Origin of the sequence: Acinetobacter sp. YH12117 (assembly GCF_013418865.1) — a bacterium.
GTDB classification, from domain to species: Bacteria; Pseudomonadota; Gammaproteobacteria; order Pseudomonadales; family Moraxellaceae; genus Acinetobacter; species Acinetobacter indicus.
Window position 1 is genome coordinate 1 of record NZ_VPBF01000004.1, and the last position, 115343, is coordinate 115343.

98 protein-coding genes, 4 tRNA genes and 3 pseudogenes (1 of these 105 running past the window's edge) are annotated in these 115343 nt (G+C 48.2%); 50 read left to right on the plus strand and 55 right to left on the minus strand.

Going from position 1 to position 115343, the window contains the following annotated elements:
* Positions 1–388: 388 nt before the first annotated feature.
* Together FTU55_RS02565 and FTU55_RS02570 are read left to right on the plus strand one after the other, a co-directional pair.
* On the plus strand, positions 389–913 hold the full coding sequence (locus FTU55_RS02565) for a hypothetical protein (RefSeq protein ID WP_005181937.1): 525 nt from the start codon (positions 389–391) through the stop codon (positions 911–913).
* Between the two features lie 204 nt (positions 914–1117).
* Positions 1118–1543 carry a hypothetical protein gene (locus tag FTU55_RS02570; RefSeq protein ID WP_104470692.1) on the plus strand — a complete coding sequence of 142 codons (426 nt, stop codon included), beginning with the start codon at positions 1118–1120 and terminating at the stop codon, positions 1541–1543.
* A gap of 98 nt (positions 1544–1641) precedes the next feature.
* Here FTU55_RS02570 and FTU55_RS02575 read toward each other — a convergent pair whose 3' ends face one another.
* From FTU55_RS02575 to FTU55_RS02585, 3 genes are all read right to left on the minus strand, one after another.
* Complete coding sequence (locus FTU55_RS02575) at positions 1642–2598, minus strand: 2-hydroxyacid dehydrogenase (protein WP_180046107.1); 957 nt, start codon at positions 2596–2598, stop codon at positions 1642–1644.
* A gap of 100 nt (positions 2599–2698) precedes the next feature.
* The gene (locus FTU55_RS02580; RefSeq protein WP_005181929.1) at positions 2699–2896 is read right to left on the minus strand and encodes a hypothetical protein; all 198 of its coding nucleotides are present in this window, start codon (positions 2894–2896) and stop codon (positions 2699–2701) included.
* A gap of 100 nt (positions 2897–2996) precedes the next feature.
* On the minus strand, positions 2997–4271 hold the full coding sequence (locus tag FTU55_RS02585) for a hypothetical protein (protein WP_016659613.1): 1275 nt from the start codon (positions 4269–4271) through the stop codon (positions 2997–2999).
* 121 nt (positions 4272–4392) lie between these two features.
* On the opposite strand from FTU55_RS02585, the gene FTU55_RS02590 reads away from it, so the two are divergent.
* Together FTU55_RS02590 and FTU55_RS02595 are read left to right on the plus strand one after the other, a co-directional pair.
* Positions 4393–5175 (plus strand): class I SAM-dependent methyltransferase, encoded by a 783-nt coding sequence (locus tag FTU55_RS02590; protein WP_034598303.1) that lies wholly within the window; start codon positions 4393–4395, stop codon positions 5173–5175.
* 13 nt (positions 5176–5188) lie between these two features.
* The gene (locus FTU55_RS02595) at positions 5189–5737 is read left to right on the plus strand and encodes a hypothetical protein (protein WP_168405608.1); all 549 of its coding nucleotides are present in this window, start codon (positions 5189–5191) and stop codon (positions 5735–5737) included.
* Positions 5738–5800: 63 nt separating this feature from the next.
* On the opposite strand, the gene FTU55_RS02600 is transcribed toward FTU55_RS02595, so the two are convergent.
* A complete protein-coding gene (locus tag FTU55_RS02600) occupies positions 5801–7003 on the minus strand; it encodes a TIGR03862 family flavoprotein (RefSeq protein WP_180046109.1) in 1203 nt (400 codons plus the stop codon).
* 2 nt (positions 7004–7005) lie between these two features.
* Positions 7006–7656, minus strand: coding sequence for an SAM-dependent methyltransferase (locus tag FTU55_RS02605; RefSeq protein ID WP_180046156.1), 651 nt, complete (start codon positions 7654–7656; stop codon positions 7006–7008).
* An 84-nt stretch (positions 7657–7740) separates the two neighbouring features.
* On the opposite strand from FTU55_RS02605, the gene FTU55_RS02610 reads away from it, so the two are divergent.
* On the plus strand, positions 7741–7914 hold the full coding sequence (locus FTU55_RS02610; protein ID WP_005181919.1) for a DNA gyrase inhibitor YacG: 174 nt from the start codon (positions 7741–7743) through the stop codon (positions 7912–7914).
* A gap of 181 nt (positions 7915–8095) precedes the next feature.
* Positions 8096–8275 carry a hypothetical protein gene (locus FTU55_RS02615; RefSeq protein WP_005181916.1) on the plus strand — a complete coding sequence of 60 codons (180 nt, stop codon included), beginning with the start codon at positions 8096–8098 and terminating at the stop codon, positions 8273–8275.
* Between the two features lie 69 nt (positions 8276–8344).
* On the opposite strand, the gene FTU55_RS02620 is transcribed toward FTU55_RS02615, so the two are convergent.
* From FTU55_RS02620 to FTU55_RS02640, 5 genes are all read right to left on the minus strand, one after another.
* Entirely contained in the window at positions 8345–8989 is a 645-nt protein-coding gene (locus FTU55_RS02620; protein ID WP_180046111.1) for an MBL fold metallo-hydrolase, read from the minus strand.
* Between the two features lie 3 nt (positions 8990–8992).
* Positions 8993–10021 (minus strand): ferrochelatase, encoded by a 1029-nt coding sequence (gene hemH / locus FTU55_RS02625; protein WP_180046113.1) that lies wholly within the window; start codon positions 10019–10021, stop codon positions 8993–8995.
* Between the two features lie 66 nt (positions 10022–10087).
* Positions 10088–11116 carry a DUF4062 domain-containing protein gene (locus tag FTU55_RS02630; protein WP_127801785.1) on the minus strand — a complete coding sequence of 343 codons (1029 nt, stop codon included), beginning with the start codon at positions 11114–11116 and terminating at the stop codon, positions 10088–10090.
* Positions 11117–11228: 112 nt separating this feature from the next.
* Complete coding sequence (gene murI / locus FTU55_RS02635; protein ID WP_127801786.1) at positions 11229–12098, minus strand: glutamate racemase; 870 nt, start codon at positions 12096–12098, stop codon at positions 11229–11231.
* Positions 12099–12144: 46 nt separating this feature from the next.
* A complete protein-coding gene (locus FTU55_RS02640) occupies positions 12145–12756 on the minus strand; it encodes a DUF1285 domain-containing protein (protein ID WP_035363548.1) in 612 nt (203 codons plus the stop codon).
* Between the two features lie 188 nt (positions 12757–12944).
* Between FTU55_RS02640 and FTU55_RS02645 the strand changes: the two genes are divergently transcribed.
* Positions 12945–14657 (plus strand): electron transfer flavoprotein-ubiquinone oxidoreductase, encoded by a 1713-nt coding sequence (locus FTU55_RS02645; RefSeq protein ID WP_180046115.1) that lies wholly within the window; start codon positions 12945–12947, stop codon positions 14655–14657.
* A gap of 61 nt (positions 14658–14718) precedes the next feature.
* Here the strand turns inward: FTU55_RS02645 and FTU55_RS02650 are convergent.
* A pseudogene (locus FTU55_RS02650) lies at positions 14719–14823 on the minus strand (IS3 family transposase); the annotation flags it as partial.
* 220 nt (positions 14824–15043) lie between these two features.
* Here FTU55_RS02650 and FTU55_RS02655 point away from each other — a divergent pair.
* Positions 15044–16015 carry an IS481 family transposase gene (locus FTU55_RS02655; protein ID WP_180046117.1) on the plus strand — a complete coding sequence of 324 codons (972 nt, stop codon included), beginning with the start codon at positions 15044–15046 and terminating at the stop codon, positions 16013–16015.
* A gap of 141 nt (positions 16016–16156) precedes the next feature.
* Here FTU55_RS02655 and FTU55_RS02660 read toward each other — a convergent pair whose 3' ends face one another.
* The 5 genes from FTU55_RS02660 to tusA all read right to left on the minus strand — a co-directional run bounded on the left by FTU55_RS02660 (position 16157) and on the right by tusA (position 22388).
* Positions 16157–17851: a DUF2235 domain-containing protein gene (locus FTU55_RS02660; RefSeq protein ID WP_180046119.1), complete on the minus strand. Its 1695-nt coding sequence runs from the start codon at positions 17849–17851 to the stop codon at positions 16157–16159.
* A gap of 4 nt (positions 17852–17855) precedes the next feature.
* Positions 17856–18311: a hypothetical protein gene (locus tag FTU55_RS02665; protein ID WP_180046121.1), complete on the minus strand. Its 456-nt coding sequence runs from the start codon at positions 18309–18311 to the stop codon at positions 17856–17858.
* 101 nt (positions 18312–18412) lie between these two features.
* Positions 18413–19327 (minus strand): DUF4123 domain-containing protein, encoded by a 915-nt coding sequence (locus tag FTU55_RS02670; protein WP_180046123.1) that lies wholly within the window; start codon positions 19325–19327, stop codon positions 18413–18415.
* Positions 19328–21979, minus strand: coding sequence for a type VI secretion system Vgr family protein (locus tag FTU55_RS02675; protein ID WP_180046125.1), 2652 nt, complete (start codon positions 21977–21979; stop codon positions 19328–19330).
* Positions 21980–22130: 151 nt separating this feature from the next.
* On the minus strand, positions 22131–22388 hold the full coding sequence (tusA, locus tag FTU55_RS02680) for a sulfurtransferase TusA (protein WP_005181880.1): 258 nt from the start codon (positions 22386–22388) through the stop codon (positions 22131–22133).
* Between the two features lie 198 nt (positions 22389–22586).
* On the opposite strand from tusA, the gene FTU55_RS02685 reads away from it, so the two are divergent.
* Complete coding sequence (locus FTU55_RS02685) at positions 22587–23426, plus strand: HlyC/CorC family transporter (RefSeq protein ID WP_005181878.1); 840 nt, start codon at positions 22587–22589, stop codon at positions 23424–23426.
* On the plus strand, positions 23423–24982 hold the full coding sequence (gene lnt, locus FTU55_RS02690; protein ID WP_168381709.1) for an apolipoprotein N-acyltransferase: 1560 nt from the start codon (positions 23423–23425) through the stop codon (positions 24980–24982). The genes FTU55_RS02685 and lnt overlap by 4 nt, the downstream gene beginning before the upstream one ends.
* Before the next feature lie 153 nt (positions 24983–25135).
* Here lnt and FTU55_RS02695 read toward each other — a convergent pair whose 3' ends face one another.
* The 3 genes from FTU55_RS02695 to gspF all read right to left on the minus strand — a co-directional run bounded on the left by FTU55_RS02695 (position 25136) and on the right by gspF (position 27445).
* On the minus strand, positions 25136–25471 hold the full coding sequence (locus tag FTU55_RS02695) for a hypothetical protein (protein ID WP_016659636.1): 336 nt from the start codon (positions 25469–25471) through the stop codon (positions 25136–25138).
* A 279-nt stretch (positions 25472–25750) separates the two neighbouring features.
* Complete coding sequence (gspG, locus tag FTU55_RS02700; RefSeq protein ID WP_005181871.1) at positions 25751–26188, minus strand: type II secretion system major pseudopilin GspG; 438 nt, start codon at positions 26186–26188, stop codon at positions 25751–25753.
* A gap of 51 nt (positions 26189–26239) precedes the next feature.
* On the minus strand, positions 26240–27445 hold the full coding sequence (gspF, locus tag FTU55_RS02705; protein ID WP_045795388.1) for a type II secretion system inner membrane protein GspF: 1206 nt from the start codon (positions 27443–27445) through the stop codon (positions 26240–26242).
* A 151-nt stretch (positions 27446–27596) separates the two neighbouring features.
* Here gspF and FTU55_RS02710 point away from each other — a divergent pair, with 151 nt between their 5' ends.
* The 6 genes from FTU55_RS02710 to FTU55_RS02735 all read left to right on the plus strand — a co-directional run bounded on the left by FTU55_RS02710 (position 27597) and on the right by FTU55_RS02735 (position 34598).
* Positions 27597–29819, plus strand: a complete 2223-nt coding sequence (locus FTU55_RS02710) for a primosomal protein N' (RefSeq protein ID WP_168408507.1) — start codon at positions 27597–27599, stop codon at positions 29817–29819.
* Between the two features lie 49 nt (positions 29820–29868).
* Positions 29869–31710, plus strand: a complete 1842-nt coding sequence (locus FTU55_RS02715) for a monovalent cation:proton antiporter-2 (CPA2) family protein (RefSeq protein ID WP_016659637.1) — start codon at positions 29869–29871, stop codon at positions 31708–31710.
* A 50-nt stretch (positions 31711–31760) separates the two neighbouring features.
* The gene (locus FTU55_RS02720) at positions 31761–32636 is read left to right on the plus strand and encodes an Hsp33 family molecular chaperone HslO (RefSeq protein ID WP_005181862.1); all 876 of its coding nucleotides are present in this window, start codon (positions 31761–31763) and stop codon (positions 32634–32636) included.
* 412 nt (positions 32637–33048) lie between these two features.
* On the plus strand, positions 33049–33510 hold the full coding sequence (locus FTU55_RS02725; protein WP_005181860.1) for a DUF2147 domain-containing protein: 462 nt from the start codon (positions 33049–33051) through the stop codon (positions 33508–33510).
* A 403-nt stretch (positions 33511–33913) separates the two neighbouring features.
* Complete coding sequence (locus FTU55_RS02730) at positions 33914–34252, plus strand: chaperone modulator CbpM (protein WP_005181858.1); 339 nt, start codon at positions 33914–33916, stop codon at positions 34250–34252.
* A gap of 76 nt (positions 34253–34328) precedes the next feature.
* Positions 34329–34598 carry a YdcH family protein gene (locus FTU55_RS02735; protein WP_034598128.1) on the plus strand — a complete coding sequence of 90 codons (270 nt, stop codon included), beginning with the start codon at positions 34329–34331 and terminating at the stop codon, positions 34596–34598.
* A gap of 86 nt (positions 34599–34684) precedes the next feature.
* Here the strand turns inward: FTU55_RS02735 and FTU55_RS02740 are convergent.
* From FTU55_RS02740 to FTU55_RS02765, 6 genes and pseudogenes are all read right to left on the minus strand, one after another.
* Positions 34685–35911, minus strand: a pseudogene (locus FTU55_RS02740) (CorA family divalent cation transporter).
* Positions 35912–36008: 97 nt separating this feature from the next.
* Positions 36009–38096, minus strand: a complete 2088-nt coding sequence (gene pnp / locus FTU55_RS02745; RefSeq protein WP_171065134.1) for a polyribonucleotide nucleotidyltransferase — start codon at positions 38094–38096, stop codon at positions 36009–36011.
* 247 nt (positions 38097–38343) lie between these two features.
* Positions 38344–38613 (minus strand): 30S ribosomal protein S15, encoded by a 270-nt coding sequence (rpsO, locus tag FTU55_RS02750; RefSeq protein ID WP_004637724.1) that lies wholly within the window; start codon positions 38611–38613, stop codon positions 38344–38346.
* 778 nt (positions 38614–39391) lie between these two features.
* The gene (gene recD, locus FTU55_RS02755; protein ID WP_180046127.1) at positions 39392–41167 is read right to left on the minus strand and encodes an exodeoxyribonuclease V subunit alpha; all 1776 of its coding nucleotides are present in this window, start codon (positions 41165–41167) and stop codon (positions 39392–39394) included.
* A gap of 62 nt (positions 41168–41229) precedes the next feature.
* Positions 41230–44946 (minus strand): UvrD-helicase domain-containing protein, encoded by a 3717-nt coding sequence (locus FTU55_RS02760; RefSeq protein WP_180046129.1) that lies wholly within the window; start codon positions 44944–44946, stop codon positions 41230–41232.
* Positions 44947–44949: 3 nt separating this feature from the next.
* Entirely contained in the window at positions 44950–48636 is a 3687-nt protein-coding gene (locus tag FTU55_RS02765) for an exodeoxyribonuclease V subunit gamma (RefSeq protein ID WP_180046131.1), read from the minus strand.
* A 181-nt stretch (positions 48637–48817) separates the two neighbouring features.
* Here FTU55_RS02765 and FTU55_RS02770 point away from each other — a divergent pair, with 181 nt between their 5' ends.
* A complete protein-coding gene (locus FTU55_RS02770) occupies positions 48818–49324 on the plus strand; it encodes a hypothetical protein (RefSeq protein WP_180046133.1) in 507 nt (168 codons plus the stop codon).
* 74 nt (positions 49325–49398) lie between these two features.
* Here FTU55_RS02770 and FTU55_RS02775 read toward each other — a convergent pair whose 3' ends face one another.
* Positions 49399–50823, minus strand: a complete 1425-nt coding sequence (locus FTU55_RS02775) for a phosphate--AMP phosphotransferase (protein WP_168369778.1) — start codon at positions 50821–50823, stop codon at positions 49399–49401.
* A 207-nt stretch (positions 50824–51030) separates the two neighbouring features.
* Between FTU55_RS02775 and FTU55_RS02780 the strand changes: the two genes are divergently transcribed.
* The 14 genes from FTU55_RS02780 to FTU55_RS02845 all read left to right on the plus strand — a co-directional run bounded on the left by FTU55_RS02780 (position 51031) and on the right by FTU55_RS02845 (position 66866).
* Positions 51031–51735: a hypothetical protein gene (locus FTU55_RS02780; protein WP_127798531.1), complete on the plus strand. Its 705-nt coding sequence runs from the start codon at positions 51031–51033 to the stop codon at positions 51733–51735.
* A gap of 207 nt (positions 51736–51942) precedes the next feature.
* Positions 51943–52884, plus strand: a complete 942-nt coding sequence (gene ubiE / locus FTU55_RS02785) for a bifunctional demethylmenaquinone methyltransferase/2-methoxy-6-polyprenyl-1,4-benzoquinol methylase UbiE (protein WP_005181822.1) — start codon at positions 51943–51945, stop codon at positions 52882–52884.
* Positions 52885–52903: 19 nt separating this feature from the next.
* Positions 52904–53575, plus strand: coding sequence for an SCP2 domain-containing protein (locus FTU55_RS02790; RefSeq protein WP_168384419.1), 672 nt, complete (start codon positions 52904–52906; stop codon positions 53573–53575).
* 12 nt (positions 53576–53587) lie between these two features.
* Complete coding sequence (locus FTU55_RS02795; protein WP_180046135.1) at positions 53588–55207, plus strand: AarF/ABC1/UbiB kinase family protein; 1620 nt, start codon at positions 53588–53590, stop codon at positions 55205–55207.
* Positions 55208–55400: 193 nt separating this feature from the next.
* Complete coding sequence (locus FTU55_RS02800) at positions 55401–56477, plus strand: patatin-like phospholipase family protein (RefSeq protein ID WP_005181814.1); 1077 nt, start codon at positions 55401–55403, stop codon at positions 56475–56477.
* 149 nt (positions 56478–56626) lie between these two features.
* Positions 56627–57412 carry a bifunctional phosphoribosyl-AMP cyclohydrolase/phosphoribosyl-ATP diphosphatase HisIE gene (hisIE, locus tag FTU55_RS02805; RefSeq protein ID WP_005181811.1) on the plus strand — a complete coding sequence of 262 codons (786 nt, stop codon included), beginning with the start codon at positions 56627–56629 and terminating at the stop codon, positions 57410–57412.
* A gap of 11 nt (positions 57413–57423) precedes the next feature.
* Positions 57424–58926, plus strand: a complete 1503-nt coding sequence (locus FTU55_RS02810) for a UvrD-helicase domain-containing protein (RefSeq protein ID WP_005181808.1) — start codon at positions 57424–57426, stop codon at positions 58924–58926.
* Positions 58927–58942: 16 nt separating this feature from the next.
* The gene (locus tag FTU55_RS02815; protein WP_160241676.1) at positions 58943–60310 is read left to right on the plus strand and encodes an AAA family ATPase; all 1368 of its coding nucleotides are present in this window, start codon (positions 58943–58945) and stop codon (positions 60308–60310) included.
* A gap of 326 nt (positions 60311–60636) precedes the next feature.
* Positions 60637–63474, plus strand: a complete 2838-nt coding sequence (locus FTU55_RS02820; protein WP_180046137.1) for a monovalent cation/H+ antiporter subunit A — start codon at positions 60637–60639, stop codon at positions 63472–63474.
* A 2-nt stretch (positions 63475–63476) separates the two neighbouring features.
* Positions 63477–63842 (plus strand): Na+/H+ antiporter subunit C, encoded by a 366-nt coding sequence (locus tag FTU55_RS02825; RefSeq protein WP_075167613.1) that lies wholly within the window; start codon positions 63477–63479, stop codon positions 63840–63842.
* Complete coding sequence (locus FTU55_RS02830; protein WP_168407410.1) at positions 63842–65650, plus strand: monovalent cation/H+ antiporter subunit D; 1809 nt, start codon at positions 63842–63844, stop codon at positions 65648–65650. Before FTU55_RS02825 ends, FTU55_RS02830 begins: the two co-directional genes overlap by 1 nt.
* A 2-nt stretch (positions 65651–65652) precedes the next feature.
* On the plus strand, positions 65653–66174 hold the full coding sequence (locus FTU55_RS02835) for a Na+/H+ antiporter subunit E (protein WP_005181800.1): 522 nt from the start codon (positions 65653–65655) through the stop codon (positions 66172–66174).
* Positions 66171–66446, plus strand: a complete 276-nt coding sequence (locus FTU55_RS02840) for a monovalent cation/H+ antiporter subunit F (RefSeq protein WP_005181799.1) — start codon at positions 66171–66173, stop codon at positions 66444–66446. The genes FTU55_RS02835 and FTU55_RS02840 overlap by 4 nt, the downstream gene beginning before the upstream one ends.
* Positions 66447–66455: 9 nt before the next feature.
* Entirely contained in the window at positions 66456–66866 is a 411-nt protein-coding gene (locus FTU55_RS02845) for a Na+/H+ antiporter subunit G (protein WP_016659653.1), read from the plus strand.
* A gap of 201 nt (positions 66867–67067) precedes the next feature.
* On the opposite strand, the gene FTU55_RS02850 is transcribed toward FTU55_RS02845, so the two are convergent.
* The 10 genes from FTU55_RS02850 to tpiA form a co-directional block, all read right to left on the minus strand.
* On the minus strand, positions 67068–67472 hold the full coding sequence (locus tag FTU55_RS02850) for a ribosome-binding factor A (RefSeq protein ID WP_005181793.1): 405 nt from the start codon (positions 67470–67472) through the stop codon (positions 67068–67070).
* Positions 67472–70192, minus strand: coding sequence for a translation initiation factor IF-2 (gene infB / locus FTU55_RS02855; protein ID WP_005181788.1), 2721 nt, complete (start codon positions 70190–70192; stop codon positions 67472–67474). Before infB ends, FTU55_RS02850 begins: the two co-directional genes overlap by 1 nt.
* 10 nt (positions 70193–70202) lie before the next feature.
* Positions 70203–71687: a transcription termination factor NusA gene (gene nusA / locus FTU55_RS02860; RefSeq protein ID WP_005181786.1), complete on the minus strand. Its 1485-nt coding sequence runs from the start codon at positions 71685–71687 to the stop codon at positions 70203–70205.
* 32 nt (positions 71688–71719) lie between these two features.
* A complete protein-coding gene (gene rimP, locus FTU55_RS02865) occupies positions 71720–72244 on the minus strand; it encodes a ribosome maturation factor RimP (protein ID WP_005181784.1) in 525 nt (174 codons plus the stop codon).
* Positions 72245–72472: 228 nt separating this feature from the next.
* Positions 72473–72549 (minus strand) — tRNA-Met (locus FTU55_RS02870).
* A gap of 143 nt (positions 72550–72692) precedes the next feature.
* Positions 72693–72769: transfer RNA gene (locus tag FTU55_RS02875), tRNA-Met, on the minus strand.
* Positions 72770–72846: 77 nt separating this feature from the next.
* Positions 72847–72923: transfer RNA gene (locus FTU55_RS02880), tRNA-Met, on the minus strand.
* 51 nt (positions 72924–72974) lie between these two features.
* Positions 72975–73059: transfer RNA gene (locus tag FTU55_RS02885), tRNA-Leu, on the minus strand.
* Positions 73060–73112: 53 nt separating this feature from the next.
* Positions 73113–73442, minus strand: a complete 330-nt coding sequence (gene secG / locus FTU55_RS02890) for a preprotein translocase subunit SecG (RefSeq protein WP_005181783.1) — start codon at positions 73440–73442, stop codon at positions 73113–73115.
* A 13-nt stretch (positions 73443–73455) separates the two neighbouring features.
* Entirely contained in the window at positions 73456–74247 is a 792-nt protein-coding gene (gene tpiA / locus FTU55_RS02895) for a triose-phosphate isomerase (protein WP_180046139.1), read from the minus strand.
* A gap of 289 nt (positions 74248–74536) precedes the next feature.
* Between tpiA and pilB the strand changes: the two genes are divergently transcribed.
* The 4 genes from pilB to coaE are packed head-to-tail and all read left to right on the plus strand — an operon-like array spanning position 74537 to position 78979.
* Complete coding sequence (gene pilB / locus FTU55_RS02900; RefSeq protein WP_016659655.1) at positions 74537–76243, plus strand: type IV-A pilus assembly ATPase PilB; 1707 nt, start codon at positions 74537–74539, stop codon at positions 76241–76243.
* A gap of 30 nt (positions 76244–76273) precedes the next feature.
* Positions 76274–77500 (plus strand): type II secretion system F family protein, encoded by a 1227-nt coding sequence (locus FTU55_RS02905; protein WP_127801106.1) that lies wholly within the window; start codon positions 76274–76276, stop codon positions 77498–77500.
* Positions 77500–78360 carry an A24 family peptidase gene (locus FTU55_RS02910; RefSeq protein WP_168383615.1) on the plus strand — a complete coding sequence of 287 codons (861 nt, stop codon included), beginning with the start codon at positions 77500–77502 and terminating at the stop codon, positions 78358–78360. Before FTU55_RS02905 ends, FTU55_RS02910 begins: the two co-directional genes overlap by 1 nt.
* A 10-nt stretch (positions 78361–78370) precedes the next feature.
* Positions 78371–78979, plus strand: a complete 609-nt coding sequence (gene coaE / locus FTU55_RS02915; protein WP_005181773.1) for a dephospho-CoA kinase — start codon at positions 78371–78373, stop codon at positions 78977–78979.
* On the opposite strand, the gene FTU55_RS02920 is transcribed toward coaE, so the two are convergent.
* The 3 genes from FTU55_RS02920 to FTU55_RS02930 all read right to left on the minus strand — a co-directional run bounded on the left by FTU55_RS02920 (position 78976) and on the right by FTU55_RS02930 (position 81095).
* Positions 78976–79896: a DMT family transporter gene (locus FTU55_RS02920; RefSeq protein WP_016659657.1), complete on the minus strand. Its 921-nt coding sequence runs from the start codon at positions 79894–79896 to the stop codon at positions 78976–78978. The genes coaE and FTU55_RS02920 overlap by 4 nt on opposite strands.
* Positions 79897–79913: 17 nt before the next feature.
* Positions 79914–80666, minus strand: coding sequence for a 23S rRNA (guanosine(2251)-2'-O)-methyltransferase RlmB (rlmB, locus tag FTU55_RS02925; protein WP_075167607.1), 753 nt, complete (start codon positions 80664–80666; stop codon positions 79914–79916).
* A 105-nt stretch (positions 80667–80771) separates the two neighbouring features.
* Complete coding sequence (locus FTU55_RS02930) at positions 80772–81095, minus strand: pyrimidine/purine nucleoside phosphorylase (RefSeq protein WP_005181767.1); 324 nt, start codon at positions 81093–81095, stop codon at positions 80772–80774.
* Positions 81096–81806: 711 nt separating this feature from the next.
* Here FTU55_RS02930 and recN point away from each other — a divergent pair.
* From recN to FTU55_RS02950, 4 genes are all read left to right on the plus strand, one after another.
* Positions 81807–83471 (plus strand): DNA repair protein RecN, encoded by a 1665-nt coding sequence (gene recN, locus FTU55_RS02935; RefSeq protein WP_104989178.1) that lies wholly within the window; start codon positions 81807–81809, stop codon positions 83469–83471.
* A gap of 109 nt (positions 83472–83580) precedes the next feature.
* Positions 83581–84135, plus strand: coding sequence for a YqgE/AlgH family protein (locus FTU55_RS02940; RefSeq protein ID WP_005181761.1), 555 nt, complete (start codon positions 83581–83583; stop codon positions 84133–84135).
* Positions 84128–84568 (plus strand): Holliday junction resolvase RuvX, encoded by a 441-nt coding sequence (ruvX, locus tag FTU55_RS02945; RefSeq protein ID WP_005181760.1) that lies wholly within the window; start codon positions 84128–84130, stop codon positions 84566–84568. The genes FTU55_RS02940 and ruvX overlap by 8 nt, the downstream gene beginning before the upstream one ends.
* 118 nt (positions 84569–84686) lie before the next feature.
* Positions 84687–85454 (plus strand): IclR family transcriptional regulator, encoded by a 768-nt coding sequence (locus FTU55_RS02950; protein WP_016659660.1) that lies wholly within the window; start codon positions 84687–84689, stop codon positions 85452–85454.
* Between the two features lie 85 nt (positions 85455–85539).
* Here FTU55_RS02950 and FTU55_RS02955 read toward each other — a convergent pair whose 3' ends face one another.
* Positions 85540–86163 (minus strand): alpha-ketoglutarate-dependent dioxygenase AlkB, encoded by a 624-nt coding sequence (locus FTU55_RS02955; RefSeq protein ID WP_016659661.1) that lies wholly within the window; start codon positions 86161–86163, stop codon positions 85540–85542.
* 137 nt (positions 86164–86300) lie between these two features.
* On the opposite strand from FTU55_RS02955, the gene FTU55_RS02960 reads away from it, so the two are divergent.
* Positions 86301–88103, plus strand: a complete 1803-nt coding sequence (locus FTU55_RS02960; RefSeq protein WP_005181751.1) for an ABC transporter ATP-binding protein — start codon at positions 86301–86303, stop codon at positions 88101–88103.
* Positions 88104–88185: 82 nt separating this feature from the next.
* Here FTU55_RS02960 and pgsA read toward each other — a convergent pair whose 3' ends face one another.
* From pgsA to uvrC, 3 genes are all read right to left on the minus strand, one after another.
* Complete coding sequence (gene pgsA / locus FTU55_RS02965) at positions 88186–88773, minus strand: CDP-diacylglycerol--glycerol-3-phosphate 3-phosphatidyltransferase (RefSeq protein WP_034598126.1); 588 nt, start codon at positions 88771–88773, stop codon at positions 88186–88188.
* A gap of 108 nt (positions 88774–88881) precedes the next feature.
* Entirely contained in the window at positions 88882–89676 is a 795-nt protein-coding gene (locus FTU55_RS02970; protein WP_180046141.1) for a thioesterase family protein, read from the minus strand.
* Positions 89677–89790: 114 nt separating this feature from the next.
* Positions 89791–91590, minus strand: coding sequence for an excinuclease ABC subunit UvrC (uvrC, locus tag FTU55_RS02975; RefSeq protein WP_005181732.1), 1800 nt, complete (start codon positions 91588–91590; stop codon positions 89791–89793).
* 173 nt (positions 91591–91763) lie between these two features.
* Here uvrC and FTU55_RS02980 point away from each other — a divergent pair, with 173 nt between their 5' ends.
* Positions 91764–92840 carry an AAA family ATPase gene (locus FTU55_RS02980; RefSeq protein WP_180046143.1) on the plus strand — a complete coding sequence of 359 codons (1077 nt, stop codon included), beginning with the start codon at positions 91764–91766 and terminating at the stop codon, positions 92838–92840.
* Here the strand turns inward: FTU55_RS02980 and FTU55_RS02985 are convergent.
* Both FTU55_RS02985 and lpxO read right to left on the minus strand, forming a co-directional pair.
* Positions 92829–93245 carry a PH domain-containing protein gene (locus FTU55_RS02985; RefSeq protein WP_005181729.1) on the minus strand — a complete coding sequence of 139 codons (417 nt, stop codon included), beginning with the start codon at positions 93243–93245 and terminating at the stop codon, positions 92829–92831. The genes FTU55_RS02980 and FTU55_RS02985 overlap by 12 nt on opposite strands.
* A 121-nt stretch (positions 93246–93366) precedes the next feature.
* Positions 93367–94281, minus strand: a complete 915-nt coding sequence (lpxO, locus tag FTU55_RS02990; protein ID WP_104471810.1) for a lipid A hydroxylase LpxO — start codon at positions 94279–94281, stop codon at positions 93367–93369.
* Between the two features lie 141 nt (positions 94282–94422).
* On the opposite strand from lpxO, the gene FTU55_RS02995 reads away from it, so the two are divergent.
* The 3 genes from FTU55_RS02995 to fadA all read left to right on the plus strand — a co-directional run bounded on the left by FTU55_RS02995 (position 94423) and on the right by fadA (position 98109).
* Positions 94423–94644 (plus strand): hypothetical protein, encoded by a 222-nt coding sequence (locus tag FTU55_RS02995; protein WP_168381957.1) that lies wholly within the window; start codon positions 94423–94425, stop codon positions 94642–94644.
* 126 nt (positions 94645–94770) lie between these two features.
* Positions 94771–96924 carry a fatty acid oxidation complex subunit alpha FadB gene (gene fadB, locus FTU55_RS03000; protein WP_180046145.1) on the plus strand — a complete coding sequence of 718 codons (2154 nt, stop codon included), beginning with the start codon at positions 94771–94773 and terminating at the stop codon, positions 96922–96924.
* A gap of 12 nt (positions 96925–96936) precedes the next feature.
* Positions 96937–98109 carry an acetyl-CoA C-acyltransferase FadA gene (gene fadA, locus FTU55_RS03005; protein WP_034588021.1) on the plus strand — a complete coding sequence of 391 codons (1173 nt, stop codon included), beginning with the start codon at positions 96937–96939 and terminating at the stop codon, positions 98107–98109.
* Positions 98110–98258: 149 nt separating this feature from the next.
* On the opposite strand, the gene FTU55_RS03010 is transcribed toward fadA, so the two are convergent.
* Together FTU55_RS03010 and FTU55_RS03015 are read right to left on the minus strand one after the other, a co-directional pair.
* Positions 98259–99620: a nucleobase:cation symporter-2 family protein gene (locus FTU55_RS03010; protein WP_180046147.1), complete on the minus strand. Its 1362-nt coding sequence runs from the start codon at positions 99618–99620 to the stop codon at positions 98259–98261.
* Between the two features lie 545 nt (positions 99621–100165).
* Complete coding sequence (locus FTU55_RS03015) at positions 100166–100915, minus strand: hypothetical protein (protein WP_104471815.1); 750 nt, start codon at positions 100913–100915, stop codon at positions 100166–100168.
* 283 nt (positions 100916–101198) lie between these two features.
* Between FTU55_RS03015 and FTU55_RS03020 the strand changes: the two genes are divergently transcribed.
* Positions 101199–101882 (plus strand): DsbA family oxidoreductase, encoded by a 684-nt coding sequence (locus FTU55_RS03020; RefSeq protein ID WP_075175020.1) that lies wholly within the window; start codon positions 101199–101201, stop codon positions 101880–101882.
* Positions 101883–101947: 65 nt separating this feature from the next.
* Here the strand turns inward: FTU55_RS03020 and FTU55_RS03025 are convergent, their stop codons facing one another.
* Complete coding sequence (locus FTU55_RS03025) at positions 101948–102148, minus strand: dodecin family protein (RefSeq protein WP_005181715.1); 201 nt, start codon at positions 102146–102148, stop codon at positions 101948–101950.
* 405 nt (positions 102149–102553) lie between these two features.
* Between FTU55_RS03025 and FTU55_RS03030 the strand changes: the two genes are divergently transcribed.
* The 4 genes and pseudogenes from FTU55_RS03030 to FTU55_RS03045 form a co-directional block, all read left to right on the plus strand.
* Entirely contained in the window at positions 102554–102715 is a 162-nt protein-coding gene (locus FTU55_RS03030) for a hypothetical protein (protein WP_168369786.1), read from the plus strand.
* A gap of 322 nt (positions 102716–103037) precedes the next feature.
* Positions 103038–103217, plus strand: coding sequence for a hypothetical protein (locus tag FTU55_RS03035; protein ID WP_005181710.1), 180 nt, complete (start codon positions 103038–103040; stop codon positions 103215–103217).
* Positions 103218–103226: 9 nt separating this feature from the next.
* Complete coding sequence (locus FTU55_RS03040; protein ID WP_180046148.1) at positions 103227–104564, plus strand: hypothetical protein; 1338 nt, start codon at positions 103227–103229, stop codon at positions 104562–104564.
* Positions 104565–104826: 262 nt separating this feature from the next.
* A pseudogene (locus FTU55_RS03045) lies at positions 104827–105789 on the plus strand (hypothetical protein); the annotation flags it as partial.
* Positions 105790–105849: 60 nt separating this feature from the next.
* Here the strand turns inward: FTU55_RS03045 and htpG are convergent.
* The 5 genes from htpG to FTU55_RS03070 form a co-directional block, all read right to left on the minus strand.
* A complete protein-coding gene (gene htpG, locus FTU55_RS03050) occupies positions 105850–107769 on the minus strand; it encodes a molecular chaperone HtpG (RefSeq protein ID WP_005181707.1) in 1920 nt (639 codons plus the stop codon).
* Between the two features lie 92 nt (positions 107770–107861).
* Positions 107862–108206, minus strand: coding sequence for a lysozyme inhibitor LprI family protein (locus FTU55_RS03055; protein ID WP_016659674.1), 345 nt, complete (start codon positions 108204–108206; stop codon positions 107862–107864).
* Positions 108207–108380: 174 nt separating this feature from the next.
* A complete protein-coding gene (locus FTU55_RS03060; RefSeq protein WP_163146198.1) occupies positions 108381–108980 on the minus strand; it encodes an OmpW family protein in 600 nt (199 codons plus the stop codon).
* Positions 108981–109324: 344 nt separating this feature from the next.
* A complete protein-coding gene (locus FTU55_RS03065) occupies positions 109325–110692 on the minus strand; it encodes a Na+/H+ antiporter family protein (RefSeq protein WP_180046150.1) in 1368 nt (455 codons plus the stop codon).
* A gap of 110 nt (positions 110693–110802) precedes the next feature.
* Positions 110803–111678, minus strand: a complete 876-nt coding sequence (locus tag FTU55_RS03070) for an alpha/beta fold hydrolase (RefSeq protein ID WP_180046152.1) — start codon at positions 111676–111678, stop codon at positions 110803–110805.
* Between the two features lie 134 nt (positions 111679–111812).
* Between FTU55_RS03070 and FTU55_RS03075 the strand changes: the two genes are divergently transcribed.
* Positions 111813–112295, plus strand: coding sequence for a DUF4442 domain-containing protein (locus tag FTU55_RS03075; protein ID WP_005181693.1), 483 nt, complete (start codon positions 111813–111815; stop codon positions 112293–112295).
* Positions 112296–112351: 56 nt separating this feature from the next.
* Here FTU55_RS03075 and FTU55_RS03080 read toward each other — a convergent pair whose 3' ends face one another.
* Together FTU55_RS03080 and rpoC are read right to left on the minus strand one after the other, a co-directional pair.
* Positions 112352–112708, minus strand: coding sequence for a hypothetical protein (locus tag FTU55_RS03080; RefSeq protein WP_005181692.1), 357 nt, complete (start codon positions 112706–112708; stop codon positions 112352–112354).
* 224 nt (positions 112709–112932) lie between these two features.
* Positions 112933–115343 carry the 3' portion of a DNA-directed RNA polymerase subunit beta' gene (gene rpoC, locus FTU55_RS03085; protein WP_005181690.1) on the minus strand. Its footprint extends 1780 nt past the window's final position, so the window shows 2411 of its 4191 coding nt (coding positions 1781–4191); its start codon lies beyond the right edge, outside the window — the gene reads right to left on this strand; its stop codon occupies positions 112933–112935.

Sequence of the window (115343 nt, forward strand, 5' to 3'; positions counted from 1 at the left end):
GAATAATTCAAGTGAATTTGTTTGAAAGAAGAACTTTAAAAGCTTTATTTTCACCCGATAAAATACCCATAAAACAAGAGGAAGCTCAAATGAGCTTCCTCTTGTGAAAAATTGTGGGACAGCAATGTGGTGCTTTTCCACATTTTTCAGAAAAAATAAAAATAACCTGAAAAATAAATAGATTTTTCATCATTCAAATTATATCTGCTATACCAACTGGTATAAGACTTCGCAGCCAATCCCCGGTTTACAAAAATGCCTGAATTGTTAAGCAGTTGTAGCAAGATTGTGGATGTTTTTGCATAAAGCATATCGGCGCATATTTTTCTCCTTAAGATAGGCACCGCTCACAGCATTGCGTCTGTGGCACACATGCAAGGAAAATCCTATGAAGAAAACTCTCACAACAATATTCATGAGCAGCGCCCTACTCGCGACATCTTCACTGTATGCCGCGCCCGCACTTCAGGCCAATGTCAACGCATCGGCAGCTGTGCAGACGCCACAGGCTGGTGGACTTTTAAATAATGTAGTGCAAGGTACGCAGCAGACCTTACACAGCGCAGGCGAGCATGTCGGTCAAGGATTACATAGCGTAAAAACCACGACCCAGAACACCTGGCAAAACACCAAACAGTTCAGCAATGAAAAAGCCGAAGCCGGCAAAGAAAAAGCCGCAGATTTAAAACAGGCGGCCTATGAACGCTCAAGCGAACTGAAACAGTCTGCCGCCAAGAAAGCCGCAGCAGCCCGTGAACATGCCGCAGATCGTACGGAAAAAACCAAAAACAGCCTGAAACAGAAATCGGCACAGGTACAATTGCACAGCAATGCGCAGGTTGATGTCGATACGCCTGTGGCCAAAGCCAAAGTCAGCAGTAAAACCCATACCGCAGTGGGCGCAGCACAATAATCAAAATGAGAGAACCAAGCCTGCAACCCTGCGGGCTTTTTTAATTTTGTGCTTGAGTTTCAAGACAATTCAGCAGATGCTCAACACAGTAACAGGAATCTTCATGATTTCTTCATGCCTTCAGTTTAGGCTTAGGCTTTCCATTCTCTTTTAGCAGGGGGCATGATTATGCATAAAATGAAATCCGTATTGGCTGTTGGCCTTATGCTCATGGGCACTGCAGTCTGGGCACAAACTCCACCAGCAGAAGCGAATAGCAGCACCAAGCTCCAAGCCCCAATTCAGCCGTATGCCGATAATCCGAATTTACTGCATGTCTGGGCCTATAAAGCACAGCAAGGTGTTTTAAACGCGGCAGATCGGGTTGGTGAAGTGGCAGAAAAAGGTGTGCAAAAAGTACGGCCTTCGGTGCATCAGGCCTGGGAAAATACCAAAACCTTAACCAGCAACACCACGCAACAGGCCAACCAGAAAATTCAGGACACCAAAGAAGCTTTAGGCGGCGCACCGCAACAGCCGGTACCAATTGTACAGGGCAGCTTGAGTCAGCCAGATACCGCTCAACCGGCGGCATCAGTACCTGCTGAAACCGGTTCAGGGGCCACCAGCTATGCCGTGACCGAACTTTAAGACGGGAGTGAGCGAGAGCCTCATCATCACTCGCCTTTTCATTCCACCCAAAAATACGGACCTGAATGCGTCCGTATTTTTTATTGCTTGATATCTGCTTAATTGACCTGACGGATCGGTTGGCCCTGCTGAAACGCGATCACGTTTTCTACCATTTGCTGCACAATCCGCTGCCGCGCATCTACACTGCCCCATGCACTATGCGGGGTTAAAATTAAATTGGGAATAGCTGGGTCTAACAGGATATTGCCCTGCTTGGGTGGCTCGACACTCAGCACATCCATCGCCGCACCGGCAATTTGTCCGGACAGTAAGGCTTCGGCCAGCGCCGCTTCATTGACAATACCGCCGCGGGCACAGTTAACTAAAAACGCGCTATGTTTCATGGCAGCAAACTCAGCCGGCCCGATTAAATCCCGGGTATCTTCGGTCAGTGGACAATGCAGGCTTAAAAAATCCACCTGCGGTAACAGCTCGGCAAAAGGCACCCGCGACGCAGATTGTGGCCGGTTGGCGAGAGCAGCAATTTTGACCTGCATGCCGAAGGCTTCGGCTAGCTTGGCCACTGCCTGCCCCAACTCACCATAACCGACAATGCCCAGCGTTTTTCCAGCCAGCTCGACAATTGGATAATCCAGCAGACAGAACTGGCTAGAACGCTGCCACTGGCCCTGTTGCACCGCCTGATGATAAGGCACAAAAGAAGTAGCCAGATTTAACATCAGCATTAAGGTATGTTGCGCCACTGCGGCCGTGCCATAACCCTGACAGTTACACACCACCACACCCTGGCGGCGTGCCTGTTCCAAATCGACATTATTGGTACCGGTGGCTGAAATCAGGATCAGTTTAAGCTGCGGGCATTGCTGTAATGTCGCGGCATCCAGCAAGACTTTATTGTTGATAATCACCTCGGCAGATTGCACCCGTGGCAGCAGCTCTGCAGGCGAAGTGGTTGGATACAGCGTTAACTGCTGCTGAAAGACAGCGTTTAAGTCTTCTAGCTGTAAATCATCCTGATCCAGCGAGGCAAAATCCAGAAATATGGCGTTCATGTGGTGCATCCTCTCATCATGGCGTGAAGAAATTAAAGCACACTTGTAGCGCTGCGCGTCAGTTCAAAAATGGGATGCCCACAAAAAAACGCCCATGAGTTCATGGGCGCTTGCTGTGATAATTGCGTAAAGAAAAGCGGATTTGCCGAATGACATAAATGGTTAAAGCCAATACCAATAACAGGCCACTGCCGAACACCATATAGGCTGAATAATGCACCGTTTGTGCCGAAGCAACGGACGGAACAGCCCAACCCAGCAGGCTCAGTACCACAACAGACAGAGGTCGAATGGTCATAACACTACCCTACTTTTATCCACTGGTTGTTTTACATCCATCTTCATCTTAGCCTGAATATAAAATAAAACAAGGACTTCGGGGTCAGTGCAGTTTTGGCTTACAGCACCACTTCGGGCTGGGTCACAAATTTGGCACTTTCCGGGCTATCATCGACAAATTCATTGCCGCCAAATTCATCACTACTTAAATTCAGCTGTTTATAACTCAGCACATAATAATCGCTGTATTTTTTAATCACGATGGGGTGCATACCGGCGCTGAGCTCATCCTGTTCCTGAAACAGTTTCATGACCTGACGATCATTCATGGCCACAATATAACGCTGGTCATTCAGCCAGATTTGTACCAGTCCATTGCCCTTGGCATAAATCGGAATCAGAAATTTATGGTTTAAGGCCACAGCACTGGCAGCATAGCTTTCGATCTTCTGGCTAATGACATTAAATACCAGCCCATGGCCAAAACAGTCCATCAGCTGGCGGCGGCTTTCCTGCGGCAGGTTAAACTGAATCCCGAGTTTATGCAGGTCATGCTGATCGACCTGTTTATTGCTGAGCAGCGAGCGAATCAGGTTCTGCTTGAGCTTGGCATCAAAAAAGCCGCTGTCCAGTTGCAGTTCGTTATTTTTCAGGATTTGCCCCAGCGCATGTTTGTGCCGTGGCAACAGGTTTTCAATCAGCTTGCGATAGTAGAACTTGCTGTTCTTTTTGACCTGACGCATCTTCTGGTAAAAATGTGCCGGATCAAAAGGATGGCTAAGAAAATCATTGAGCAAATCGGAACTGGCCAGCACCGCAATCGCATCATGTCCGGTAAACGGTAAATGCAGGGTCTGCAGCGAAGGCAGTACCGCCTGCAGTTTTAAATACTGGGCGCGGTCTTCGGCATAGTGCGGATCATAAATCACGATATATTCGCGCTCAGCCGAAACATCTTGGGGCTGAATACGCATGTCAGCATTGTGCTGCGGATGGAAGAACATATTGTAGCGCGTGTCCAGAATATCTTCCGGATCAATCGAATATTGCGGCACCAGTGCCACCACACGTTGCAAATCAAGCAGGTTGGAATATTTGATGGCCGCATAACCACCCATCGAACCGCCATAGCCAATACGCTGCTGAAACGGCGCAATGGTGGCGGCAATTTCATTCAGCATCGCGCGCATCGACTGTTCGGGAAACCAGGATTTCTCCTTTGGCATGATGCCAACCACATTATAGCCGTGTTTGCTCAATGACTTTTCAGCATTAATGGTCAGGCCTTTGGCGCGGGTAATTAAATCGCCAAAAGAAAAAATCAGCGCCTCTGAATGACCGGGCATCCAGATGACGCGGATATGATCGTCTTCAAAAATTATGTGTTTATCCATTCCCACACCAGAGCTGCACAGCCCTCTATCAAGATTCAAAATAACAAATAGACCGTATGCCGACGACTAAAAAGCGAATATGTTATTTTATAGATGCCCGGCAGATAAAAAAGCGCAAAATATGACACAATTCCTCCATCCTGCAGCAGAACAAGGCTTTTCCACAGCCGCCAAACTTTATCAACAGGTCCGACCAAGTTATCCACAAGCGCTGGTTGCATGGTTAAAAAACCAGCTCAAATCTGATGCCGCACCGGTCTGTGTCGACCTAGGTGCCGGTACCGGTAAATTCCTGCCGATTCTGCAACAGCTTAGCCCGCATGTGATTGCTGTTGAGCCGGTGGCCGAAATGCTGGCACAACTACAGCAACACTATCCTGATGTGCAAAGCATTCAAGCCTATAGTCATGCCCTGCCGCTGCCTGATGCCAGTGTCGATGCCGTCTGCTGCGCGCAGTCCTTTCACTGGTTTGCCAATCTTGAAACCCTGAACGAAATTTACCGGGTGCTGAAACCGGGTGGCCAGCTGTTGCTGATCTGGAATCAGCGTGACACCCGCATCGACTGGGTCAAGGCACTGGCCGAGCATATAGCGCCGCTGGAAGGTGATACCCCGCGTTTTCATAGCGGCCAATGGCGACAGGTCTTTTCGGCTGCAACCGGCTTTAACGCTAACGCAGAAGCTACTTTTCAGCAATGGCAAAGCGGTACAGTTGAACAGGTGGTGTCAAAACGCCTGCTTTCTACCAGTTTTATTGCCGCGCTGCCTGAACACCAGCAACAGCAGCTGAAACAGCAGTTCGAGCAGATGGTGCTGCAATATACAGGCAAACAGCCGCAGCAACAAATTGACTTTCCCTACCTGACCCATGTGTATAGCTTTACAAAAATTACAGAACAATAAGGATGAACCTGTCATGTCCAATCTGATCAAACCTTTATCTCTGGCCTGTCTGCTTGGCAGTGCACTGCTGTTGAGTGCCTGCGAGCGTAATCCGTCACCAGAACCGAAGCAGGAATTAAGCGCCGAAGATCAGGTGCTTCAGGAACTGAAAAGTGAGCCGGTACGCACTTTCCCGAAAACCGAGCAGGACTTGCATGACCTGCAGCTGCTAACCGACTATGAACAGCGCTTTGGCCAGATGAGTGAGGAAATGGAAGTTGAACTAATGCAGATGCAGCAGCAAGGCACGCTGGATGATGTCTTTGCACGAAGCCGGCAAGGTGACAATATCCAGTCGGCCCTGAATATGCTGAAAGCGCTGGATTTAAAAACTGAACAGGGCCGCTATATTCAGGGTCTGATGTATGAATATTGGGATCATCAGGCCCAGCTGCATGCCCAGCAACCAGCTTCAGCTGCATCGGAGAGTGCACCAGACAGCGTTAAAGGTCTGGGGAAATTTATTCATGCCCAAGAGCAATTAGAACACTGGCGCGACCAGTATCCACAGCTCGACCAATAAATAACATCTATCATTTCAGGGCCTAAATAGCCCTGATCTTTACAGGGAGAATGCCGGTGAGTTTTACTGCCCTGTAGCGAGATAGGCATGTACACCTTCCCCAGCTGCCCGTCCGGTGGCAAAACAGGCCGTGAGCAAATAGCCGCCGGTGGGTGCATCCCAGTCCAGCATTTCACCGCAGCAAAATACTGCCGGATGATCCTTCAGCTGTAACTGCGGGCTGAAGGCACTGCGCTTGATTCCGCCGGCACAGCTAATCGCTTCTTCAATCGGGCGAAAACCCGTTAATTCAATCCGCAGCTGTTTCACCTGTGCCGCCAGCGCCTCCGGCTGATGCCATAAGCTTTTATCGACCAGTTCACGCAGCAGACTGCTTTTGGCTGCATCTAAACCGGCTTTACGCCAGACATTGCTAAGTGACTGCTTTTTACTGGGGTGTAATTTTTTGGCCAGCTGCGCCTGGGACTGCTCGGGCAGTAAATCCAGAAACAGCACCATGCGCTGCTGCTGTTTCAGCTGTGCACGTAAGGCCCGGCCCTGCTTATAAATCAGGCCGCCTTCCAGTCCATAATGGGTCAGGACAATATCGCCGATACTGCGCGTATGCGGTTCTACCCAGGCCTCAACCCGTTTTAAAGGCTGACCAAACACTGGCTGCATAAAGCTGGACCACGGATATTCCACCCCGGCATTGCTGGCCTGAAATGGTTCAATCTGCTCTGGACGGAGCCAGTCCTGCCAGGCACCATCACTGCCTAATTGCGACCACGACAGCGCACCACAAGCCAGCACAATCGCATCAAATGCTTCACTGCGCAGTTGCCCATGTTTTAAGTCCAGAATCTGCAGCTGTTGCTGCTCAAGGCCTTTGACCTGCTGGCGGTAATGAAACTGCACCCCATTATCCGCCAGTCGTTTTAACCAGGCCCGTAATAGCGGTGCAGCTTTCATCTCCACCGGAAATATCCGCCCGGATGAACCGACATAAGAGCGAATGCCCAAGCCTGCCATCCAGTCCTGAATCCAGCCAGCATCCCAGCGCTGAATCCACGGCGCCAGCCAGTCGGCCTGATCATAACGCTGAATAAACTGCGGCACTGCTTCGGCATGGGAAATATTTAACCCGGTTTTTCCGGCCATTAAAAACTTGCGTGCTGCCGAAGGCTTCTGCTCATAGACATGCAGGTTATAGCCATACTGGCTGAGCACCTCAGCCGCCATCAAGCCGGCCGGGCCTGCCCCGATAATGGCAATCCACTTGGACATGCTTATTCTTCCACTGCCTGCACTGGCGACTGGCCCTGAAGCGGCTGAAAATCGTCAAAACGGGTACGATAACCCTCCGGTTTGCGAATAATCAGTTGCTGGCACAATTCACCGCGCTGCAAATATTTAATTTCAAAATGGGTCCGGGCAGAATCGGCGGCAATCCGCTGTTTCTCAAACGGTAGTTTCCATAGCGCCAATAATTGCTGTTCAGCTTCGGCAATATATTCAGGGATATTACTGGCCAGGGTAATCTGTCCATTCGGTTGCAAACGTGACAGCAAAAACTCAAAAAATGGCATGTTCAGCCAGCGCTGGGCCGGATTATGCGGCTCCGGATTCGGATATAAAATAAAGCACTGCTCGACTTGCGCCGGATATAGCGCATGTACAATCCACGGTAAGGCATCGGCATGGACTGGCTGCAGATTGGCATGCGGTTCTAATCCATGCTGCTTTTGCATGGCCATAAACTTTTCCCGGGTGCGCTCAATCGCATACAGGGTTTGCTCAGGATGTTGCCCACTGAACAACAGCGCGTGCTTGCCTTTGCCCGCACCAATTTCGATACAGACAGGAGTATTGGCAATGGCTTGAAAGTCACGCGGAGCATGCATACGCTGGGCTTGAAATTGACGAATGGGCATAATCAGATCAAACTTATAAAAAACCGCACAAGTCTATCAAGTGCAGCTGTTTTTGCCTAATCTAATCCGGGATTTTATCAGGAGACCCGCATGCCACGTACATTCCCTTGCCCACGTTGTGGTGAACCTTCTGTCTGGGAAGGCAATGAATTTCGCCCTTTCTGTTCCGAGCGTTGCAAGCTGATTGATTTGGGCGCCTGGGCCAGTGATGAATATCGCCTGCCGACTCAGGATGCACCCTCGGTAGATAACCCGGAAGACTAAAATGAGTTACGCGGTTTTACAAAAAGCCGCTTTTACTGGAAAGGTGTAATAAAAATCCTACACATTTAAAACTTCTTTGCGCAAACAGCGCACACATTTAAAAATTTTACTGCAAAACGTTACCCTATTCGCATTCGGTTCTTTTTTAAATGGCCTCGAGATTCTAATTATCGAGCCCTGTATGCCCACGCTCCTGAAAATTCTTTTTTTCGCCTTTCTGCTTGCCGCAATCTTAATGCTGGCGGTCGGTTTATATAGTCAGGATACGCTGCTGATTGGGGTGGCGGTATTATTTGCCTTAATGGCCTGGCTGGTGGGCATGGAAGCGAAAAAACAGCTGAATGACCCGTTTCGCAAATAAATGGCAATCAAAACGGCGCAATAAAAAAGTCAGCACTGTGCTGACTTTGGTTAGGGTGAGATTTGCAGATTAACCGGCCTGCCCCGCCACAAAAGGATTGTGCTGTTTTTCAAAACCAATGGTACTGATCGGACCATGCCCTGAAATAAACTGGGTTTCATCCGGCAGGCTAAAACATTCACGCTGGATTGAATCCAGTAATTGCTGATGATTCCCACGCGGGAAATCTGTCCGGCCAATCGAGCCTTTAAACAGCACATCACCGGTCCAGAGCAAACCGTAATTGCCATTATAGAACATCACATGACCTGGGGTATGTCCCGGCGCAAAACGCACTTCAAACTGTTCATTGCCCAGCTGCAGCTGCTCACCACCTTCCAGCCACTGATCCACCTCGACCTTTTCAGGAATCGGGAAACCATAACGCGCCGATACTTCCTGAATCATATCCAGCCAGAACGCATCTTCCTTATGCGGACCAATGACCGGCACATTCCAGTGTTTTTTTAAAGCACCGACAGCACCAGCATGATCCAGATGACCATGAGTTAACCATAAGGCTTTCACAGTTAAGCCCAGTGCTTCGACTTCTGCCTGCAGCTTGTCCGGTTCACCGCCCGCATCAATCAAAATAGCCTCTTTACTTTCTGCATCCCAGACGATGGAACAGTTTTGGGCAAATGCCGTGACCGGCACAATTTTGACTTGTAACATGAGTTAAGCGTCCTGTTGAAAATGGGCAAAAGTCTGTTTTAGCGCATCCAGATTAGCCTGAAGCAAGGCATTCAGCAATTGTAAATGATCATCCCGCTGGTTCAGCGCCGGAATATAGGCATAGTGTTCCCCGCCCGCCTGCTGAAAAATCTCGGCATTTTGTATGGCCAGTTCTTCCAGGGTTTCCAGACAGTCGGCAGAAAATGCCGGACTCATGATCTGGACCGATTTGACTCCCTGCTTGCCCCATTCTTCGAGCAGTACATCGGTATAGGGCTTGACCCATTCCTGTTTGCCAAAACGTGACTGGAAGCTGATCGCCCATTGATCCTCATTTAAACCCAGCGCCTGCGCCACCAGTTGAGCGGTTGTGCGACTGCGCTCGGCATACGGGTCGCCTTTATCGGCATACGGCTGTGGAATACCATGAAACGACATCAGCAGTTTTTCCGCCGGACCATGCTTGGCCTGAAATTCGCGCACACTCTGCGCCAAAGCCTGAATATACAAAGGATGCTGATAATAATCGCGGATAATGCTCAGCCCCGGCAAATTGCGCTGCTGCGGAATCCATTTGGCTATAGCATCATACAGCGGCGCGGTAGAGGTTGCGGAATATTGTGGGAATAGCGGCAGGACAAGGAGATGATCTTGCGGCTGCTGGGCCAGCTTTGCCAGCAAAGCGTCGATACCCGGGTTGCCATAAGTCATGGCTGGCACAATATTCAGCTCAAATTCCGGGTAGAGCGGGCTTAAGGTCTGTCTGACGGCATCGACCTGCGCCTGCAAAATCTCGCGCATAGGCGAATCCTGATTCCAGACCATAGCATAGGCATGCGCCACGCGTTTGGGGCGAAACGGTAAAATAAACAGCCTTAAAATAATTTGCCACAGCAGTTTGGGAATTTCAATCACCCGCTGATCAGACAGGAACTGTTTCAGAAAACGTCGTACCGCGGGCACAGTCGGTGCATCCGGTGTACCCAAATTGGCCAGAATAATGGTGATTTTCGGTTTCGCAACAACAGACATCAGGCTCTCAGGAATCATTAGGGAACGCGTTTACTTTAACAGCTTTCCCGTCTGTTACTAAATGAATTAATACGTCGATTTATATTGAAAAACACGATCATTATCAAGCAGGTTACTGTCCAGCAACTTCTGCCCTTTGGCTGTAGTCTGCCATAGCATACGCTGGCGTTCATCCCGGCCGGCCTGCACAATCCAGTCATTCTGGCGCATCTGCATTTTAATGGTATGCAAGGCACGAATATTGATTTGCGCCCGTGCCACCGCATGCGCCCGCGGCATTTCACGCCGCGCATCAGTCAGGCCGGTATCATTTAAATATTCATTCATGCGTTTGGAAAAATATTCTTCCGGGGTCGGATGAATAAAAGTCGAGCCTAAAATACTGAACAGCTGCGCCCAGGTCAGCTGTTTTTGTACTTTCAGTTCTTTAAAATTACCATCCTGATAGGCATGCATCCGGTATTCAAACTGGAAAGCTTCATGCATGGATACTTTGGGCAGGCTTAAAAACGGATCGGCTTCGGTCTTGCCAAGTTCATTTTTTAACTGGGCCACTTTGGCCTGTAGCTGCTCGATTTCATCATGCAGGGCCTGGGTATTTTGCGGACGCACCCAGCCCACCACCGGATAACGCTCCAGCATTTGCGGCATATTGAAACGTACCGCCAGCTCCAGATCACGCAAGCTGCGATAGCAAAACACCTGATCAACTTCCTGCTGCAACAGGCGACGGAATTCTTTAAATTTTTCCCGCAGTTCAGGTTTGGCATCCTGCAAGCTGGCATCACGTGAATCCGGATCTTCGTGCATAAACACAATCATCGGTTTCTGCTTGGTGACCGCGTAAATATATTCCAGATGCATATAGCCCACACCCGATACCGACTGCTCGCCATACTGGCTGCCCAGTAACAGCACCACATAGTCGCAGTCATCAATCTGACGACGAGCAAATGCCGTACTCAATGGCGTACGCTGCTCCAAGCCCCAGGAAAAGAAGCCCATTCCCACCAAGGTCTGTGTCAATACCATGCGTTCCGGCTGCATCTCTGAACCGGACGTAGAGATAAATACCTGATAGCGTTTATCGAGCATTGGCTCTCCTTCCCTCAATAGCTGAAGCGCCCAATGGGCATCAGTATTGTTCCCCAATCAAAAAAATAAGTCATGCTGAAGCAATCATGTTGCTTTCTTTATGGAGCCTGGCTTAGCGAGGCAGATTGGAAATTTTCCAGCGGATCTGCTCAGGCATCAGACGCCCGACAATCGGTTGTAAATGTTCAGCATTTTGACCGCTGACATAACAATGAATCTGCACCTGATCGGCTCGGCTCTGTTCAAATAATAACTCATTTTTCGTTAAAATGCGGGAAGTTTGACGCGCAACGGCAGTTCCTGAGTCAATTAATGTCAATTTCTGACCAAAAATAGACTGAATCGCAGTTTTTAAGAAGGGATAATGGGTACACCCCAGCACCAGATGATCTGCGCCAGCATCCACCACTGGCTGTAACAGTTCACTTAAAGTAGTTAAACAGGCAGCACTCATTTGCGCTCCGCTTTCCACAAAAGGCACCAGTTCAAGCGAAGTTAAAGGAATCACCTTGACCTCGGCCGGCAAGGCAAAACGCTGAATCACGTCTTTAATTAGCTGGCCACGAAAGGTCGCCGGTGTCGCCAGCACAGCCACGGTTTTGGTTTTGCTCTGCAGTACCGCCGGTTTTAAGGCTGGGACCAAACCAACAATCGGGAAATCTTCCCCATAATGCGCACGCAGATAATCCAGACTAAAAGCCGAGGCAGTATTGCAGGCCACCACTGCAATTTTACAGCCTTGCCGATATAGCCACTCGATAGCCTGAGCGGTCAGTTCGCGAATTTCCTGATCATCACGCGGACCATAAGGCACATGCGCCGTGTCGGCATAATAAACAATCTGTTCATTGGGCAAATGCTGGGCAATTTCCAGCGCCACCGACAAGCCGCCAATGCCTGAATCAAAAATCCCGATTGGCGCATCCGCCTGCGCTCTGGTCATAGGGTGCAACAAAGGAGCAAGGGGATGAATGGCGGTCATGGCAGCGGAATGAGCAGTTTGAAATAGGATGGCTCAAGCTTAAACCTCAGGTGCCTAATTGCAATAGCAAATCACCACTTTTCAGGCTTAAAATTGCATCGCCTTCGGCATTTTCCTGCAAGCTGCCCAGCTCGATCAGATGAAAAAAAGCCGCACGCTGGATCAGGGCATTCAGACCAAAACGCACATGTACATAGGGACGCAACTCCCCTTCATATTCACGCATAAAGATCGGATGCTGCTCATCGACAATCACCAGGTCCTGGGTGGTAGTGGTCAGTTGCAGATAGGTCTTGCCTTCAATATCAACCTGATCTACCTGATTGACAAATAAAGGCTCATCTTCCACCTCAATTTCAATCTGCTCGACCGGGGTTTTTAAATAGAACGTGTGACCTTCTTTCCAGAGTACGGTAGAAAACAGCTCAATTAATGACTGGCGCTTCACCAATTGACCTTCGTGCCACCATTCTCCATTGGCTTTTACCGTTAAATCCATTTTGCCACAATGCTTTGGATGCCAGTGCTCCAAAGGGGGAATTGACCTTTTGTGACCGGGCTGTGCATCTTTTAAGTATTGTGCAATGCCCATTAAATTTTTATCATCAGAAAATGCTACTTTTTTCGTCGGATTTGGTTCATTGTGCTCATTGTTCATCATTGAATACCCTGCTGACGGAAAAATAATATGATTCAGCCAATTGGCTAGACTAAGGTTTAAAACTATACTAGCCCACAATATAAAAGACACGATAGCAAATTTGTGTCTAGGAACTAAGAACACTCATGGCAGCACCGGATTCTGAGATGACGGTTGCCACCTTCTAGTATTATGAGGAGTCCTACATGGAACACATCGAACGTGAATCGATGGAGTTTGACGTGGTTATCGTAGGTGCTGGCCCTGCGGGTCTGTCTGCGGCGATTAAAATCCGTCAACTTGCAATTGAAAATAACCTGAATGATCTGTCCGTTTGTGTCGTAGAAAAAGGCTCCGAAGTCGGTGCGCACATCTTGTCAGGTGCGGTGCTGGAACCACGTGCCATCAATGAGCTGTTCCCGAACTGGAAAGAAGAAGGTGCCCCTTTAAATGTGCCCGTCACAGAAGATAAAACCTTCTTCCTGCTGTCTGAAACCACTTCGAAAGAAGCACCACACTGGATGGTGCCAAAAACTATGCACAACGATGGCAACTATGTCATTTCGCTTGGCAACGTGGTGCGCTGGTTAGGCCAGAAAGCCGAAGAACTGGAAGTGTCAATTTTCCCGGGCTTTGCGGCGTCTGAAATCCTGTACCATGAAGATGGCACAGTAAAAGGCATTCAAACTGGTGATATGGGTATTGGTAAAGATGGTGAACCGACCCATAACTTTGCCCCAGGTTATGAACTGCATGCCAAATACACCCTGTTTGCTGAAGGCTGTCGTGGTCACTTAGGCAAACGCCTGATTCAGAAATTTAACTTGGACAAAGATGCCGATCCACAGCACTACGGCATCGGCATTAAAGAACTGTGGGAAATTGATCCGGCCAAACACAAACCAGGTCTGGTGATGCACGGTGCCGGCTGGCCATTGTCTGAAACCGGTTCTTCCGGCGGCTGGTGGCTCTACCACGCGGAAAACAACCAGGTCACGCTGGGGATGATCGTCGATCTGTCTTATGAAAACCCGCATATGTATCCATTTATGGAAATGCAGCGCTGGAAAACTCATCCTCTGATTAAACAGTATCTGGAAGGTGGTAAGCGTATTTCTTATGGCGCGCGTGCCGTAACCAAAGGTGGTTTTAACTCGCTGCCTAAATTCACTTTCCCGGGTGGTTCCTTAATTGGTGATGATGCAGGCTTCTTGAACTTTGCCAAAATCAAAGGTTCTCATACCGCAATGAAATCCGGCATGCTCTGTGGTGAGGCAGTCTTTGAAGCAATTGCTGCCGGTGTCGAAAAAGGTGGTGATCTGGCCATTGCCCGCGTGACTGAAGGTGAAGATTTCTTTGCAAAAGAATTAACCTCTTATACCGAGAAGTTCAACAACAGCTGGCTGAAAGAAGAGCTTTATAGCGCGCGTAACTTTGGCCCGGCGATGCATAAGTTTGGTCAATGGTTTGGTGGTGCGTTTAACTTTATTGACCAGAACATCTTTAAAGTGCCGTTTACCCTGCATGACTTGGTGCCTGACTTCAGCGCACTGAAAACCGTAGATGCGGTAAGCTTTAAGCCGAACTATCCAAAACCGGATGGCAAGCTGACCTTTGACCGTTTGTCTTCAGTATTCGTATCCAACACCGTACACGAAGAAAACCAGCCTGCACACTTGAAGCTAACCAATGCCTCGATTCCGGTTGATGTGAACTTGCCTAAATGGGATGAACCAGCTCAGCGTTACTGCCCTGCAGGTGTGTATGAAATTATGGAAAATGATGATGGTTCCAAGCGCTTCCAGATTAACGCAGCCAACTGCGTACACTGCAAGACCTGTGACATTAAAGATCCATCACAGAACATCACCTGGGTAACACCGGAAGGTGGTGGTGGTCCAAACTATCCAAATATGTAATCTCGATTGAGATAAAAATAAACCCGCGTATGATCTGACCCCAATAAGTTGGACGGTTTGATTAAGCAGCTTTTAAGGACTGAGTTCTGTATTCTACAGGACTCAGTCCTTTTAATTTAACCTTGATTCGTTCATGGTTGTAATAATGAATATATTCTTTCACGGTCCTCGCTGGAGAACCCTGCCCACACGCAGGTTACTGGTATACATTTGCCAAAGAAAACTCACGCCAATATTTTAAACAGGGAGATATTTTCCCTGATTTTGAAAGTGATTGGGGGATGTGTATTGGCAGTTTGATGGGGAAGAATAAACTCAGTCATGAACGGCTTACTATAACTTTAGTTGTGTGATTCATAGACATCATTTCAATATAATGGGTGTCTATGAACAGAGAAATTCAACAAAGACTCGTATGGGTTAAATTATTTGAAGAGACCAATGATGCTGGCCTAGTCTGTCGGAGATGTGGCATTTCTAGACCAACATTACGCAAGTGGTGGAAACGATATTCTGAGCAAGGTATTGATGGATTAAGTAGTCAGAGTAAACGCCCATTAAAATCTCCAAATACTAACATCAATGCTGAGCTAGAAGCCTTAATATTGGAAATGCGCTCGGCTAGAAATCTGGGTGCTCGACGTTTGCAAACAGAATTGATGAGGCTGCACGGAGTCTCGTTGTCCTTAGCGACTATCCATAAAGTACTCTCCACCCATCAAGTCAAACCGATTAAAAAATTCCGTCGTAAAGTAGATTTCATTCGTTATGAACGCCCATTACCAGGTGATAGAATTCAAATGGATACCTGTAAATTGTGTCCTGGGCCATATCAGTACACATCTATTGATGACTGCACACGATATCGCGTTTTAAGGATATATAAACGCCGAACAGCAGCGAATACGCTCGACTTTTTAGACTGCGTAATTGAAGAAATGCCTTTTCCCATACAGCGAATACAGACCGATCGTGGGCGGGAATTTTTTGCTGAAAAAGTACAGAAAAAATTGATGCAGCATGGAATCAAATTTAGGCCAAATAAACCAGGTTCACCTCATTTGAATGGCAAGGTAGAGCGCTCTCAAAAGACTGATAAATCTGAGTTCTACTCTACTGTCGATATTAATTCTGAAGATATCCAAGACAAGCTAGCCGAATGGCAGCATTACTATAACTGGATGAGACCACATTCAGCTTTGAAAGGTAAAACACCGATGGAAAGGTACTTTGAATTATGTGAAGAAACCCCTTTCTCTGATGAGGTCCATAAGCAATACAACCCATCCAATGAACGGATTCAACATGCCAATTACAAGATGGATTTAGAGATCGCTAAATTGAAACGATCTCTATGAATCACACATTTTAAGTATTTAAAACCAATTCTTCAAATGAGGACACGCCCGAATCTTACGGATGGTCCGAACAATCCAAACAGGTAATTTATTTAATAAAAACCCACTTAGGGTTTTTATTAACTTTCAAAACTTATTATTCTAAGTTTTCTCAAATTCATTGTTTTCATAAGCTATTTGCTCGTGGATAGGTCCTAATTTTTTATCGACTCTTTTACCTTTCCAGCTTCGTTTTGATTCATATACCGTTCGTTGTCTAAAGTAACTAAATGGCTCTGCATTATAGATGAAACCATATTTAGAATCGTGTACATAGCTTGAATAAAAATCTACTGCTTCTTGTGAAACATTTTTTTCCCAACTCTGTAATTCCCAATCATCTATATCGACTAAGAACTCATAAGCTTTAGCAAATGGATAAATGATTCTAAATACGTGTTTTATACCTGTTAAATTAGATTGATCAAATGTGGTGAAATTTTTAGCTGTTTTAACTCTTTCAACTTCAGTGGCCATATCAGCAGGACCGGTTGGTAAAGAAAATCCGGCTTCTTCTCGAGCAATTTGACTCACTGAAAGATAAGCTGGATTTTCTTTTGAATTACCCTGTGCTAAATATTGTTGTCGTTGACGATGTAAAGTTCCATAGGCACCATATTGAAGCTTCATATAATTTATAATGTCTTTTTTTACCTCACCTGTCGAGGCTCCTACTGCTTTTTGAACGGCTTCAAAAAGTTGCTGGGTTTTTTCTTCGATCTTAAACTCTTCATTAAAGATTTTAATGTCATTATTTTCTAATTCGCTATAACCAAATACTTTCACACCTGATACCGCTGCACTTTCAAGCATATGCTTCAAAGGTATACGAGCAAAATTATTACTAATTGTTTGTGAATTTGGCTCATAACCACCACCCACATCGGAATGCATCCCAGGATAGACTATTTCTTTCCATGTTCTTGGGTTAGCTAATTTACCATCTACACAAATTGAATCTACAGGAAAAGCAAAACGTAACTCATTCCCCGCGACTTGATGCACACAATTTTTTACTCTCGGATCGATCACCATGTCTCGACCTTTAAAACTGAATTTATTTGGCATATTCGTCGCCGGTAAGCCAAAAGATGCAACAGTATCAAATATACCTAAAAACTGAATTTCCATCGGTGCAGGTTCTGCTTGACCTGAGATTTGATACTTTAAACTCAAGTCCTCAGTTTCAGTCTTCCAAATCATTTCATTACAAAATACCCGTGCCAGTGCAGCCCCGCGTGAGAAACCAAAGATCGATAAATTAACTTTTTTGATTAGACGATGTTCGTTGAGCTTTGCCTCCATTTTAACTATCGCTTCCTTTTTTCGCGCTTCAACTTGAGGCTTTAAGGTCGCTTCAGCTTGGACTATTTTTTGTTTTAAGGTGTTTTCCAAACTTTTACTGATTTGACTCTCACCATATTCTAAGCGTCTTCTACCACCAACGCCTGTAAAACCGCCCGAAAGATCATGATCTTGCACTTTAGCTATTATGTTATCAACTTTGCTCAGCTCCCCATTAAATGGGGTTCCAACCCCAGAAACATAAATAGGATGATTTAACTTCACTGGCGACTTTGTACGCTCAATTTCGAATAAACTATAAGATTGTGCATTTCGCCATAACTTTGCTGGGTTGGCGAGCTTTCCTTTATCTTGGTCTGCTTCTAAATTGTTTCCTGTCCCATCAAAAAAAACAGAAATATTAACTACATCCGCACAATCTTGCTTGGCTTGTGGAGACTGGTTACTAACATCTTGATTGCTATTTTTTATTTTTTGTAATTGAGAAACCATATTCTTACCTTTTTATTTTTTTATCACTCTCATTTAATTCATCAATTAATTTCGATCTCACTTCTAATCCCATTTTTGTAGCATCAGGCATATTTCGCCCTTCAGTCAATGTGATTTCAACCGTATCATCTGGATAAAGGTGCACTGCTAAATAGCTTTTACCTTTTAAATCCTCCTTTGTTAAGTGTGGGACATTTTTTGCAATATGCTCTTTATAGCTATTTCCTTCCCCCCATTTGATGTATTGTGGACCTGTAATAATCGCAGATCGTTTAGTGGCTGCCCCAAAGCCTCCTCCAACTTCTTCACCATTCACCTGTACAATATAAGGTCTATATCTTGGGTCATAACCGAACGATGTTGTCGTAAGAATATAGGTTTTACTGGAACCTGAACTACATCCTACCAAACCTAAAGCCAAGCCTACTGGCAGCATCACAATTTTTTTAAATATATTCATCACATCACCTATAATTTTTAATTTACTTAAAGAATATTCCTAACTTCACGTTTCTTTGATGCCAAATTAATTGTGTTAGCATAAAGTTATGCTTTATGAGTTTATTCGTTTTCGTCAACTAAACTCTCTAAGTCTTCCATCGCCTGATCCATTGTCATCATCTTATTTTTCACTTTTAGCAGCACACTTTGAAGCAGCTCTTCTTGCTCGAAAGTATTTTTATATATCAACGTTAGACAAATAAAATTTAAAATATCCCGAGTACCTTCCAAACCATATTCACGTGCTAATGCTATTTTTTCCACAACATACTGGTAAAGCTCCCATTCATTAAAGCCCTCAACCAGGAAGGGGTTATTCAGATTTAGATAATAAATCAAATGGTCAGGAAAGGTTGCTTCCACCATCAATTCTTCTTGTAGTAGCGTAAATGTAAACGGATTTTTCCAATCATAAAATTTCAGAGATTCATGACCATTACCACCGATGATTTTATGTAATTTTTCTTTTCGATCCCAATACCACCAACTATGAATAGGCTCTAATAACACTTTCTTCTGCTGGTCTGATAACACTTGTTGCTGAACATAAAGAGTCTGATCTGAAATTTGACCAACTAAAGTACCAAGAATAGCTGGATCCCAAAATGCTAAATACATCTCTAATCCACCTTCAAATTGGACATTTAGAAATTGTCTCAAATGTGAGTATAAACTATCAAAATCTAAAGAACTTATTATTAAGGTTAATCGAGGAGTCCCAACCACGCGTTTAGAGATATAGTGCCACTCGATATTATGATTGTGCCCGAGTTGAACCAAATGAGGTGATATTTCTGCAGCTTTATCACCAGCAGCTTCTGTTAATAAATTGCGATAATGTAAATGTGAATTCTTTTTTAAGAACCAACTGTCTTGTGCTGCATCAGCCAACGCATAAATAAAATAAGTCTTATTTTCCTCAGATGGATATTCTTCAAAAAAATGATGTAAATCAGGATGTAATAAATTTATCATTTATGAACCATCCCCTTTATTGACAAATGCACCACGTTGACTTGCTCTTCGTGCCAAACATTCCCAACACACACTTTGTGGGAAGAATGGTAAGTTCATATTTACTTTCGTGCCAGGTACAAACTGATGCTGCCCCGCTTTCACCTCAAACTTACCACCTGTGGTCGGAAAAATCCCCGAACCAGTAATTCTGAGCTGTGAACCGCCTGCCGTTAAAACAATTTCTTTAGCACTTTTAAAATCAATAACATCTTCTGTGGAGATGACCTGCACCCCCTTTCTGGCAATAAGATCTGCACCATCACCCTGTGCCTGAATCTCAACCTTGCCTTTACCTACATACAGTCGTGCACCATCTTGTGCTGCAAATAAACTCAGTTTCTGGCTGGCATGTGCTATCAAAGACTGCTGCGTACTCAGGTTAATACTCTCTCCTGCACTGTGGCTGATCTGACCATCGGCAGAAAGGTGTACATCTTGCTGGCTACTTAAAGCAATAGAGTTTGGTGCACTGAGAATCATCAGTGCCTGTTTAAAAGCAGCGGCTTTGCTTTCATCCTGCTGTTCGATCTGCTCTAAAAAGTTCTTTAAGTTATCGAGAACTTCTAAAGGATCGGTCTGCTGGTTTTTGGCCACTTCACTTAAGGCTTGAGCATTGTTCAGGCTGCTTTCTAGCTGACTCTTGGCTTCACTGGCATCGAGATGATTGCCTTCGGCTTGTGCCTGTGGATGGGTGGAAATCAGTAAGCCTTCTCCAGCACGTACTGCACCCCACTGATCGGTTCTCAGTTCAAAACCTTCACCACGGCCATCACTTTCAGCGCTGGCTTTGGGATGGCTCAAGTTCCCCAGGTTCAGTTGGGTAGAACCATGACTACTTTGCAGCTGGGTAGAAATCTGCTTCGGAGTATCATCAAAACGTAGTTGGTTAAAGCCACTACCTTCAATTTCCTGTGAGCGGATCCCGCTGAGTTTTTTGGTGTCGGGTAGCTGGCCTAGGGTATCAAAGCGGGTTGGCGAGCGTTCTGCTTCATGTAAACGCCCCACCACAAATGGCCGGTCGATGTTACCGTCGAAGAAGTCGATCACCACAATTTCATTAATCCGTGGCAGGAAACGTGCCCCGTAGCCTTCTCCGGCCCAGGGGGTCAGTACATCCACCCAGGCGGAATCGGTGTCATTGTCATTACTGCCGGCCCCGCCATCATGCTGGTGGTCATCACTGCGGGTAAACAGGAAACGGACTTTAATCCGGCCCCATTCATCGACATGGATGCTTTCGCCAGCAGGACCGACTACCCGGGCGCGCTGTGGATGAGCCGCCGGTCGGTGCCGTAGTGGATGATATTCCGGTACGGTGCGGATATTGCGGCGTTGTAAGGTTAAGGTATTGCCTTGACGTTCATCCGGGTGTTGTTCGTGTTTAACATTAATATGGCTATGCCAGTGGCTCTGGCTGAGTAGTTGGTTAATCTGCTGCTTGAGGTCTTTAGGTAAGTTGTTCTGGTTATAGAACTGTTTGCCGGTAATTAGAAATTCTTTGTCGGCTGCGCTGTGCTGGTCAATTTCGGGATGTTCATTCAGTTCAAACCAGTAGCCGACCTGGGCATCACGGACGGTGGAATGGGCGCTGAAGTATTTGGATTGCAGGTCGTGGTAGTGACTGAGGTTCTGGTTCAGTTTGTCCAGCTGGTTATTAGAGGATGCGGTGGCCTGGTCTTCGCCATTTAAATCCTGCATCCAGGCCGGGCTGATCTGCCAGGCTTGTTCCAGGCTTAAGCTGGCATTGTCCTGATTATGACTGTGCTGGTGTTTGCTTTGTACGGAACCGGCACCTTCTTCCTGGCTGAGACTGTCTGACTGCCAGCGTTGTAGATGTACGGCAGTCGGTTGCAGGCTGCGCTGGGCAATCAACTGGGTGATGCTGTCTAATTGTTCGGTGGCACTGGAGCGATGAAAGCGGATACTGCGACGATTTAAGGCGCTGTACTGGCTGTTGTCATCAATCAGGCGTAATTTCTGGGCCTGAATCGGGCTACTGGAATGTAAGACCTGTAACTGGGCTTCATCAATCAGCCAGTTAATGCCTTCACTGCGCCAGAGTCGGGTCAAAAAGTCATAGTCGGTTTCATTGGACTGCATGATAAAAGGACGCACATCCAGTTCCTGGGTCAGTCCGGTTAAGTCCAGGGTCAGGCTGGCGGCAAAGAGTGGGCTTTTGTTTTGCCATTCTTTAAACAGAATCTCGCTGACTTCGCGTACGCTTTTATTCATAAACACGCGGCTATTACGGCGTTTATGCCAGAGTGCGGTTGGATCTTCTAGCGTAAGTTTATAGAGCGTGAGTGAACCATCACTCTGGCCTTGCGCGGCTGCGGTGATAATACCGCTGCTGCGAAACAGCTGGCCCTGGTCAGTGACCTGATCGACGGCAACCTGCGCGCCGATAAACTGTTTTAACGGAATCTGTGCGTTGGTCGAAAGACAGATCAGTTCGGCATGTAAACCGTCATTGAGCTGGTGTTCACCATCGATGCGCTGTAAAAAAACATCGGCATTTAAGGCAGGCTGAGAAAATTGAATATGGAGGGCACGTTTTTGTGGGCTGAGGCCTAATTTTTCTAGTGCTGCAAATATATTGCTTGGCATCATTGTTCTGTAATAAATAGCTAAAAAAAAGTGTGGCTATTTTATACAAAATAACCACATAAAACATCGCTTCAACCCGGCCGCTTGTTTATCAATATGTAACTATCCGATAAAAAGCATGGCCTTTAAAACCGCGGCATTGTCGGAGGATGACCTAGCCTTTTTTGACCAGATAATGAAATTCTTTATTGCCAGCAGCATCCAGCACTTCTTCCTGTAACAGCAGCTCATGGCCCAAATGCATACAGAATTTTGGAATATCCCACGAAGTAGAATTGTCGGTGGCAAAAATCTCCACCACATCGCCCGATTTAGATTTACGAATGGCTTGATGCAACATCATCACTGGTTCAGGGCAACGCAGACCGCGCGTATTTAGCTGAATGGCAGGGGTAATGGATGAATCAGACATAATAAAACTCGGCGAGATACAATTTTTCTATTCTAACACAAAGCCAGCAAAACCACTGATGCTGCAAGCTGGCTTTATCCGCCTGATAAATCATCAAATTCATTGTTTCAGCGAAAGTCGATAAACAATAGACAACTGTATTTTCTGCGGTATGATTAAATCAAGTTTTTTAGATACAACGAGTCTTTAGGAAGGATCATGCACGAGGAATCAGGCCCATCGTGGGGTATGCGTGGCTTACGTAAATGGTTAGGTACTGCACCGGAAACCCGCGATGAATTGCTAAAATTAGTACAAGATTCACGTCGTTTTTTAGAACCCGATACTGTGGCAATGCTGGAAGGTGTGCTGGATTTGCCGGCCACCAAAATCCGTGAGGTTATGACCCCGCGCACTTCCATGATCAGCTTGCAGGAAGATGATGAGCTGCTGGATATTCTGCATGTACTGGTCGAGTCGGCTCATTCACGCTTTCCGGTCTTTTCTTCAGACCAGCCTGACAATGTAGTGGGCATTCTCCTGGCCAAAGACTTATTACCCTTTCTGACCGAACCAACGCCGAAGGTCGATATCCGGGCACTGATGCGTCAGCCACTATTTGTGCCGGAAAGTGCACGTTCTGATCAGGTCCTGCGTATGCTGAAAAATACCCAGACCCATATTGCTATTGTGATTGATGAATATGGCAGTACTTCAGGTCTGGTAACCCTAGAAGATATTCTGGAAGAAATTGTTGGTGAAATTGAAGATGAGCATGATCAGGCTGATGCCGAAGCACAATACATTGTGCCCGATCATGATCCGCAGACCGCCAACACCTGGCTGGTACAGGCACTTACACCAATTGAACACTTTAACAATGTTTTAGATGCTGATTTTTCTGACGATGAAGTAGAAACTGTCGGCGGTTTACTGCTTCAGGAAATTGGATTGGTGAGTGATCTGCAAGGTCAAATTATTGAAATTGGGGATTGGCAGTTTAAGATTCTTGAAGCAGATGCACGCACTATTCATCTGATTCGAGCTGTACGTCAATGAGGACTTATTTCACCAAGCTGTTAGATTCATCCCAACAACACAAACAGCTCCCGCTAGTTTATCCCCTGCTGATTGCCTTAATCGCAGGTGCCATTTTCAGTTTTGCCCTGGCACCGTATTATTACTGGTGGATTGCCCTGCTGTCTCCGGCCTTGCTTTATGCAGTTTTACGTCAGCGCTCTGCCAAACAGGCCTTTTTTATTGGCTGGGCCTACGGTATTGGCCTGTGGTTTGTCGGTGCCTTCTGGCTATATACCTCCATTCATGTCTATGGAGATACCCCGGCCATTTTAAGCGTGCTGATGATTGCGATTATGGCCTTGGCCATGGGGCTGTTTACCGCCATTCAAACCTGGCTGTATCGCCGCTTCTTCCCGGAAACGCCACTAACTTTCGCTCCGCTGTGGGTGTTCTTTGAATGGGCCAAAACCTGGGTATTTACCGGTTTCCCGTGGCTATTTGTCGGCTATGCCTTTACTGAGCGTTTTCTGGACAGCTATGCGCCCTTATTCGGGGTGTTCGGAGTGTCGTTTGTGGCCCTTATTCTGGCCTGTGCGCTGGTGGAAATTCTGAATAAACGCATCTTCTGGCTGGTGCCGTCATTGCTGCTCCTGGCCGGTGCTTGGGGTGCTTCCCAGCTCAGTTTTGTCAGCGAGAAAGATGAACCGCCGCTGTCCGTGTCCTTGATTCAGGGCAATATTCCACAAGACCTGAAATGGCTGACCGAATATCAACTGAAAACCCTGCTGATCTACAGTGAACTGACCCGCACCGAATGGGGCCGCGACCTGATTGTCTGGCCGGAATCTTCCATTCCAATGTTCCAGACCGATATCGAACCGTTTTTAGCGGCCATGAAAACCGAGGCGGAAAAATCGGGAAGTGCCTGGGTCACCGGTATTCCGTATTGGGACCTGCCTGAATCTCAGCAAAATGGCCAGCCGATGTACTACAACAGTATTATGGCCACCGGTACAGATTCAGAAGGCTTATACAAGAAACAGCGTCTGGTGCCATTTGGTGAATATATTCCTTTATCCGGCCTGTTAAGCTGGGTCTTGCCGGCCTTGCAGAATGATCCATCCATGAGTGGTTTTTCGCGCGGTGCCAAAGAACAAAAGCCGCTGATGATTCATAACTCACCGTTGGGTGCAGCCATCTGTTATGAAGTGGCCTATCCGAATCTGACTCGTCGTAATGCCAGCCAGAGTGATTTTCTGGTGACTGTATCCAATGATGCCTGGTTTACCGGTACAGCCGGCCCGTGGCAGCATTTACAGATGGTGCAGATGCGTGCCAAAGAAAATGGCCGCTGGTTTATTCGAGCCACCAATACCGGCGTGACCGCTTTTATTAACCATCAGGGTCATATTGTGCAGCAGGCTCCGATTGATCAGGAAGCAGTGCTGCGCGGTGAGTTACCGGCAATGCAGGGCCAGACCCTATATACCCGCCTTAGTGATTGGCCGGTGCTGATCTTCTCCTTCCTGTTGCTGGTTTTGGGCTGGATCTATCGTCCACGTAAGGTCGATGTGAGCTTTAAGTCGAGAAGATAATTCGCCTATGAAGTCCCCCTTTATCAAAGGGGGGTTAAGGGGATTAACTTTATAAATCCCTCCCTTACGAAGCAGTGCTTCTCACCCTTTGTAAAAGGGAGGCGTAATAAAAAAACCGAGGTGCATGCCTCGGTTTTTTTATTTTGTCTATATTTAAAGCTGGGTCACCAGATAGGACAGCATCGCCGCCAGAGAGAGCATCGGCAAATAACGATAGACTTTTACCACTGCCTGCTCAAAGCAAGAGGCCTGTTCTGGTTCTAGTTTTAAAATAGTGGCTTGTAGCGCCGACCAGAAACTTAAGAGCAAGCACGAGCTCATCAGGCTCAGGGCGAAGAAACCGACCATAATCTGGCTGCTGCCTTCGGTGCTTTGCCAGAGATGCAAAAAGCCCTGACTCAAGGGAAGCAGGCTTAAAATCAGCAGAACAGACTTCAGCATCGTCCAGTGAAACTGGTTAATTTCATCCGACAAGATTAATGCTTTCATACCATCCTCCAGACAAATATGTGCCTTTTGACTTATTATGAACGGTTTTAATGAAATAAATAGATGATATTGCTCCACATTCCCGGGATTATTGTAATCAGTACTGTTGGGAATAATTCTTATTATGAATCTCAAATCTGGAAGATTATCTTAAATCTATATTTATCAAGATATTAGTATATTTTTTATAATTAAGAGCTATTATCACTTCACCTTTAATTGAATAGTCCAATCAGGTGAAGTGATATATTCCATCACGGCATTTATAATCAAGCCGGCTTAAGGCTGATAATAAATATCGGCATCGGTGCCTTCACCGCCCTGCTGACCATCTGCACCAAAAGAATACAGGTCAAAAGCGCGACCTTCAGAGCCTGGAATTACATATTGAATGTCATTGTCCCAGCTGTCTTTTGGATAACCGCCTTTGACATAACCACCCGGCAACCAGTTTTTAGCTGACGCGGGCTGATTGACCAGCGCATCTAAACCGCCATCCTGCATGGATGGATAACGGCCATTGTCCAGCTTGTATTGATCCAGCGCGCCGGCCACACCTTTTAAGGTAATTGCGGTGGTATCGACTTTGGCTTTTTCACCACGGCCCATCACGTTCGGGACAATTAGCGCCGCCAGCACGCCTAAAATGACAATCACCACCATTACTTCAATGAGGGTAAAACCGGCCTGTTTATTCGAATAGGATTTCCGTTGCATCAGGTTCTCTCTTGAATCTTTCATCATTTGTTATCTTCAATGGGTCTCGATTTAAATCATATTATTCATATTGACAATAGGCAGCATCACCGCAATCACAATCACCAGCACAATACTGGCCATCAGCACCAGCATTAAGGGCTCCAGCAGCGCCAGTAAGGTCGAGATGAGCGTGGTCACCTCCCGATCCTGCATGGTCGATGCGCGCTCCAGCATCCGGTCGAGCTCACCCGATGCTTCACCACTTTTAATCATTTGTACCATCATCGGCGGGAAATAACCACTGCGCTCCAGCTGGGTGCCCAAGTTCCCCCCTTCGGTGACTTTCTCGGCCGCCAGATTAACCGAATCGCGGATCACCCAGTTACTGCTGACCGCAGCGCCAATTTTTAAGGCATCAACCAATGGTACACCGGACTGGGTCAGAATCGACAGGGTGCTGGCAAAACGTGCTGCGTTTATACCACGTGACAGTTTACCAAATAGTGGCAGTTTGAGGGTTAAACGATCAAATGCATAATGGCCGGCCGAGGTTTTTAAAAAGCGGACCAACAGGAAGATGCCCAGAATCGTCCCGACCAGCAAAAAGGGCCAGGCCAGACGGATAAAATCACTGGCTTGCATTAACGCCACGGTAATCCACGGCAAGGCGCCTTTGTCCTGATCAAAGGTTTTGACAATATCCGGCACCACATAGGTCATCAGCCCCATCACAATGGCAAAGGACATCAGCATTAAAATAATCGGATAAATCATCGCGCCCTGCACTTTTTTCTGCATGGCAAAGCGGTTTTCAGTGTAGTCCGACAGCTGGTCCAGAATTAAATCCAGATGTCCAGAACGTTCCCCGGCGGCAATGGTGGCAATATATAAATCCGGAAAATGCCCCGACTGCTGCAAGGCATTGGCCAGTGAATATCCTTCTAAAACCTTGGAGCGTACTGACAGCAATAAATTCTGCACATGGGCTTTTTCACTTTGCTTGGCCACGGCGCGCAAGGCTTCTTCCAGCGGGATGGCTGCGGCTACCAGTACCGACAGCTGCCGGGTCATTAAGGCCAGATCATAAGCGGTCATTTTTTTCTGGAACCAGCGCTGGGCCTGATGCTTCTGTTTTTGTTCTACCGGATCAACACTAATCGGGATAAGGGCCTTGTCACGCAATTGCTGACGAATCTGCCGTGCAGAATCCCCTTCTAAAACCCCTTTTTGCTGCTTTCCTGATGCATCAAGGGCTGTAAACTGATATGCAGGCATTGTAATGCTCTAATTTTCCAAAAAATTATTCAACGCAGTTGCGTCTCACCACCAAAATCATTCATATTCTGAGATATAAATTATTTGCTCACTCTATCATAACTCCAGATCGAGCACGACGACATTTTCATCAGGAAGCAGACCCGCTGTTATGCCAAATTCGCCCGTCCATCCCGCCCCCATCTACCGTGTTCGTGTAGCTGTTCCGGTCTATCTGTATGACGGGTTTGACTATATGCTCAGTGCGGCTGAATATCAGCAGGCTGCCGTCGGCGCGCGGGTGCTGGTGTCCTTTGGCCGGCAGAATCTGGTGGGCATCATTATTGAAAAACTCCCGCCCGATCATCCGCTTGACCCCAAGATTAAACTGAAAGCCATTAGCGAGCTGCTCGACCAGCAGCCGATTCTAGATCAGAAAGTTTTAACTTTGTTGACATGGTCGGCGCAGTATTATCAGTTTCCGATTGGCGAAGTGATGCATAGCGCCCTGCCCAGCCTGTTACGTCAGGGACGCCCGTATAATTTACTGGCACGAATGTGGAAACTACTGGATGATCAGGCCGAAGCCAAACTGAAGCGCTCCGAGAAGCAGCAGGAGGCTTATAAAGTCCTGAAGCTGCATCCGAGCGGGACTTCAGAAAATATCCTGAATCTGGCCGGTATTGAAACTGCAACCTTAAAAGCGCTGGAAAAAAAGCAGATTTGCTATTGCGATCTGGAGCAGCAGGATTTTAGCCCGGTGCCAATGACGCTGGCGCAAATGCCGTTAACCCCGAACAGCGACCAGAAACGGGCCATTGAAACCGTACTGAAAGCACAGCATCGTTATCAGGCCTTTTTACTCGATGGTCTGACCGGCAGTGGTAAAACCGAAGTCTATCTGCAGATCATGCAGGAAGTGCTAAAACAGGGAAAACAGGTATTGGTGCTGGTGCCGGAAATTGGCCTGACCCCTCAAACCATTAGCCGCTTCCAGTCTCGTTTTCACTGTCATATTGCGCTGCTGCATTCCGGTTTAAATGACAGCAAACGTCTGCAGGCCTGGCAGGCCGCCCAGACTGGCAAGGCTTCGATTATTCTTGGTACACGCTCGGCAATTTATACCCCGCTGCCCAATCTGGGGCTGATTATTCTGGATGAAGAACACGACCTGTCATTTAAACAGCAGGAAGGCTTTCGTTACCATGCCCGCGATGTGGCCTTATACCGTGCTCATTTAGAACACTGCCCGGTGATTCTCGGTTCGGCCACGCCCAGCATTGACAGCTATGCCTTAACGGAACAGGGTAAAATGATCCGTCTGGAACTGAACCAGCGTGCCGGCCCGGCACTGATGCCGAAAATTCACATCATTGATTTAAAAGTTGCGCAAAAGCAGCAAGGTCTAAGCCTGCTGCTGATTCAGGAAATCAAAAAACGCCTGCAGAAAAAAGAACAGGTGCTGATTTTCTTAAACCGCCGCGGTTATGCGCCAGTGCTGGTCTGTGACAGCTGTGGCTGGCAGGCACAATGCCCACACTGTGATGCCAATTTTACCCTGCATCATAGTCCATATACCCATCTGCATTGCCATCATTGTGGCACCATTCACCGCAAGCCGGAGCAATGTCCGCAGTGCCAGCATAGCGAACTGAAAACCCTGGGCATGGGCACAGCCAAGGTTGAAGAAAACCTGCAACAGCTGTTCCCGGATTACGATGTGGTGCGGGTGGACCGCGATTCCACCAGCCGCGTCGGCAGCTGGCAAAAAATTTATGACCGCATTCAAACCAGCCAGCCGCTGATTCTGCTCGGCACCCAAATGCTGGCCAAAGGCCACCATTTTCCTTATGTGACTCTAGTGGCGATTTTGGATATTGATGCCGGCCTGTTAAGTGTTGATATCCGGGCGCCAGAGCGGACTGCGCAGCTGATTGTGCAGGTGGCCGGTCGTGCCGGCCGCGGTGAACATAAAGGCGATGTCTATTTACAGACCCTGCGTCCTGATCATCCGCTGCTGAGCACCCTGGTCGAGCAGGATTATCGTGCCTTTGCCCGGCAAACCTTAAAAGAACGTCAGGCCGCCCTGCTGCCCCCATTTCGCTATACCGCCCTGATTCGCTGCGAATCTAAAAGTCAGGAGCAGAATCAGCAGTTTTTACAGCAACATGCTCAATGGCTGCGAGAAAATTCTGAACAGTTAATTGATATCTGGGGACCGATTCCGGCACCAATGGAACGCAAGGCCGGCCGCTATCAGGCCCATTTAGTATTGTTGTCGCAAGATCGTGCCCGTTTACATTTTTATCTACGTGCATGGTGGCAAAATATGTTGCATCACAAGCCATCAAATATGAAACTTAGCTTAGATATAGACCCTCAGGAATTCAGTTAACCACTGACTTAGCTGCAGCCTGAGGGCACCATAACTCCTAGGATTGTCGATGTCGTTACTGCTGCAAATCACCCTGTTTCTGGGTGCCTCTTTATTACTGGTTCCGCTGCTCAAGCGTTTTGGGATTGCCACCGTACTCGGCTATCTGTTTACCGGTATTTTATTGGGCCCGAGTGTGTTCAATATCGCCAGCGACCCGGAAGCCATTCAGGAACTGGCTGAATTTGGCGTCATTTTACTGATGTTCATTATTGGTCTGGAACTCAGACCCCAGCGGCTCTGGCAAATGCGTCAGTCGATTTTTGTCATGGGCAGCGCGCAGGTGGCCGTCACTGGCCTGTTACTGGCGATTCTGGTGTTTTTCAGTTTGCAGCAGCAGATTGCCGCCAGCCTGATTATTGGTTTTGCCCTGGCCCTGTCCTCAACCGCCTTTGTGCTGCAACTTTTAAATGAAAAACAGCAACTGAACAGCAGTTATGGCCAGCAGTCTTTTTCAATTCTGCTATTTCAGGATATCGCCGCCATTCCATTAATTGCAATTATTCCCTTGCTGGCCGGTACTGAATCGACTCATCATGGGCTGGCCTATTTCGCCGCGATTCTGGCCACCTTTAGCGGACTGTTTTTATTTAGCCGTTATCTCATGCGCCCGTTTTTCCGTTTTGTTGCCAAAACCGGCGCGCATGAGCTGATTACCGCGGTCGGCCTGTTTATTGTGCTGGCCGTGGTCTGCCTGATGGATGTCTTGGGGATTAGCACCACGCTTGGCGCCTTCCTGACCGGGGTGCTACTGGCCGATTCCGAATTCCGGCATGAACTGGAAGCCAGTATTGCACCGTTTAAAGGACTATTGCTCGGCCTGTTTTTCATGACCGTGGGGATGACCACTCAGATGTCCCTGCTGATCGACAGTCCACTGTTCATTCTCGGCGGCGCCTTAGTACTGCTGTTGGTGAAATTTATTTCCCTGACCGCAATTGCCCGGTATTTTAAATATTCCTGGCAAAACAGTTTGCTACTGGCCACCTGTCTGGCGCAAGGCGGTGAATTTGCCTTTGTGGTGTTACAGGTTGCCTTAACAGAAAAAGTGGTGGCACAGGCCATTTTAGAGCCGATTACCCTGATGGTGACCCTGTCGATGGTGCTAACCCCGGTGCTGTACTGGTTCATGACCAGCCAGGTGATTCCGCGTCTGAATCAGGACAAGACGCCGGAATATGACCAGATTCCCGATGCGCATCCAGCGCTGATTATTGCCGGTTTTGGCCGGGTTGGGCAGATTATTGCACGGGTGGCCTATTTGCAGCACCTACCCTATACCGCCATTGACAGCAACCTGGATAAAGTTGATTTTGTGCGCAATTATGGCGGTAAAGTCTATTATGGCGATGCCACCCAGCCCGATATTTTACGTGCTGCGGGGATTGAACATGCCAAGACCTTTATTCTGGCCATTGATGATATTGAAGACTCGATGAATGTGGCCCGGCATATCCGCCTGAATTATCCGCAGCTCAAACTGCTGGTGCGTGCCCGTGACCGCCATCATGTGCATTTATTGCGGGATTTAGGCGTTGAACACATCTGGCGCGAAACCTATTTATCTTCTTTAGGCATGGCCTATTGCGCGCTGCGCGACCAGGGTATTGCTGAAGAAGATGCTTACAAGAGTATCGAATTGTTTCGCAGTTATGATGAAAAATTACTGGCCCAGCAGCAGAATATTTATACCGATGAGCAAAAAATCTATGAAACTCATCGCAATGCACTGGCCGAGCTGGAGCACCTGTTCGAGAATGATGCTCAGGTCCGGGAAAGCCCGACCGGTGTAGATTTAAAGCGTTCACTACAAAACCATCATATTGATGTAACACGTAATGAATCAAACTGACTTGTGATTTACAATATCATCACCATTAATGCAGGGTTATGGAGAATTTTATGTCTGATTTACGCCAACGCTTTTTTATTGAAGATAGCCCTGTCCGCGGTGAGATTGTTCATCTTGAAGAAGCCCTGCAAACCATTTTGGCCCAACGTGACTATGCGCCAGCCATTCAGGTCCTTTTGGGAGAAATGCTCAGTGCCACCGCTTTGCTGGCCAGTACCTTAAAAATTAAAGGTCGGATTAGCCTGCAAATTCAGGCCAGCGGTACCTTTAAATGGGCAATGGCCGAATGTAACCATCTGGGTGAAATTCGTGCTTTGGCAGATTATGAACCAGATCCACATTTCCAGCAGGCTGAAGACAGCAGCACGGTACTTAAAACCCTGGTCAATCCGGTGCTGTTTATTAATATTGAACCGGAATTTGGTGAGCGTTATCAGGGTATTGTGCCTTTAGACAAGCCAAACCTGGCCGGCTGCCTGATGCAATACTATGATTTATCTGCACAAATTCCAACCCGTATTGTACTGGCCAGCAACGACCAGCGTTCTGGCGGTTTGCTGATTCAGCTGTTACCGCGAAATAGCGAAGAAGAACAGCAACGTGTAGATGAAGATTTATGGCCACGTCTGACCATGCTGACCGAAACCCTGAAAACCAGCGAACTGACCGATCTGGAAGTTCAGGAAGTATTGTACCGTCTGTACAACGAAGAAGAAGTACGTCTGCCAGAAGTTGAACATCTTAAATTTGGCTGTACCTGTTCCAAAGAACGCTGTGCTACGGCACTGACCCAGATTGGGGCCAATGCAGTACGCGAAACCTTGGAACATCAAAACCCGATTGTGATGGATTGCCAGTTCTGTAATGCACGTTATCAGTTTACTGCAGAAGAAGCACTCGGCCTGTTTGGTGAACACCTAAGCTAAGCCGCACCATTCAAGCCGACCAAGAGATCAAACCGGAGAACGGTTTGGTCTCTTTTTTTATATTTAGTTTCATACGTTTATTCAAGCTTTTTGCGCTGTAGATATAGCTTCAAATAGCGCACGCTTTTTACTGAACTCAGCATCAATCTCGCTCAAGCTGTTACTCATCTTTTTTAAGCGACTGGATTACGACAAACCATACCGCTTTATTCATCTACCGCAAGCACATATTCAGTTTATAACCTGACTGATGAATTCAAGCGCACGCAATAGCTTAAACTACTTAGCAGTTTCATATCTTATTGTGATCGTTTTCACTTATTATCTCATTGATTTAACAGTATTTTCTTCTATAGAATTAGGTACTTTACTCTAATTTTAATAACGCGCATTGCGTTGTGGGATAATAATCATGAAAAAGGGATTTACAGGGATTGTTGCTGGATTGCTTTTGGCAACAGTTTCAGGCGTATCTTTCGCAGAGAATGATCCATTGGTGGGGAAATGGAAAACAATTGATGACCGTACCAGTTATTCCCGTGCCGATGTCGAAATCCGTAAAAAGCCAGATGGCACCTATGAAGGTATTATTGTTGAAACCCGCAACATTCCGGGTGCAGAAAAAATGAATATTTGCCACCAATGTCCGGGCCAGCTTAAAAACAAACCGTTTATCGGCTTGCCATTTATCTGGGGCTTTAAGCAGGATCCAAAAAACCCGTTACAGTTTGTGCAAGGCAGTGTACTCGACCCGATTGGTGGCAAAGTCTATAAAGGCAAGGCACGCCTAAGTGCCAACGGTAAACGCCTGACCTTACGCGGCTATGTCGGTGTTTCCGTGATTGGTCGTAGCGTGACCTGGATTAAATACTGATTCTTCAACAAGTTTACAAGAGGCTTCTACGGAAGCCTTCATTTTATCTTAATGATATGGACATAATTTGAAACAATATAGTTGCTCTACCCTCTGTCCGTCCCTCTCGAAAGCCTGAATAATGAATAAAATTTAAACAGTTTATTTAAACTGGAGATTAGCCAAAAGTAGGCCTGCTGAGCGTCCTTGGTGCCAGCAAAATGGCGAAAAAGCAAGCAAGGCTACGTTTCAAGCACAAAGGAATACCAAACAAAACAGCCAAATGCTGAAATATGGTTTTAAATAAAATTAATCCTTCAGATAAAACAACAAGAGCGCAGCGCATAGACCCGAAATTACGTTAGAACAACCCATGCATCTGCTCTTCCTTGTTTTAACAAGTTCAAGCTAAAAGGAGTAAGCCATGACCACGATCCAATATCGCGAAAACTCCCAGTCTGGTCGCCCACAAGCTGAAATTATAGATGAGCGCGTATCTTTTGATTTAGAGCATTTTGCTGAAGCTTGTGGTCAAAGCCCGGAATGGGTATTACAGCTTTTAGAATATGACATTCTCCCTTCACGTCCGGAAGAACGGATTCACCAGTTTTTTGGGGAAGATGTCTCTCGTGCCCGCCAGGCCTATCGCCTGCAACGTGATTTTAATGCCAGCTTTTCTGCCGTCGCCATGATGCTCGATCTGATTGATGAGCTGCAAAATTTGCGCAAAGAAGTCAAACATCTGCATTTAAGACAAAGCTAGGCACCACGCCATTTACTCTCTACAGGGAAATCTGCGTATTTCCCTCTCTTTATTTTTGGGAAAATAGACGGTCGCAATGAAAACAAAAGAATGCAACAAAAAGGTCAAACTCATGTTCCCGGAGTTTCGGGAATTAATGCAACAACTGCGCGAAGACAACCCACATTTTGCGCGCCTGTTTGAAGATCATGAACATCTGGACCGGAAAATCAGCCAGCTCGAGCTTGATCCGGTTCATCAGATTAATGATGATATCGAGGCGCTGAAACGCAAAAAATTAAAACTGAAAGATCAGATTTATCAGCTTTTGCAGCAGGCCCAGCAAAATCCTTCATCTTCACCTTAACCGGTTTTTATTGCAGTGCGATGAAATCTGCACGCTGCCCGAAAGAAAGCAGATGCTTTCTTTCGGGCAGGCAAATGAAGGCTGCATTATTTTGGTTTAAGCTGAGAATCTCGAAGAGCGTTCTGACCTTCCGGCAGTAATGGCTTGCCAGGCACATAATCCAGAAACCAGAACAGGTCCATCCGGGTCCGATCCGGCCGCTGCGAAAGCATGTCCAGCACACTTTTTTCACCGCGCCCCACCATATGCCGCCGATAAAAATAATACAGCAGCAACAAGGTGGTAATAAGCATGGTGCCAAGCATCACCCAGAAAGCATAGGGTGAATCCAGCCCCGGAATCATCACGAAATTCATGCCGTAAATTCCGGTTAACAGGGTTAAGGGTGCAAACACCGCGGTAATAATCGCCAGAATCCGCATATTTTCATTGGTCTGGTTGGCAATGGCAGAAAAATGCAGGTCAATGGCCGCCTGAATGGCACTTCTTAAACGCAAGGTATGTTTCTGGATGCGGGCCACATGGCTGCTTAAGTCATCTACCCGCACCAGCATGATTTCCTGTTTTTCACTGCGTTTCTTGCCTTTTAAATGCAGATAGTTTTCGACAATTTCATCGCGCAGTTCCTGCAAGGTATCAATCTGTTCTTCACACAGATTTTCCACATGCTGAAATGCCATATTTTCCTGTAGCAACTGATGCCACTGGTTAAAACGGCGATGGCCCTGCAACAGCTCACGCTGCCAAAACTCGACCCGGCGGGTTAAAGGATGACGCAGGTTTAAATAGTCATCGACCATACTGTTCAGTAAACGTAAGGCCAAATCTAGAGGCGAGGTCGCCAGTTTTTTTGGTTTATTCTGCTCTTCAGCCGGCCGGCTTAAAATGGTATCTAAACGGGCAATATAATTTTCGATGGCTTTATTGCCCTGCTCACTCACCGTAATAAGCACCTGCGGGGTCAGAATAAAACTGACCGGTGTGGTGCTTAAGCCAAACACATGCTCATGCGCTTCGTCATTAAAGTTATAAATCTGGTCATCCGGAGTAATCAGTTTGCGGAAAATCAGCAGGTCATAATCTTCCAGACTGTCGAAATTACAGGGATGTTCCAGATTTAAAATATCTCGCAGATGATATTCATTCAGCCACAGCTGGGTGTGCTGCAGTACCTGTTGCTGCCACTGTTCCGGATGCTGGCGTACATCTTCCCGGGTATAGTCCAGCTAGATAAATTCTGTTTCGGCGGCCGGCCCCCGATGCAGAAATAACTGTTGTGTGGTGTCATGGAGGGAAAAATAATACTGTTGCATCCGCGTGCATCCACATTCCTGCCATTTTATTTTGCGATCATGCCATAAAAAAGCCCGCTTCATAAAGCGGGCTTTTTCAATTCATCAGGGCCTGAAATTAAGCCTGATCAATGTCTTTCATGGTTAACTTGATACGGCCACGGTTGTCGACATCTGCAACCTGGACTTTCACTTCCTGGCCTTCTTTCAGTACGTCAGTCACGTTAGCTACACGCTCATTTGAAATTTGAGAAATGTGCAGCAGACCATCTGTACCCGGCATGATGTTTACGAAGGCACCGAATTCAACAATACGAATTACTTTACCGGCGTAGATTTTGCCTGGTTCAACTTCAGCAGTTAAAGCCTGAATTTTGGCAATAGCCGCTTGTGCAGCTGCTTTGGTTTCACCAAATACGCGAACGGTACCGTTGTCTTCAATATCAATTGCCGCTTTGGTTTCTTCAGTGATTTGACGAATGGTTGCACCGCCTTTACCAATCACGTCACGGATTTTGTCCGGGTTGATGGTAATGACCTGGAAGGTAGGCGCATGCATTGAAATTTCTGGACGTGCACGTGAAATCACTTTGTTCATTTCGTTCAGGATGTGCATACGACCGGTATAAGCCTGGTTCAATGCCACTTCCATGATCTCTTCAGTGATCCCTTCGATTTTGATGTCCATTTGCAGCGCAGTAATACCGTTGGCAGAACCGGCAACTTTAAAGTCCATGTCGCCCAGGTGGTCTTCGTCACCCAGGATGTCAGAAAGCACTGCGAAACGCTCGCCTTCTTTGACCAGACCCATCGCAATACCCGCAACTGGTGCTTTTAGTGGAACACCGGCATCCATCAGTGACAGAGATGCACCACATACAGACGCCATAGAAGATGAACCGTTCGATTCAGTAATGTCCGATACAATACGGATTACGTACGGGAAGCGGTCAGCAGCTGGAAGAACCGCTTGTACACCACGACGTGCCAGACGACCGTGACCGATTTCACGACGTTTAGGACCAGACTCACGACCCGTTTCACCAACCGAGTAAGCCGGGAAGTTGTAGTGCAACATGAAGTTGTCAGTTTTGGTTCCAGCCAGGGTATCAACCATTAATGCATCACGGGTGTTACCAAGAGTCGTTGTTACCAACGCCTGTGTTTCACCACGGGTGAACAGCGCAGAACCGTGAGCACGATCAAGAACGCCCACCTGTACATCTAACGCACGTACAGTTTTGGTGTCACGACCATCAATACGCGGCTTACCAGACAGGATGTTGTCACGTACAGTGCGGTATTTCAGATCTTCAAACAGTTCATTCAGGTCATCTGCGATGCCATCTACATCTTCTTCAGGTACGAACTGCGCAACCGCCTCTGCTTGCAATGCATCCAAAGCAGCATAACGGTCTTGTTTGATTGCAATGGTATAGGCTTCAGAGATTTTCGCTTCAAACGCTTCTTTTAATTTCGCGCGAAGGTCTTCATTTTTCTCTGGTGCAGTCCAGGTTGACTCAGTTGCGCCAGCCGCTGCTGCAAATTCATTAATCGCCTGAATCGCAATTTGCATTTCGTCATGACCGAATAACACTGCGCCCAGCATCTGGTCTTCAGACAGTTCTTTCGCTTCAGATTCAACCATCAGTACTGCAGCTTCTGTACCTGCAACCACGAGGTCAAGGTCAGACTGTGCCAGCTGTTCGTGGTTCGGGTTCAGGATGTATTCACCGTTGATTAAACCCACACGTGCTGCACCAATTGGGCCACGGAACGGTGTACCCGCAATTGCCAGTGCTGCTGAAGTACCTAACATGGCAGCAATATCCGCTTCCATGGTTTTGTCAGAAGAGACAACTGTTGCTGTTACCTGGATTTCGTTGTAATAACCTTCCGGGAACAATGGACGAATTGGACGATCAATAAGACGTGAAATTAAAGTTTCTGCCTCAGACGCACGGCCTTCACGTTTGCCATAACCACCCGGAATACGGCCAGCAGCGTATTGCTTTTCTTGATAGTTTACGGTTAGTGGGAAAAAGTCCTGACCGGCTTTTGCTGTTGGCTGTGCAACTACCGCCACCAGTACCGATACACCACCCATGGTGATTAAAACCGAGTTGGCCTGACGTGCAACACGACCGGTTTCCAGTACCACGTTGTACTGACCATATTGGAATTCTTTACGAATAATATTAAACATTGACATGTATTTTTGTTTCCTGATTTTATTCTAGTGGAGACCCCTAAGGTTTGGCATTCACGACTCAGGTTCAAGTAAATGACAAAGCTTAGAAGCCGACCTCACTAGAAATATAGGTTTTTTAAACACAAAGAAGGAGCGAAACAATCGCCCCTTCTTAATTACCCGGTCAACGCCGGGTACACTTTAGTTTTCAGACATACAGCGCAACGCATGCAATAACCCGAAAATAAAAGTCTAAATCGAATTAACGACGTAAACCTAAAGCACCGATCAACGCAACATAACGACCGTGATCTTTACCGTTTAAGTAGTCTAATAATTTACGACGTTGGTTAACCATACGGATCAGACCGCGACGGCTATGGTGGTCGTGTTTGTGCTCTTTGAAGTGACCTTGTAAGTCATTGATTTGAGCAGTTAAAAGAGCTACTTGAACTTCTGGTGAACCAGTGTCGTTTTCAGCACGAGCAAATTTAGCGATGATCTCTGCGCGATCTGCGTTTGTTAAAGCCATTCGATTTCTCCGAGATGCTTATAAAATACCTTGATAAAAATCAAACCGATGTCAAGCATCTGTCTGACTGCCGTGCATCACTACAGCAAGTGCATTATTTTAAGACAAAACCGCTTAAATTGCAAAACACAACGCGAAAAAGCCATGAATTATCCGATGCGATGTCACATGAATGATGCAGCGTCTGCCCGGAGGATTGATTCTATTCATAAAACACCAAAGAGAAATCCGGGATGATGAAACGTAAATAAGCTGAAGTGGAATAAAAATAGCCCGGGAATAAATTCCCGGGCTATTTTTTGCGCTGTAGTTTCTTCTTTTTTCGTTGTTCTAATTTTATTTATTGTGATGTATAGCGAGGCTTTGGCCTTCTTCTAATCAACATTCCCTGTTTTAATTGGCTTTCCTTATGTGATAGATTTTGCCACAAGCCCTTGGGGAAAGAAGCAGATAATTACCTCTCTCCTTGTACGTTTTCGCTTACGTCGATGAATGACGCTTCATTTTTTTGATTTTGAACTGCCAATAAAAAAGCCCTGTAGTCTCTCCCAAAACTACAAGGCTTAGCGGCTGTAAGTTTCCTCTTTTTTTCACCTACTTCAATGTAAGCTCGCTGTCTCTCGACTTTCTTATTCTGGTTTTGCGATTTTCCTCAACTTTCCGTGTTGAGCTTTTGTGTGAAGTCATCTTCTCAAAAACTCAGGCAAAGCTCTATGCGCAAATTTCTCGAATCGTTGTAAGCATTTTCTTACAACGGCCGGGTTTATTTATGCCAACTTTATAATGACAAATGTTCATTTACTTTTTCTAACACACCACTGTTACGGCTGGTTTTCACGGTTAAGGCCTGTACCAGCGCCTGCCGGTCGGCCAGTAAACTCACCACCGATTTGGCCCGGGTAATGGCGGTATAGATCAGTTCCTTGCTCAGCAGATTCTGCGCGGCCTGATCCAGCACCACCGCCACATGCTGAAACTCCGAACCTTGAGATTTATGAATGGTCAGAGCAAATGCGGTTTCAATATTTTTTGGCAAGCGTGTGGCTGGCACCCATTTATCCAGACTCGGGAAATACACTTCAAACTGCCGGTTGCCCTCACGCAGACGTTGCAGACACAGGCCAATATCACCGTTGGACAGGCCGAGCTGATAGTCGTTATAGGTCATCATTACCGGCCGGCCGACATACCAGTCGCCCTGCTTGGCCACGTCCAGAGCCAGTTGCTGCAACAAACGCTGCTCAATCTGCATGTTCAGCTGTTGCAAGCCCAAGCCACCATGCCGAATTGCAGTCAGAATCCGATACTGGTCAAAGGCTTTCACCACCTGCGCCACCACCGCGTCTGGATCATCGGCCTGTAAATACTGTTTTAGGCTGTGCACATAGCCCTGATAGCCCAGCATCAGTTTGTCATAATAGCCCTGCCCGGCTATGGGATCCGGGGCTTCATCGGGTAAATATTCCAGTTGCAGTACATCGGCCATATCCGGCGTTAAAGTTACGGCCTGTAATTCGCCCGGCTGCACCAGCTGTGCGGCAAACTGCTGCAAGATTTGCGCGGCCGGCTGTTCAGCCGTTTGCTGCTGAATAAAGCGGGCCATTTCACCAATTAAGGCACCGGCTTTAAAACGGCGACTGGTGACCAGATGCACATGATTATCTGCCAGTGCCGGCACCTGCTGTAAATCGGCCAGCACCGAACCAACATCGACCGACGCCAGCTGCTGCGCATCCCCAAGTAAAATCACCCGGGTCTGTTCAGCAATGGCATTGAACAGCATGCTGGCCAGATTCAGGTCCAGCATGGAAGCTTCATCAATCACAATCAGGTCATAAGGCAACGGCTGCCGGGCATGAAAACGTGGCTGCTGCCGGTTGCCAAGGCCCAAAAGCCGGTGGATGGTAATCGGGGTCAGGCGTTTGAGATCGTCACTGACCAGATTGGCAATTTTCGGATCATCAAAGGAATTCTGCAGTGCTTCTTTCATACGCTGCGCGGCTTTTCCGGTCGGGGCCGCCATGGCAATCCGGATTTCCGGCAAGGCCTGGTTTAGCACGGCAATAATCCGCGCCAAAGTATAGGTTTTACCGGTACCCGGACCGCCCGTAATCAGGTTAAAAGCGGTAGTCGCAGTCATTTTGAGCGCCTGCTGCTGGTGCTGGTCTTCCAATAAATGCAGATAGTCCGACACATCTACCGCCGTAACAGCTTGCTGTTTTAAGCGTGCCACCTGCTGTGCCAGCGCCGACTCCAGCGCCCAATAACGGTACAGGTATAAATGCTGCTGGTCATAAATAAACGGCGCCACCGAACCCGGTTCAGAACCGGAACCGACCAGATTGGCCAACGCTGCCACCTGTTCGGCAGAAGCGGCTATACAGCTGTCACCATTGAGAGTAGCCTCCAGCAACTGCGCGATGATTTTAGCGGAATCTTCTCGCCTTTCCGCCTGAAAAAAAGGCGCCTGTAAAAGATAGTTACTCCAAAGCGCAAACCATGCCGGGGTTTGGGTTTCAGGCGTTGCTGCTAAAACTGTCCGCTGGTTGTCCACACTATTATCCTCAAAGTTATCCACATGCTAAATCATTCTTTCTTTAAATGTTATTAAATGATTTAGGCAATTTTCCCCAGTTGATCGACAGTTGGATTCCCCAACAGTGCATCCAGTCGCAAAATAAACTCGACCGGCGGTTTCCAATGGTACACGCCCTGCCCGGCCTGACCATTCATGCCGCGCAAATACAAATAGCTGGCCCCACCTAAATGTTGATAAATATCGTAATTTTCCAGATGGACTTTCAGGTAGCGATGCAGGGCCACCAGATACAGACCGGCCTGCAGCCAGTAACTGGACTGTGACATGCTGGCCTGCACCGAGGCTGCCTGATAATGCGACTGATCGGCGCCTAAAAAGTTACTTTTATAATCGGCAATATAGTAACGGTGGCCATCAAAATACACCAGGTCAATCGAACCGGTTAAATAGCGCGCCGAATTGGCATCATGAAAATCCAGCATCTGAATGCCATATTCATCAAACAGCTGATGAATCCGCTTGATCGCCAAGACCTGATCGGACAAGGACAGATAAAACGGAAATTCTGCCAGATACTGCTCGGGCGCCAGCTGTTTTAACTGAAAGCCCGGATGCAGCGGTGTACTCAGAACATCCAGCAGCCATGCCGACAGCCAGCTCAGCAAGATTTCCTCCGTATGTTCCGGATATTCCTGACTAAACTTGTCCTGCAGCTCCTGCCACAAAGAAGGATAATCATTTTTAAAACGGCGCTGGATTTCCAGCGGCCAGTCCTGCTGATCCTGAAAATCAATGTGTTCAAAAATCTCATGCAGGAAATTACCGGCCAGCGTGCCCATCGGGAACTGGCGTTTAATCCAGGCAATCGGCTGATTCAGGATTTCGACATCGTCGACCGCTACTGGCTGATGCAGCTCATCGGCGGCACTGCTGTGCTGCTCAATATGCGCCGCCAGCGCATCAATCGCCTGTTTACGGCTTAAATGCTGGGCCAGGGCACTAAAACTGGTTTTACTGCGCGGATAAAAACGCTGCTGCGGGAAAGTCTTTGCCGTTAATGGCAGCGTCTGCTCATGCTGCTGCAGCTTCAGCCTTGGCGGCTTTTCAGTCAGCAACGCTTCATCGCCACAATGCGGATGCTGGAAAACGTCGCTGCCCTGACCGCGCCAGAAGGCCAGACCGGAGCAGGATTTTCCGCTCTGATCCTGCAAAATGGCATAGACCCGATGACTGGCCCGGGTCAGTGCCACATACCACAAACGGCGCTGCTCGGCTTCGGCCCGGAGCTGATGCTGTTGTTGATCCTCTGCACTGAGCAAGGCTGCTGCATTTACCGCAATCAGACGCTGCTGCTCGGTTTGACCGGTCAGCGGATTGACCGCCTGAACAGTCGAAAAATTCAGGGTTTTGTTGACCTCACGAAAATCCTTATCCGCCCCCAACAAGAACACCACTTTAAACTCCAGCCCTTTGGACTGGTGGATGGTCATCAACTGTACCCCGGCGGCATTGGACAGTTTTCGCTCCAGTTCCCACTCGCGTTCACTTGGCGCCTGCAACTGTTTTAAATACCACTGATACAGGGTTTGTGCACCCTGATAATGTTCGCTGTGCTGGCTAAGCAGTTCGCTTAAATGGCGCAGATTGACCACCACCCGTTCATTGTCACGGCTGTGATGGGCGACCAGATTCTCCCAGACCTGAAACAGGTTCAGGGCATATTGCCAGGCACTTAAAAAGCCTTTTTCAAACCAGATGCTGCGGATGCAGTCAAAATCATCCATAAACTGGCTCAGGCCGGCCGGATGGGCCTCCAGTTCCAGTAAGCGCTGTAAATTAAAATTCAGCAGGCGGCTTAACAAGGCCCGTTTGACTTTGGCTTCATCATAAGGATGCATGATTGCGGTCAGCACCGCCCCCACATCTTTGGCGATCTGGCTGTCAAACACACTGCGTTTGGATGGACGGTTCACCCGGATTCCGAGCCGCTCCAGTTCATACTGCACCTTGTCCAGCCCGTCATGGTTTTTGGACAGCACTGCAATATCATCTTCAATTAGCGGGCTGCGCTCCTGACCATTTTGCAGATAGATCTGCTGCTGCGCCGCCTGATTTAAAAGCGCCCGGATTTTCCAGGCCACCTGCAATGCTTCATTGTTCTTGTCTTCCAGCATTAACCAGCGTAAGGGCTGCCGGTTTTCCCCTTGCCCGTCAATTAAGGCCGGATGGGGGCGAGGTCCGGCTTCTACCAGGCTATATTGCACCTCTTCACCAAAATCCATCTGGCGCTGGAACAAGGCATCGACCACTTCCACCAAAGCCGGAATAGAACGATGATTGTATTTCAGGCTATACAGGCGCCCCTGTTTGGCCTGCACATCGGCCCGGGCCTTGTTATAGGTCAGCATATCACCGCCGCGGAAACCATAAATGGCCTGTTTTGGATCACCGACCATAATCATGCAGCCCTGCTGATAATAGCGGGCATGACGCCAGATACTGGCCAGCATACTGTCCTGATCCTGGTTGGTATCCTGAAATTCATCGACCAGAATCAACGGATATTTACTGTGCACAAACTGGGCAAAACGCAGTCCCTGCTCGCCCTGCAAGGCTTCTGACAGGCTGCGGATCTGCTGGGCAAAGGTGGTTTCACCTTTTTGCTGCAACACCTGCGGCAGGCGTTTTTTCACTTCGCGGCTTAAATAGTATTTGAGATAGGCATCCAGCAGCTCTAAATCCAGTTGCAGTTGCTGCAACTGCTGGCAGAAAGCTTTCAGCCGTTGAATCACCGCATGCTGTTCAAATTGCGTCAGCACCTCGTCCGGGCATTTGTTCAGCACTTTTTTGGTGGATAAATCGGTACACAGCTTTAAGGTTTTTTCAAAATGCGGTGCAAACAGGGCATAGCCACGTTGCTGAGACAACGCCTCTAGCAATGCGGGCAAAGCCTCGCATAAGGTGTGTTGCATCAGCTGATTGGTGCGCCACTTTTTCCCGACCAGTGCAGCGTACTGGCCCTGCTCCAGATAATAGTCGCTCAGGCTGTCGACATCGGCCAGATCCAGCTGTAACAGCTCATCAATGGCTGCTTCAAACTGGTTTAAATCCAGTTCGGGCGCCGGTACTTCACGAAACTGGGCCGAGGCAAAATTCAGGGTATTTTCAACAATACCCACATAGGCGTCGACATGCTTGAGTTTCTTTTGCAACAGCAGATAATTCACCACCTGCTGTGGCTGGGCTTGTAGCCATTGCCGCAGCACATCATGAATCAGCTGATGCACATAACTTTTGGCATCATCAGTAATATCAGCGCGTTCAATCTTACCGCATTCAAAACTGAATTCTCGCAATAACTTCTGGCTAAAACTGTCCAGGGTACCCACAAACAGTTCATCCAGCTGGTCAATCACCAGCTTGAGCCGGTCACGGGCAAAGTCCGGTTTGGCAGCATAATCCGCCAGCACTTTTTGCAATAGCGGATCGGACTCGGTCTGGGCCTTAGCTTGCAGTTCAGCTTCGGTATAAGACTGGCACTGTTCAAAATAACGTAGGGTTTCAACCAGACGTGCACGAATCCGGCTTTTCAGCTCGGCCGCGGCGGCACGGGTAAAGGTGGTCGCCACCACCTGATGGGGTAAATAGGCTTCCAGAAAAATCCGTACAATCAGGCTGGATAAGGTATAGGTCTTGCCGGTGCCAGCCGAAGCTTCAATCCAGTGCAGCCCCTTGAACTGCATGTCAGTAATGGGCTGGAAAGATAGCGGCGAAGAATGTGGAGTAGCGGCCATCATTTACTCCTCAAGCGTCTGCTGGTGCCAGAAAATCGGCTGGTATAAATCATAGGAAAACTGTTCACAGGCATGCGCCAATAATAAACTGGCATCCTGCTCCTGCAAAATAAACTGCCAGTCACGATGATGCTTGCAGGCTTCGTTGTCGGCCACCGAAAAGGCACTAAACTGGCCCGAATCATTCCAGTCCTTATACAAGCCATCCAGATCTTTCAGCTGCATACGCTGTTCGGCATCGGGTTCCCATTCATGCTGCTTGCCTTTTTCCGCCACTTTCAGCAGCAAGGCCGATGGCAGCACCAAAGGCTGGCGCTGGCCATAGTCCCAAGCCTTAAACCAGTGTTCCAGCCACTGTCTGGCCTGATTGGAACTGACTCCTTCACAGCAGACGGTATCATCACTAAATACCACAATCCGCTGATGCTGCTGGCCGCCATCACCCAGATTCAGATAGGCCAGCCAGAGCAGATATTCCAGCCAGAGTGCGGTACGGCGTTTGGCACGCGCACTGGACGCTTCCAGACTAACCCAGCGCTCGGCGCCCTGTTTTGGCAGGGTCAGGCGGATGTGCAAGTCAGGACGCACTTTCCAGACCTGTCGGGTGATAGTCGTTTCACTCGGTGCATAGTGCTGCAAGCGGGCCTGTAGCTGCTGCTGTTCGACCAGACTCATGGTCCAGCTGCCTTCACGAATTTTGCCAATCGGCAGGCGGTCTTGTAACAGTGCCGGATCGGGCGTATCGTGCTGCTGTTTCAGAAAATCGCGGATGGTATAGCGACCCAAACCATCCAGCAATAACGGCTCGGCCTGATCGCTGCGCTGTTCCGGACGTAGGTTTTCCACCCCGACACTTTTTAAATACAGCCGCGCCGGGAAAATCATGTCCTGAATCCATTGCTGGCTGTCCAGCACCTGCAAATCCTGGGTCAATAAAGGATAAGGCTGATTGGCCCAGTGACTGCGCTGCCCACCCGGCTGACGAATCTGCTGTGCCACTGCATACCACTGGTCCTGAAAACGGATGATCTCGCTGGATTCAAAACCGAGCGGATCAAACGGCTGTAAACGGTGCACACAGTACAGCTGACGCAACTGCTCCGGCACCTCAATCCCGTCAATACTCACGGTCTGGTTCAGCGCAGACTCGGGCTGCGGCGCGGCAACAATCAGCGCCAGATGCTGAATCAGCTCCTGTAAGATGCTGGACGGATCACGCACCTGCCCGTCATTGACATCAAAGCCGTTATAAAACAGCCAGACCTTGTCCTGCGCCAATAGCAGTGCATCCAAAAATGCACCCTGATCATCTTCCAGACGCGAGCGGTCACCCAGTTGCGGTTTCAGCAACTGCATTAAATCGAATGGCAGCTGCACATTACGATTCGGGAATTTGCCACTGTCCAGATTCAGCATCACCACCAGTTTATACGGCAGCGGACGCAGCTGGCCCAGCTGGCAAAAGGTAATCTGGCCGCTTGGTTCAGCCTGTTCCAGTTGTGCTGCCAGCTGTGCTTCAATTTCTTCCAATATATACGGCAAAGGCAGACTTAAGGCCGCCAGTGCATGCCGGTCCTGCTCATCATAATAGCTGGCCAAAGTCAGCATACGGTATTGCTTTTTAATGATTTTATAGACGTTTTCCAGCGCGGTGACACCAGCTGCGCTAAACTCGTCAATGTCTTGCATTAAGCGTTTTAGCCACTGTTCGGCCCGCGTGTTCTCGCCGCGTTCATGCGCAATCATCCAGTGCCGGCGCTCGGCCAGGTCCTGATAAATCTGGATCAGTTTGGCAATCAGTTCAAAATCGGCCGGCATTACCTCGGCAAAACATAGGGTGTCCTGAAACAGGGTATGTTCCGGAATGGCCAGCCCCAGCGCCAGACGATCCAGCGCAAATTTAAAACTGAAGCGATAATCCTGATCATCGGCGCTCAGGCTGCGCTGCAAATGCTCGGCATCAAAACCGCGTTTAAAACCGGCGGCACTAAGCAGCTCCAGCAAACGCTCCAGCTGGGTAATGTCCAGCTCATAACGCTGCAAACTGGCCGCTAGCCCGAGCCAGTCAGCAAATTCATCCAGACTAAAGCGGCCCTGTAACAGACGAATCCGGCCGGCCACGGCGCGCCAGGCATTGCTGACATCCAGCTGGCTGACCCCGGCAATCTGAATTGGCAAATACACGCTGTGCTGGGCCAACCGGCTACTGTCATGTAAGGGATTGCCCAGATCACGCGCACTCGGTGGCGGCGCAAAGACACTGCGGATTAAAGGCTCAATCTCTTTTAAATTCGGACTTAAAACCAGAATATCGCTTGGCCGGCGCGGCTGCTCTTTCGTGCCTTGCGACAGCCAGTGCAACAGCTGGTCTTTTAACACTTCCAGCTGACGCAGACTGGAATGGCAGACATGAATCTGGATGGAATCATCATGCTGCTCTAAAGCATATTGATGCGCGGCCGGTTCATTTAAATACAGGATATCGGCCTGCAGCTTGCCCAATAAGCTGGGCTGATAGTCATCAATAAACAGATCGGCCCAGACGCCTTCTTCACCGGAAGATAAGGCAGAGAGTAAGGAGAAATGATCGCGTGCCTGCTTGCCCAGACGGGTCAGCAAGGGATGACGCGACTCGCGGTTCTGGGCATTAAAATGCAGGGTAAACTGTTCGAAAAACTGGGCAATCTCGGCATCATTGGCCTGTGGATGCTGCGCCAGAAAACGCTGTTTCACCCGCGCATCATAACGTGCCTTCCAGTTCGGATCGACGCTGTCGGCCCAGTATTCCTGTGAAGGGTTATAATGCAGGATAAAAATTTCAATGTACTGACCTAAACGGCGCAGGAACTGTAACTGCTGCGGCGGCAAGTCCAGCAAGGTAAATACCACCAGCTGTTTCGGTAATTTGCGTAGCGCCTTGCCCGGCTGCTCCGGACTGCCCAGCGCCTGCCAGAACAGCTGGTCAATCTGCTGCATCTGCTCAAAATCTTCATGAAAAACTGCCTGCCACAGCCAGCGCTGCCACGCCTCCAGTTCTTCTGCCTGCTGCAGCATAAAGCCCGACACTTCGCTGTCGGTTTTAAAGAACATCTGCTCCAGATCAAGGGCCTGATCACGGCCCCATTGCATCAGCCAGTTGGTCGGACAGCGGCACTGCTCGCCACAGCCTTTCTGGCAATGCCCACGATAAGTCATATAGTGGCTAAACAGTTTGGATACCTGTTCGGCCACCCAATACAACATGCTCTGTTTTTTCAGCTGGCGTTCCAGCGGCTGTTCCAGCCGGTCGGCACTGGCATAAATCCGCTGGATAATCGGAAACAGCGCATGGCTGGTTGCTAGCGGATTCTGTTCCGGCTGAATAAATTCTTTTAGCGCCTGAAATACGCGCCATTTAATGATAATTCGTGGAATATTGGCCTGACGGACCAAGTCCTTCTGATCATGCAGCACCCATTGATAGGCACTCCACTGGAAACCGCGAATCCGGTGATGAAACTCGGTATTGGCACAGATGCTTTGATGTTCGGCCAGACGCTGGGTTAACCAGGCTTCCACCGCAGGGGACGGCACAATAAAGTGCTGGGTTTTTAATACCTCCAGCGGATGCGCTGCAGGTTTACGGACTGTCTTCAGCATCGCCTCGACCAGTACATCGACACGCTGACTTTGAATGACATGAATCCCCATAACGCTCTACCCTGTTAAACTTTTGCCATGATATCTACAAAACCATAAAGATTCATTACTATACTTTTGCAGTTGCCTATGTCACTTTTAGCTCATGGTTCGATTCAAAAATGCTTTGAAATACGTACCTTAATAGTGCTTCAATAAAAAAATCGATACACCGCTTAAGGTATTTAATATTATGAAAATAGACAAGATTCCCAACTCGATTGACCCCAATTTAAATTTAGAGCAAGTTCGTGCTGACTGTCTGGAGCTGGTCAGAAAACGGGCCTACGTGTCCGCAGGCGCGGCGGTCATTCCGGTTCCATTTTTAGATGTCGTGATTGACGTCGGTATTTTGTCACAACTGATTCCTGAAATTAATGCCCGTTTTGGTCTGTCGCCGGAACAGGTCAGTGTCTATGACCCGGAAACCAAGCAGATTCACTGGCAGGAACTGCGTAAACGCGGCATTGAATTTTCCGGTTTGGTGGTGGCACGTACCGCCGTCAAAAAATCATTGAACAATGTTGCCGCGAAAGTGATCACGAAGCAAGTCACCAAATTTATTCCTTTAGGCGGACAGCTGGTGGCGGCCAGTCTGGGCTATTTTGTCATGAAAAAAGTCGCCGAAGCGCATGTAGAAGAAAGCTATAAGATTGCCAAAGGCATCCAGCAGAAACAGACCCAGGTGGTCAATGGCTAAGCCTTTTTCCTCAATCTGATGCCGGTCCAGTGACCGGCATTTTTATGGCTGTTTCATGCATGGTTGCTGCCGGCTTAATCGACTTTCAGCTGTTTCAAGATGGTTTTCAGCACTTCAATCCGGGCACTGTTTTTGTCATTGGTGGCAATAATATGCCACGGTGCATCCTCGGTGCTGGTATGGGCAAACATATCGGCTGCGGCATTTAAATAATCATCCCAGCGATTCCGGTTCCGCCAGTCTTCCTCAGTAATTTTAAAGCGTTTATGTGCAGTCTGTTCACGCGCTTTAAAACGCTGTTCCTGCTCATCTTTGCTAATCGCCAGCCAGAACTTGATAATCACGGTCTGATGCTCGGTTAAATCCTGTTCAAAGCGGTTAATTTCCGCATACGCGCGTTGCCATTCCAGGTCACTGGCAAAACCTTCAATCCGTTCCACCAGTACCCGACCATACCAGGAACGGTCAAAAATACAGATTTTTTCTTCTGGTTGCAGCTTGGTCCAAAAACGCCATAAATAAGGCCGGCGTAATTCATATTTTTCCGGTGCGCCAATGGTATAAATTTCGTATTCACGCGGATCCAGCTTTTTCACAATCCGTTTAATTGCGCCGCCTTTGCCGGCGGCATCCATCCCTTCAAACACAATCACCACGTTGCGGTCATCAAAACGCAAGGCATCGGCCACTTTGCGGCTGAGTTTTTTGAGTTCGGCTTTATAGTCGCCCTCATCCAGCGCGGCATTGTCCGGATTGAGCAAGGCCTCAGGAATGGGCGCCTGCTGCCAGCTCTGCTCAACAGTTTTCGGATGCTCCGGGCAATCTTTAAAAGCCTGTAATACATGCTGGGCAAACTGCTGGTCACGCAGCTGCTCATCTTCACCATCAATAATAATCCAGTCATCGGTAAAGCGCTGGCGCAGCTTTTGCAAGGTGTCGTACTGTTTTTTGTTACGCCAGTCGAGGCCATTCATCTTATGCCAGCGCACTTCGCTCGGGTCCATCTCGTTCAGGCGTTTTTGCAGGGTTTTCCAGGACAGGTCAAACCAGATCTTGACCACATCGACCTGGTTGTTTTTTAAATCCTGTTCAAAGGCCCGAAAACGCTGCACATACTCATCAAACAGGCTGTCATCAAAAGGCTTCGAGACATGGGTGGCACTGCTGAGCAGATCACTATACCAGTTGCCAAACAGAATCATGATCTGCCCTTCGGCCGGAATAAAACGGGCATAGGGCTGCCAGAAACTGGTTTTGAAATCAAACAGGTGTGCGGCATCGGCCTTCACATGCAAATAACGCGGATCGACCCATTCACGCAGCTGTTTCACCGCCTCGCCTTTGCCAGCCAGCTCAATGCCGCTGACCAGAATCACCAGACTTTTGGCATTGCTCTGACCGCGGCTGTCTTTTAGGGCATATTGTGCTTCAATCAGCTCGACAGACAGCTGATCTTCATCCATTAACTGAAATTCTGTTTGCGGGTTCTGCTCGGTCATAGGCACACACTCTTGTTTTATTGTTCCGTTCAGTATAACCAGCCTGCTGGCCGGGCGGCTGATGATTTTGTATAGCGCGTCTGTCTGATTTTGTCTATTTCTAGTGCAAACTGACCCGATGATCCTGAATCTGTCACCAATTTGTCATGGCCTGTGCATGTAACTGGCTTTAGAATGCCGCTTAAGTCAAAACAATTGAGACGCTCCATGTCCAAACTTGCGGTTTTAGATGACCTTTTAGAACTTTATAATCAATTTGAATATCATCGCCAGCCGGAAATTTTCACACGTTTGCAGGAAGTGCAGCTGTGGCAGAAACAGCGCATGCAACGCACCCATGCCCCGCATTTTGCCGAAAAAAATAATATGCTGATGGCCGAATATTTTCTAAACCGTTTATACGGCGGCCCCGATTTTGATGCGCTGGCCGGACAGATTGCGCGCCTGACCAAATACGCACATAAAGCAGAAAAACTGATTCCGGAAAATGCCATTAAAACCGGCACCTCCGGGGTGGCCCTGGCCATTTTAGCAGTGCAACTGGATGAACAGGTTGCCATTCAGCTGTTAAAGGATTATCCGGCGCAGACGCCATTGAGCGACGAGATGATGCGCCTGACCTATTTAAAGCTCGATCAGGGCACCGCGCGTTTAAAACAGCTGGACATGCTGGATGAACTGGGCAAAAGCCTGGACAAATACATGCGCTCCTTTATGGTTTATACCGCCTTTAAAATGTGTAAAGGCGCCGCGCATAAATACAATTTCGATATCATGTACGAGTTTATGCAAGATGGTTTTGTGGCCATGAAACCGCTGAAATCTGCAGAAAAATTTGTCCGCGAATTTACCGCAGTTGAACGCCAGATTATTGACAAAGTGCATCGGGGAGATCCGCAGCCCTTTCAATAAAGCCACATAATTTTTTGCATGTGATGGCCAAAATTTGGTACAAAAACAGCAGTAAAACGAATATGCATTCACGTTCATCAGGATAACAATTCAATTTTCTGTATTTTATTCCTGACAATTGCAGGCCGATGACTGTACAACGCCTAAGAATCTGTCATCATGCTTGCACTGCCACATCAACCCGATTTTCATGTTAGGAGTGACACTATGTCTAATGAAGAGCAAAAGCCTACCCATCCAGAAACGGCAACCAACACAGACAAAGTGAGCCCATTCTTAACCTCGCCATTACCGGAAGGTGCACCACAAGGTCAGCAGCAGTCTCTAGAGCAGCGCCTGACTGACACCCCGGTAACAGGCAGCATTCCAAAATACAACCTGCCACGTGGCGCCAATACCGGTAATGTCGGTGCGACCACACATTTTGGCTACCAGACCGTAAACAGCGAAGAAAAAGCCCAGAAAGTGGCGGAAGTATTTCATTCGGTGGCCAGCAAATACGACATCATGAATGACCTGATGTCTTTTGGTATTCACCGTTTATGGAAACGCTTTGCGATTAACATGTCGGGTGTGCGTCGTGGCCAGCACGTACTGGATATTGCGGGCGGTACCGGCGACCTGGCCAAAGTTTTTAGCCGTGAAGTTGGTCCAAGCGGCCATGTGGTCCTTTCAGATATTAACGAATCGATGCTGAATGTCGGTCGTGACCGTCTGATTGATGCCGGCTGTACCAATGTCGATTTCGTCCTGGCCAATGCTGAAACACTTGAACCTTTTGCTGACAACAGCTTTGACCTGGTGACCATTTCTTTTGGTTTACGTAATGTGACCGATAAAGATGCTGCACTGCAAGCCATGTACCGCGTGCTTAAGCCAGGCGGCCGTTTACTGATTCTTGAATTCTCAAAACCGGTATTTGAACCGTTCTCGAAACTGTACGACCTGTACTCGTTCACCGCACTGCCAATCATGGGCAAACTGGTGGCGAATGATTCTGAAAGCTATAAATATCTGGCGGAATCAATCCGTATGCATCCAGACCAGCGCACCCTGAAAGGTATGATGGAAAATGCCGGCTTCCAGAACTGTGACTACCACAACCTGACCGGTGGTATTGTGGCGGTGCACCGCGGTTTTAAACTCTAATTCCGAAAAGGACACTGCTATGTGGTCGATTCTGGCCTTAGGTGCCGTTGAACGATGCATCCATCATGTCATTAATCTGGATGCGATTACCCGCATCCAGCTGAACCAGCTACAGGGCAAAACCCTGCGCGTGGTGATAGATGCGCCGCAACTGTCGGTAGATGTATTTTTTGATGAAAACAAGGTGCGTCTGGAGCCGACCGTTACCGGACAGGCAACCCAACCGTCTATTTTCGAGCAGCGCCCGTTTGAGCGCGAACAGCAGCTCAGTGAAGCCACCGCCACCTTGCAGGTCAAGAATGTGGTGGAACTGCTGAAACTGCTGCTGGCCGATGATGTCGGCACCATTCCGGTACAAGGCGACTATAAGCTGCTACAGGACATCCAGCGTATTATCGAGCAGGCCGAACCCGATCTGGCCGCGCATCTGTCGCCATGGGTTGGCCCGACACTGGCACATGAGCTGGGTAAAATCCAGCTGGCGCCCAAGCAGCTGAAAAAAACCTTGCAAAGTCAGCTGTTTTTCGCCGAAGATGCCCTGAAAGAAGATTCCGGCCTGTTTGCACCGCGCTGGCAAATGGATGATCTGCAACAGGATACCCGCATCCTGAACCAGAATATCGACCGCGTAGAGGCCAAGATTCAACAGCTCCGCAAGCAGCTTGAAGACACTCCAGATTCACACGACTAGGTAAAGAGATTTATGATTCCGCACGTTTCACGTTTAATCGAACTTTGGCGTATTGCTGCGCACTATAGACTCGACACGTTGTTCCCTGCGGAAGAATTACCAGAAAAAGCCCGCCATATTCTGAGTCTGATCCGGATGCATCCGGCGGCCTGGTCCAGTAAGGAACGGAAAAATCCGCTCAAGCTGAAACAGGCCCTGGAAGATATGGGACCGCTGGCGATTAAACTCGGTCAGCTGTTATCGACCCGTCGTGACCTGATTCCACCTGAAGTATTACAGCAGCTGGTCTTGCTGCAGGACCGGGTCAAACCCTTTGGTTCCGATGTCGCGCAAATGCGGATTCAGGAATCCTTAAAGGCCGATGTCAACACCCTGTTCGCGCGTTTTGATGAGCAGCCGCTGGCAGCTGCTTCAATTGCCCAGGTGCATACCGCTGCCCTGCACGATGGCCGCGAAGTGGTGGTCAAAGTCACCCGTCCTAATATCCGCCAGCAGATTCTGCAGGATTTTGAAATTCTGCAATGGCTCGGCCATTTTCTGGAAAAACGTCTTGAAGCGGCACGCGCGCTGCATTTATCCGAAATTATTCAGGACTATCGCCAGATTATCCTGAAAGAACTCGATCTGACCTTAGAAGCCGATAATACCCGCCGTATGCGTCATTACTTCACCGGCTCCAGCATGATGTATGTGCCGGAAGTGTATATGGACAGCAAAGATGTGATGGTGGCCGAGCGGATTACCGGGGTACCAATTTCCGATGTGGCCACCTTTGACCGCTTGGGTATGGACCGCGCCGATCTGGCGCAAAAAGGCCTGACCATCTTCTTTACCCAGGTGTTCCGCGACAACTTCTTCCATGCCGACATGCACCCGGGCAATGTGTTTGTAGAAACTATCAATCCGCAAAACCCACGCTTTATTGCACTGGACTGCGCGATTATGGGTGAGCTGTCCAAGCACGACCAGATGACCGTGGCGCGCATGTTACTGGCAGTCATGAACAGCGACTTTATGCAGCTGATCCAGATTGTGCATCAGGCTGGCTGGATTCCACCGGGCACCGATCAGGATGCTTTGGCACGTGAAATGCGCCGCACGGTAGGACCGATGGTCTCCAAACCCATGCATGAGCTGGACTTTGCCGGTATTCTGATTGAAGTGATGGATATTGCCCGCCGTTTCCATCTGGAAATTCCTCCACAGTTGATGCTGCTGCTCAAAACGCTGGTGCATGTTGAAGGTCTAGGCACCGATCTGTATCCAGAACTGGACATCTGGAGTCTGGCCAAACCAATCCTCACCGATTGGGTCAAGGCACAAATGAATCCGCAGAAAAACCTGAAAGAGCTGGGACAAAAAATTCCGGACCTACTGTTGGGTGCGCAGGATTTACCGACCCTGATGGTCGACAGCTTAAACGGCCTGAAAAACCAGTCGGCCTGGCATGCCAAACAGCTGAATGAACTGCAAAGCATGCGTCTGCAAATGGAACATCAGCAAAAACGCAGCTGGATCTTTGGTAGCGTAATGGCGATTCTGCTGTCGATTGCGATTATTTCACCGTGGTTTGTCTCAGTCATTCTGATTGTGCTGGCCAGTATTCTGGCAGTCTGGCGCGTGGCCAAATAAGGCGAAATGGGCGAAGTTGCGTGAAGCCTTATATCCCCCATTATTTAAACCGGTCACATGACCGGTTTTTTATGCCACGCTATTGCAGACCACATGCCGGATGACTGAGCAGTCAGAGAGTGAACATTCCTGCCCTTGTGAGCCTTGGTCACTGGCCTAAAATACAGACAACTGTTTATTTTTCTGCCTGACCATGATCCAGATTCTGCAAAAACGTCCACCTGCCCTCACCCTTCGTGCCGGTCATCTGGCCCGGCAGCTGATTGCCGAGCAGGGCCTACAACCCGATCAGGTCGATATGATTCCGGGTGCTGCCGGTGGTCCAAAAGGTATTGGTATTCAGGGACTGGATCAGGCCATTTTTGGCGAGTTTTTGCCGCAGTCAGCGCAGCGCCGCACCCTGATTGGTTCTTCAATTGGCAGCTGGCGTTTTGCCAGCATTCTGGCCTGGGGCGCCAAAGCAGGTACCGAACGGCTGGCAGACTTATATACCAATCTGAGCTTTCATAAAAAAATGTCACGGCAGGACGTCAGTCATGTCTGCCGCGATATGCTGTTGAATCTGGTCGATGGCAAGGCACAGCAGCTGGTCGATCATCCGGATTATCATCTGACCGTGCTCTCGGTAAAAGCGCAGCACATTTTCCAGAGTGACCGTGCACTGGCCCTACTGGCCTCGGTGGCTGGTATTGTCAGCGGCAATGCACTGGCGCGCAAACACAACCGCCTGTTTATGCAGCGCGTGATCAGCCAGCCAGCTCAAGGCAACCAGTTTCAGGTGCAGGATGATTTCTTTACCCATTATCATGCGCTAACGCCGGACAATGTCACCAGCTGGCTGATGGCTTCGGCCTCAATTCCGGGCGTGATGTCCGCAATTCGGGATATTCCGGAAGCGCCGGGCAGCTACCGCGATGGCGGCCTGATTGACTATCATATTGACCTGCCGTTTCAGAGTCAGGGACTGGTGCTGTATCCGCATTTTACCGATAGCATTACCCCAGGCTGGTTCGACAAAATGCTGAAACACCGCAAGGCCAATCCGGACAATCATGCACGGACCCTGCTGATTTCACCATCAGCCGAATATTTACAGTCTTTACCCCTGGGCCGCCTACCCGACCGTAAAGACTTTAATTTAAAAGGCATGGATCAGGCACAGCGTATTCAGCTCTGGAAACAATGTATTGCGGAAAGTCAGCGCCTGGGCGATGAATTTTTAGAACTGGTTGAAAAGCAGTGTTTACCAGAGGTGTTACAGCCGCTTTAAATGGGGAGATGAATGAGCAGGATGGTGGTAACATCCTGAGCAAAAATAGACAAAGATTTTTTCCTGCAAGCCGGTCAGATACCGTACACTATAGCGTTTGCGCACTGGCGTAAATCTCGTTTTTCTGAACAAATTTTGGTGACATACTCATGAATAACTTGCAATGGCTCGATGAAGTAAAATTTAACGAACAGGGATTAGTGCCAGCCATTGCACAGCATCATCAAACCGGTCGGGTGTTGATGGTGGCCTGGATGAACCGCGAAGCGCTGGCCTTAACCGCAGAAAAAAATCAGGCGGTGTATTTTTCCCGTTCACGCAACAAACTCTGGCACAAAGGTGAAGAATCCGGTCACTTCCAGACCGTGCATGAAATCCGTCTGGACTGCGATGCTGATGTGATTATCCTGCAAATTGAACAGCATGGCGGCATTGCCTGCCATACTGGCCGTGAATCCTGCTTCTATCGCAAACTGACTCCGAATGGCTGGGAAATTGTTGATGCGCAGCTGAAAGACCCGAATGCGATTTATGGCGAGAAGTCCAGCAATCCGCACACCTTGGCCATGAATGCCTCCACTGCGCAATCTGAACAGGTCGAAATTCTGAGCTATTTAGGCAAAATGATGGCTGAACGTAAAGCCGCCGATCCGGATTCTTCGTATGTGGCCAAGCTGTATCACAAAGGCCTGAACAAGATTCTGGAAAAAGTTGGTGAAGAAAGCGTAGAAACTATTCTGGCAGCCAAGGAATATCAGGCTGCAGCTTATGAAGACAATAAAAATGACCTGATCTATGAAGTGGCTGACTTATGGTTCCACAGCCTGGTCATGCTCGGCTATTTCAATCTGGACCCGCAACTGATTCTGAATGAACTGGCACGCCGTCAGGGCTTATCCGGTCTGGTGGAAAAAGCCAACCGTACTCAGGCTTAAGCTGTCGCCCTGTGTCTGAGCTGAAGAAACCGACCGCCACCTATGAGCAGGCCACTGCCATTGATAACGCACGTCTGGGCAAATCCTTCAAGGTGATTGCCTATGCCGGCACAGGGAAAACCACTACCCTACAGATGATCAGTGAAGCCATGCCGGAGCGGCGTGGCATGTATCTGGCCTTTAACAAATCCATTGCTGCAGAAGCACAACACAAGTTTCATCGCAATGTCGATTGTCGCACCTTTCACTCGCTGGCCTTTCGTAGTGTTCCACGTGGAGTCACCGACAAACTGCGCCTGCCGCGCCTGAGTCCGAGTTTTATTGCCAAGGAATATCGTCTCGAGCCAATTACCCTGCGCCGGATGATGGGTGGCCGCTATGAAAAATATGTGCTGATGCCTTCACGGCTGGCCAGTCTGGTGGCCAATGCAGTTGGCTATTTCTGCTCGACCAGCTCGCAATATCCGGCACCACGGCATATTCAGGCACCGAACTGGCTACATCCCGATGATGCCGAGCTGCTGCAAAAACATTTGTATCCGGCAGTAGAACGGCGCTGGCTGGAATCGATAGATCCGAACCATCAGGCCGGAATCGGTCATGATATTTACCTGAAACTGTGGGCACTGTCGGAACCGAATATTCCGGCCGATTATGTGCTGTTTGATGAAGCGCAAGATGCCGACCCGCTAATGCTGGGGATTCTGCTCAAACAGCGTAACACCCAGGTGATTTATGTTGGCGATGCCCATCAGCAAATTTATGCCTGGCGCGGTGCCATCAACGCCATGCAGCAACTGCCTTTGCCGGAGTCGCGCTTAACCACCTCATTCCGTTTTGGTCCGGACATCGCCATGACCGCCAATGCCATTCTCGGCGGTTTAAATGAAACTGTGCCGCTGCTCGGCAACCCGGATTTACATTCCAAAGTGGTGAACAAGCCGCATACCAAACAGCGTGATGCGATTTTATGCCGCACCAATGCCCGGGCGATGGAATTGCTGCTGGCCGGTCTGGTACATGGTGACAAGGTCAGCCTGCAGGCCGATCATGTCAAACTGAACCGCTTTGTCGATGCCGCCAGTATGCTGAAACAGGGCCGCCGCGTCACCGATGTGCCGGAACTGGCCTGGTTTAACTCCTGGCACGATGTACATGAATATTGCGAAACCAATGAAGGCAGCGACATTAAGCCGCTGGTAAAACTGGTGGATGATCATGGTACCGATCCGCTGAAAAAGGCGCTAGCCAAAATCACCCCGATTGGTCAGGCGGACTATATTATTTCAACCGCGCACAAAGCCAAAGGGCTGGAATGGGACCGCGTGCATCTGGAAGATGACTATCAGTTCAAGGTCAATGAACGCGATCATAAAATTAGTGATGAAGAGTTACGATTACTGTACGTGGCCTGCACACGTGCTAAAGTAAGCTTAAATATCCATCATATTTACGATCTGGTGCAACAGCTGAAACAGCAGATGCCGGTGTCCTTGCGTAAGGCGGTGGGTTAAAGCATGCAGGTGACCCATGAAAATTCAGTCTGTCCAGTTCAAGCACATCACCCACTTTACCGACCTTCAGCTACAACTGCATCCGCAGCAACAGCCTGTGGCCTTAATTCTGGGCAATCAGAGTTCCGGTAAAACCTCGCTACTGCGCTTCACCTATCAGGCACTGACCTGGTTTGCTGCCCGTTATAAAGATTTACGCACCTCCGGACTGGTCATGCTCGATCAGGACATTATGCACACCCGGCTGCAGTCCAAAATTGACCTGTGCGTGTGTTTTCCCAAAGACATTGGCAGCCTGCCGGAAAGCAGCGATGCCCAGCAGCAGGACCGTCAGTGCTGCGACTGGCAGCTGTACAAAACCCTGAACAGCAACGGCGTCGGGGTCAGCAAGGCTGAAACCCAGAAACTAGAAAAAATGGTCAGCCTGTACCAGCAGGCGGTAAAACAGGACCCGCTACAAGGCCTGCCATTAATTGCCTATTATCCGGCCGAACGTTTTGTCAATGAAGTCAATCTGCTGAGTAAAAACAATCCGCTGATTTTTCAGGCTGCACATGCCTATGAAATTTCTGCTATCCCCTTCACCACCTTTACACGTTTTTTTGAGTGGTTCCGGGAAATTTCCGATATTGAAAACGCCCAGAGCGCCCAGCTGATTGAACAGTTATTACATCCGCAGCATCCCGACGCAGAACCTCCACGGCGTGACAAACTGATGCAGGCACATGCCCAGATGCACGCGCCAAGTCTGCAGGCCCTGCGCGATGCACTACAGATTGTACTGCCAGAACTGAGCCAGATTTATCTACAATATCATCCAAAACTGCAATTAATGGTCACCTATCAGGGCAAAACCCAGCTGTATCAGCAGCTGTCCAACAGTATCCGCAACTGGATTGCACTGGTCGGAGATATTGTGCGGCGTTTATGTCTGCTCAATCCCTATAGTCTGTATCCGACTCTAGAAGGCGACGGCATTCTGCTGATTGATCAGGTCGATCATCAGCTTGATCAGGATATGGCCTCGGTAATTCTGGCACGTTTGCATCAGGCTTTTCCGGCACTGCAGATTATTGCCACCGGTAACCGCACGGCACTCTTGGAAAATGCCGAAGACTATCAATGTTTAAGACTGGATCAGCAGCAATTGCATCCAATTCATTTGCAACCGGTGCAGGAACAGCTGGACGCTATTTATGCCCAGTTTATGCAGACTGAAGTCAGCAGCAGCGATGAAAGCCTGAGTGAAGCGGTACAGGAGCCCACCAGCGTAGATGACATCTATCAGCAGATTCAGCAGCAACTGAGTGCCGAACAGCAGGAAGCCTTGCTGAAACGGCTGCAAAATGATGATGACACCTCGACCCCGCATCCGCTGCCTTGAATATGAGGAATATCGGAAAATCAGCCGAAAAAATCCGGTCTGATCTAACAATTTCATCCTGAAAAAAGTTCGGCGGCGTATAATATCTGCCGTGTGCGCAAAAACAAATTGATGTTGTTTTATTCATGTAATAAAATCAATCAGATTTATATTTTTATAGTAAAATCCGATTTGCTATAAGTTTCTCAAGTTGCGCAACACAACTTGTTTATTTAGCCATAATTCTATTTTTCGGCTTTCAAGATTGAGTATTTTGGACTGCTCCTTGCATTCCTGTAATCCTTGAAAGATAAGATTCACCCTTAGGTTTTGAACCTATCAAGACAATGGATACGAGTGTGCTATCGATTATTATATTGCTACCGCTGGTACTTGGCACAACCCTTGTCTCGTGGCTGAAGCAATTCTCGCGCGGGGTAACGGCTTTAGGGGCGATAGGAGTCAGTTTAAGCAGTCTGATTCTGTTACTGACTCAAGCAAAGGATGTCTTTAATGGCGCCACCATCATTCAGTCATGGTCGTGGCTACCCCAGTTAGGGATTGATTTAAGCTTTCGCCTGGATGCTTTAGGTTTATTATTTTCTTTGCTGATTACCGGTATCGGTACCCTCATCTTTATTTATGCTTATTATTATTTAAGCCCCAAAAACTCCCTCAGCAAACTGTATCTCCTGCTCATGCTGTTTATGGCAGCCATGCTCGGGATTTCATTGTCGAATAACCTGATTATCCTGCTGGTGTTCTGGGAACTGACCAGTATTTCCTCCTTCCTGCTGGTGGGTTACTGGAGCAATTACGAAGCGGCTCAACGCGGCTCACGTATGGCCCTGACCATTACCGGCATGGGTGGCTTGGCTATGCTGGGTGGTTTTGTCCTGCTCGGACAGATCACCGGCACCTATGAGCTAGACCAGATTCTGACCATGACCGATCAGATTCAAAGCCATGCGCTGTTTGTACCCAGTTTATTGCTGATTTTGCTTGGTGCCTTTACCAAAAGTGCCCAGTTCCCGTTCCATTTCTGGTTGCCGAATGCCATGGCGGCGCCAACGCCAGTCTCGGCCTATCTGCACTCCGCGACCATGGTGAAAGCCGGAATTTTCCTGCTGGCGCGTCTGCTGCCAATTTTTGCCGGCGCGGCGCTGTACCATAATCTGGTCACCTTTGTTGGTCTGTTTACCCTGTGTATCGCGGCTTTCTTTGCCATTTTCAAAGAAGATCTGAAAGGTCTGCTGGCCTATTCCACCATCAGCCATTTGGGCCTGATTGTCTGCCTGCTCGGGATTGGTTCTCCGCTGGCCGTAGCTGCAGCCATTTTCCATATTATTAACCACGCCACCTTTAAAGCGGCGCTGTTCATGATTGCCGGGATTATTGACCATGAATCCGGCACCCGTGATTTACGCAAACTGAGTGGCTTATGGCAGCTGTTACCGTTTACCGGTACGCTGACCATGATTACGGCTGCGTCGATGGCGGGTGTGCCTCTGTTCAACGGCTTCCTGTCCAAAGAAATGTTCTTTACCGAACTGCTGGCCAATTTAAGCGGACCGGTGGTGGTGATCTCGGCAATTGTGGCGACACTGGCCGGTATTTTTGCCGTGGCCTATTCGGTGCGCTTAGTGCATGGCGTGTTCTTCGATGGCCCGATTGGCAAAGACGTACCCAATAAAGATGCACATGAACCGCCAATGGGCATGCGCGCACCGGCCCTGATTCTGGCGATTTTATGTATTGCGGTCGGCCTGTTCCCTGCCCTGCTGGTTGAGCATCTGGTCAATAGCACCACCCGTGCCAGTACCCAGCTGATGAATTTTGAAGGCACCCATCTGGCCATCTGGCACGGCTTTAACCTGCCATTGCTAATGAGTGTGATTGCGCTGGTGGGCGGTCTGGTGATGTATTTTGCCCTGGCCAAAGGCGGCCGTATCCGCGAGATTGATCTTGATCCGGCATTGGGCCGCTTACAGGGACGGGTGTTATTTGACCTGTTCTTAAAAGGCCTATTGCTGAACTCGCGCCGCTTTAAACGCCTGACCGAAAACGGCTCCCTACAAAGTTATCTGTTCTGGATTCTGGTGTTTACTATTGCACTGGTGTCGGTGCCGCTGCTGAATCAGGGGATTAGTACCGGTACGCGTGAGCTGACCCAGGCACCTGCAATTGCCATTGTCTTGTGGCTGCTGTTATTCAGTGCCTGCTGGATGATGCTGTGGTTCCATCATGAACGGATTAAAGCTGTCCTGATCAGTGGCGCCGTCGGTCTGGTGGTAACCATGATCTTTGTAACCCTGTCGGCTCCGGATCTGGCTCAAACCCAGATTACCGTCGATGTGGTGACCACCGTCTTGTTACTGATGAGCCTGTCGCTGCTGCCACAATTAACCCCGTATGAATCAAGCAGCACCCGCCGCTGGCGCGATGCCGGGATTGCAATTCTGGCCGGTGCTGGTATTAGCTGGCTGGCTTGGTTAATCATGACCCGTGATCACAACTCGATTTCATGGTTCTTTAATCAGCAGTCAATTCCACTGGGCGGCGGTACCAACGTGGTCAACGTGATTCTGGTCGACTTCCGTGGTTTCGATACCTTCGGCGAAATTACCGTACTCGGTATTGCTGCCATTGGCGCCCTCTGCCTGATGGATGGGATGCGTGCCCACGGCACCACCATGACGCAGGGCCTGACCTATCGTTTTAACCCATCTCCACTGATGCTGCGCATGACCGCTTCCTGGATTTTACCGGTGGCCTTAGTGGTCAGCCTGTATATTTTCCTGCGCGGGCACAATCTGCCAGGCGGTGGCTTTATTGCCGGACTGGTCACATCAATGGCACTGATCATTCAGTACATTGCCATTGGTCAGGACCAAACCGAGCAAATGCTGAAAGCCAAATCCGGACGTTTATATGAAATCTGGATTGGTTCCGGTCTGACCATTGCCGGCCTGACCGGGATTGCAGCCTGGTTCTGGGGCCGTCCATTCCTGACCAGTGCACATATTTATGTCAATCCGCCGGTGATTGGTGAACTGCATTTGGCTTCAGCGGCACTGTTTGATGTTGGAGTTTACGTTACCGTTGTCGGGGCAACCATGTTGCTGATTTCCGTGCTGGGCGACTCGCGTCATTCCAGTATGTCTGGTCCAATTCCTCGGGGGTAAGCATGATTAGTATCGAATTTTTAGTCGCAACCTCTGTAGGTTTACTGGTCGCCACCGGCGTGTACCTGATCTTAAGGGCACGTACCTTTCCGGTGGTACTGGGCCTGGCCATGATTGGTTATGCAGTCAATATTTTCCTGTTCGCCATGGGGCGGATTCAGCTGAATGCGCCGGCCATTTTAACCACGGCGGCGCAATCCACCGACCCTTTACCGCAAGCACTGGTGCTGACTGCTATTGTAATTGGCTTTGCCACCACTGCCTTTGTGGTGCAGCTGGCCTTACGCAGCCGTTATGAATCGGGAACCGACCATGTGGATGCCAAAGATGATCCTGCTTTACTTGACCCACGTGAGGATGAGCCATAATGCATGACTTTATCCAATTATGGGCGCAACACACTCCTATTCTCAGCATCCTGCTGCCGGCTTTTACCGGTTTTATTCTGGTGCTGCTGGGCAACCCGGGTTCGGGTTCGCTGTCGTATGACTGGCGCCAGCCGTGGCGTCGTGGCATCAGCCTGATTTCGACTATTCTCGGACTGGGCTTGGCGATCAGCTATCTGATGCTGGCCAAAACCGGCCAGATTACCGTCTACAACCTGTCTGAATGGTCGGCTCCATTCGGGATTGTACTGGTGCTGGATCAGCTGTCTGCGCTAATGCTGGTACTGACTTACGGTCTGGCCTTGCCAGTGCTGTGGTTCGCCTGCCAGCAATGGGATGAACGCGGCCGCTACTTCCATGCCATGTTCCATTTCCTGATGATGGGCTTGTGCGGGGCTTTCCTCACCGGCGATTTATTTAACCTGTTCGTATTTTTTGAAGTGCTACTGCTGGCTTCTTATGTGCTGTTGCTACATAGCCAGGGCAAACCGCGCTTTCAGCTTGGGGTGCATTATGTCACCATCAACCTGCTGGCTTCAGCACTGTTCCTGATTGGTCTGGGTATGATTTACGGCAGTGTCGGCAGCCTCAACATGGCCGATGTGGCCCGTTTAATACCGACGCTGGCAGAAGATCAGCATCGTCTGGCGGTGGTCGGCGGCTTGATCCTGTTTATTGTGTTCGGGATTAAAGCGGCGATGCTGCCGGTCGGCTTCTGGTTACCGAAAACCTATGCCGTAGCGGCAACGCCTGTGGCGGCGATCTTTACCATTATGACCAAGGTCGGGATTTATGCGATTTTAAGGGTCAATGGGACGGTCTTTGATGATGAACTGAGCCAGAAAATTCTCAGCAACTGGTTATTGCCAATTGGCCTGATTACCTCGCTGTATGGCGTCATCGGCGCAATTGGGGCAGAACGCTTACGCCGTTTTGTCGGTTTTATGATGCTGTCGTCGATTGGGACCATCCTGATTGCGATTGCCCTGTTTAGCACCCAGGCCTGGACGGCAGCGTTGTATTATCTGGTACACAGTACCTTAATTGCCGCTGCCTTCTATCTGTTCTGCGGCTGGGTCACGGCGCAGCGCGGTGAATTTAAGGATCACTTTAATATCGCCCCGCAAATGAAACAGCATAAAGTGATGTCAATTACCTATCTGCTGATTGCACTGATGATTGCCGGCCTGCCGCCTTTTAGTGGCTTCCTCGGTAAAGTATTCTTGTTACAGGCCACGGCTGATGCGCCTTATCAGGGCATTATTATTGCCGTGGTGCTGCTAGTTGGTTTACTCAGTATTCTGGCCCTGACCCGGGTTGGCTTTATCCTGTTCTGGCGCGCATCGCGTCCGGAAGATGATCCGGACAATGACGCCTATCACAGCTACCAGGCCCTGCCAGCCAAGGCCCCGAAAGGCAATGATAAGGCCATTTACCTGTTATTGGCAGCACTGGTGGCTTATGTGGTTTTTGCTAATCCAATCCAGCGTTATGCCTTTAGCACGGCCCAGCAAATGCAGAACAACCGTCTGTATGAAATGGCGGTGTTAAAGCAGGATGAAACCGGCCAGGTGATTAGCGTCCAGCCTTATGATCCAAACTATTTGCCAGAAACCAAATACAGTGGTGAAAAACCGGACCCGAATGCCAAGCTGATTCCGTATGTAATCAGTCCAAATACACTGGAAGGTGAGCATATTTCGGACTATAAACAACGTCAGATCAATCAGCAGATTGAGCAGGACGCCGCCAGCGACGACCTGCCACAACTTAAACCTATGGAGCCATAACTATGCAAAAGACATCGTTTTGGGATATCTGGCTGCCACATCCCTTTGTTTCGGTGATTGTGGCCATTAGCTGGTTGTTACTGGCACATAGTGTTTCTGCCGGCAATCTGCTGATGGCATTGATCCTGAGTATCCTGATTCCGCTAATGGTCAAACCGTTTATTGCCCGCACCCCGAATATCCACTGGGTGCCAGCCTTTAAACTGTTCTGGGTGGTGGTCTGGGATATTATCCTTTCCAATATCCGCGTCGCCAAACAGGTGCTGGGACCCACCGATGCGCTGCATCCGAAATGGTTCCGTGTACCGTTGGAGACCGAGCATGAACAGGTCAATACCCTGCTGGCGATGATCATTACCACCACGCCGGGGACGGTCACGGCCGGTATTGACCAGGACCGTGGCGATATTCTGGTGCATGCCTTAAGTACAGATGACGAAGAAGCTGAAATTGCCCTGATCAAGAGCCGTTATGAACAGCCGCTGATTGAAATCTTTAACGTCAAGACAGGAGCGGCCTCATGATGATATTGCCTTATGCGCTTGGCATCTGCCTGATTGCCATTGCCGGCTCGATGTTTATGTGCCTGATTCGCCTGATTATGGGACCGTCAATTGTGGATCGTCTGCTGGCGCTGGATACCCTGTTTTTAAATGCGACCTGTCTGATTGTGGTGCTGGGCATTTACTGGACCAGTACTTCACTGTTTGAAGGTGCGTTACTGGTGGCGATGCTAGGCTTTGTTTCAACCGCTGCCCTGGCCCGTTACTTCACCTCTGGCCACGTGATTGATTAGGAGAACAGCATGCAACTGATGATGGAAATCCTGGTCTCAATTTTCCTGTTAATCGGCACCTTCTTTATGCTGGTCGGCGGAATTGGCATGATTCGTCTGCCGGACCTGTTTATGCGCCTGCATGCCCCGACCAAGTCCAGTACCTTAGGTCTGGGCAGCTTCCTGATTGCTGCCATTATTTATTCAGCTTATCTGGGTCGCTTCGGGTTTGCAGAAGTGCTGATTACCCTGTTTGCCTTTATTACCGCACCGGTATCGGCCAACCTGATGGCACAGGCAGCCCTGCATTTACGTCTGCGCTCGATGAGTGGTGAAGTCCCAGAAACCCTGGAACGTCCGCTACCATGGCAGCGCAGCCGTCGCCGTGCCTTTACAGATCGTGAACCGCTGGGCAGAATCAAACCCTCTAAAGACGAATAAGTCTTCGCGTCATCTTCTAAAAAACCTGACCCGGATTGTTCCTGGTCAGGTTTTTTATGTGCTGTCTCAACCGCCCTGCCCTTGCCTGATTGCAATCTTAAAGCGCTTGTTTCTGCTGAAAGATAAGCAAGTTAAGCAATTCCGGATGACATAAAAAAAGCCACCCGAAGGTGGCTTTTTTGCATAGACCTGCTGGCCTACTTATTCTTCATCTTTTTTTGCATCGGCAGCTGGTAAATCTTTTACTGCTTCTGCAATCAGACCAAACATATAGTTACCGTAGGCATTGGTTTTGTCGTAATGGAAACGCAAACGCGGCGTAATCCGGGTCTTGATCCGACGGCTCAGCTCATGGCGCAGGAAACCGGAGGCTTTGTTAAGCACATCCAGGGTTTCCTTGTTTGCCGCTTCACTTTGCTCATCGCCAAGTTCACGACCCATTACGGTCACATACACTTCGGCATAGCCTAAATCTGGGCTGACTTTCACCGCCGAGATGGTCACCAGACCACCCAGACGTGGATCTTTCAGCTCCTGGCGGATCAGGTCGGACAACTCGCGTTGTACCGTATCTGCCATTCGCTTAAGACGCTGACTACCCGCCATTAAAGACTCCGTTTAATTAGTTGGACATCGTACACTTCAATCTTGTCTTGTACTTTGATGTCTTTATAGCCTTTGACTGCAAGACCACATTCCATACCGGCACGGACTTCTTCCACCACGTCTTTATAACGACGCAGAGATTCAAGTTCACCCTGGAACACCACCACATCATCACGTAATACGCGAATCGGCTTGTTACGGTGTAAAGTACCTTCCAGTACCATACAGCCTGCTGCTGCACCGAACTTGCTTGAGTGGAATACTTCACGGACTTCAGCCACACCCAGAATCGTTTCACGGTGTTCTGGTGCCAGTTTGCCACTCATCGCATCTTTCACGTCATCAATCAATTGATAGATGATCGAGTAGTAACGGATGTCGATACCGTCAGCATCGGCTTTTTGACGTGCAGTATTGTCGGCACGAACGTTAAAGCCCAGCAGTACCGCTTCTGAAGATTCAGCCAGCGTTACGTCAGATTCAGTGATCGCACCGACACCTGAACCAATCACACGGACTTTCACTTCATCCGTTGAAAGCTCGGCCAGTGCCACGTGTAATGCTTCCAGCGTACCACGTACGTCAGTTTTCAGTACCACATTCACAATCGGCACATCTTTCTTGCCCATAGACGCCATGATGTTCTCAAGACGCATTGCAGACTGACGCTCAAGACGTTTCTGACGTTCACGATCCATACGCGCATCAGCAACTTCACGCGCTTTCTTCTCGTCATTGACCACCAGTACTTCATCACCCGCCATTGGCGCTTCTGGCAGACCCAGAATTTCCACTGGAATTGATGGACCAGCAGACTTGATGCGTTTACCGTTTTCATCGGTCATGGCACGCACACGGCCATAAGATGAGCCGGCAAGTACCAAGTCACCGACTTTCAGGGTACCGTTTTGAACCAGAATCGAGGTCACTGCACCACGGCCTTTATCAACACGTGCTTCAATCACCACACCTTGTGCTGCACCTTCTTCAGAGGCTTTCAATTCCATCATTTCTGCTTGAATTGAAATCAGGTCAAGTAATTCGTCAATGCCGGCACCGGTATGCGCGGAAACTTTGGCGACTGGAACATCACCGCCCCATTCTTCAGGCACGATTTCCTTGGTGGTCAATTCGTTCAGTACGCGGTCTGGATCAGCCGAATCTTTGTCCATCTTGTTGATAGCAACAATAATTGGCGTACCTGCTGCACGCGCATGGTCAATCGCTTCTGCAGTTTGTGGCATCACGCCATCATCTGCTGCAACCACCAGCACCACGATATCAGTCGCTTTGGCACCACGTGAACGCATCGCGGTAAACGCGGCGTGACCCGGAGTATCTAGGAAGGTGATGATACCTTTGTCTGTTGTCACATGGTAAGCACCGATATGCTGGGTAATACCACCGGCTTCGCCTTGTGCCACTTTAGCACGGCGGATACGGTCAAGAAGCGAGGTTTTACCATGGTCAACGTGACCCATAATGGTAACAACAGGTGGACGCGTAGTTTGCTCACCACGTGCTTCTTCAGCCGCTTCCAGCAGGTTGTCTTCTGCCGCAGTTTCAGACACCAGCACCGGATTGTGGCCCATTTCTTCAACCACAAGCACCGCAGTATCCTGATCAATGGCCTGGTTTTGTGTGACCAGCTCACCCATCTTCATCAGGGTCTTGATTACTTCACGTACTTTAATTGCCATTTTCGCAGCCAAGTCAGCCACAATAATGGTTTCACCAATTTCTACATCATAAACTTGTTTTTTCACCGGTTTTTCAAAGCCATGCTTGTTGGCCTGACTGGTTTTTAAACCACGTTTATGCGAGTTGTCACGGAATGACTGTTCTTCACCACGACGGCCGCCTTTCTTCTGGCCACGGGTATCTTTGGTTCCGCCACCACGTTTGATTTCACGGTCTTCTTTGGCAAATGAATCTTCATACGCCTGACCCACCAGACCTGCGGCCAATGGAGAATCATCAATTACGCGAATGGTCGGTGCAGCATCATCAGATGAATACTTCGATGCCATTTTACGCATTTGCTCAAGCGTACGTTGCTGCGCTTCTTCAGCTGCCTTACGACGTGCAGCTTCTTCAGTCGCTTTCAACTGTGCTGCCTGTTCTTCACGGGCGCGTTTTTGCTCAGGCGTTTCAACCACTTTAACCTGGGCTTTCACCACTGGCTTGTTGGTTGATTTACGCTTCACCACCACAGCGGCTTTAGAAGTTTCCTGTTTGGCGGTTTCCTGTTTCGCAGCAGCACGCATTGCTTCTAAGGCCTGTTTGGCTTTAGATTCGCCTTTGCTGGCAGCTTCTGGCGCAGCTTTTGGCTTCGCCGGTTCACGGGCTTGCTGTTCAGCTGCTTTGGCTTCTGCTTCAGCCTGTGCTTTGGCCAAAGCTTCTGCTTTGATTTGCTCAGGGTCTGGCTTGACAAATGTATGCTTCTTGCGCACTTCTACATTAATTGTTTTCGCCTTACCTGACGTACTTGCCACTTTAGCAGTACTGGTAGTTTTACGTTTCAACGTGATTTGTCCTGCATTACCCGCATCTTGACCATGTACTTTTTTCAAGTGGGTCACGAGGGTATCTTGTTGTTCAGTGGAAATAATGTCGTCAGCTTTACGTTGCGGTAAACCTGCATCACGAACCTGCTCCAGGAGTTTCTCAACTGGACGTCCTACGCTGAGCGCTAACTCTTTAATCGTCTTGTCCGTCATACATTACCTCCTAGTTAAACCATGATTCGCGTGCTTTCATAATGAGTTGACCCGCTTTGTCAGCACCTAGACCTTCAATATCTGCGATATCGTCGGTGGCCTGGTCTGCCAAGTCATCAACGGTCACTACACCACGAGCAGCAAGCGCATAGGCGATCTCTTGTGTCATCCCTTCCATTGCCAGAAGTTCGTCACTCGGATCCTGAATATTTTCTTGCTGTTTTAACGCATCTGCCAAAGCCACTTCTTTGGCACGACTTTGCAATAATTCAACCAGCTCGGCATCAAGCTCAATTTCATCAAATGTTTCTGCTGGTACATAGGCAATCTCTTCCAGTGAAGTGAAGCCCATTTCAACCAGTGCCATCGCCAGGTCCTCTGCAATGTCCAAACGCGATACAAACATATCCAGATATTGCTGCGCTTCATTTTGCTGACGCGCGTAATATTCTTCTTCCAGCATCATGTCCAGTTTATAACCGGTCAGTTCAGATGCCAGACGTACGTTTTGACCTTGTGAACCAATGGCACGGGCCAATTGATCGCTGGTGGCAAAAATAATGTCAGCAGTACGTGCATCTTCATCAATCACGATACTCGATACATCAGCCGGCTCTAAAGCGCTGGCAATGTACTGTGCCGGATCATCTGACCACACCACCACATCAATACGTTCACCATTAAGTTCCTGCTGGACTGCCTGGATACGCGTACCACGCATACCAATACATGCACCAACCGGATCAATACGATGATCGTTGGTTTTCACTGCAATCTTAGCACGAACGCCTGGTTGACGCGCAGCCGCCTTAATTTCAATGATTTCTTCAGAAATTTCAGGAATTTCTTTTTTCATTAACGCCATCAGCATTTCAGGTTTCGCACGTGACAATAGTAATTGCGCACCACGACCTTCACGGTTGACGTTAAATAAAATGGCATTCACGCGCTGTTTTGGACGCAGAATTTCCTTTGGAATCATTTCTTCACGTGCCAGATACGCTTCGGCATTGTCACCTAAATCAATGATAAAGCCATCTTTGGTCTGCTTTTTCACTTCACCGTAAATCAGCTCGCCCACTTTGGCTTCATAAGCATCGGCAACGAGTGCACGTTCTGCTTCACGAATTTTCTGAACAATTACCTGTTTGGCAATTTGCGCCGCAATACGACCGAAATCAATTGATTCCACTTCAAGTTCGCGAATGTCACCAATTGACCACTGCGCCGGATCGACATCAGAAATCGCATCCTGACATGCTGGCATTTCATGATCTTCATCCGCCACCACTTCCCATTGACGGAAAGTACGGTAGTCACCTGTTTTACGGTCGATTTCTACACGTAAACGTGCTTCTTCCGCATTTGTGCCTTCGTAAAATTTCTTTTTCGTCGCAGCAACAAGAGCCTGCTCTAGCGCCTCAAAGATTGCTTCACGACTTACACCTTTTTCGTTACTAACCGTTTCAACGACGGTAAGAATTTCGCGTGCCATAAGTCACCTATTTTAGATTCTTATTTATTGAATTAATCTTGATAAACCAGATTGGCCTTATCGATATTGTGGCTGTCAATTTCCAGCACTTGCTGTTTTTCAACTTCAACCTGAATGGTTTCATTTTCAAGGTCAACTGCCACCAGTTTCGCCTGGAATTTACGACGGTTTTCTACCGCGCTAATCAAACGCAAGGCAATGGTCTGGCCAATATAGGCAGGAAGCTGTTCCAGCTGGAAAAACGGACGATCCCAACCTGGGGAAGACACTTCGAGTGCATATTCACCTGAGATCGGATCATGAACGTCCAAAATGGCGCCCACTTGCTGAGTCACGCGCACACAATCCTGTACGCCTACACCACGACCCTGCTCGAGTTCACCGTCTTCATTCAGGACCGGTGCGGCATTTTCATCAACCGCTTTGTCGATATAAATACGCAATAGTGAGCGTTTACCTTGTGGCAGGAATTCAATTCCCCACAAATCTACATCACAGGCTGCAACTGCGGGTGCAATCAAGTCCTGGAGTGCCTGGGTTTTATTTGATAGCTTCATTTACTCTCGTCATATGGGTGCGATTCAATGGCCTGATCTGACCACTACAGTCTCATTCAAGCTATAGTAGTAGTGAAACATGACACTTGAGTTTATGCCGTATCCGGCTCATATCGACACTACACGATAGCCAATAAAAAAGGGCGTAAATCGCCCCTATTATTACACAGAAAAACCAATGTCCACTGTGCAAAAAGGCCCACCTTGTTGTGAGCCTCTTAAGAAACTTGGTAGCGGGAGCTGGATTTGAACCAACGACCTTCGGGTTATGAGCCCGACGAGCTACCAGACTGCTCCATCCCGCATCAACGTGCAAAAATTATATACAAAATATGCGCAATTTTCAATGAAAATCGTATGTCCTGTATATGGCGTTATTTATCGCTGAAGAATGAGTAACAAGCGTCAGATTCAACCAACATGAAATATATTACTCAACCATTAAAAATGGTAGCGGGAGCTGGATTTGAACCAACGACCTTCGGGTTATGAGCCCGACGAGCTACCAGACTGCTCCATCCCGCATCAGCGTACAAATAACTCTTCTCAGCTCAAGAAACTTAAGCCGCCTTTTAAAGTTTGCATCTTTAAAAAGGATTGATTGGTAGCGGGAGCTGGATTTGAACCAACGACCTTCGGGTTATGAGCCCGACGAGCTACCAGACTGCTCCATCCCGCATCAACAGAAGTTTTGCTGCATACACCAAACTTATGTTCTGGATTATAAGTTTGGTGCGGAAGGGGGGACTTGAACCCCCACGCCCGAAAGCACTACCACCTCAAGGTAGCGTGTCTACCAATTCCACCACCACCGCAGCTGTGACGCATTCTAGTCGCATCACCGCGAAAAATAAAGGCCTAATTGCAATTATTCGCCAGTTTGAGGTGTAGTTGGTGAAGAATCAGGCAATGTTGCCGGCGCGGTTGTGGTCGCCGGAATTGATTTTAAACTGTAGGCATCGGTGGTTTGCTGTTTGGCAAATACCGCCAGGGTCAGACTGGTGATAAAGAACAAAGCCGTTAAAATTCCAGTCAAACGGGTCATAAAATTACCCGAACCAGAGGCACCAAATACGGTCGCCGCACCGCCGCCACCAAAAGAAGCACCAGCATCTGCCCCTTTGCCGTGCTGAACTAGAATCAGCACAATCATCAAGACGGCTAAAATAATATGTACTACCAGCACAAAAGTTTGCATGCTGAACTCCTAATTATTGTGTATTGGCAAAGGCCTGCGCAATTTGATGGAACGATGCCGCATTTAAAGAAGCACCGCCGACCAGCGCGCCATTAATATCTGGGCAGGCTGCTAACTCTACTGCATTTTCCGGCTTAACACTACCACCGTACAGAATAGCCATTTGCGGACCATAGCTGGTCAGCTGGGTCAGACCTTCACGAATTTTGGCATGCATGGCCTGTGCATCTTCAGGCGAAGCGGTTTTACCGGTACCAATCGCCCAGATTGGCTCATAGGCAATTACAATATTCTGCCACTGCTCTGCCTCAACCACTGCTGCAATGTCACAAATCTGCTGTAACACCACCTGCTCGGCCTGGCCACTTTCACGCTGCTGCAGGCTTTCACCGACACAGTAAATTACGGTCAGACCGGCTGCCAGTGCATTTTGAATTTTTGCATTTAGAATTTGCACATTTTCAGCAAAAATTTCACGGCGTTCTGAATGACCGACCAGTACAAAGTCAATCTGGCTGTCTTTTAATAGCTCGGCACTCACCTCACCAGTATAAGCACCTAAACCAGCAATACGTGAAACATCTTGTGCCACGGTATACACCGGACGTACCGCAGTTTTCAGCTGTTCCTGAACACTGCCCAATGCGATTGCAACTGGCGCAACCCCTAAATGACAGTGTGCGGCATCAATGGCCTGCTGTTCTAATAATGTTTTAAATTCTGAAACCAGCTGTTGCGCTTCTGCTTGCACTGGGTTCATTTTCCAATTGCCAATCACCCAAGGCGTAATCGCCGAACCCGACATACAATACCTATTCAAATACCTATGTTTCAATCGCGCACATTCTACACGTAAATCGGTTCAGGGCAGAACAATTTGTTGCAGCATTTTTAGATCTACAGTCTAAATAAGCCCATCTGAACACCGGCTTAACAAAAAATCTTTGCCGATTAATTGCGACTGGTTCATGCTTTTAGGGGATACTTAGGTGGTGACATCATTTTCAGATATGGTATTTTTATGCAACAAAAGTATAATTTTGTGATACCAATTATAAACAAACTTTTTTGATTTTTTTTAAGGACGTTGGGGAATGTCAGTACAACAAGCAATGCCTAGATTTACAGGTTTTATTCGGCGACTGGTCGAAGAAGGGCTTGTGACGGCTGAAAATATGCAGCAAGCCATTGTCGCGGCGAAAAAAGCCGAGACCGATATTGTGCCGTATTTAATTCAGCAGTTGCAGATTTCACCGCTGACCATTGCTGAAAAAATTTCCTATGAATTTGGTGAACCGATTTTTGACTTGGCGGTGTACGATTCGCGTCTGATTGTACGTGAAGGTCTAGATGAAAAACTGTTCACCAAATACCGAATTCTGCCCATTTTCCGACGTCACAATCAGCTTTATATTGCTACCAGTAACCCAACCAATATCGAAGCCATTGATGCGATCCGCTTTAACAGCAAGCTGAATATTGAAGTGGTGATTGTTGAGCATGACAAGCTGGAACGGCTGATTGAACAGAACTTTACCGAAGACAGCACCTTTGACTTTGATGAAGACTTTGATCTAGAAGTTGGCGACAACGCTCCCGAAACACAAGAAGATAACGATGAGCCACAAGGCGATGAAGCCCCAATCGTCAAATATATTAACAAGTTACTGGTCGATGCAATCCGTATGGGTGCCTCGGATTTACACTTCGAGCCTTATGAAAAAAGCTACCGGGTCCGTTACCGGATTGACGGCGTACTGCGCCAGATTGCCAATCCTCCGTTACAGCTGGCCACACGCCTCGCCTCACGTTTAAAAGTTATGTCACAAATGGACATCTCGGAAAAACGTATTCCGCAGGATGGCCGGATCAAGCTCAAGCTGTCAAAAAACAAAGCCATCGACTTCCGTGTCAACTCATTGCCGACCCTGTTTGGAGAAAAAATCGTACTGCGTATCCTCGATCCATCTAGCGCCATGCTGGGGATTGATGCACTTGGTTATGAACCGGAGCAAAAAGAGCTGTTTATGGAGGCGCTGGACAAACCACAAGGCATGTTGCTGATCACCGGCCCGACCGGTTCCGGTAAAACCGTATCTTTATATACCGGCTTAAACATTCTCAACCGCGAAGACACCAATATTTCTACCGCCGAAGATCCGGTGGAAATTAACCTGGAAGGCATCAATCAGGTCAACGTCAACCCGAAAGTGGGTCTGACCTTTGCCGCAGCACTAAAATCATTCCTGCGTCAGGATCCGGATATTGTCATGGTCGGTGAGATCCGTGATCTGGAAACTGCAGAAATTGCCATTAAAGCCGCACAAACCGGTCACATGGTCATGTCGACGCTGCACACCAACAGTGCACCCGAAACTCTGACCCGTTTACGCAACATGGGCGTCCCCTCATTTAACATCGCCACCTCGGTGAACCTGGTGATTGCCCAGCGTCTGGCACGTCGTCTCTGCCAGAAATGCAAGGCCCCGGTGGAGATTCCACGCCAGAGCCTCTTGGAACTCGGTTTTACCGAAGAAGATTTAAACCAGCCAGAGTTCCAGCTGTATCAGCCGGTTGGCTGCCCGGAATGTCGTGAAGGTTATAAAGGCCGTGTCGGGGTCTATGAAGTGATGAAAGTCACCCCGGAAATCTCACGCATTATTATGGAAGATGGCAATGCCTTGCAGATTGCAGCAGCCTCGGCAAAATCCGGATTTAACAATTTACGCCGTTCAGGATTAATCAAGGTCATGCAGGGGGTCACTTCTTTACAGGAAGTGAATCGTGTGACCAGCGAATAGATGAAGCATTTAAAATAAGGATAAACACGCATGGCTGTCAAAAAAGCACAGATGATGCCCACCTTTATTTATGAAGGGATTGACCGCAAAGGGGCAAAACTTAAAGGGGAACTGCCAGCACGTAATATGGCGCTGGCCAAGGTCACGTTGCGCAAGCAAGGGATCACCATCAAAACCATCCGCCAGAAGAAGAAAAATATTCTTGAAGGCTTGATGAAGAAAAAAGTCTCGACCCTGGACATCACGATTTTTACCCGCCAGCTGGCGACCATGATGAAAGCCGGTGTACCGCTGGTGCAAAGCTTTGAAATTGTGGCTGAAGGTCTGGAAAACCCGGCCATGCGTGAAGTGGTATTGGGGATTAAAGGCGAAGTCGAAGGGGGCAATACCTTTGCTGGTGCACTGCGTAAATATCCGCAACATTTCGATAATCTGTTTTGCTCGCTGGTTGAATCGGGTGAACAGTCGGGTGCTCTAGAAACTATGCTGGACCGGGTAGCGATCTATAAAGAAAAGAGCGAATTACTCAAACAAAAAATCAAGAAAGCCATGAAATACCCGGCAACGGTGATTGTGGTGGCGGTGATTGTCACCATTATCCTGATGGTCAAAGTGGTGCCGGTGTTTGAAGAACTCTTCAGCTCTTTTGGTGCCGACTTACCAGCCTTCACCAAAATGGTGGTGAATATGTCGCAGTGGACCCAGAAATACTGGTTTGTGCTGATTATTGTGGTCGGCTTTGCGATTGCAGCTTTTCTGGAAGCCAAGAAACGCAGCAAGAAATTCCGTGACCTGCTGGACAAAGCCGCCCTGAGAGCACCAATTTTTGGTGATCTGGTGTATAAGGCGATTATCGCGCGTTATAGTCGTACCCTGGCCACCACCTTTGCTGCCGGTGTTCCCTTAATTGATGCACTGGAATCCACTGCCGGCGCCACCAACAACGTGGTTTATGAAGAAGCAGTAATGAAAATCCGTGAAGATGTCGCCACCGGTCAGCAGTTGCAGTTTGCCATGCGGGTCACGGATAAATTCCCATCCATGGCCGTGCAGATGGTTGCGATTGGTGAAGAATCCGGTGCGCTGGATGCGATGCTGGATAAAGTCGCTACTCACTACGAAAACGAAGTTGATAACGCCGTCGATGGCTTAACCTCGATGATGGAACCACTGATTATGGCCGTTCTCGGGATTCTGGTCGGCGGTCTGGTGGTCGCGATGTATCTCCCAATCTTCCAAATGGGCTCTGTGGTTTAATGCAAGAATTCATTCATTATCTGATTCAACACCCAACTGCGCTGTATTTCGTAGTTGGGATTTTTAGTTTATGTATTGGCAGTTTTCTGAATGTGGTGATTTACCGCACGCCAAAAATGATGGAACAGGAATGGCGCAATGACTGTCAAATGCTGCTGCATCCTGAACAGGCCATCATTGATGAAAGCAAAATCAGCCTCAGTCAGCCAGCCTCGACCTGTCCGAAATGCCACAGCCCGATTCGCTGGTATCAGAATATCCCGCTGATCAGCTGGCTGCTTCTACGTGGCAAATGTGGCCAGTGCCAAAACCCGATCAGTATTCGTTATCCTTTTATTGAACTGCTGACCGCAGTGTGTGCCTTAACCGTAGTCGTGGTTTTTGGCCCGACCCTGCAAATGCTGTTTGGCCTGGTGTTGACCTATGTGTTAATTGCCCTGACCTTTATTGATTTTGACACCCAGCTGCTGCCTGACCGCTATACCCTCCCCCTGGCTGCACTCGGCTTGGGGGTGAACAGCTATGCCCTGTACACCTCCGCTAGCTCTGCCATTTGGGGATATATCATTGGCTTTTTATGTCTGTGGGTGGTGTATTACCTGTTTAAGCTGGTGACTGGCAAAGAAGGTATGGGCTATGGCGATTTTAAATTGCTGGCCGCCTTAGGTGCCTGGATGGGCCCGCTGATGCTGCCGCTGATTGTGTTGCTATCTTCTCTGGTTGGTGCAATCATTGGCATTATTTTGCTGAAAATCCGCAAAGAGAACCAGCCTTTTGCCTTTGGCCCTTATATTGCCATTGCCGGCTGGATCGCCTTTTTGTGGGGTGATGCAATCATGAAGCTTTATTTAGGTCAATAAGGACAACAGGATGACATTTGTTTTGGGTTTAACTGGCGGCATTGGCAGCGGTAAATCGGCAGCAAGTCACTGGTTTGAAACCCAAGGCATTGTGGTGGTCGATGCAGATGTGGTGGCACGTGAAGTGGTTGAGCCAGGCCAGCCGGCCCTGACCCAGATTCATCAGGCCTTTGGCGACTGGGTCCTGCTCAATGGCGAGCTCAACCGCCGTGCCTTACGCGAGCATATTTTTAAAGAACCGGCAGCACGCAAAACCCTGGAAGCGATTACCCATCCGGCCATTCGCCAGTCGATCATCCAGCAGTTACAGGCAGCCCGCAGTGCCTATGTGGTGCTGGTGTCTCCACTGTTATTTGAAAGCAACCAGCATGAACTGACCCAGCGCAACCTGTTAATTGATGCCTCTGAAGAACTGCAGATTCAACGCGCCTCACAACGCGATGGACAAAGTATCGAACAAATTCGCAAGATTATTCAGGTACAGATGTCACGCGCAGACAAACGCCAGCGGGCAGATGATATTGTGCTGAATGATGGTCATCTGGAGCATCTCTATGCCCAGCTTCAACCCTTACATCAACACTATCTGACTTTGGCGCAACAGCAGCAGTCGGTTTAAGACGGCTTGTTTTGTCGTTCGATTTGCTGGCTTAAGCTGTCTTTCCGGCCCCACCAGCGCCAAGGCTGTAATGCCCCAATGCCCATACCAAGCAGACCACAAACAATCGCCAGACTCAAAGGCTCATTCAGTAGCGGCACCGCCAGAATAGCGGCAATAAACGGTGCCAAGGTCACAATACTGCCAGCCTTAAAAGCACCTAAACGCTTAATCGCTTCGACATAGCTGAGCGTGGCAATAATCACCACAAAAATTCCATGAAACAGGGTCTGACCAATTAAATGCAGTGGTTCAGGACCACTCAGGTTTTTCGGAAAAAATAGCCAATAAATAGGTACATACACCAAAGCTGACCAGATGGCTACACTGGCCATAGAATGCCAGGCCGACAGCTTCCATTGCCGCAACAGCACCGTAAAGACGCCCCACCACAAGGCACTCAGGAAAAACAGCAGATCGCCAAAACCGAAAGCGACACCGGTTTCCTGATACATCAGCAGACTCATGGCGGCAATCGCCAGCAGCATGATCAATACGCTGATCCAGGTATGCCGGTCAAAGGGCTGTCGAAACAGCAACCAGGCCGCCAGTGCAGTACATAAGGGAATACAGCCATTCAAGAAAATCGCCGCATGCGCCGCTGGCACAAAATGAAATGCACTATAAGCCGTCAGGCAGTAACCGACACCGCCAATCATCGCCAGGATAAAGGACTGTCGGGTCCATAAAAATGCCGTATCTTTGCGATACAGCAAAACCGGCATCAGCAGGCAAAAGGCCAGCATAAAACGCAAGGCCACCAGATCCCAAGCACTAATGCCCCACAGGGCACTTAAACGGGTACTCAGGGTAAAGCCACCCCAAATACACATGGTGATGGCCAGTAACAGATAGCCTTGCTGGCGCGCGTTGATCATTAAGATGGAAAGAGCGCTTAAGCCGGTTGACGCTGACGGCAGGCTTCATACAGCGCCATGCCGGTGGCCACACTAACATTCAGACTTTGTAGATTGCCCATCATCGGGATATACACGGTTTGATCACACTGCGACTGGGTGATTGGGCGCAAACCGGTATCTTCGGCTCCCATCACCACACACACCGCCGTACCGGTGAAGTCAAACTTCTGGATCGGCAAGGCTTTTTCATCCAGCATGGTGCCGACCACGCGCACATTAAACTGCTCTTTGATTTGCCCCAAAGTACGGGCCAGATTGGTAACCTGAATAAATTTAACTTTCTCGGCGCCACCAGCAGCCACTTTACGCGCCGTTGGGGTCAGGCTGGCTGAACGGTCACGCGGTACAATCACCGCTTCTACACCCATGGCTGCTGCCGTACGGATACAGGCACCCAGATTATGCGGATCGGTGACCTGATCCAGAGCCAGTAATAATGGCTGCTGTGATTGTTGTAGCAACTGTTCCAAATCTTTTTCATTTAAGGTTGGATGTGGACGCACCGCGGCCACCACGCCCTGATGAAATGGCAAACCGGCCAGTTTTTCCAGGCTGTCACGGCTGGCTTTTTGTACGCTAATGCCAAACGGCTCTGCCAGTTCCAGAATACGCTGTAAACGCTGGTCATCACGACCTTTGAGGGTAAACAGGGTTAATACGCGCTCCGGTTCAAGTTCTAACAATGACTCTACCGAATGAACGCCATAATAATATTCTGGTTTTGCCATGAATGACCTCAACGTTGTGCTGTAAATCCAAAAGAAAAATCCTGCAAAGGGAACTTTACAGGATTTCTGTGTCGGCCTAGTTTAACCGATTTGGGCTAAAAATGCTTAGCCTTCTAAATGACAAACGTAGTCCAGTACATCATCAGTTTCAATCTTAAAACGGCTGTTGCCCGGTACATAGAAGGACTGACCTGCGCGGAAAAGCTCACTTTCTTCACTATCGGCAATTTGTACACGACATTCACCTGAAATAATTTCCATCCGTTCAGGAACATGCGTTTCGAAAGTTAAGGCTTGTTCAGTCGGTAAAATCACACCCAGCGTCTTTTTGGTGCCATCTTCAAATTGCACCGTATGACTAATGCAGAGCCCGCCAAAATAAACATTGGATTTTTTTACCACTGATACATGATCAAACTGAGCTGACATGCGTATTCTCCAGCTAACGCGTTTTTATATTTTATGATTGAGGTAGTGTAATGCTGCCTACTGAACTAATCAATCAATCTTCATCTAAGGTAAATCACTCTATTTCCTGTCGTTTCAGGCAAGTCATTTTGCCTGGCACGCGAATAAATTCACCTCATTTTTGCGAGAGTCTAAATCAACTTTCAGGCAAGTACAAATACCTTTTAATCGCAGATGAACTAAAGTTCAACGCCCCCATTGCACTCTCCGACCATCTGTATTTTCAGCCTGACAAATCCTGCGCCGAACTGGTTCAATTCGGGTTATGCATCTGACTGATTTTCATCTGAATCTCTAAATATAGTGAGCACTTTTCTGCTCGTTTTCAGCTTGTCTGATAATCATAAAAAATTTGATGATTGGCAGATAAAGTTATGCAACATTCTGCCGACGCTGTATTGCAAGCACATGAAACTGGACACAGTTTTCTGTTTCAGATGAAGATAAGAGTAGATATTCCGATTGCAACAGTAGCGACTTGATCTACATGGTGGATATAGAACCTCTGCTCACAGCATGCCGCTGAATATTCTGTACCGAGAAGTTTTATTTTTCTGCAAAAATTAAGCTAGAATGATTGTGTTTTTTCAGTTGCTTAAAATAAAGGGCAATGCTTTGCACTGCCCAACCTGACACTCTTCAACTCAAACTTTTCGCAGCCTGGATGCGTTTATGCTGACACATTTAACCCTGATCAATTTTGCCTTAGCCGACCGTTTAGCCATTGATATTGAATCTGGTTTTAACGTCCTGACCGGGGAAACAGGTGCCGGAAAATCATTATTGCTGGATGCACTTTCGGCCTGTCTAGGCGAACGCACCGACACCAATTATGTTCGTTATGGCGCAGACAAGGCCGATGTCACTGCCACCTTCAGCTATCATGACGGTAGTCCAGAAGCCGAGTGGCTAAAACAGCAGGAACTGGATGATGAATCGGGCGAAATTCATTTACGCCGGGTAATTTTCGCCACCGGACGCAGCAAGGCCTGGATTAACGGCCGTCCGAGCAGTCTCTCTGAGCTCAAAGAAATTGGCCGTTTGCTGGTGCAGCTGTATAGCCAGCACAGCCAGCAGCAGCTGTTAGAACCGCCTTATCCAAAACACTGGCTGGATCGTTATAGCAATTTTTATGCGCCAGCCCAGGCCGTACGCGATGCCTATAGCCAGTGGCAAAAAGATATTCGCCAGCATCAGGCGGCTTTGGATGCCCAGGCGACGCGTAAACAGCGCATCGACACACTGGAATTGCAGCTGGAAGAATTAGAAGAAGTGGTCCAGGTCGATTATGCCGATATTGAACAGGAATTTGATCGCTTAAGCCATCATGAAGCGATTATGCAGGATTGTGCCTATAGTCTGAACGGGCTGGATGAAGCAGAGCCAAACCTGAGCCAGGAACTGTCCTCGATTTTACGGCGTCTGGAAAGCCATGCCGGCCGCAGTGAACAGCTGTCAGAAATTTATACTTCCCTGCTGAATGCGCAAAGTGAAATTGAAGATGCCACCGCCAGTTTGCGTCATTTTATTGACCGGCAGAGTTTCGATCCGGAGCGGATGGAAGAACTGAATTCCAAACTGGAAATTTTCCATCGTCTGGCCCGTAAATATCGCACCCAGCCAGAATTATTGAAAACCGAATATGACAACTGGCAGGCCGAGCTGGAACAGCTGCATCAGCTGGAAGATCCGGAAACCTTGGCCGAACAGGTCGAAGTGTCCTATCAGGACTTTTTGGCCAAGGCCGAACATTTAGACCAGATTCGACGTGAAGCTGCCGGACCTTTGGCCAAACAGCTGACCGAACAGGTGAAACAGCTGGCCTTACCAGAAGCACATTTTGAATTTAAATTTGAGCCTTTAGAGCAGCCATCGAGTGAAGGCTTAAGCTTTATCCAGCTGCTGTTTACAGCCAATAAAGGCATTCCAGCACAACCACTGGCGCGTGTCGCTTCGGGCGGTGAACTGTCGCGTATTGCGCTGGTGATGCAGGTCATGAATGCTGAAAAAACCGAAGCAGAAGTGCTGGTGTTTGACGAAATTGATGTCGGGATTAGTGGCGGTACTGCGGAAATTGTGGGTCGTTTACTGGCCGGTCTGGGGCAGCACGTACAAATCCTGTGTATTACCCATCAGGCGCAGGTTGCGGCTCAGTCTGACCAGCACCTGCTGGTGAAGAAACAGCAGACTGATCCGGCCAGTAGTACTATTTTAATGCTGCAAGAAGAAGAGCGGATTCTGGAACTGGCACGGATGACTGGTGGCGTCGAAATTAACGAAACCACCTTGCAGCATGCCAAGCAGTTACGTCAGCTCAAGTTTCAATCTGGCGCATAAAATCACTGAAAAACCACAAAAAATGTTTGGTGAAATAGCAATCCTCTTGTAACGTGATGATTAAGACCTATATCTATATCAGAACATACATTTTAGGAGAAAGGCTTAGGTGACCAAACAATATCTGACACATCGCTGTCTTATTGCGCCACCCGAGATAAATGATGACTTTTTTGCGAATACTGTCATTTATTTGGCGCGTCATGATGAAGACGGGGCGCAAGGCATTATTCTCAATCGTCCGGCAGGAATTCAAATTAAAGAGTTACTGAATGATCTGGATATTGAAGCCGATCATGTCCATCCACATGAAGTATTGCAAGGCGGGCCGCTGCGTCCGGAAGCCGGATTTGTGCTGCATACTGGCCAGCCAACTTGGCATTCATCCATTGCGGTTGGTGAAAATGTCTGTATTACCACTTCCAAAGATATTCTGGATGCTATTGCCCATAACGAAGGCGTAGGCCGTTACCAGATTGCCCTCGGCTATGCCAGCTGGAGTAAAAACCAGCTGGAAGAAGAAATTTCGCGTGGTGACTGGCTGATCTGCGATTCAGATATGGATCTGATTTTTAATCTGCCCTATAGCGACCGTTGGGATGCCGCCTACCGGAAAATCGGAATTGACCGCACCTGGCTTGCTTCAGAGATTGGCCATGCCTGAGTCTGCTGCACACATGATTATGGCCTTCGATTTTGGCACCCAGAAAATGGGCATGGCGGTAGGTCAATCCCTGATCGAAAGCGCCACGCCGCTGGCCCTGTTTCCCATGAAAGATGGTATTCCAAACTGGGACGAACTGCTGAAACTGGTGAAACAGTATCAGCCAAATTTATTTCTGGTTGGCTTGCCACTGAACATGGATGATAGCGAGTCAGAGCTGTCGACCCGGGCGCGCAAGTTTGCCCGACGTTTACGTCATCAGACCAATATCGAAACCCTGATGGTGGACGAGCGTTTGACCACGCGTGAAGCCCGTGATGAACTGGATCATTATCAGGCTCAGGGACGCGGTAAAAAAATTGCCGCCGACAGTATTGCGGCCGCCCTGTTCATTGAAAGCTGGTATCGTTATCCGCAAGGCGTCCAGCCTTAAAATCTCGCTGTTGACGTCCAAATCCCTTTCTCTTGGTTTTCAGCTCAATCCGGTCTGTTATGATAGTCAGTACCGGATTTTTTCATTGATCTTTTTTCACGTTGTAGAGTAATCACTGATGGCAATATCGAGTTTTGGCAAAATTTTGATGGTTCTGAATTTATTTTCAGTGTCACGTCCGGTGATTAATGTCGATATGATCAGTGAAGAACTGGGCCTGTCCAAACCAACCAGCTACCGCTATTTAAAAGAACTGGTTTCGGCCGAATTATTGCAGCGTTTAAGTGGGACTTCGGGCGATTACACCCTCGGCTCGAAAATTGCAGTGCTGGATTATATTTCCCGCACCACCGATCCACTGGTGCAAATCAGCATTCCGTTTATGCAGGATATTGTGCAGCGTACCGAATTTTGCTGCGTACTGACCTATCTGAATCAGGATGCCTGTATCGACCTGCATGATGAAGTATTCCAGCATATGAATCTGCTGTCCTATGGCCGCGGCTGCCCACGTCCGGTGTATATGGGTTCGTCACCGAAAATCATGCTGGCGCATTTACCAAAACAGAAAATGCTGAATTATTATCAGCGTTTTGCCGTGCAGTTCCGTCAGTCCGGTTTTGCCCAGGATGAAGCCGAGTTCATCAGCAAAATGAAAAAGATCAAAAAACAGGGCTATTACTATTCTAGTGGTGAACTGGAACCGCAACTGGCCGGCTTGTCGGTGCCGATCAGACTCTCCAATAAAACAGCACCATTCACCCTGACCTTACTGGCCTCCAAAAACCGCTTTGAATTTGTCAATGTCGAAAAGCTGATTGCCATTTTGCAGGAAAATGCCGCGCTGATTGAACAGAAAGTTGAAAGTCTGAATCCACATACCTAGATTGATCTTTATCAAAATACAGCTGTTAAGATCAGCGTGGTGAGATAAATCTCTGCCCTGCCCGGCCTTTGGATCACAACCAGCATTAGAGTGGATAAAAATAGCGAAAGGTTAAATTGATTCGCGGCGTCACCACACGGCTGGATTTGGGCAGGCTGTGCTTCCAGTAGCGCTGGGTCTGCCCACGCATCACAATTAATTGACCACTCTGTAGCAGCAGCTCGACTTTTGCTGCGCTGTGTTTGTGCTTAAAGCTAAATTTACGGGTTGCACCCAGACTTAAAGAAGCAATCACCGTTTCTGCACCCGGAGATGCGACCAGACTCGGTTCATCATCACTGTGCCAGCCCAGTCCCTGACTGCCATCTGCATATAAATTGGCTAAACAGGAATTAAATGGATGTCCCACGATCTGTTCAATCTGCTGTTTTAACTGCCACAAAGCCGGATGCCAACGCTGCGCCTGCTTCAAACTGCCCGAATAACGATACTGATAATACTCATCACCATACCAGGCAATTTTCCGCGCGGTGACATAATGTTTGCCAAATAAGGTGACTTCATCGGCTTGCCAGGCCAGCTGCTGTAAACATTGCTGCAAGTAAGCGTGACTGTCCTCAGCGGACAGAATCAGCCCATAATCCTGCACGATCCCCTCATAGGGCAACAGATTCTGCCGCGGCTCGGGCGGAAACAGTTCCAGATTCATTGTGGCGTTTTCCTGCGAAGCGGAACTTCAGTTTAAACCCAAAACGGCTTCACAAATCAAAACATTCTCTGTGCTTGTGAGCCACGCCAAATCGACATAGACTGAAAAACAGGTTTTAGAATAAAAAATAATTGCTTATGAACTTATGGCAGCTCTTTCAGAAGCTCAAGCCCTTTGTGCGGCCGTATCGGCTGCTGGTGATTGCCACGCTGATTCTGACTTTAATTGGTTCTCTGACCGCACAGGTCAATGCCCTGACCCTGCAATATGCCGTCGACAGCATTAACCGGCTGGTAGAAGCCGGTCAGGGGCTGGCTGAAGGCTGGCAGATTCTGATAACCATTAGCGCCATTTTACTGGGCAAGGAAATCATTAATGCCTTTGTCCAATTCGGGCAGAAATTTTATGGTGAAAAACTGCGGATTTTTGTGTCGCAGGATTTGGCTCAAGGCATTATTGAGAAGTTCCTGACTTACCGGCTGGCGTTTTTTAATCAGGACAACAATCAGGCCGGCAAGCTGCAAACCCGGATTGACCGCGGCATTGGCTCCCTCACCCGGCTGGTACAAATCTTTTTTATTGATATTTTACCGTTATTTACCAGCGCGATTATTGCCTTAGGGCTGATGTACTGGGCCAATTTCTATGTCGGACTGGTGGCCTCGGCCATTGTGCCCATTTACTTCTGGCTGACCTATAAACAGGCCCAGAAACTTGGCAGCTGGCGCCGCAATTTACGTGATGGCCGCGAACGGAAAAGCCAGGGTATTCTGAGTATTATCAACTCGATTACCGTGATCAAATCCTTTAACCGGGAACATATCGAATCGGACAAACAGCTAAAACTGCAAAAGGAACTGACCGATAACCAGATGCATACCCGGCAGACCAGCTTCCTGTTTGATGGCCTGAAAACCTTTATTGAACAGATCGGAATTGTACTGATTATTATCCTGACTGCCTATTTTGTGCTGGATGGCCAGATGAGTATCGGCATGATCATGTATCACGTGTTGCTGTTTAATAACGTGTCGGCACCAATCCGTTCACTGCACCGGATTTATGATGAAGTGAATGATGCCATGATCTACTCGGAAAGCTTTTTCCAGATTCTGGAGGCCGATGATGAAATTGAAGCCAGCGGTGCACAAAAACCGGTAATTCGCGGGCAATTCAATTTAAGCGGGGTCGAGTTTTATTATCCGAACGGGCATCATGCCTTAAAAAATATCGAGATGTGCATTCAGCCCAACAAGATTACCGCACTGGTCGGCCTGTCCGGTGCAGGGAAATCGACCCTGATCAGCCTGCTGGATAAATTCTATGAACCACAGCAGGGCAGCATTCAGTTAGATGGAGTGGATTTAAAAGACATCGACACCCAATACCTGCGTGACCATATCGGGCTGGTGCTGCAAAAAAACCATATTTTCCAGGGCAGTATTTTTGACAATATCCGCTATGGCAAAACCGATGCTTCTCAGGAAGAAGTGATACAGGCCGCCCAGAAAGCCTCGATTCATGAGCAGATTTTGCAGCTCCCGCAAGGCTATGACAGTGATGCCCTGATGCTCTCGGGCGGTCAGCAGCAGCGGATTGCACTGGCGCGGATGTTCCTGAAAAATCCACCGATTATTTTTCTGGATGAACCAACCGCCAGTCTGGATGCCATTGCCACCGAGCAGATCAAGCAGAGTCTGGATGAAATTAAACAGGGCCGTACCGTGGTGATTATCTCACACAGTCTGTCGCAGATTATTGATGCCGATTACACCTATGTCATGAAAGAAGGCGCGATTGCCGAACACGGCGAACATGACACGCTCTACCATCAGGACGGTGTCTATAAAGAAATTTTTGATGCGATGGCCAAAAGCCTGAATATTGAAAAGATTGCCCGAACCTTTGAAGATGACGCAGAAGAAGAAACCCATAGTTAAACCGCAATCCGGTTAAAGATGAAGGAATGATTCTGTATTTTTTAATCCATAAAAAAAGCTCCTGTACAGGAGCTTTTTTGCCTTAAGGCTGTTTTAAATACGGCCAGGCGGCTTTTAAATAAATAAACATCGACCACAAAGTCAGCACCACCGCAGTATAGAGTAAGGCATAACCAAGCAATTCCAGTGGCTCCCAGTTCAGCAAGAACACGGAAATCGCAATCATCTGAAATGCAGTTTTATATTTCCCGACGGTAGAGACCGCCACGCTGGTACGCGCGCCAAGTTCTGCCATCCATTCACGCAAGGCCGACACGGTAATTTCACGTGAAATAATTACAATCGCGGCAAAGGCCATGGAAATGGTCGGCTGCCATTGCACCAAGACAATCAGGGCGGCTGCCACCATCAGTTTATCCGCCACCGGATCCAGGAAACGGCCAAAGGCTGAGGTCTGGTTTAAGGTTCGTGCCAGATAGCCATCAAACCAGTCAGTGACGGCAGCAATCACAAAAATCGCGGTCAGAATCAGATGCCGGGTCATCCCTGCATCATGATCATGGATTCCCATGGCAGGCGGCCAGTAGGCCACCAATAAAAATACGGGAATTAAGGCTATACGCGCTAAAGTTAAAATATTTGGAATATTCAGGATTCGACCTGTTGTCATAGACACCGCCAATGCTTCCCCGTTATGCACGAGCTAAATGCACATATTTTTTGAGGGTTTATCCATCGTTAATAGGCTTCACTTTATACGAAATGGCAGAAAGTGTCACTAGGCAAAGACCGTTACGGTTTGCCGCGAAATCGCAATCAGCCGGTTTTCAGCATCCCAAAGATGTGCTGTTTCAGTAGAATAGCCATCTGCCGCATGCTCGGTAAACACTTTATATTTAAACCAATCATGCACTTGGTGGCGGATCGGATGCACATAAGTAATGTGCCAGGTCAGCGAACTGGCCGGTGACAAGGTCTTAAATAAAGGCAGTACACCCGGTGGCCAAATGTCCATCAGTGTGACCAGATCGGCCACAGTAAAGTCGCGGTTGGCATGTTTTTCTGGCGTATAGCGGCACCAGCCACCAAAATCGGACTGCTGGCTTCCGGTACACGGATAATCGCCTTCGGCCCAGCACACCTCAAACTGCTGATAACATTCCGGCATCAGCTGATGCACCGGTAAATAGTTAAGCTGCGCTGGTGCAGGATAATCCGGCGCCAACGGTTCCTGCTGTACCTGAATACTGGATTCACGCACCGCGCCAAAGCTGGCCAGCAAGATGCTTTGTACCGCATCATCCTGCCATAAGCGCACTTCCAGCGTGATCACCGACTTGCCCTGTCGCAAAATTTCTGCACTGATTCTGGCCCGGTCTTCCCGCACCGGCCCGACAAAGGTCACCGATGCACTGAGCAGACGTTTATCCGGGTCGGCAATCACCGAAAGGGCTTTCTGCATCATCAGTCCGGCCACCAGTCCGCCATAGATGGTTCGACCCTGTAACCAGCCTGTTGGAATCTGAATCCATTCATCCTGCTCGATTGCGGCAAATACAGAACGCAGCGACATATATTTTCCTTTTTATTGAGTGCGCTTCATCTTGCAGCTTTTCAGTGTGGATGTGAATGGTCAATCGTATACTGGCCAGTGACTATTTTTGCCAATAGGTCAAATATGCCGGACTTATTCGTGCAGAATTTTATAGATGGTCCGCGCCATGACCTGCCCCAGTCCCGGTACCAGCATCAAGTCTTTTTCCGAGGCTTTTAGCACGCCCTGAATCCCGCCAAAATGGGTCAGCAAATCACGGCGGCGTTTTGGTCCCAGGCCGGGAATCACTTCCAGCACCGAACTGCCACGTTTTTTATCACGTTTGGCCCGATGCCGGGTAATGGCAAAACGGTGCGCTTCATCCCGCACCTGCTGAATCAGATGCAGGGCTTTATGGTCTTCCGGCAGCTGGATTTTGCTGCCATCGGTAAAATGCAGGGTTTCCAGTCCAGGTTTACGCCCCTCGCCTTTGGACACGCCGACCATAAAGGCTTCCAGTCCCAGTTCCTGCATCACTTCCATCGCCATATGCAGCTGGCCTTTACCGCCATCAATCAGCAGCAAATCCGGCAGCATGGCTTTTTTATAGCGTCGGGTCAGGGCCTGACGCATTGCGGCATAGTCATCGCCTTCGGTAATGTCATTGATGGAAAACTGGCGATAATCGCGTTTGCGCGCACCGCCCGAATCAAACACCACACAAGACGCCACGGTCGCTTCGCCCATGGTGTGGGAAATATCAAAACATTCAATCCGGTCAATAGGACGCCCCACCACCTGCTCCAGCTGATGAAAACGCTCATTCAGCTCGAAGTGATTGGCCAGCTTGCCTTTAATCGCGTGTTGCACGTTCATTTGTGCCAGTTCTTGCCATTCGGCCCGGGTTTCGCGGACTTTGTGCTTGATCTGGACTTTCTGCTGAAACTGCTGCTGTAGCGCCTGCTCCAGCTCTTTGGCATCTGGCAGTTCTACATTGACAATCAGCTCGGCCGGTACTTCATCGGCGACCTGAAAATAGAAGTTGGCGATAAAATCGGACAGCATCTGGCCCTGATCATCTCCGAGCATATCCGGAAAATAGCTTTTCCCGCCCAGCATCTTGCCATTGCGCACATGCATAATCTGCACACAGGTCACCCCGGCCTGATAGGCAATTGCCAGAATATCGGCTTCGCCTTTGACCTTATAAATTGCCTGCTGTGCCTGTACATCGCGCAGCAAGGCCATTCGGTCCCGATAAAACACCGCTTTTTCAAATTCCAGTGCTTCAGCCGCGGCTTCCATTTTGGCAATCAGTTCCTGATTCAGTTCACGGGTATCGCCCTGTAAAAAACGGATCGAGTTCTGCACATCTTCCTGGTAGGCTTCCGGTGAAATCAGTCCGACACAAGGCGCCGAACAGCGTTTGATCTGATATTGCAGGCAGGGACGTTTGCGCTGGGAAAAATAGCTGTTTTCGCACTGGCGCACATTAAATAGCTTTTGCAGCACGATTAAAGTATCGCGGGCGTTGTAGGCACTTGGATAAGGCCCGAAAAATTTACCCACCTGATGCTTGCCTTTGCCACGGCCACTGGCAATCCGCGGATAAGGCTTGTCGCTGGAGACAAAAATATAGACATAAGATTTGTCATCGCGCAGCATGATATTATACGGTGGCCGATGCAGCTTGATCAGGTTCTGTTCCAGCAGCAAGGCTTCGGTTTCCGAACGCACCACCAGCGTTTCAATATCATAAATCCGCGCCACCAGCGCCTGGGTTTTCGGATGTTCGATGGTTTTTACGAAATAGCTGGACACGCGATTTTTAAGATTCTTGGCCTTGCCCACATATAACAGTTCCCCATCTTTACCCAGCATGCGGTAAATACCGGGTAAGGTGGTCATATTGGCCAGAATTTTGACAATATGTTCGCGTGCGTTTTCGTTCACATTCAGCCTATTTATCGATCTCGTCTGCTCTAGCATGATGTGATGGTGATTCTGCTATTTTCAAGCATTGCCGCGCAAGCATGCCGGCAGAAATGACATGATTGCTACAAAGTCTTAGTGCCAGAGGCAAATTTTGCTATGCTGAACAGCTTGTCCCGTTCAGGATTCAGTTTATGCACACCGCCCACTCTGCCATGCATATTATTCAGCCGGCCACCTCAACACATGCGGCATCGGAAAAAGACCGCCTGATTGGCAAACCGCGCTTTCATTTTGAACCGCGTGAAGTGATGCAGCTGCTCAGAACCCGGATTATTGGACAGGACACAGCCTTAAATGAAATTGAAAAAATGCTGCATGTGGTCAAGGCAGATTTTTCCAGCCCGGAACGTCCGCTGTCGGTGACGCTAATGCTGGGGCCAACTGGCGTCGGTAAAACTGAAACTGTCCGGCTGATCAGTGAAGCGATTTATGGCCGCCCGGATGCTTTTTGCCGGATTGATATGAACACGCTGGCACAGGAACATTATGCAGCAGCACTCACCGGTGCACCGCCGGGCTATGTTGGCTCCAAAGAAGGCCATAGCCTGTTTGATGAAACTGCGATTGCAGGCAGTCACACCCGCCCCGGCATTGTGCTGTTTGATGAACTGGAAAAAGCCTCGACTGAAGTACTGCGCGGGCTAATGAATGTGCTGGACACCGGCAAACTGACCCTGACTTCTGGCACCAAAACCATCGACTTTCGCAATTGCATGATTTTCATGACCAGTAATGTCGGTGCCCAAGCTGCGCAGCAATATCTGGACAAGCTGAATCTGTTCCCGAAAAAAATGCAGGACCTCTGTCTAAAACGTCTGCCGGCCAGACAGATTATTGAAAAGGTGATGCAGCGCCGTTTTGATCCGGAATTTCTCAACCGGATTGACCGGACCCTGCATTATGCGCCGGTCCAGGAAAATGCCCTGCCGCAACTGGTCGAGATTGAACTGGAAAAACTGAACAAACGCCTGCAGCATCAGAAACGTCAGGTACAGCTGACCGAAGCCGCCAAAGCCTACTTTTATCAGGGACATGATATTCGCTATGGCGCCCGGCATTTGGGCCGCCGCATGCGCACCGAACTGGAACCGATTCTGGCGCTGTATTTCCTCAGTCATCCAGAGCAGCTTAGTCTGTGTCTGGACTGTCAGGATCAGCAGCTGTTGATTCAGCCGGACCCAGCGACCAGCACTGAATCAGGACGATAAAGGCTGTTTAATCGCGGCGCAGAATTGCTCCGGATGCCGCGGCGACACCAGCACAAACTTGTTCACGCCATCTTGCTGATAGTCAATCTTTAAGCGTTTTAAGGACATGGCCGGAGATGCCACCGAGTTATTGGTCGGTGATACTTTTTGAATCTGCGCCAATGGGATGCGCCAGCTTAAAAACAGGCAGCGGATGGTCAGGCAGTCTTCGCTCACACGATAGCGGGTATTCCACACCGGCCACCAGATCACCACAATGGTCAGCAGATACACCGCAGTATGCACCGGATACGCTTGCATGGTGCCTTTGGCCTGCATGGTCAGTAACAATTGCACCAGCAGCCCGGTCATACAGATTAAAAAAGCCAGCACCCACCAGTCAATTTTGGAACGAAATTTCTGCATTATTTTCCCCTTTACTGTCTGTATCTTACACAAAATTTATGGGGGCTGCTGTATTGGGCCATGCAGAAAAAAACGCCCATGTGGGCGTTTTGGTTGGAGTGCAAAAGATCAGAATGTCATCTTAAAACAGATAAGGCCGGATAAAAATCAGGAAGAATAGCCCCAGCATCAGCACCCATTTTAAAATGTAATATAGGGTCCGGTTTCTGGCTTTCAAGGCCTTGGCCTGAATCCGGATCTGATAAACATAGGCAAAGGCTTTATTCAGGCCGCCAGTGCGGTCCCCGACTTCATTGGGTGAGCTGGCCGCCGTCATCACCTTTTTGCCAAACCAGTGATTAAACTTTTGCATCCAGCGGGTAGTTAACGGCCGCTCGACATCGGCAAAGAAAATAATCCGGTTTTGCTCGGTACCATTTTCAGCATAGTGAATATAGGTTTCATCAAATACCACACTTTCACCATCGCGCCATGAATAGCGCTGGCCATCGACATCAATAAAGCAGCGCTCATCATTCGGGGTCATTAAACCCAAATGATAACGCAGCGAACCGGCATAAGGATCGCGGTGCCGAACCAGGCGGCTGTCTGGTGCCAGTTCGGTAAACATTGCCGCTTTAATACTTGGCAAGGTTTTTAATAAGGCCGTGGTTTTCGGGCACAGCTCGGCCGCAGAAGGATGCGCGGTGTCATACCATTTCAGGTAAAAGCGTTTCCAGCCAGTTTTAAAGAAAGAATTAAACCCCAGATCATCATATTTGCTGGAGGCCTTGATGCCGCCTTGTTCATACAGCGCTTTGGCCTCATCGCGAATCATCTCCCAATGTTCATCCAGCACTTTTAAATCCTGAAAATGCTGGGTGTCGATATAGGGCTGATTCGGTACGCGCGAAAAACGGTACATCAGAAAATTAATCGGGGCGAACAGGGTCGAATGGTCAAAGAACTGACGATAAAACGAATGCCGAACTTTGCCGCGTTGCTGGATATAAAACGCTGAAATGACAAAGATGGCCAGAATAATCCACTTAAGCATAGCAACATCCGGGAAATTGCCGCCCTGTACAGGGACAACAGACAAGCCAAAATATCGGCGAGTATAACAAATTTAGCCAGGCCAATCAGCCAGGCGTTTAAGACACAGCGTTGCAAAACTGGCGCTGTTCAGGTGCTTGCAATGCCCTGTCCATTCACACAAATTGACTTTTTTGACCAAAACACCACAACTCCGGCATGGGCAGTAGCAGCTTTTTCCGTTATAAACAGAAGGCAACCGCGCCAAAAAAGTAAAACTGAAACAAGTACTTCATCTGCTTTTAAGCGAAATAAGCAGGAGAAGAAAGGGAACAAGACCTTGATTGGGCATAGAAAAATTGATGACCCTAGCGTCACGGCTTGATACAACTTGTTATGTTCTTTTTCGATATAGTTATCGTAAGATTAGCGAGGCATAGAAGTGTGCGGGAAATGCACACTTGCTTCACAACATCAACTTAGAAATCCTCCAAAATAAAGGAGATCAGGCATGATCCACGCTGGCAATGCCATTACCGTCCAAATGCTTTCGGACGGAATTGCAGAATTCCGCTTTGACTTACAAGGTGAGTCGGTCAACAAATTTAACCGTGCAACGATTGAAGATTTTAAAGCTGCAATTGACGCTGTCAAAGCCAATAGTGAAATTAAAGGCTTGGTGGTCACTTCAGGCAAATCGACCTTCATCGTGGGTGCAGATATCACTGAGTTTGGTGAAAACTTCGCACAAGGCGAACAAGCAATTGTGGAATGGGCCTTGCCTGTTCACGACATCTTCAATAGCTTTGAAGATTTAGATATTCCTAAAGTCGCTGCCATTAATGGTATGGCGCTGGGTGGCGGTTTTGAAATGTGTCTGGTTTGTGACTACCGTGTCATGTCCGAACAGGCGCAAGTCGGCCTGCCAGAAATCAAGCTGGGAATCTTCCCGGGCTTTGGTGGTACGGTACGTTTAAGCCGTTTAATCGGGATCGACAATGCGGTGGAATGGATGGCAATGGCTAATCCGAAAAAACCAGCCGCAGCATTAAAAGATGGTGCAGTAGATGCCGTTGTTGTCGCAGACAAACTGACTGAAGCAGCGGTTGATCTGGCTAAACAGGCAGCAGCTGGCCGTCTGGACTGGAAAGCAAAACGTCAGGAAAAACTTGATCCTGTAAAACTGAGCATGCTTGAGCAAATGATGGCGTTCAATACTGCCAAAGGTGCAGTACTGGCAAAAGCAAACCCTGCTCAATACCCAGCGCCTAAGCTGATGCTGGATTCTTTACAGGCAGGTGCAAGCCTTCCACGTAACGATGCACTGAAAGCTGAAGCTCAAGGTTTCGCAAAAGCAGCTGTGACTCCACAAGCGGGTGCGCTGATCGGCCTATTCCTGAACGACCAGGTGGTGAAGAAAACTTCCAAGAAATATGAAAAAGGTGCGCATCCTGTAAACCAAGCGGCTGTTCTAGGCGCTGGTATCATGGGTGGTGGTATTGCTTACCAGGCGGCAAGCAAAGGCACCCCTATCATCATGAAAGACATCGGTAACCCGCAACTTGCACTGGGTATGTCTGAAGCAAACAAACTGCTGACCAAGCAGGTTGAACGCAAGAAGATGAAACCGGCGCAAATGGGTGAAACCCTGGCGCGCATCCGTCCTACTTTAAGCTATGACGAGTTTAAAGAAGTGGATATCGTGATCGAAGCGGTTACTGAAAACCCGAAAGTGAAAGGCATCGTACTGAAAGAAACTGAAGCGAAAGTGCGTGAAAATACGATCATTGCTTCTAACACGTCTACCATCTCAATCACACGTCTGGCTGAAAACCTGGAGCGTCCTGAGAACTTCGTGGGTATGCACTTCTTCAACCCGGTACACATGATGCCACTGGTAGAAGTCATCCGCGGTGAAAAAACTTCTCCTGAAGCAATCGCGACTACCGTTGTTCTTGCCCAGAAAATGGGTAAAACACCAATCGTGGTAAATGACTGTCCGGGCTTCCTGGTAAACCGTGTACTGTTCCCTTACTTCGGTGCATTTGACCTGTTACTGAAAGACGGTGCTGACTTCCAGCAAGTTGACAAAGTGATGGAAAAATTCGGCTGGCCTATGGGCCCTGCTTACCTGATGGACGTGGTTGGTATCGACACTGGCGTTCACGGTGCAGAAGTCATGGCGGAAGGCTTCCCGGACCGTATGAAGCCAGACTTCAAAGGTTCAATCCAGGTGATGTACGAAAACAAACGTCTAGGTCAGAAAAACGACGTTGGTTTCTACAAGTACGAACTGGACAAGAAAGGCAAGAAAGCGAAACAGGTTGACCCAACTGCTTACGAACTTGTGGCTTCTGTTGCAACCGCTGAAAAACGTGAATTTGATCCGCAAGAGATCATTGACCGCATGATGCTGGCATTCTGTAACGAAACTGTTCGTTGTCTGGAAGACAACATCGTTGCAACACCTGCTGAAGCAGACATGGCAATGATCATGGGTGTAGGCTTCCCTCCATTCCGTGGTGGCCCATGCCGTTACATCGACCAAACTGGTGTAGCTGAGTACGTTGCGCTTTGCGACAAGTACGCACATTTAGGGAAAGCTTATGAAGCGCCGCAATCTCTGCGCGACATGGCTGCTAACAATAAAAAATTCTACGGTTAAGGAGCAACGTGAATGGCTACTTTAAATCCACGTGACGTTGTCATCGTTGATGGCGTACGTTCAGCAATGGGTAAATCCAAAAATGGTATGTTCCGCAATGTACGTGCTGACAGCCTTTCTGCTGAACTGGTACGTGCGCTGGTTGCTCGTAACCAATTCGATGTCAACGAAGTTGAAGACGTGATCTGGGGTTGTGTCAACCAGACGCTTGAACAAGGCATGAACATCGCGCGTAACATCGCGTTGCTGGCGGATCTTCCTAAAACTGTTGCAGGTCAAACGGTAAACCGTCTGTGTGGTTCTTCTATGCAGGCAATCCACACCGCAGCTGCGCAAATCGCAACTGGCCAGGGTGATATCTTCATCATCGGTGGTGTAGAACACATGGGTCACGTTGGCATGATGCACGGCATCGACCTGAACCCAGAAGCATCTAAACACTATGCAAAAGCATCTAACATGATGGGCTTAACTGCTGAAATGTTAGGTCGCATGAATGGCATTACCCGTGAAGAACAAGATGCGTTCGGTGTTGAATCTCACCGCCGTGCTTGGGCTGCAACTCAGGAAGGCCGTTTCAAGAACGAAATCATCGGGATCGAAGGTCATGATGCGAACGGCTTTAGAAAACTGTGCGACATCGACGAAGTAATCCGTCCAGATGCGAACCTGGAAGCGTTCAAAGCACTGAAACCAGTATTCGACCCTAAAGGTGGTTCGGTAACTGCTGCGACTTCTTCTGCGCTGTCTGACGGTGCATCTGCAATGCTGCTGATGTCTGCTGAACGTGCTCAGGCGCTTGGTCTAAAACCACGTGCAGTGATCCGTTCTATGGCGGTTGCAGGCTGTGACGCTGCGATCATGGGTTATGGTCCTGTACCAGCAACTCAGAAAGCGCTTAAACGTGCTGGCCTGAAAATTGAAGACATGCAGACCGTTGAGCTGAACGAAGCGTTCGCTGCACAAGGTCTGTCTGTTCTGAAAGGCTTAGGTCTGTATGAAAAACAGGACATCGTGAACCTGAACGGTGGTGCGATTGCGTTGGGTCACCCATTGGGTTGTTCTGGTGCACGTATCACGACTACCCTGCTAAATGTAATGGAGCAGCAAGATACTCAAATCGGTCTTGCGACCATGTGTATTGGTCTGGGTCAAGGTATCGCGACCATTATCGAACGTGTTTAATTCTTAAATACTTCGATCAAAAAATCCTCGCTTCGGCGGGGATTTTTTATTTTCGCGAAAATTATTCAAAACAAAACGCCCCATGTGCTACATCGGGCATTTTTAAATTGCATCTCAATCACGACTGAAGCAAGCTTCAGCTCATCGCCTTAATGTTCCGGCTTGGCCACTGTGGTTAACACTGGCTCAACCGTTGTCTTTTTACCAAAATGAAGATGGTTAAACAGGATATTCAGGAAAATCGCCATCACACAGGTCGAGCTAATGCCCGAATGGAACAGGGTTTTAAACCAGGTTGGAAACTGGGCATAGAAAGAATGATCAATAATTGGAATCATCCCGGCAGCCAGAGACGTCGCGACAATAATCAGGTTTTTCTGATCGCTATAGTCCAGTTTAGATAAAGTACGAATTCCGCTGGCCGCCACTGTACCAAATAGGACCAGACCAGCGCCGCCTAATACCGGCGTAGGAATGGAAGCAATAATACGGCCCATAATCGGTAGCAGGCCCAAAATCACCAGAATCAGGCCACCGGCAGCTACCACAAAGCGGCTTTTCACACCGGTAATCGCCACCAGTCCCACGTTCTGGGCAAAGGCACTTTGCATAAAGGTGCCAAAGAAGGGCGCTACTGCTGAGGAAATCATATCGGCGCGCAAGCCATTGGCAATACGCTTGTCATCGACTTTGGCACCGACAATATCTCCCACCGCAATAATATCGGCCGTGGTTTCAGTTAACACCACCACCATCACAATGGTCATGGACAGAATTGCGGACAGGTGAAAAGTCGGTGCACCAAAAGCCAAAAAGTCAGGAAAGGCAAACCAGGCGCCCTCACCCACTTTGGAAAAATCTCCAAAACCCAGCGCATAGGCCAGAATCGAACCGATCAGAATTGCCAGTAAAATTCCGGTACGGCGAATGGTTTCAGAACCAAAACGGCTTAAAAGCAGCAAAATCCCCAAGGTCATGGCGGCCAGACCAATATTCTGCATAGAACCCCAGTCAGGTGCATTGCTATTACCACCCATAATCCAGCGCACGGCCACCGGCAATAAAGACAGGCCGATGATGGTAATCACACAGCCAGTCACCACCGGTGGAAAGAAACGGATAATCTTGGCAAAAAACGGCGTCAGCAATAACCCGATTAAGGAGGAGGCAATCACCGCGCCCAGAATGGCATTAAAACCGCCACCCGTGGTGGCAATACCGACCATGGTGGCCACGCCGGCAAAGGACACGCCTTGCACCAGTGGCAAGCGTGCCCCGAAATATTTCACCCCCAAGGTCTGTAACAAAGTCGCCAGTCCACCCATAAATAATGAAGCAGTAATCAAGATCCCGATTTGCGCAGCAGTTAAACCGGCCGCTGTGCCGACAATTAATGGCGGTGCCACAATACCGCCATACATGGTTAATACATGCTGTAAGCCATAAGTCAGGCTTTTTCCTGTCCCTAAAAATTCATCTTCGGGCGAAATATTCTGTTTGCTCGTTGTCATGTGTAGCCCCACGCCGCAGCTCAGTGATGCTTTTCTCTGAAGCCATCTTTTAAAAATATACTGGCCCTTGCCTGCATGTTGCAGACAAGCGCTATTCCTGCGGGATTGGAGCAATTACTATGCCATTTTAAAAAATCTGCCGGATTTTGCTGGTAAATCGGCACCAACATGAGGAGGAGATGAACTAGTTAAAAACAAGAAAGAATAGAAAGATAATTTCTTAAATTTTAGAATTTTATCAATTACTTATACCAATATTTTTTCATTCATAATTTTATTCTTTTCCTCTTTTTAAATGGATCACGCACGATGCTGTCCATGTATATAACTCGTAGCCATCCACACCCTTAAAAAGCGCTAGAGGCTGTACACTCACAGTGCATTTTCACAGCCATCGCGGCCAGCAGCAGCACTAAAATATGTCCTGAGCCTGTGGCCAGGTGATCATTAAGAATGCACCTTGCATCTGCCGATACTGCCCCATGACGGTGTTGGGGCAGTATTAAGCTTTGGCTTAAAACAGGTGCAAGAAGTTGAGCTGTTACTTACAGTTTTTCAGCCAATGCCTGCTGATGCGCCTGGGTAATCTCCTGCATTTGCTGATTCAGCTTGAGCATGTCCTGATAGGCCTGATTAAACTGTTTCAGGCCTGCATCTTCATAGAACATAAACAGGTTGTTTTTCATTTCCCAGCGATTATTTTTTAGAATCCCAAGCAGCACATAGGCCTGACTCAGGCTCTGTTTTTCCAGCTCAAACAGCACTGTGCCTTCATCATTCTGGCGGCTTTCCAGCAGAGATTCACTTAACTGACGGCGTAGATGCGATTTAATCGGTAATTCTTCAATTTGGGCCAGCGCCTGTGCTTCATGTTCAGTCAGATGCTCCTGATATAGCTCCATCATAGCCTTGACCTGTGACAGCATGGCTTCGGTTTCGGCATAGTCCTGTTTTTTATCTTCATTCAGGCGTTTAATATCCAGAAACTGATCCCATTGCAACGCTTTCAGTTCGCGTAAATAGCTGTTACGCGCTTCGGCACTTTGCACCAGATGGCTAATCACAAATTCAGCCATCAGGGCATAATCACCGCTTAAACGCGGATCGGACGGATCAACCTGAATCGGGGTCGACCAATCCTGCGCCTGTACATAAATCTGCTCGGCCTTGTCATACAGTACGTTCTGATATTCGTGTAATTGGGTCAGTTCTTTTTGTTGTGCCTGATATTGATAAAACATCAATCCAAACACGGCACAGGTCACGAGGACGATGATCCACACTATACGTCGCATATCCTGTCCTCTTGTTGTATTTCTCGTTATCATAACGCTTTGTTGTTGTATCGCCTGTTTTTTAGACAAAATTATTCAACAAAGCACACAAAAGATCAAACAATAAAAATGACTTAAGTGATTTATTTTATTCAGCTAATTTTTTATCGTTTAGCTTATTTTCAAAAAATATAAAGTGATGAGGATGAAAAATACGGTTTGCTGGCGGCAAAGTACCCATCTCGGCTTTAATTCAGGCAAATCATCCCCATCAATAGTTGAAAACAATGCAAAGAGAATATTCATGCGTGTAGATATCTGGTCCGATGTGGTCTGCCCTTTCTGTTATATCGGCAAAAAACGTCTTGAAGCCGCGGCAGCACAGGTCGGCGTAGAACTTGAGGTGCACTGGCACAGCTTCCAGCTTGACCCGGAGGCACCGGAACGTCAGGAAATTTCCAACTCTGAACGTCTGGCACAAAAATATGGCCGTACCTTGGCAGAAGTAGAAGACATGCAGCGCAATATTGCCAGCATGGCTGCTGAAGAAGGCATCCAGTTTAACTGGGAACAGGCCAATTCCGGCAATACCTTGAATGCCCACCGTCTGATTCATCTGGCGCAAAGCAAAGGCTTGGGCAATGAAGCCAAAGAGGCTTTTTTCTACAGCTATATGACCCAAGGTCTGGCCATTGGCGAACGCGAAACGCTGGAAGATGTCGCTGCACGTATCGGTTTAAACCCGGTGGAAGTCGATGATGTGCTCGATTCCGATGCCTATGCCGATTTTGTGAAATTTGATCAGGATGTAGCACGTGATCAGCTTAAAGTGACGGGCGTACCCTTTTTTGTATTTGACCAGCGCGTTGCTTTAGCCGGTGCCCAGCCACGGGAAGTGTTTGAACAGGTGCTGAAAAAAGCTTTGGAAACACCTGCAGACAACGGCGCGCAATGTCAGGATGACCAGTGCGATGTACCGGAACAATAAGTAGTTACATCCTTAAGCATCGCTGCCATAAAAAATCCCCTTACGGGGATTTTTTTCTATGTACTTTATTCCACCAGGAAACTGATTTTTAAATTAACCCGATACTCGGTAATCTTATTGTCCTTAATCACCACTTTCTGTTCATTAATCCAGGCACCCTGCAGGTTTTTGACTGTTTCACCGACTTTGGCAATGCCGCTTTGAATGGCATCTTCAAAACTTTTATTACTGCTGGCATTCACTTCTACTACTTTTGCAATCGCCATGATTGATCCCTCAGTGTTGGTATAAACGTTCATCTTAGAATAAAAAATAGACAATAAAAGAGCGCTTAACCATACCGCGTCAAAAACTTACATCTCTATACAGATCAAGGGATTTGTACAGAGATGACGCGTGGATGGGGCAAAAAATCTGGAGATTTTTTCATCTTAAAACAGGATGATCTCGTTCTTGTAAAAATCATCATTAATTTAAATCTTGTAGCTAAATGATTAGAGCAATTATTCTAATTTATTGTTTTTAAATGTTATTTTTTAACAAAAAGTCTTAAACTTGCCGATATGATCATTTTCTCTCAATCACAACGCGCTATCATAGCCGTTGTTTGAATACACTCTCCCACGATGACTTTTCTCCCAAGTCATCCTTTTTTTGTGAAGGTAAGATTGATGAACGTTTTAAAAGCGCTTGGCCTGTTTATGGTCACCCTGTATGCAGCCAATGTATCAGCAGAAATGGTTTATGTACCAAGCTTCCCGACTGAAAAAGCCCACACTGAAACCGTGAGCAATGATCAGCCTGCAAGCGCTGAACAGAACAAAGAAGCTTAAGCACTTCTTTAAATACAAGCAGACCTCAGGTCTGCTTTTTTTATTGCAGTTTGGGGCCATTCTGTGCCTTGCACCTGATCCGACCGGACAATTTGAGACTGACATTTTTTGTCAATTCGGCAGCATGATCTGTTTATTCTCTGATTTAACTGAAATTTATCTAAAAAATTTTTTAATATTTCTTATATTGAAATCCCAATTTCTGTCATAAATGCCTAAAAATCCACAAAAGCTGACATTTTTTTTCATGTAATTTTTAGTGAAATACCTATAATCAAAGTGATCCAAAACAATTATTTAAGTCCAGGTTGATGAGAGAGCAATGCACGAACTTCAAGCCCTGATTCAGAGAAAAATTTCTCCACAAGAGATTAATGTAGAAAATCTGGTGGCGCTGGCGGAACATTATTCACAGCCGCATTCTGCCGAATACAAATTGGTTGAACTGGCCCTGAATATTGTCCTGGCCAGTTATCTGGAAAAAGCACAACAACTGGTTTAAGTTTCCACCATGAATACTTTAGAAAAATCCCGGCTGATTAAAGAACTGCACGACCTAACGGGCGCGCTGGAGCGCCGTTCCTTGAGTCTGTATGAAACCGCCAAGGCCAAAAGCCGGATTAAAAGTATTTTTGTTGAATGCGACCAGCCTCTGTTTAAAAAGCAGATTCTGGCCTATAAGACACAGGTGCAGCCGGAACGTTCTGCCGAAGAATTTGCGCGTGACACCATTTATGCACGTTCTTTTCGGGGCGTGTTTCAGCAGGTCGAGGCGCTAGAACAGGCCTTATATGCCCAGCCCGATTCAGGTTGGGCCATCTTGTATCAGCCCGCCTCCGGCTGGCAAATCTGGCTGATTCCGGCACCCGCACGTACTGCCCTGCTCAGTGACTGGGGCAATCTGGAACAGGTCTATCGCTGGATGTTGCAACAGCAGCATCAGTATCGCAGTCTGCACACCGATCTGGAATTACTTAACCAGCAAAACTATGCCGCAACGCAGGCCTTTCAGCATACCGTCGCAGCACGTTCATCTGTAGCGATAGAACCTGAAGCAGCAGCTCAGCAGTTCAAGCCTACCAAAGCCGCACCTGTTCAGCCTGAACAGCAAGCAGATTCCGTACCCGAAGCAGAGTCTAGCGCCCGTCATCTGCTGCTCAATCAGCTCAGCTGCCCGATTTCCGAATTACCCCTGGACCATCTGCCGGCGGAAAAACTGTGCCGGGTATTTTTACCAGCCCGGCCTGAAGTGATGCAGTATGCCGATGTGCTGGTTCATGATGCAGAGCAAGCAGCTCTGCTCAAGCGCCCCGGTTATGTGGCCGAGCAGATCAATGCCCAAGGTCGTTTTATTAAATATCTGGTCTTGTTTGGCGCCTTGGATGCCATGCAAGCCACCCGTTTTGCCCACGCCTTTAGCCAGCAGCATGAACATGAAATTGCCGCAATTCGTGAAATAGACAGCGCTGTACTGGAAAGCCAGCTGTTTGCGCTGGACAGTCTGTTTCAGTGCTATCAACATGCCGAGCAGATGATCTGGCACAAAGAAGATTATTATCCGTTTATTCCGCTGCACCTGATTCATACCCAGAAATTTATCCAGTTTGAGGAAACAGCAGCCACGCTGGCCACCCCGCTGATTTTATTAAAAGAGCGACAAAAAATTCGCCTGATTCATGGCCAGCAGCGTTTACAACTGGCGCGTACCGAACCGGCCTATCCCTATATTCTGCTCGATCGTCAGCAGGGCGTGAGCTGGCAAATCATTCAAAAAGTCTTGAATCACCTGCCTGCGCCGGTCGACCCTTTACGTCTGGTTCAGGCCATTCAACGGCTCACCGCCAGTTAATGTTTATGTTTTTGTAGCTGCATCTTGCTTTTCGCCTGAAGATTTTCAACACTAGCAAAAAGAGCTTAAAGATCAGTAAATAATGCCAAGAAAAGTACATTTTATAGCGCCATCATTATTATTATTTTGCCTGTTAGGCAGTGGATATACGGTTGCAGACAACAATACCAACCTGGAGACAGAACCGCAGACCGCACCACCAGGTTATGAGGTGCCACTGGTGCCCGAAACTGAGGCGGGTAATGGTTTTTTCTATACCCTGCCGCGGCTGATTGATGCCACCCCGACCATTTTGCCGGAACAGTCGAATGAACCGACTGTGCCGCCCACGCATGAAACCGAAGAACAAAGCTGGGTAGACCGGCGCCAGAAACAGATTCGCCACTGGGCAGACAATACCGCACATAAAATTGATAACTGGTTTGGAGAAACTAGCCCGGAGGAACCGGCCTCTGCGACCTTGCGTATTCTGGTCGACAGTCGCTGGAACAAATATGATGACTACGATATTAAACCGCGGGTACGTGGCCGGATTAAACTGCCGACGCTGGAACGCAAATTAAGTCTGGTCTTTGGTGATGACTCACTGGATAACGAACTGCAAAACAGTGTTGCCATTACCAATGAAAACCCCAGCAACAGCCCGGACAAAACCCTGGATGGTCGACGGGCGCGTGAAGACAACAGCTCCCTGGCCTTACGCTGGTCTGACTTCACTGAACGCTTACCCTTTGAAACTGATGCCGACCTCGGGGTGCGTTCCGGTGATGATATTTATGCCCGTTTAAAAATTGCCAAGGACTGGGAACTGGTCAATGACTTTTCCTTTCATGCCGAGCAGATTTACCGTTACGGCCTCGACAGTGAAAACTATTTAAGAACCAACCTGGAACTTATTCATGCCCGGCCCGATCATCCGTTTTTAAGCAACCAGTTTAGCCTGACCTATGCCGATGAACAGGATGATGACCTCAGATGGGACAACTACAGCTTTAGACAGCACCAGTTCTTCCACGGCAACCGTTTTAACTACGGGCTCTACACCGGCGGTTATTATCATAATGATGATTTACGCCTGAACAGCTGGGGACCATTTGTGTCCTGGCGTCAGCCGTTCTTGCGTGAATGGTTTTTTGTGCAGGGCGACCTGAATTACTATAATGATGACCGTGAAGACCGCAGCCATTTCCCGAGTGTCTTGCTGCGTTTAGAAGCCCTGTTCTAAAGCCGTCAACAATATAATCGTGCATTAAAAAACCTCCCGCAGGAGGTTTTTTTAATAGGCTTATTTTAAGAGCAGACTGTTGATGCGTTTCAGGTACTCTGCCGGATTTTCTGGCAGTCCCCCTTCTGCAATCAGGGCCTGATCAAAAATCACATTGGCCAGATCATCAAACTGAGCCGAACCTTGCAGTTTTTGCACCAGTGGATGCTGCGGGTTAATTTCCAGAATCGGTTTCATTTCTGGCACCGGCTGACCGGCATCTTTCAGCATCCGGATCAGCTGTGGCGACAATTCCCCGTCAGCCGTAACCAGACAGGCCGGAGAATCAACCAATCGTGTGGTCACGCGCACTTCTTTGGTTTTATCTTTCAGCGATTCAGACAGCTGCTCCACCACTGGCTTAAACTGCTCTGCCGCCTGTTCCAGTGCCTTCTTCTCTTCAGCATCTTGCAGATCGCCCAAATCGACCGCACCTTTAGACACGTTTTGCAGCGGTGTACCATCAAACTCATGTACGAAGTTCATGGCCCATTCATCAACACGTTCAGTCATCAGCAGGACTTCAATGCCTTTTTTCTTGAACAGCTCCAGCTGCGGCGAGTTCTTGGCCGCGGTCAGGCTATCTGCGGTTACATAGTAAATGGCTTTCTGGCCGTCCTGCATCCGCGCTTTGTAATCTGCCAGTGAGGTGCTGACCTCATCCTGGGTGGAGGTCGCATAGCGTAATAATTTCAGGATACGCTCACGGTTACCAAAGTCTTCGCCCAGGCCTTCTTTTAAGACCGAACCAAATTCACGATAGAAAGTCTTGAAGTTGTTCTGGTCTTTTTCATCTTCAGATTTGGCCAGACCATCCAGCATGGTCAGCACACGACGTGCGTTACCTTCACGTATGGTTTTCACATCGCGGCTTTCCTGTAGCAGTTCACGGCTGACGTTCAGCGGTAAATCGGCGCTATCCACCACACCCTGTACAAAGCGCAAATAGTTTGGAATCAGGTTGTCAGCATCATCCATAATAAACACGCGTTTGACATACAGCTTGATGCCAGCTTTGGCTTCACGAGTAAAAATATCATGTGGTGCTTTTGGTGGAATATACAGCAACTGGGTATATTCGGTGCTGCCTTCGACACGGTTATGCGACCAGGCCAGCGGCGCTTCAAAATCATGGCTCAGGTTTTTATAAAACTCGATATACTGTTCTTCGCTAATCTCGTTTTTACTGCGGGTCCATAAAGCACTGGCCGAGTTAATCGCTTCCCATTCATCAGTTTTCACATACTGGCCGCCTTTTGGCTGTTCACCTTCCGCTACTTCCTCTTCCTGCCAGACTTCTTTTTGCATTTGAATGGGCAGGCTGATGTGATCAGAATATTTATTGATAATCTGCTTCACTTTATAGCTTTGCAGATAGTCCAACGCATCTTCACGTAAATGCAGGATGATGTCGGTGCCACGACCTTCCTTGTTGATTTGCTCGACTTCAAATTCACCGGTGCCACCGCTGATCCAGCGTACACCTTCCGATGCGTCCAGACCGGCACGGCGTGATTCTACGGTAATTTTATCGGCCACAATAAAGCCAGAGTAGAAACCCACCCCAAACTGGCCAATCAGCTGGGCATCGGCTTTTTGATCACCGGTCAGCTTGGACATAAAGTCTTTGGTGCCGGATTTGGCAATGGTCCCCAGGTTATCAATCGCTTCCTGCTGACTTAAACCAATACCGTTATCGGAAATGGTCAGGGTATTGTTCTCTGCATCCAGACGCACACGCACGCGCAGGTCCGGATCATTTTCATAATATTCAGGATGGTTGATGCCTTCAAAACGCAATTTATCGCAGGCATCAGAGGCGTTAGAAATCAGTTCACGCAGAAAAATTTCAGGGTTGGAATAAAGAGAATGCGTCACCAAATGTAAAAGCTGAGCCACTTCAGCCTGGAAACTGTGTTTTTGTGCGCTTTGTTCGCTCATTCATCACTCCTTAAATTGACAGCATTGTTGTATTGGAATGCCTTATGAATTGGAGTGAGGCGACGATTTTTCAATAGGAAAACAAAAAAATATTAAAATGGGCCCTGCTGATAGACCCGCTGCATATACTGCTCCAGCTTTTGCTGACGCATCTGGTAAACCTGGGTCAGACATTCAACCGACTGGCCACAGCGGTCACGCAGGGCCAGCCAGCGCACCTGTTCATCCCGTATAGCCGAACGTGTCCCCATCGGTACCAGACGGTTAATAATTTTATAGGTGGTGGCCATCTTCACATCGGCATCATTAACATTACGATGTTCACAAATGGCATGTTCGGTTGGGGTTTGAGCACGTTCACAATTAAAGCTGGCTGCAGCGGCAGGCAGGCTGATCAAACTGGCGAAGACCAAGGCAAAGGTTGTATTTCTATTCATATTTGATCTTCTCACTTTTTCATTTCTTTTTCATTTCATTCACTACAAATTAAATGAAAACGAATACTTAACTCAATATTCTGATTTTGTTCTATTGTTATCATTTTGCAATAAAAAGGCCCCATCACCAGGATGGGGCTACGCTGAATTTTATTATTGGTACTTTTTTTATAATTAGAATTTGTAGCTATAACCGATGGTGTACACCATTGGATCGATATCTAAATCGAATTGGGCTGCCACATCACCACTTAAAGTAACTTCAGGGCTAAGTTGCGCATAACGTGCATCAAAGAATACGCCCCAGTTTTTGGCATCTGCTGGCTGGAAGTTAAAACCAATCTGGCCGGCAAAACCAAAATCTTCTTTTACTTTCACATCGGTATCACCCAGACCTTTGGTACGCTCATCCCAAGCCACAAATGCGGTACCACCGACACCAATGTACGGTGTAAAACCGGTATTGTTTTTAAAATGGTATTTTGCCGTCAGCGTTGGTGGTAAATGTTTAATACGTACCACATCTGTACCCGCTAACTGAACATCATGGTTAATTGGTGCAGCTAAAAGCAGTTCTGTCGAAATATTGTCATTAAAGAAATATTCAACTGACGGGGTAAATGCATATTCATGATCTGCCTCAACTGTTGCGCCGCCGAGATTATAATCGCCTGTAGGTGCTACAACCGAACCGCCCAGCTTGACTTGCCATTGGCCTGCCATCGCAGAAGCAGAAAGACCCATTAATGCAACGAGTGTAATTTGCTTTAACATTTTAATACCCCACTGGAAGATTATTTATTCAAAAATTAAACATTAATTAATAATAAACACGTTAGAAATTAATATGCAATACTTATCCGATATAATAATTTTATATTATTTTCAAACTATTGATTATTAAACTAATTTATTTTAACCAACCACACAACTTGGTTTTAAATACCAACCTGCTTTATCAAGATTAAATAATAATATTCAGATTAAAATACTCAGGTTTATTTTAAACGCTCTATAATATATATTTTAAATACATCTATTATTAGATTATCAGAATGATTATAAATACATCTATGATTCAAAAAAATCCCGGGATTTTATTCCCGGGATATTTCAGGTTAAAGCACCATGGCGGCAATCCAGCCAAAAATCATCAGCGGGATATTAAAGTGAATAAAGGTCGGCACTACACTGTCTTTCATATGGTCATGCTGACCATCCATATTCAGGCCTGAGGTTGGCCCCAAGGTCGAATCCGAAGCAGGTGAACCGGCATCGCCCAGTGCAGCCGCAGTCCCAATGATCGCAATAGTTGCTGCAGGACTAAAACCAAATTGAATACAGAGCGGTACATAAATAATCGCCAGAATCGGAATGGTAGAGAATGATGAACCGATACCCAGAGTAATCAGCAAACCAATCAACAACATTAAAAAGGCTGCAAGTGCCTGGCTATTACCAATCCAGTCAACCGACGCTTCAACCAGCGCAGAAACCTGTCCTGTTGCCTCAATCACGGCAGCAAAACCTTGCGCAGCAATCATAATAAAGCCAACCAGTGCCATCATCCGCATACCGGTAATAATAACATCGTCCGCTTCTTTCCACTTAAAGATCCCGGCACAGCTCAGAATCGCTACACCAACCAGACCGGCCAGAATCATCGAATCTGAATACAGCTGCACGCCAAGGGTTACCAGAATCGCAATGACTGCCATCCAGATGGTGAACGTCGCCACTTCAGGTTGACCTGATTTTTGTGCCACACCCATTTCAGCCGAAATGCTTTGCTGCTCTTCAATATGCACGTCTTTATATTCACGTGGCTTACGGTATGAGAAAAACACCGCGATCAGCAAACCGACAAACATCCCGAATACCGGAATGGCCATCGCTGTTGGAATCTGGTCATAGCTGATCTCAAATCCATACGGCTTGCCAAAGGTATTAATATTATGGCCCAGAATATCATTCAGGAAGATGGCGCCAAATCCGACCGGCACCAGCATATAGGTGGCCACCAGACCAAAGGTCAATAAACAGGCCACCAGACGACGGTCCAGTTTCAGGTGGTTAAATACCATCAACAATGGCGGAATCAATACCGGAATAAAGGCAATATGTACCGGAATCACGTTCTGGGAGAATACCGCGGCAATGGCCACCACCAGGAAAATAAAGTATTTGACCCGGTTTTGCGCTTTCAGATCGGCCTCACCCTTTAAGGTGCGAATCATTTTATAGGCCAATAAATCAGGTAAACCTGAACGCGCCAGAGCCAGTGCAAAAGCACCTAAAATACCGTAGGCCAAAGCAATTTTAGCACCACCGCCCAGGCCATTATTAAACGCCTCTAAAGTACCTTGCAGGCCCAAACCAGCCAGCAAACCACCCGTAACGGCACCAATGACCAGTGCAAAAACAACAGGAACACGTGCCAACGACAGCCCGAACATGACTGCGATGGCGGCAAGAATTGCAAACATAAGAAAAGACGGATCGAGAAAAAACGCTATTTTATCAGAGATTGATCGCTATTTAGCTGCTGTTGTTGCGCTGTCCGATATTTGTCTTGACCTTGCCAGTAACAGTCAAATTAACTGCCTGATTTTGAAAATGCAAAATCCCGAAGATGTTGAGCAATCCGCTCCGGCTGGCTTAAAATTGCCCAGTGATTGGCCGCAATCTCCACTCGCTGGAAGTCTGCTGCCCAGTTCGGCACTTCATCAATCAGCTCCGGACTGACAAAGCGGTCTTCGGTCAGTACCACGGCCTGTACCGGACAAATCGCCACACGCTGACGTGGTTTGAGCAAACGCGGGATAAAATTGGCCCGATACAGATTGACGCCATATTGACCATCCTGCTGGATATTCGGGTTTAAGGCCAGACCCGAGCTTTGCTCCAGCTGCTGTAGCATTTTGCCCCAGCGCTCTGCACTCATGTATTGCCACACCGTCGGTGCCAGTAAGGGCAATTGAAACACAGCGATATACCAGGACTTGCCCAGCTGTTTTAAGAATTTGGCCTTACCCTGCTGTAACTGCGCACGCATCCAGAATGCAGCATGGTCCAGACAAGGCCCGGAAATGCTGCTGTAAGAAAGAATCCGCTGGCGAAACCGGGCATCGGTCACCGACTCCCAGGACTGAATTGAACCCCAATCATGCGCAGCCAGATGAAATGGCCGGTTGGGCAGCACTGCATCCACCACAGTCAGTAAATCTTCAGACAGGCGTGCCAGCCGATAATCACGAATATGCTTCGGAATGGAAGACTGACCGGCCCCACGCACATCATAGGTCACAATATAAAAATCCTGAATCAGCTGGGCAATAACAGCTTCCCAGACTTCCTGATTGTCGGGATAACCATGAACCAGTACCAGCGCCGGATTGTCCGGCTTGCCCCAGCTTTTGACATACAGGCGCTGCTGGTCTGAGGTATGAATCCACTGCGTATGAGCGTGCATGATGACATCCTGTTCTGTTTATGGGTGATTTCTTGTATTGGCTGTTTATTGGCAAGCGCAGTCAATCAAATCAATGCCACCTGCCGGTTTCTGTTCTAGTATGCAGATCAGTGCAATAAAAATAATTGACCCTTATGAGCCTTTTAAAAAAACTACAGACAATTCCGACCCTGTCCAAATTCCTGATCAATCGCTATGCCCCCTATCGCGGCGCCGGTATTGCGGTCGAGAAAATGGATCTGGCCAATTACCACATTCGTGTCAAAATGCCACTGACGCGTAAAAACCAGAATATTGTTGGGGTGCATTTTGGCGGTAGCCTGTATGCCATGGTCGATCCGTTTTATATGCTGCTGTTGATGCATCATCTTGGCTCAAAATATATTGTCTGGGATAAGGCCGCGACCATCCGCTTTCTAGCGCCCGGTCGCAGTATGGTCTATGCCGATATCCGCCTCAATGCCATGGAGGTCGCTACCATTCGGGAACTGGCCGAGAATTATGCACCGGTATATCGTAACTACCGCCTGAATATTTTTGATGAAGCCGGCGTACGTATTGCGGAGGTAGAAAAGACGGTATACATCCGCCGCAAAAAGCCGCATGCTGCCGGCTAAATAAAAAAGCGCTTATCTTTAAGCGCTTTTTTTATGTGAGATCGTCTAAACCAGACTTAGCGGTTCTGCTCAATCGCGGCACCTGCACCGCCACCAATCGCACCACCAATCGCTGCACCAGTACTACCACCGAAGATGCTTTTACCTACCGCAGAACCAATTGCACCGCCGACACCACTATAGGTCGCGTTACGGTTTGAACCATCCTGGGTTTTACTACCCACTGCTGCACCGGCACCACCACCAATGGCTGCACCTGCAGTACCGCCGACATTACCACCGACACCACCACCAATTGCACCACCTAAGGCCGCTGCACCAATACGCTGTTCATTTGGAGACATACTTTCACAGCCGGCCAGCATAAAGGTAGATAAGGTGGCGGCTGCCATAACACCGATAACTTTTTTCATGATCGCTCTTCCCCTGTTTTGGTCATAGCTTTAGCTTATTCGATATTGATGGGTCGAATCTGAGCAATATGTTACCAACTTGGTAACCAATAGAGGATTTATGTAAAAACACCCGCTTTGCAGCAGCAACCCGGCCCATCTAACGCCAAAGTACAGCGCGATACCCTTTTTTCAGGCATAAAAAAAGACGCCCGAAGGCGTCTCTTGGTTGTCATTTCACCAGCTTAGAATTCCTGGTTAAATGCCTGACTTAATGCTTGGTCTACATCAGAGAAGTCATTTTGCAGTTCAAATTCTGCAGCTTCTGCTTCCTGACGACGACGCTCTAAGTGGTAAGCCAAACCTGTACCCGCTGGGATCAGACGACCAACAACGACGTTTTCTTTCAGACCACGTAGATCATCTTCTTTACCGGTTACAGCCGCTTCAGTTAACACACGTGTGGTTTCCTGGAACGATGCAGCAGAGATGAACGAATCCGTCGACAGCGATGCTTTGGTAATACCCATCAACTGGCGATCAAACTTCGCTGGGAACTTGTTCTGTGCAAGTACAGCCTGGTTTTCTTGAACCACGCGGATGTAATCCACCTGTTCGCCTTTGATGAAGCTGGTATCACCACCGTCAGTGATTTCAACTTTACGCAGCATTTGACGTACGATGACTTCAATATGCTTGTCGTTGATTTTTACACCTTGCAGACGGTAAACGTCCTGAACTTCGTTCACGATGTAGTTGGTCAACGCCACTTCACCTTTCAGACGTAAGATATCATGCGGGTTTTGTGGACCATCAGAAATGGTTTCACCACGGTTCACATGCTCACCTTCGAACACGTTAATAGTACGCCATTTCGGAATCAGCTCTTCGTAGATCTCTGAACCATCATCCGGGGTAATCACCAGACGGTTCTTACCTTTGGTCTCTTTACCGAAGCTCACGATACCTGACACTTCTGCCAAAATCGCATGCTCTTTTGGTTTACGTGCTTCGAACAAGTCAGCAACACGCGGCAGACCACCGGTAATATCACGGGTACGTGAAGATTCTTGTGGTACACGACCAATAACGTCACCGACACCAATGGTTTCGCCATCGCGAACCGAAAGAATAGTGTTTTGTGGCAGGAAGTAGAACTGTTCACCACCGTCCACGGTGTCTAACACAACAGCAGGACGTAAATCTTTACCTGACGCAGGACGTGAAGTCACTGGCAAGATTTCGATTGTGGTCATACCGGTTGCATCATCCGTTTTCGAGGTTACAGTGACACCATCAGCGATCTGGCTGAAACGTACTTTACCTGCAACTTCAGTTACCAGTGGATGGGTATGCGGATCCCAAGTCGCCACGATACCACCTGCTTCTACCGCTTCGCCATCTTTCAGCAAGATTGACGCACCGTAAGGCAGTTTATAGCGCTCGCGCTCACGACCTAAGTCATCTGCAATACCAATTTCACCTGAACGAGAGGTCGATACCAGGTGACCTTTGGCATGTTGTACAGTTTTCACGTTGTGGAAACGTACGGTACCTTTGTTTCGTACTTGAACACTGTTGGCAGCCGAAGTTCGGCTTGCCGCACCACCCACGTGGAAGGTACGCATGGTTAACTGTGTACCTGGCTCACCAATTGATTGTGCCGCCATAACACCCACAGATTCACCTGGGTTCACCAAGTGACCGCGTGCAAGGTCACGACCATAACATTTCGCACACACACCGAAGGTCGATTCACATGATACTACTGAACGTACTTTCACTTCGTCGACACCTTGCTCTTCCAGGAAGTTGGCAAGTTTTTCGTCAATTAAGGTGTTACGTGGCAGGATCACTTCATCTGAACCGGCTTTCTTCACGTCTTCAGCAACCACACGACCCAGTACTCGCGTACCTAGGTTCTCGATCACGTCACCGCCCTGAATAAATGGTGTCATCACCAGACCAGCCATGGTGCCACAATCTGGCTCAGTGATCACCAAGTCTTGCGCAACGTCAACCAGACGACGCGTCAGGTAACCCGAGTTCGCAGTTTTCAGTGCAGTATCGGCCAAACCTTTACGCGCACCGTGCGTTGAAATGAAGTACTGAAGTACGGTCAAACCTTCACGGAAGTTCGCCTTAATTGGCGTTTCAATGATCGAGCCATCCGGCTTCGCCATCAGACCACGCATACCTGCAAGCTGACGAATCTGAGCTGCCGAACCACGGGCACCAGAATCCGACATCATGTAGATCGAGTTGAATGATTTCTGCTTCTCGTCTTCACCCTGTTTGTTTTTCACAGTGGTGAAAGACAAGTTGTCCATCATCGCTTTCGCTACCTGGTCATTGGTACGTGCCCAGATATCGACGACTTTGTTATAACGTTCACCGGCCGTTACGAAACCTTGTTCGAACTGTTGTTCGATTTCACGAACTTCAGCTTCTGCCTTGTCAATGATCGCCTGTTTGCTTGGTGGAATAACCATATCTTCCATACCAACCGATACACCTGAACGCGTCGCTTGACGGAAGCCCAAGTACATTAATTGGTCAGCAAAGATGACCGTGTCTTTCAGACCCAGTTTACGATAGCAAGAGTTGATTAACTTGGAGATGTTTTTCTTGGTCATCTCAACGTTAATTTGCTCGA

Excerpts from the sequence above, each read along its gene's own strand:
- FTU55_RS02565 (WP_005181937.1), top strand. The coding sequence starts at position 389 with ATGAAGAAAACTCTCACAACAATATTCATGAGCAGCGCCCTACTCGCG.
- FTU55_RS02570 (WP_104470692.1), top strand. The coding sequence starts at position 1,118 with ATGCTCATGGGCACTGCAGTCTGGGCACAAACTCCACCAGCAGAAGCG.
- FTU55_RS02575 (WP_180046107.1), bottom strand. The coding sequence starts at position 2,598 with ATGAACGCCATATTTCTGGATTTTGCCTCGCTGGATCAGGATGATTTA.
- FTU55_RS02580 (WP_005181929.1), bottom strand. The coding sequence starts at position 2,896 with ATGACCATTCGACCTCTGTCTGTTGTGGTACTGAGCCTGCTGGGTTGG.
- FTU55_RS02585 (WP_016659613.1), bottom strand. The coding sequence starts at position 4,271 with ATGGATAAACACATAATTTTTGAAGACGATCATATCCGCGTCATCTGG.
- FTU55_RS02590 (WP_034598303.1), top strand. The coding sequence starts at position 4,393 with ATGACACAATTCCTCCATCCTGCAGCAGAACAAGGCTTTTCCACAGCC.
- FTU55_RS02595 (WP_168405608.1), top strand. The coding sequence starts at position 5,189 with ATGTCCAATCTGATCAAACCTTTATCTCTGGCCTGTCTGCTTGGCAGT.
- FTU55_RS02600 (WP_180046109.1), bottom strand. The coding sequence starts at position 7,003 with ATGTCCAAGTGGATTGCCATTATCGGGGCAGGCCCGGCCGGCTTGATG.
- FTU55_RS02610 (WP_005181919.1), top strand. The coding sequence starts at position 7,741 with ATGCCACGTACATTCCCTTGCCCACGTTGTGGTGAACCTTCTGTCTGG.
- FTU55_RS02615 (WP_005181916.1), top strand. The coding sequence starts at position 8,096 with ATGCCCACGCTCCTGAAAATTCTTTTTTTCGCCTTTCTGCTTGCCGCA.
- FTU55_RS02620 (WP_180046111.1), bottom strand. The coding sequence starts at position 8,989 with ATGTTACAAGTCAAAATTGTGCCGGTCACGGCATTTGCCCAAAACTGT.
- hemH (WP_180046113.1), bottom strand. The coding sequence starts at position 10,021 with ATGTCTGTTGTTGCGAAACCGAAAATCACCATTATTCTGGCCAATTTG.
- FTU55_RS02630 (WP_127801785.1), bottom strand. The coding sequence starts at position 11,116 with ATGCTCGATAAACGCTATCAGGTATTTATCTCTACGTCCGGTTCAGAG.
- murI (WP_127801786.1), bottom strand. The coding sequence starts at position 12,098 with ATGACCGCCATTCATCCCCTTGCTCCTTTGTTGCACCCTATGACCAGA.
- FTU55_RS02640 (WP_035363548.1), bottom strand. The coding sequence starts at position 12,756 with ATGAACAATGAGCACAATGAACCAAATCCGACGAAAAAAGTAGCATTT.
- FTU55_RS02645 (WP_180046115.1), top strand. The coding sequence starts at position 12,945 with ATGGAACACATCGAACGTGAATCGATGGAGTTTGACGTGGTTATCGTA.
- FTU55_RS02655 (WP_180046117.1), top strand. The coding sequence starts at position 15,044 with ATGAACAGAGAAATTCAACAAAGACTCGTATGGGTTAAATTATTTGAA.
- FTU55_RS02660 (WP_180046119.1), bottom strand. The coding sequence starts at position 17,851 with ATGGTTTCTCAATTACAAAAAATAAAAAATAGCAATCAAGATGTTAGT.
- FTU55_RS02665 (WP_180046121.1), bottom strand. The coding sequence starts at position 18,311 with ATGAATATATTTAAAAAAATTGTGATGCTGCCAGTAGGCTTGGCTTTA.
- FTU55_RS02670 (WP_180046123.1), bottom strand. The coding sequence starts at position 19,327 with ATGATAAATTTATTACATCCTGATTTACATCATTTTTTTGAAGAATAT.
- FTU55_RS02675 (WP_180046125.1), bottom strand. The coding sequence starts at position 21,979 with ATGATGCCAAGCAATATATTTGCAGCACTAGAAAAATTAGGCCTCAGC.
- tusA (WP_005181880.1), bottom strand. The coding sequence starts at position 22,388 with ATGTCTGATTCATCCATTACCCCTGCCATTCAGCTAAATACGCGCGGT.
- FTU55_RS02685 (WP_005181878.1), top strand. The coding sequence starts at position 22,587 with ATGCACGAGGAATCAGGCCCATCGTGGGGTATGCGTGGCTTACGTAAA.
- lnt (WP_168381709.1), top strand. The coding sequence starts at position 23,423 with ATGAGGACTTATTTCACCAAGCTGTTAGATTCATCCCAACAACACAAA.
- FTU55_RS02695 (WP_016659636.1), bottom strand. The coding sequence starts at position 25,471 with ATGAAAGCATTAATCTTGTCGGATGAAATTAACCAGTTTCACTGGACG.
- gspG (WP_005181871.1), bottom strand. The coding sequence starts at position 26,188 with ATGCAACGGAAATCCTATTCGAATAAACAGGCCGGTTTTACCCTCATT.
- gspF (WP_045795388.1), bottom strand. The coding sequence starts at position 27,445 with ATGCCTGCATATCAGTTTACAGCCCTTGATGCATCAGGAAAGCAGCAA.
- FTU55_RS02710 (WP_168408507.1), top strand. The coding sequence starts at position 27,597 with ATGCCAAATTCGCCCGTCCATCCCGCCCCCATCTACCGTGTTCGTGTA.
- FTU55_RS02715 (WP_016659637.1), top strand. The coding sequence starts at position 29,869 with ATGTCGTTACTGCTGCAAATCACCCTGTTTCTGGGTGCCTCTTTATTA.
- FTU55_RS02720 (WP_005181862.1), top strand. The coding sequence starts at position 31,761 with ATGTCTGATTTACGCCAACGCTTTTTTATTGAAGATAGCCCTGTCCGC.
- FTU55_RS02725 (WP_005181860.1), top strand. The coding sequence starts at position 33,049 with ATGAAAAAGGGATTTACAGGGATTGTTGCTGGATTGCTTTTGGCAACA.
- FTU55_RS02730 (WP_005181858.1), top strand. The coding sequence starts at position 33,914 with ATGACCACGATCCAATATCGCGAAAACTCCCAGTCTGGTCGCCCACAA.
- FTU55_RS02735 (WP_034598128.1), top strand. The coding sequence starts at position 34,329 with ATGAAAACAAAAGAATGCAACAAAAAGGTCAAACTCATGTTCCCGGAG.
- pnp (WP_171065134.1), bottom strand. The coding sequence starts at position 38,096 with ATGTTTAATATTATTCGTAAAGAATTCCAATATGGTCAGTACAACGTG.
- rpsO (WP_004637724.1), bottom strand. The coding sequence starts at position 38,613 with ATGGCTTTAACAAACGCAGATCGCGCAGAGATCATCGCTAAATTTGCT.
- FTU55_RS02760 (WP_180046129.1), bottom strand. The coding sequence starts at position 44,946 with ATGGCCGCTACTCCACATTCTTCGCCGCTATCTTTCCAGCCCATTACT.
- FTU55_RS02765 (WP_180046131.1), bottom strand. The coding sequence starts at position 48,636 with ATGGGGATTCATGTCATTCAAAGTCAGCGTGTCGATGTACTGGTCGAG.
- FTU55_RS02770 (WP_180046133.1), top strand. The coding sequence starts at position 48,818 with ATGAAAATAGACAAGATTCCCAACTCGATTGACCCCAATTTAAATTTA.
- FTU55_RS02775 (WP_168369778.1), bottom strand. The coding sequence starts at position 50,823 with ATGACCGAGCAGAACCCGCAAACAGAATTTCAGTTAATGGATGAAGAT.
- FTU55_RS02780 (WP_127798531.1), top strand. The coding sequence starts at position 51,031 with ATGTCCAAACTTGCGGTTTTAGATGACCTTTTAGAACTTTATAATCAA.
- ubiE (WP_005181822.1), top strand. The coding sequence starts at position 51,943 with ATGTCTAATGAAGAGCAAAAGCCTACCCATCCAGAAACGGCAACCAAC.
- FTU55_RS02790 (WP_168384419.1), top strand. The coding sequence starts at position 52,904 with ATGTGGTCGATTCTGGCCTTAGGTGCCGTTGAACGATGCATCCATCAT.
- FTU55_RS02795 (WP_180046135.1), top strand. The coding sequence starts at position 53,588 with ATGATTCCGCACGTTTCACGTTTAATCGAACTTTGGCGTATTGCTGCG.
- FTU55_RS02800 (WP_005181814.1), top strand. The coding sequence starts at position 55,401 with ATGATCCAGATTCTGCAAAAACGTCCACCTGCCCTCACCCTTCGTGCC.
- hisIE (WP_005181811.1), top strand. The coding sequence starts at position 56,627 with ATGAATAACTTGCAATGGCTCGATGAAGTAAAATTTAACGAACAGGGA.
- FTU55_RS02815 (WP_160241676.1), top strand. The coding sequence starts at position 58,943 with ATGAAAATTCAGTCTGTCCAGTTCAAGCACATCACCCACTTTACCGAC.
- FTU55_RS02820 (WP_180046137.1), top strand. The coding sequence starts at position 60,637 with ATGGATACGAGTGTGCTATCGATTATTATATTGCTACCGCTGGTACTT.
- FTU55_RS02825 (WP_075167613.1), top strand. The coding sequence starts at position 63,477 with ATGATTAGTATCGAATTTTTAGTCGCAACCTCTGTAGGTTTACTGGTC.
- FTU55_RS02830 (WP_168407410.1), top strand. The coding sequence starts at position 63,842 with ATGCATGACTTTATCCAATTATGGGCGCAACACACTCCTATTCTCAGC.
- FTU55_RS02835 (WP_005181800.1), top strand. The coding sequence starts at position 65,653 with ATGCAAAAGACATCGTTTTGGGATATCTGGCTGCCACATCCCTTTGTT.
- FTU55_RS02840 (WP_005181799.1), top strand. The coding sequence starts at position 66,171 with ATGATGATATTGCCTTATGCGCTTGGCATCTGCCTGATTGCCATTGCC.
- FTU55_RS02845 (WP_016659653.1), top strand. The coding sequence starts at position 66,456 with ATGCAACTGATGATGGAAATCCTGGTCTCAATTTTCCTGTTAATCGGC.
- FTU55_RS02850 (WP_005181793.1), bottom strand. The coding sequence starts at position 67,472 with ATGGCGGGTAGTCAGCGTCTTAAGCGAATGGCAGATACGGTACAACGC.
- infB (WP_005181788.1), bottom strand. The coding sequence starts at position 70,192 with ATGACGGACAAGACGATTAAAGAGTTAGCGCTCAGCGTAGGACGTCCA.
- nusA (WP_005181786.1), bottom strand. The coding sequence starts at position 71,687 with ATGGCACGCGAAATTCTTACCGTCGTTGAAACGGTTAGTAACGAAAAA.
- rimP (WP_005181784.1), bottom strand. The coding sequence starts at position 72,244 with ATGAAGCTATCAAATAAAACCCAGGCACTCCAGGACTTGATTGCACCC.
- secG (WP_005181783.1), bottom strand. The coding sequence starts at position 73,442 with ATGCAAACTTTTGTGCTGGTAGTACATATTATTTTAGCCGTCTTGATG.
- tpiA (WP_180046139.1), bottom strand. The coding sequence starts at position 74,247 with ATGTCGGGTTCGGCGATTACGCCTTGGGTGATTGGCAATTGGAAAATG.
- pilB (WP_016659655.1), top strand. The coding sequence starts at position 74,537 with ATGTCAGTACAACAAGCAATGCCTAGATTTACAGGTTTTATTCGGCGA.
- FTU55_RS02905 (WP_127801106.1), top strand. The coding sequence starts at position 76,274 with ATGGCTGTCAAAAAAGCACAGATGATGCCCACCTTTATTTATGAAGGG.
- FTU55_RS02910 (WP_168383615.1), top strand. The coding sequence starts at position 77,500 with ATGCAAGAATTCATTCATTATCTGATTCAACACCCAACTGCGCTGTAT.
- coaE (WP_005181773.1), top strand. The coding sequence starts at position 78,371 with ATGACATTTGTTTTGGGTTTAACTGGCGGCATTGGCAGCGGTAAATCG.
- FTU55_RS02920 (WP_016659657.1), bottom strand. The coding sequence starts at position 79,896 with ATGATCAACGCGCGCCAGCAAGGCTATCTGTTACTGGCCATCACCATG.
- rlmB (WP_075167607.1), bottom strand. The coding sequence starts at position 80,666 with ATGGCAAAACCAGAATATTATTATGGCGTTCATTCGGTAGAGTCATTG.
- FTU55_RS02930 (WP_005181767.1), bottom strand. The coding sequence starts at position 81,095 with ATGTCAGCTCAGTTTGATCATGTATCAGTGGTAAAAAAATCCAATGTT.
- recN (WP_104989178.1), top strand. The coding sequence starts at position 81,807 with ATGCTGACACATTTAACCCTGATCAATTTTGCCTTAGCCGACCGTTTA.
- ruvX (WP_005181760.1), top strand. The coding sequence starts at position 84,128 with ATGCCTGAGTCTGCTGCACACATGATTATGGCCTTCGATTTTGGCACC.
- FTU55_RS02950 (WP_016659660.1), top strand. The coding sequence starts at position 84,687 with ATGGCAATATCGAGTTTTGGCAAAATTTTGATGGTTCTGAATTTATTT.
- FTU55_RS02955 (WP_016659661.1), bottom strand. The coding sequence starts at position 86,163 with ATGAATCTGGAACTGTTTCCGCCCGAGCCGCGGCAGAATCTGTTGCCC.
- FTU55_RS02960 (WP_005181751.1), top strand. The coding sequence starts at position 86,301 with ATGAACTTATGGCAGCTCTTTCAGAAGCTCAAGCCCTTTGTGCGGCCG.
- pgsA (WP_034598126.1), bottom strand. The coding sequence starts at position 88,773 with ATGACAACAGGTCGAATCCTGAATATTCCAAATATTTTAACTTTAGCG.
- FTU55_RS02970 (WP_180046141.1), bottom strand. The coding sequence starts at position 89,676 with ATGTCGCTGCGTTCTGTATTTGCCGCAATCGAGCAGGATGAATGGATT.
- FTU55_RS02980 (WP_180046143.1), top strand. The coding sequence starts at position 91,764 with ATGCACACCGCCCACTCTGCCATGCATATTATTCAGCCGGCCACCTCA.
- FTU55_RS02985 (WP_005181729.1), bottom strand. The coding sequence starts at position 93,245 with ATGCAGAAATTTCGTTCCAAAATTGACTGGTGGGTGCTGGCTTTTTTA.
- lpxO (WP_104471810.1), bottom strand. The coding sequence starts at position 94,281 with ATGCTTAAGTGGATTATTCTGGCCATCTTTGTCATTTCAGCGTTTTAT.
- FTU55_RS02995 (WP_168381957.1), top strand. The coding sequence starts at position 94,423 with ATGCCCTGTCCATTCACACAAATTGACTTTTTTGACCAAAACACCACA.
- fadB (WP_180046145.1), top strand. The coding sequence starts at position 94,771 with ATGATCCACGCTGGCAATGCCATTACCGTCCAAATGCTTTCGGACGGA.
- fadA (WP_034588021.1), top strand. The coding sequence starts at position 96,937 with ATGGCTACTTTAAATCCACGTGACGTTGTCATCGTTGATGGCGTACGT.
- FTU55_RS03010 (WP_180046147.1), bottom strand. The coding sequence starts at position 99,620 with ATGACAACGAGCAAACAGAATATTTCGCCCGAAGATGAATTTTTAGGG.
- FTU55_RS03015 (WP_104471815.1), bottom strand. The coding sequence starts at position 100,915 with ATGCGACGTATAGTGTGGATCATCGTCCTCGTGACCTGTGCCGTGTTT.
- FTU55_RS03020 (WP_075175020.1), top strand. The coding sequence starts at position 101,199 with ATGCGTGTAGATATCTGGTCCGATGTGGTCTGCCCTTTCTGTTATATC.
- FTU55_RS03025 (WP_005181715.1), bottom strand. The coding sequence starts at position 102,148 with ATGGCGATTGCAAAAGTAGTAGAAGTGAATGCCAGCAGTAATAAAAGT.
- FTU55_RS03030 (WP_168369786.1), top strand. The coding sequence starts at position 102,554 with ATGAACGTTTTAAAAGCGCTTGGCCTGTTTATGGTCACCCTGTATGCA.
- FTU55_RS03035 (WP_005181710.1), top strand. The coding sequence starts at position 103,038 with ATGCACGAACTTCAAGCCCTGATTCAGAGAAAAATTTCTCCACAAGAG.
- FTU55_RS03040 (WP_180046148.1), top strand. The coding sequence starts at position 103,227 with ATGAATACTTTAGAAAAATCCCGGCTGATTAAAGAACTGCACGACCTA.
- htpG (WP_005181707.1), bottom strand. The coding sequence starts at position 107,769 with ATGAGCGAACAAAGCGCACAAAAACACAGTTTCCAGGCTGAAGTGGCT.
- FTU55_RS03055 (WP_016659674.1), bottom strand. The coding sequence starts at position 108,206 with ATGAATAGAAATACAACCTTTGCCTTGGTCTTCGCCAGTTTGATCAGC.
- FTU55_RS03060 (WP_163146198.1), bottom strand. The coding sequence starts at position 108,980 with ATGTTAAAGCAAATTACACTCGTTGCATTAATGGGTCTTTCTGCTTCT.
- FTU55_RS03065 (WP_180046150.1), bottom strand. The coding sequence starts at position 110,692 with ATGTTTGCAATTCTTGCCGCCATCGCAGTCATGTTCGGGCTGTCGTTG.
- FTU55_RS03070 (WP_180046152.1), bottom strand. The coding sequence starts at position 111,678 with ATGCACGCTCATACGCAGTGGATTCATACCTCAGACCAGCAGCGCCTG.
- FTU55_RS03075 (WP_005181693.1), top strand. The coding sequence starts at position 111,813 with ATGAGCCTTTTAAAAAAACTACAGACAATTCCGACCCTGTCCAAATTC.
- FTU55_RS03080 (WP_005181692.1), bottom strand. The coding sequence starts at position 112,708 with ATGAAAAAAGTTATCGGTGTTATGGCAGCCGCCACCTTATCTACCTTT.